This window comes from Devosia sp. SL43, from assembly GCF_021729885.1.
In the GTDB taxonomy this organism is placed as follows: Bacteria; Pseudomonadota; Alphaproteobacteria; order Rhizobiales; family Devosiaceae; genus Devosia.
On the sequence record NZ_CP063401.1, the window covers coordinates 57,672 to 173,014 of the forward strand.

Here is a 115,343-nt window from a genome sequence, read left to right on the forward strand (position 1 = left end):
TCTCCTTCACCCCCGCAAAGAAGTGCGCGACCGCATTGGGGTCGGTTACGTCGCAGGCGCCGGCATAGCCGTTGATCTCACGTCGTACCGGCTCAAGCGCTTCGATCCGTCGACCGCAGATGGCCACGTCATAGCCAGCCTGGGCAAAACCCAGCGCGGCTGCCTTGCCGATTCCTGAACCGCCGCCTGTGACGACCGCGACTTTTCCACTCTTGCTCATGCTTCCTCCAATTGTGGCACTGCGGCCGCTTGCAACCGTACCGGTTCCGATTCTGTGCACATTGATGCCACAGACTGCTGCGCTTGTGTTCAGCGCCTCATCGGCCAAAATACCGGCCTCAGCTGGTGGTCGAACGTGCTAAACCCTTCAAAACCCGCGGAATTTAACGCTTCGTTTAGCCGGGTTAACAGGTGGTTTCCATCTGTGTGCTGAATCTGCAACATCCGGTTCGCAACCATATTGCCGCCCTGCCAAAACGGCTTTTGCGAGATTGCGTCATTTCCCGGCATGCGTAGAGTGGGTCTTGCGAATCCATGCATGGGATCGTTTGTCGGTCGCAGCGCGACGGCAACACACTGCACCACGAATAGTGTGGTCGCGTTACGACAAACCTGCTGGGCAACCGGCACCAAGAATGACTGACTTTGGAGGTCAACTAATGAAACTCAAGAGCCTTATCCTCGGTTCTGTTGCTGCTGCCGGTCTCTCGACCGCTGGCTTCGCTGCCGATCTCGGCGTCCTCACCTCGCTGGACGTTTGCGACGAGCTGGGCCTGTCGGGCCTGACCATCTCGTCCGACACCAACTGCCTGCAGATCTCGGGCGGCGTTTCGTATGAATTCAACTGGGGCGATTTCCGCACCGAAGACGACATCGCTCACACCTATGACGGCGACCGCGTGATCTCCGTTGGCGATGACCCGACCGACTGGAACAGCAAGGTTGAAGCCTGGCTGAAGTTCGTTGGCACCGCTTCGTCCGACTTCGGTCCGGCCAAAGCTGTTATCGTGATCAAGGAAACCGATCTCACCCGCGTTAATCGTTCGGGTGCCGTGACCACCGTCGACAGCGACGGTAACTTCGACGGCCTGCAGCTTGACGAAGCCTACGTCCAGATCGGTGACACCACTGTCATCATGGCTGGTAAGAAGGGTTCGATCGCGAACCTGGGCGACGACGAGCCCTTCAACTTCCTCGGTCTGTTTAACTCCGATGCCATCGACGGCAAGGGCGTTGGCATTGACGGCGACTACACCGGTATCGGTGGTCACGTGATCCAGGTCGTTTCCGATCTCGGCAACGGCGTTAGCGCCGGTATCGCTCTCGAAGACCTGAACTCCGACAGCGCGGTTGCTGGTGTTGTTCCGGCCTTCATGGGCTCGCTGGTTGGTGTTCTGAGCTACGCTGGTGAAAACCTGACCGCTCACGTCACCGGTATCGCCTTCGGTATCCTCGACGGCAACGTTGAGTCCTGGGCCATCCACGCTGGTGCCACCGGCACCTTCGACGCGTTCAAGGTTCGTGGCGCTGTCTCGTACTGGGATAACTTCAAGTTCGGCGGCACCGACGTTGTGCACGCACTGGTCTCCGCTGAAGGCACTTTTGACATGTTCAAGATTGCTCTCTCGGGCGAAGTTGCCAACGAGAACCCTGGCGTGACCGACTACGGTGTTGGCGGCTCCATCGGTGCAACCGTCACCGAAGGCGTCTCGATCAACCTCGGCGCACGTTACTTCACCTCGAACGCTGGCGTTGGCGACACCTACCAGGTTGCTGCTCAGCTCGTTGCTGCTGTGACCGAAACCATCAAGATCACGGCTGAAGTCGGTGGTTATTTCGGCGACGAAATCACCTTCCACCATGGCGAAAGCGTGTACTACGGCGCTGCCGAACTGGCATGGGCTCCGGGTGGCGGTTTCACCTCGTCCATCAAGGGCGAAGTCAACAGCGAAGAGGCCTACAAGGTCACTTTCAAGGCTGCCAAGACCTTCGAATAATATTCGATCGTTCTGTAATACGGAAAGGCCCGGCCCACGCCGGGCCTTTCTGCTTTCAAGAGCCGCAATGCCGACGCCATGATTCTCCGTAATCTGGCCGGTGCACGCGGGTACGGTTTGGTCACCGCCAAAAGCGCCTTTGCCGACAACCGCTTAGCGCCCCTATTTTCGTTCCCTCTCGCCCTAAAATGCTCTAGCGTTGCTGCAATTGCGGGCTTCTCACTGGAATCGGAATGATCAGGGATCTCCTTAAGTGGATCGTGCCAGGACTGGCCACAGTCCTGGGCGGAACGACGCTGTGTCTGGCGATGACCTCGACTGACATCACCGACAATCTGGCGGCACGAAGCACCGAGGCGGCGCAGCGCGGCGGGTACCATTGGGCCGAACTCTCGTTCGACATGCGTGATATCACCCTGTCCGGTACCACCACCGATCAGGCCCTGGTCGACACGCTGGCACATCGTCTCGGCGACCTCCCGGGAATTCGCAGCGTCACGACCAAAGTCACCCTGGCGCCGGTTGCATCGCCCTATCGTCTGGAAGCCAGCCTCGAAAATGGCATCGTTTCGCTCGACGGTGGGGTGCCCGATGAAACCACCCGCCAGCATCTGCTTGACGTCGCTGGTCTCAAGCAAGGCAATCTCGAACTGCGCTCCGGCATGCCCGACCGGCAGGCCTGGACATCGGGTGCCGAATTCGCCCTCGCGCAGCTGAAATATCTTGATCAGGGCCAGGTCGCGATCGACGATCTGACCGTCAATCTCACTGGCCGAGCCAAATCCGAGCGCGATTTCCGCGACCTGCTCATCGTCATGCGGGCAGGGGCCCCGGCTGGAGTGACACTCGGGGAGGTCGCAATCACGCCGGCGCTCGTTTCACCCTATCAGTGGAGCGCCACCTCAGACGGCAAACGCATCGATGTCACCGGTTTCGTCCCGGATGAAACGCTCGTCGAGCGCTTCCGCACCGCCGAAGTCGCCGGTCTGCCGGTCGCGACCGGTCTGGCGCTGGGCTCCGGCGAACCTGCTGGATTTGCCGAGCTTTCTCAAAAGCTTATCGAACAGCTTGCACGTCTTGAATACGGTTCGGCCACCATCACCGATGGCGAAAGCACGCTGACCGGCGCGCCGCCTACTGCCGAAGTCGCCCAGGCCATCGTGACCGAACTCGGCGCAGCCGGCTCGATCATCGTCCTGGATCCGCCGCGCATTGAGGATTACTGGGTCAGCGCCACGCTGCAGCCTGGTGGTCTCATGGTGTTCGACGGATACGCCCCCGACGAAGCAACGCGTGCGGCCCTCGGCGAACGTCCTGGCGCCGATATCACTTGGCTGAAGCTCGGTCGCGGTGCCCCTGAGCGCTACCAGTCGGCCGTCGATTTCGGCCTGGCGGCCCTCGGCCAGATGAGCGAGGGCCGCTTCGCCCTCCGCGACAATATCGTGACGCTGACTGGTGTCGCCAGTTCTGCTGCGGAGTACAAGGCCTTGCTGTCCACCGTCGCCGGCTCCGCTCCCCAGGGTCTGGTCTTGGCCCGCGCCGAAATCCTGGCGCCACGCGCCAGCACCTATGAGTGGACCGCGTCCAAGGACGCATCCGGCAAGGTCGTCCTTTCCGGCTTCGCCCCCAATCCGGATGCTGCTGCGACGCTGCTTGCCGCAGCAGGGACAGGCGCCTCCGAAACCCTGACCTATGCCTCAGGCGAACCGATCAATTTCGTCGCTTCCGCACAAACAGGCCTCGCCTTGCTGCAATGGCTTGGCGATGGCCGGATCAGCTTCGACGGCAGCGGCTGGCTGGTAACCGGCACTGCCAGGACGCCCATCGACAAAGGCGCTCTTGAAGCCGATTTCGTGACGCGCCAGCTGGCCTCCGCTGGCTGGTCGATGGCTGTCGCCGAGCCGGCTCCGGTTATTCCCGAAGCCTCGCCCTATAACTGGTCCGCAACCCGCAGCGATGGCGCCGTGACCCTGGCCGGCCATGTGCCAACCGCGGCCCTGCAGCGGTTCCTTGCCGTGCATAGCGGCGACGGTGTCAACGACACGACTGCACTGGCCACTGGTGCCCCAGCCGATTTTGTCGCCGCCGCAACCGCTGCCCTCGATGCTGTGCTGGCGCTCTACCAGGCCACTGCATCGTATGACGGAACCACCTGGTCCCTGACCGGTGTTGCGACCACCGCCGAAGCCCGCGATGCCACACTGGCCACCTTGGCTGCCGCCACCGACACTGCCACATGGTCCATCGACGTCAGCGCGCCTGACCCAGTGCCCGTTGCGACCGTGCCCTATGTTTGGTCTGCAACCAAGGCCGCCGATGGCGTAGTCACGCTGACCGGTCTCATTCCCGCCGATGCGCTGCAGCGCTTCGTCGCCGTGCGGGCAGGGGATGGCGTCATCGACCAGACAACTGTCGATCCAACAGCGCCTGCCGGCTTTGCCGAGGACGTCCTCGCGGCCATCGACGCACTGGCAGCACTCAGTGAAGGCTCCGCGCGCTTTGATGGCACGCAATGGAGCATCGACGGCGCGTTGAGCAGCGTGGCCGACTCCGCCACGATTGATGCCGCTCTTGCTACCGCAACAACGCCGGCTGACGCCTGGCAGCTGACCCTGATGAGCCCTCCGCCCGAACCCACGGTGGCCGAAGAGCCACCAGTTGCGGAGGAGCCGGTCACGGCAGAAGAGCCTGTCGCTTCCGCTGAGCCGCTGGCCACGGAGGAGCCTGCGGTTGAGCCTGCTGAACCCGAAGCGCCCGCCGAACCAGTCATTGACCCGGCTTACGCCTTCTCGGCAACACGCTCCGCCGATGGCGCAATGATCCTCAGCGGCCAGGTGCCCGCCGATCCGGCTCTGCGCTACTTCGCCGCCATCACCAAGGGTGACATCGTTGCCGTCACCCTGGCGCAAGGGGCGCCGGCAGGCTTCCTGCCCAGCGCCGAAATCGGCCTCCGAGCCTTGCTGCAACTCAGCCAGGGCCAGCTCGATTTCGCCGCCGGCGCCTGGACCCTCAGTGGTACCGCCGCCGATGCCGCTACCCGGGATGCCATAGTTGCCGCGATCGGCGCCGATAGTGCCGCAATCTGGAGCACCAGCATCGACGTGCCGCCACCCGTGCCCGAGCCCACGGCCTCGCCGACGCCTGAGCCAAGTTCGGCACCACCAGCCAAGGCGGACATTTCCGCCTGCCTGGCGCCGCTTGCCGAATTTTCGGCCCGCAACGCCATCCTGTTCCAGTCCGGAGCGGCCATCATCGCCGCTGAATCCGAACCGGCGCTCGATGAACTGGCCGTCGACCTGGGCGCGTGCCCTGACGCCGTGGTTCATGTCGAGGGCCACACCGATGCCGATGGCGACGAACAGCTCAACATGGCCCTGTCGGTCGCCCGCGCCGAGGCGGTCGTCAACGCTTTGATCGAACGTGGCGTGACCGCCGCGCGGCTCTATGCCGTCGGCTATGGCGAATCCACCCCGATTGCCGATAACGACACCAGCGCCGGCAAGCGTCTCAACCGTCGCATCGTCGTGACGGTGACCGATGACCATTATTGATAGGAGGCCTGCCGGCGGGATAGCGCGATGAGTTGGCACTCCCTAACGTTTCTGATGGGCTACTATTGGCCATACTTGGCTGCGGCTGCGGTGATCGGCCTTGCCGTCGGCTGGCGCAGCTTTAACCCGCCACCCAAGGCGTGAGCGTGCCAGCGTGACCAGCGTTGTTCATATCGCCGAGACCGCCTTGCTGCTGCTGGTTGCCTATCTGGCCGGCTGCATCCTGGGCTATGGGGTGCATCGTATCCTTCACGCTGGGCGCGGGACGCGGCAGCCCACCGTTGTCGCCGCTCCGATTGTCACCGCGCCTCCTGCGGCTTTTTCGCCCACGCCCAAACCGCCTCGCACGCCCGCCGCCCGCCTGGCCGCAGCACACGAGCCTGTCGAGACGAGGCCGACCCTCCCCAAGCCAGAACCAAAGCCCAAGCCGGCCCCCAAGCCAAAGCGCCAACCCGCCGATCCAAGGCCGCCGGCACTCGACGCGCCACGTGGCGGCCAGGCCGATAATCTTAAGCAGATCAAGGGCATCGGCCCCAAGATCGAGGCGTCGCTCAATGGTCTCGGCATCTATCACCTCGACCAGATTGCGGCCTGGACCAAATCCAATATCGATTGGGTCGATAGCCAACTGGCCTTCAAAGGCCGCATCCGCCGCGAGCAATGGGTGGAGCAGGCAACTGAGCTCACTAAGGCGAAGGTCGGCGCCTAGGCAGCGCGCCCCAGCAACTTGGTGCTCGTGCTGATGACGAACTCCGCCACCGCCTCGATCTCCTCACGCTGATCGAACAGCGCGGGCGAGCCCTGACCAGCGATCGTGAGCGCCACCGCATCGGGCCGCCGACGCGTCATTTCATCGAACGTCTCGCGCCGCAGTTGGTCCGTCAGTTGCGTCCGCATCAGCATCAGCGGCGCGCAGGTCAATGCGTCAAACAGCGGCCATTGCGCCATCAGCACGTCGTCGAAATTGATGTCGGCCAAGGCGGCAACGAGACGCGGATCATAGAGCGGCTGCGGCCGTCCGCGTTTGTCGATGGCGTGGCTGCGGCCCATCAGCTCGTCGAGCCTGTCATCCGGAAGCCCCGGATAATCGCCCCCGAGAATGCGCCGGAAACCCGCTGTTACCGCCTTGGTGCCGCGCAGCGCCTCCACATGGGCCAGATTGTTGCGCAACCGCACGATGCCCCGCGAATCCGTCACCGGCCCGGAATCGAGCAGGACTGTGCCGGCAAAGAGCAGGGGATGCATCGCAGCCAGGGCCATCGCCACCTGTCCACCTTGCCCTTGTCCGAGCATGATGGCCCGGTCGATCCCCAGCGCCATGATGATCGACGCTACATCGCGCGCGTCGGCGAGCGAACCATAGTCCTCGGCCCGTGCCCGATTGTCGGCGCGACCACGGCCCGGCAGGTCGATCAACACCACCGGCCACTCGCCCCCGCCCATGCGGCGGAAGTAACCGGCGAACTCCGTGAAATCGCTCATATTGCGCTGATAGCCGGGGATGCAGATCACTGGCAGCCTGCGGCTCGAAAGCCGGCCGGCAACATGCACTGCAGCGCGCAACCCACCCGCCAAGGTCACCTGGCTGACCGGCAGGTTGGCAAAGGCCGGATGATCGGCCGGAACGGTTCTCTGGCGAGGCATGGGCACCTTGGTGACGAACAACGCAAAGTCTTCTAGCACCGGGGCAGTTACGCGACAGTGCTTATCTCCGTTGTCCGTTAACAGCGATGACTATTGGATCGTCCGCAGCGCCTGTTGCAGGGTGATCCGGCTGTCGCCCAATCGCTCGCGATAGACCAGGTAATTGCCCAGCACGCGCTTCACATAGAGCCGCGTCTCCTGGAACGGGATCAGCTCGACCCAGATCACAGGATCCACATTGCTGGCCCGTGGGTCACCATAAGCCGCGATCCATTTGTTGGCGTTGCCCGGCCCGGCATTGTATGCGGCGGCCGCCAGCACCAGCGATCCGTCGTAGCGCTTCAACTGAGTGGCGAGATAAGTCGATCCCAGCAGCGCATTATAGGCCGCGTCGCTCACCAGGCGGCTAGGCGAATAGTCGATGCCCACGTCCCGCGCCACGTCTCTGGCCGTGCCCGGCATCAACTGCATCAGGCCGCGCGCCCCCGCCGACGACACTGCATCCACCTGGAACATCGATTCCTGCCGCGCGATGGCGTAGACCGCAGCGCGGTCCGTCGCCAGTTGCGCATCAGCAGGCACGCCATCCTTGGGAAAGCTGAACAAATCCAGCGGCGTGCCGCGCTGATCGGCGGTGTTGGCAATGCCGATTGCCAGATAATGTGCGCCAATCTCCTGCGCCAGCCGTGCCGCCAGCAGCAACTCGGGCCCGCTCTGCAGGCCATTGCCATAGTGCCGAAGCAGGGGCACGGCCATGTCGCGCTGACCATTGGCCGCCAGCAGCCGCACGGCACGCACAATCTCGTTGCTGTCAAACAGCGTCTGGCTCGCCTGCCAGTCGGGCAGAGGACGGATATCGACGCCCGCCTGGCCCAGTTCGGCCCGGGCCAATTGTCCATAATAGACGGTGCCCAGCTTTGCCGCCGCTTCGAACGCCGCCTGCGCTCCGGCCTGGTCGCCAAGCGCCAGATTGGCCCGCGCCAGCCAGTAGTTGGCCTGCGTTACACTGTCGGCCAGCGTCGAATGCGGCAGCATGGCCTCGAAATGCGTCTTGGCCGCCGCCGCATCCTTCAGGAAGGAGAGTGCGATCCACCCGGCATGGAAATGCGCCTCCACCAGTCGACCTTCGGGGCCATGCGTGTAGCCGGCCGCCGCCTGATAGGCCAGGCCGGGCTGGCCGACATCGAGCAGCCTCCGCACCAGCGTTCGCCGCTCATACCACCACTCCGCCATGTCCGGCGCTTCGTCCGGCGCCTTGGCCAGCCAGTCGACCGCGCTCTGCCACAACTCGAACTGCCGTGCCCGCTGAGCCCGCGAGAAGATAAAGACCGGATTGTCCTGCATACTGGGATCGACCGCATCGAGCAGCGCCTTGGCATTGTCGGCATCGCGCGACACCGCCGCACGGGCCACCACCAGCGACACCTGTTCAGGACTGAGGAACTCGACCAGCCGCTCACTGCCGCGCGCCCGATCATGCATCATCAGGTGCATGGCGCGCTGCCAATGCGTCTCGCGATCCAGCAGCGAGCCCAGTTTGGCCAGTACCGTCTGTTCCAGTGTTTCAGTCAGGAAGTTGTCTATCCATAGGCTGCGGGCAAGTTGGGTCGCCTTGTCCGTCTCGCCGGTGCTGAGATAGGCCGCCGCCAGCGCGATTTGTCCATCGATCGTCTCCGGAGGTGCGCTTCCCAGGGTGCCTATCACGGTCGCGTCGTCAGGCTCACCAGCGGTCAGGGCTTGCTCGATACGGGTGCGATAGGTGCCATCGGGCGCAAAGCCCGGTGCATCCGCCGCAAACCGTTCGACCGACTGATAGTCGATCTTGCCGCCGTTGAAATAGATCGCCGCCCACTGCACCGCCCGCCGTTCCACCGCATTGGGCAGGCCGCTGGCCAGGTCATAGGCCGCAACAGGATCGCCGCCGATAAGGGTCTGCAACGCGGTCCGAAACGCGGCCGACCCCTTGGCATCGGCCACAGGCATGCTGACGCTGGGCTGCACCGCGCCTGTCGTCACCGTATCGATCCCGTCATTGGCCGTCGCAAGGAAGAGGGGGGCAAAGCTCGCCAGTCCCAAAACCGCTGCGATGACGCTTGCCCGAAAGCTCTGCTTCATCTGCCGTCCTGCTGGTACGCAGCGTCTGTCGCGGGTTCGTCCCGCCGGCAGGCGCCTTCTACAAATCCAGCAAGGTGCCCCATCCTTGCGGTTAACCCGACGTTACCTGGTTTAGGTAAACATCGCGTTGCCGCCGGATGTCCCGGCTGGTCGCGGGCACAACAAACCGTTGTGATGCAGCCCGATAAAAACTATGGTGCGCCGCGTAAAAACGGCGCTACAGCCGCTCTATGACACAATGCCACGTCCGAACTGTGGCAATCCAAACCAAGGACTTTCGACAAATGCTGCGAGGATCGATTACGGCGCTCATCACTCCCATGCTCAATGGGAATGTTGATGAGAAAGCCTTCGCCAGCTTCGTCGATTGGCAGATATCAGAGGGCACGCATGGCCTGGTGCCGGTTGGCACCACCGGCGAAAGCCCCACCGTCAGCCATGAAGAACATCGTCGCGTCGTCGAGATTTGCGTCGAGGTCGCCAACAGGCGCGTGCCCGTCATCGCCGGCGCCGGCTCAAACTCGACCGCCGAAGCCGTCTCCCTGGCAAAGTTCGCCGAACAGACCGGCGCCGATGCCGTGCTGTCGGTCGTGCCCTACTACAACAAGCCCAATCAGGAAGGCCTGTTCCAGCATTTCTCCGCTGTCGCCAAGGCCATCGGCATTCCCGTCATCCTCTACAGCGTTCCAGGCCGCACCATTGTCGATCTTGCCGTCGACACCATCGCCCGCCTGCACGACGCCCATGCCAACATCATCGGCGTCAAAGATGCGACGGGTAACCTCGAGCGCGCCACCATGCAGCGCAACAAGCTGGGCAAGGATTTCATCCTGCTCTCGGGCGATGACAGCACCGCTCTGGGCTTCAACGCACATGGCGGCCACGGCTGCATCTCGGTCACCTCAAACGTCGCGCCCCGCCTCTGCTCGCAGATGCAGGAGCTGTCCCTGGCCGGCGATTTTGTCGGCGCCCGCGCAATCAACGACAAGCTGGCCTACCTGCACAAGGACCTGTTCATGGAGCCCAACCCGTCTCCGGCCAAGTATGTCGCCAATCGGCTCAACCTGTGCGCCAACGAGATGCGTCTGCCACTGGTCCCGATCAGCAAGCCGACTCAGGACGCCATGGACTTTGCAATCGCCCATGCAGGTCTTATCTAACCTCCATGGCCCCAAAGAACGACAAAGCAAAGAACGGTGTGATCAGCCACGGTCTCGTGGCTGAAAACCGTCGCTCGCGCTACGATTACGAGATCGGCGAAACTATGGAGGCTGGCCTCGTCTTGACCGGCACCGAGGTCAAGTCACTGCGCCTGGGCAAGGCGCAGATCACCGAATCCTACGCCTCTCCCGAAAAGGGCGAGCTCTGGCTGATCAACGCTCACATCCCAGAATACCTGCAGGCCAACCGCTTCAACCATGAGGAGCGTCGTCCTCGGAAGCTCTTGGTTTCGCGCAAGCAACTGGCCCATCTTGGGGAAGAAGTCTCCCGCGCCGGCAATACCATCGTGCCGCTCAAGCTGTTCTTCAACGACCAGGGGCGCGCCAAGGTGCTGATCGGCATCGGCAAGGGCAAGAAGAACTACGACAAGCGCGAAACCGAGCGCAATCGCGACTGGAACCGCGACAAATCCCGCATCATGAAAGAGGGCGGCCGGGGCTGATTACCGCGTGATCAAGATCGGTGCGTCGCCGGGGCCGACCGTCGTTATCGTCCCCGGCTTCGACGGCGGTGCCTCGGTAACGGCCAGTTCATAGTTTCCGGCGCCGCCCTTCTCGCCTCTTACGACGATGAGATAGGTGCCATCCACCGGCAACGTGACGCCAGTGATGAGCCCCTGGCCGTTCCCGCCGGAAAAGCCATCCTCCGTCAGTTCCCGGCCGCTGTCCGGCATAGTCACCGACACGCTGTTGTCCCATGCACTATAAAGGCCGACGGCGATCCGCTGCCCCTTGGTTGCCGCCAGGGTCCAGCCTTGGCGTTGATCGACCCCGAGCGTGCCTTGGACTACCGACCCGATAGATACGGAGCCGACATCGACGATCGGTTGGAGCGGAGCTGACTGGTAGGTTGTGGAGGGCGGTCGCGGATTCATCGCGCGGCTACATCGTCCGACCGCCACTACGACGAGCCCGGCCACCATCACTATAAAGATGACGACATGCAGTGGCCGCGATGCGTCCAAGCCTCTTGGTACCTGCATGATAATCTGCCCTCAGTCTGGGCGAGATACTAGCAGTCCGAGGACGTGGCAGCCAACACTCAGCTCTCTTCGGAAACGGGCGCCGCAACCGGCCGCGTGCTCGGTGGGCGGCCAACCGTCTTGGCCAAGTCCGCCACATCGATGAAGAAATCGGCCTGCCGCCGCAGGTCGTCCGAGATCATGGGCGTGGATGTGGTCAGCGTCGACACAACCGTCACCCGCTTGCCCTTGCGCTGCAAGGTCGCCACCAGCGCGGTGAAGTCGCCATCACCCGAAAACAGCACCATATGGTCGTAAAACGGGGCCAGTTCCAGCGCATCGACGCAAAGCTCGATGTCCATGTTGCCCTTCACCTTGCGCCGTCCCGCCGCATCGGTGAATTCCTTGGCCGGCTTGGTCACGACTGTGAAGCCATTATAGTCCAGCCAGTCGATCAGCGGCCGGATCGAGGAGTATTCCTGATCCTCCACCAGCGCCGTGTAGTAGTTGGCGCGCAGCAGGTACGCGCGCGCATTGAAATCGGCGAGCAGCTTCCGATAGTCGATATCGATGCCGATGGCCTTGGACGTGGCATAAAGATTGGCGCCGTCGATAAAGAGTACGATCTTCTCGCGCGGGTCGATGGGCATCTCAAATCTCCCGATATGCGGCACGCCGCTCAAATTGTCGCGTCGCCGAGGCGACTAAAATAAGTTCCGCAGAGAACGTTAAATTAATTTCGGTATTCGCACGTTTCATCTTCAGTGGCAAGATGTCCCTCCTGGGCGGTGGGAACGTGCGGGGCAGGGCAGGCGATGCTTGTGCCTGCCGCACCTCTCGTGTATGGGGTGCGTTCATTCCATAAATTTTGGAGACGTCTGTGGCACGCGTCACCGTTGAAGACTGCATCGAAAAGATCGAAAACCGCTTCGATCTCGTTCTCATGGCCGCGCACCGCGCACGCATGATTTCGTCGGGCTCCCAGATCACCGTCTCGCGCGACAACGACAAGAATCCCGTTGTTGCCCTTCGCGAAATCGGCGACGGCGCCATCTCTCCCGATGACCTGCGCGAGGACCTGATCCACTCGCTGCAGAAGTATGTCGAGGTCGACGAGCCTGAGAGCCACGCCGCTCCGCTGATTGAAAGCGCCGGCGACGACGATTCGATCAATTTCGACACCATCAGCGAAGAAGAACTGCTGCGCGGCATCGAAAGCCTGGCCCCGCCAGAACGCCGCGACGACTGATTTTTTGGTCTGTCGGCCTGCATTCAGCACCCTCGGCGCGAGCCGGGGGTGTTTTATTTTGGCGATAGGCCGTTCACCACGATGTCATTCCGGCGAAGGCCGGAATCCATGTCCGTGGCCATCCGCGACATCCAGCTTGCGGCCAAATGCGTGACATGGATCCCGGCCTGCGCCGGGATGACACCGCGATTACAAGGGCGACACGCCTTCCCATCGCCACCCAACTCAGATACTCCCTCCGCCACCCTTCCCAAATCCAATCAAAGCGCTAAGCTCATTTCTTCGAGCGAGCGGCGACCACCCCAATGATGCGTCAGTACGAGCTTGTCGAACGCGTTCAGGCCTATAACCCGAACGCCGACGAGAATTTGTTGAACAAGGCCTATGTCTACGCCATGCAGAAGCATGGCTCGCAGAAGCGTGCCTCCGGCGACCCCTATTTCAATCATCCGCTCGAAGTCGCCGCCATTCTCACCGAGCTCAAGCTCGATGACGCCTCGATCGCCGTGGGCCTGCTGCACGACACCATCGAGGATACCGATGCCACCCGTGCCGAGATCGACCAGCTCTTCGGCTCAGAAATCGGCGCCATCGTCGATGGCCTGACCAAGATCGAGCGTCTCAACCTGGTTTCCCGCGAGGAAGCTCAGGCCGAGAACCTGCGCAAGCTGCTACTGGCCATCAGCCAGGACGTCCGCGTGCTGTTGGTCAAGCTCGCCGACCGTCTCCACAACATGCGCACCCTGCAATACATGCCACCCGAAAAGCGGACGCGTATCGCCCAGGAAACCATGGATATCTATGCCCCGCTCGCCGGACGCATGGGTATGCAGGACATGCGCAACGAGCTGGAAGACATCTCGTTCAAGATCCTCCAGCCCGAGCATTACGACGCCATCGTCGCCCGCCTCGACGAGATGCAGGCCGAGTATCGCGAGACCATCTCCACCATCTCGACCGAGCTCAGCGAGCGCCTCGCTGCCGAGGGTATCACCGCGCGCGTCAAGGCAAGGGTGAAGTCGCCCTTCTCGATCTTCAACAAGATCGAACGCAAGTCGATTGCGCTGGAGCAGCTCTCCGACATGATCGGCTTCCGCGTCATCGTCGGCTCGCCCGAGGAGTGCTACCGCACTGTCGGCGTCGTCCATACCCGCTGGAAGGTCGTGCCCGGCCGCTTCAAGGACTATATCTCGGTCCCCAAGCACAACGATTACCAGTCCATCCACACCACAATCGTCGGCCCCGGCCGCCAGCGCGTCGAGCTGCAGATCCGCACCGAGGAGATGGACCGCGTCGCTGAATTCGGCATCGCCGCGCATGCCCTTTATAAGGATGGCGCCTCCGCCGATCTCAGCCGCATCGAGAACGAATCCCAGGCTTATGGCTCACTGCGCCAGACCATCGGCCACCTGACGACCGGCAACTCGTCTACCGAGGATTTCCTCGAATACACCAAGCTCGAGCTGTTTCAGGACCAGGTGTTCTGCTTCACCCCGCGCGGTCGCCTCATCGCGCTGCCACGCGGCGCGACGCCCATCGACTTCGCCTACGCGCTGCATACCGATATCGGCGACACCACGGTCGGCGCCAAGATCAACGGCGCCATCCTGCCGCTGGTGACCCAGCTCCGGTCCGGCGACGAAGTCGAAATCATTCGCGACCAGAACCACGTGCCGCCGATGAACTGGCTGGGCATCGCCGCCACCGGGAAGGCACGCGCCGCTATCCGCCGTTCGGTCCGTCATGCCGCCACCCAACGCGCCTTTGCCCTGGGCGAGCACGTGCTCAACATGATGCTCGAACGCGAAGGCGTCATGCTCGACGACAGCGAGGCCAAGGCGCTCGCTGAAGCCCTCAACACCGCCAGCCGCCGCGACCTGCTGATTGCGGTCGGCGAAGGCAAGATCGGCTCCGAGCCGCTGGGCGCCGAACTGGCTCGCATCAAGGGCCTGCGCAAGCGCCGCCGCAAGCTCGATCTGCCAGTGGCCGATACGGCCGATGGCTGGTTCGCCCTGCGTGCCACCGATCTCTTCCGCTTCCGCGTCCCGGGCGGCCAGCGCTCAGGCTCCCGCGCCAAGGCCGCTCTAGCCCAGCTCGATTTCCATATGCCGGTCACGGTATCGGGGGAGGGCGTTGTGCCCGGCGATCGCCTCGTCGGCATCCTCCAGCCCGACACTCCCATGCTGGTCTATCCCATCCATTCCGAAGCGCTGATCGACAAGCACGACAGCGATGTGGCCTGGGTCGACGTGCGCTGGAACCTCAAGAGCGGCGACGACAAGCTCTATCCGACCGTCATCACCATGGAGTCGGTCAACAGGCCTGGTTCCCTTGCGCAAATCTCGGCCGCCATCGCTGCCTGCGAGGCCAACATCAACAATCTGGTGATGCGGATGATTTCGCCCGACTTTCACCAGATGATCTTCGAAATCGAGGTGCGCGACCTTGCGCAACTGACCGATGTTCTGGCAACGCTCAAGCGTAGTCCCGGACTGAGCGCCGTGCAGCGCGCCGGTATCCGCGAAGCCTCGATGATTTCGACGCTCGAATGGGACGGCAAGGTCGACAAGAGGTTTATCGATGACGAAAGATGATGTGCTGGACATTTTCCGCGAATGCGGCGCCATGCTCGAAGGTCATTTCATCCTCTCGTCCGGCCTGCGCTCGCCGGTCTTCCTGCAAAAGGCCAAGGTGTTCCAATACGCCGCCCAGACCGAAAAGCTGTGCAAGGCCCTGGCCAGCCGCATCCGCGCCGAATTCCCCGACGTCACCAAGGTCGTTTCGCCTGCTATCGGCGGCATCATCCCCGGCTACGAAACCTCGCGCCACCTCGGCGTGCCTGCCCTCTATACCGAGCGCGTTGAGGGCAAGTTCGAACTGCGCCGCGGCTTCGAGATTGCCCCTGACGACAAGGTCATCGTCGTCGAAGACATCGTCTCCACCGGCCTTTCCATCCGCGAATGCGTCGAGGCCCTGCGCGGCATCGGTGCCAACGTGGTTGCCGCCGCCTGCCTGATCGACCGCTCCGGCGGTGAAGCCGATGTCGGCGTGCCGCTGGTCTCCCTCATCGAATACAAGGTTCCGGCCTATCCCGCCGACCAACTCCCGCCCGAATTGGCTGCCATCCCCGCCATCAAGCCGGGCAGTCGCGGCATTCAGGGGGTAAAGTGATCATCGGTCTCGGCTCCGACCTCATCCAGATCCATCGCGTCGAGCAGACCCTCGCCAAATACGGCGATCGTTTCACCAATCGCTGCTTCACCGAGATCGAGCGCCGCAAGTCCGATCGCCGGGCCCAGCGCGCCGCCTCCTACGCCAAGCGCTTCGCCGCCAAGGAGGCTTGCTCCAAGGCCTTGGGCACCGGCATCAGCTGGGGCGTCTACTGGCGCGACATGGGCGTGGTGAACCTGCCATCCGGCAAGCCGACCATGCAGCTGACCAACGGCGCCGCAAAGGCCCTGGCCCGCCTTGTGCCGCCGGGCCACACGCCCCACATCCACCTGACCATCACCGACGACGCCGGGCTTGCCCAGGCCTTCGTCATCATCGAAGCGTTGCCAACCGTTGCAATTGACCCGGCCGGGACAAAGGCATAACCCTGCCGCGCTACCTTTCCGGGGAATTTCATGAGCCAGAACGCCGACAAGCCGATCAAGAAATCGGCGACCAATGAATGGGTCGAAACCATCGTCGTGGTCGTCGAGGCGCTGCTGATCGCCATCGTGCTGCGCTCGTTCCTTTATCAGCCCTTCTCCATCCCGACTGCGTCGATGCAGCAGACGCTGATGATCGGTGACTACTTCGTCGCCAACAAGTTCGTCTGGGGCTATGGCAAGCACTCCTTCTCGCTCGGCCGCTACGGCGATTTCAGCGCGCTCGATTTCGAGCTGCCGATCGCCAACCGCATCTTCGGCCGCGAGCCCAATCGCGGCGATATCGCCGTGTTCCGCCCGGTGCCGCAGAACATCGAATACATCAAGCGCGTCGTCGGCCTCCCCGGCGACACCATCCAGGTCACCGCTGGGCGTCTCTACATCAACGGCACCATGGTCGAGCGTGAAGCCGTCGGCACCGCGCAGGATACCGACAGTGAAGGCCAGACCCGCGAAGTCACCGTCTATCGCGAGACCTTCCCAGAGGGCACGACCCACATCATCCAGGAAATCTCCGACGACGCGCCGCTCGACAATACCCAGGCTTATGTCGTGCCCGCCGGCCATTTTTTCATGATGGGCGACAATCGCGACCGCTCCGCCGATAGCCGCGTTCTCAGCCAGGTCGGCTATGTCCCGGCCGTCAATCTCATCGCCAAGGCGGAAGCCCGCTTCTTCTCGATCAAGGACAACATTCCGCCTTGGCAGCTGTGGCAGTGGCCGGCCAATGTCCGCTGGGACCGTATGTTCCAAGGCGTGGACAGCAGCACCCCATACGACACCCTGGCAGCCCCGTGAGCCGAGGCGCGCGCAATCACGAAAAACTCCAGTTCCGGCTAGGCTACAAGTTTGCCGATCCGGACCTGCTTGACCGCGCGCTCACCCATTCCAGTGCCATCTCGCCTGCCAAGCGCATCGAACGCTCCTACCAGCGTCTCGAATTCCTCGGTGATCGCGTGCTCGGCCTCGTCGTCGCCGACATGCTCTATCGCCGCTACCCCAAGGCCAATGAGGGCGAGCTGAGCCGCACGCTCAATACCCTCGTGCGCAAGGAAACCTGCGCCATCATCGCCCGCACGCTCGATCTTGGGAGCGAAATGAACCTTGGAGACAGCGAAGCCCGCACTGGCGGCGCCGAAAAGGAAGCCATCCTCGGCGACGTCACCGAATCCATCATCGGCGCCATCTATTGCGATGGCGGCCTCGGCAAGGCCTACGAATTCGTCGAGCGCATGTTCGAGGAATTCCTCGCCGACGGCCAGGCCAACAAGGCCGACGCCAAGACAACCCTGCAGGAATGGGCCCAAGCCCGTGGCCTCGAGCCCCCCACCTACACCCAGGTCGACCGTTCCGGACCCGACCACGCCCCCGAATTCACCATCGCTGTCACCCTCGGCGATTTCGACCAGTTGAGCGCCACCGGCCCGTCCAAGAAGATCGCCGAACACAAGGCCGCCGAACTGTTCCTGATCGCCCAGAAGGTGTGGAAGGAAACCAAATGACCGACATTACCCCCATTGATACCGCCTGCGGCTTCATCGCCCTGGTAGGCGCACCAAACGCCGGCAAGTCGACGCTGCTCAATGCCCTGGTCGGCACCAAGGTCTCCATCGTCACCCACAAGGCGCAGACCACCCGCAGCCAGGTGCGCGGCGTCGTCACGACCGACAAGGCCCAGCTCGTCTTCATCGATACGCCCGGCATCTTCGCTCCCAAACGCCGGCTCGACCGCGCCATGGTCGATAGCGCGTGGGGCGGGGCAGGGGACGCCGATATCGTCGCGCTGATCGTCGACGTCGATCGCGGCCTGACCCCCGAGCTCGAAAAGCTGATCGAGGGCCTCGAAAACATCAATCACCCGCGCATCCTGATCCTCAACAAGATCGACACGATCAAGAACGAGGAACTGCTCAAGCTCTCTGAAGCCATCAACGCCAAGCTGCGCTTTGAGGCGACCTTCATGATTTCGGCGCTCAAGGGCTATGGCGTCAGCGATTTCATGGATTGGTGCATCAAGCACATCCCGCCCGGCCCCTGGCACTTCCCCGAGGATCACCTCACCGATCTCACCATGGCCATCACCGCCGCCGAGATCACGCGCGAAAAGCTGTTCCTGCGCGTCCACGACGAAATCCCCTACAACGCCACCGTAGAAACCGAGTCCTTCAAGATCCAGAAGGACGGCTCCTACAAGATCGACCAGGTCGTCTACGTCACCCGCGACAGCCACAAGAAGATCGTCCTCGGCGCCGGCGGCCAGACCATCAAGTCCATCGGCCAGGAAAGCCGCAAGGAACTGATGGAAATGTACGAGGTACCCATCCACCTGTTCCTCTTCGTCAAAGTCCGCGAAAAGTGGGGCGATGACCCGGAACGGTATCGGGAAATGGGCTTGGAATACCCGCATGGGAAGGACTGACGGCAGGCCTTGGCGATCGATTGCCGTTCTGCTTGCGGCTGGATCGTTCTTAGCCGGCTGCTCCCGTCCCATTGAGCCATCCCTGAAGAAATACGTCGACATTCTCTCACAAACGGATATGGCGGGCGTGCAGCTCATTCCCGTCACATCGACAGTTTGTGCAATTTTCAACCGTGATGACTTCTCTGCAAAGGCCGAAGGCGACGGATCGTTCAGGTACATCGATGAGGGAGGATTTGAGACTTGGGTAGTCTCGCAGCCTTACGACATCCTCCGGCAGAAGCTTCTCTCGATAAACATCAGCCACGCTACCGGCAGGTGTTCCGCCTATGTTAAGAGCGTGACGTTGTGAATTTTCGCCGTCCCACAGCCAGTCGTCGATAGGAAAGAAGCGCGTAGAACACGGCAAAGGACAGAAACATCTGCCAGAAAATCACGGGTAATGTGTTCTGGTTCGTCGCCAGAACGTCGCCATTCGCGTCAAAATGGTCGATCCGGCTGAGCAGCTCCTTCCGCAAGAGGTAGAAGTTCAACGCAATGGCCACCCCAAGGGTACCGACCCGAAGTGCGATACTGTTGCTGAGTGCGATTAGGGCGCTGAAAACGACAATGTTCGGTACGGCGAAGACAAGGGCAACCGGCAGCGCGTAGAAGAAATATGCCTCAAACAGCCAGGCCAGAATGGGGATCAGCAGAAGGAAGCCCAGGAGAAAGGCAAGGATGCTGGTCTTGCATTCGGCTACATATCTTTTCCGGAATTCACTAAAGCGGTGCATGTCACGGACGGTCCCTGCAATAGCGCTATCACTCAGGTAGATTATCATGGAATGGACCGGTGAAGCTCTCCTGATCGGCGTCCGTCGCCACGGCGAGACATCCGTTATCGCCGAGGCCATGGTCGCTGGCCGCGGCCGCCATCTCGGCCTGGTCCGCGGTGGCCGCACGCGCCGCCTTGCCGCCGTTCTGCAGCCCGGTAACACCATCCAGCTCACCTGGCGTGCCCGCCTTGAAGACCAGCTCGGCATGTTCACCGTCGAACTGCTGACCGCCCGCGCCGCCGCCCTGATCGACGATCGCACACGACTCTACCTGAGCCAGCTAATCTGCGACCACCTGCGCCTGCTCCCCGAACGCGACCCGCATGACCGCCTCCTCGGCATGGCCCTCCGCCTCATCGACAGCCCCCCTGACGGGGCTGACCTCGCCCGCTTCGAACTCGCCGTCCTCGAAGACCTTGGCTTCGGCCTCGACCTCACGTCCTGCGCCGCCACCGGCAGCACCCAGGATCTCACCCATGTCTCCCCCAAAACCGGCCGCGCCGTCTCCCGCGCCGCCGCCCAGCCTTATCTCGACCGCCTCCTGCCGCTCCCCAGCTTCCTGACAAACCGCGGCAATGCCGGTCCCCACGACATCGCCGACGCCCTGCGCCTGACGGGCCATTTCCTGGAGCACCAGGTCTGGGGGCTACGGCAGTTGGAACCATCGCCGACGCGGGAGCTGCTGATCGAGGTTTTGTCACGGGAGGACTAGGTGGCACTCTCCCTCCCGCCCACCAGGCGTCACCCTCTGGCTTGACCCGAGGGCTCTGCACTTACCGAACGGGCAACAAGTGTGACGTCCTCGGGTCAAGCCCGAGGATGACGATCGAGGGTGGGGGAGCTTCGCGGCCCAGTTATCCCCCTTATCCCCGCCCCCAATTTCCTGGCGTATCCTCTCCCCGTTGCCCACGAAAGAGCCCGGTCATGACGAGTGATCTGCGTGGGGAGTGCCGGGGAGTTTGGGTCGCCAGGCTCCCGCATGGATGCTGACCACCAGCCGGACGGCCATGTGGGGTTTGCTGGGCGTATGCCTTGCCCACATTGTCGATCCCAACGCCCGAACGAGGGTTGGCTGCTCGATGCGTGTGCGAAAAGTCCCGGCGTGGTGGCGAGGCGCTTGTCTCACTTCTACAAACCAATCTTCGAGGCCAGCGCCTCGCCACCGCTGCTCTATTCGAAAACCGCACGCAGGCGGCGCTTTGGCTCGTCATAAGCTCTGTAAAACCCCCGCCGCACCTGCATAAATCGTCGAGGCTGACCCGCGCTCAGCTATATTGCTTTCCTGATTCGTTCCCGTGGAATGCCTGCCAATGTCCGACGTCGACTCCCTCCCGCCTGCCGACGACCAGCGCGTCGTCGATCTCAAGCAGGCGCTTGAGGAGCGGTACCTCTCCTACGCCCTCTCGACCATCACCCAGCGCGCGTTGCCCGATGCCCGTGACGGCCTCAAGCCCGTCCACCGCCGCATCATCCATGCCATGCGGCTGCTCAAGCTCGCGCCGAATGAGGGCTACAAGAAGTCCGCCCGTATCGTCGGCGACGTGATCGGTAAGTTCCATCCGCATGGCGACCAGTCGATCTACGACGCGCTGGTCCGCCTCGCCCAGGATTTCGCCCTGCGTTACCCGCTCGTCGATGGCCAGGGCAATTTCGGCAATATTGACGGCGATAACGCCGCGGCCATGCGCTACACCGAATCCCGCATGACCGACATTGCCATGCGTCTGCTCGAAGGCATCACCGAGAACGCCATCGACTTCAAACCGACCTATGACGGCGAAGACGAAGAGCCGGTCGTCCTGCCGTCGAACTTCCCGAACCTTCTCGCCAACGGCTCCACCGGCATCGCCGTGGGCATGGCGACCTCGATCCCGCCACACAACGTGGCAGAGCTCTGCGACGCGGCGCTCCATCTTATCAACGTCAATCCAAATGCTTCCGCCCACGACCTGACTCAGTTCGTGAAGGGGCCAGACTTCCCCACCGGCGGCATCCTGGTCGAATCCGCATCCTCCATCGCCCACTCCTATGAGACCGGCCGCGGCTCCTTCCGCCTGCGTGCCAAGTGGGAGATCGAGGAAACCGGCCGCGGCGTCTACCTCATCGTCGTCACCGAAATCCCCTACGGCATCCAGAAGTCGCGCCTCGTCGAAAAGATCGCCGAGCTGCTGCTGGCCAAGAAGCTGCCGCTGCTCAAGGACGTTCGCGACGAGTCGTCCGACGATATCCGCCTCGTCCTCGAACCGCGTGCCCGCACCGTCGACGCCGTGATCCTGATGGAACAGCTGTTCAAGACCACCGATCTTGAGACCCGCTTCCCGCTGAACCTCAACGTGCTCGATCGCGGCACCGCGCCCAAGGTCATGAGCCTGGCCCAAGCCCTCAAGGCCTGGCTCGATCACCGCAAGGAAGTCCTCGTCCGCCGCAGCCAGCACCGGCTCGAGCAGATTGCCCACCGCCTCGAAGTGCTCGGCGGCTACATCATCGCCTATCTCAACCTCGACGAGGTGATCCGCATCATCCGCGAGGAGGACGATGCCAAGGCCAGCCTGATGAGCGCCTTCGAGCTCTCAGACGTCCAGGCCGAAGCCATCCTCAACATGCGCCTGCGCTCCCTGCGCAAGCTCGAGGAAATAGAGCTGCGCAAGGAGCACAAGGACCTGACCGACGAGCAGGGCCGCATCGAGGGTCTCCTGGCCTCCGACAAGCGCCAATGGGGCACCATCAGCAAGGAAATCGAAGCGCTCAAGAAGCTCTACCCGCTGCTGAACCCTGATGGCACGAGCCATTTCCTCGGCAGTCGCCGCACCCTGCTGGCCGACGCACCCACCGCCAATGCCGACGCCGTCAGCGACGCCTTCATCGAGCGCGAGCCGATCACCGTCATCCTCTCCGAAAAAGGCTGGATACGTGCGCCACGCGGCCATGCCGTCGAGGTCAACGACGAGAAGGGTTACAAAGCCGGCGATCGCCTGAAGCTGTCGCTCAAGTGCGAGACCACCGACAAGCTGCTGATGCTCACCACCGGCGGCAAGGTCTATACCCTCTTCGGCGACAAGCTCCCCGGTGGTCGTGGCCAGGGCGAGCCGGTCCGCATCATGGTCGATATCGAGGAAGGCCAGGATATCGTCGACATCTTCGTCTATCGCCCCGGCCAGAAGCGTATCATCGCGTCATCAACAGGTTACGGTTTTATCGTCAGCGAAGACGAGATGATCGCCAATACCCGCAAGGGCAAGCAGATCCTCAATGTCGGAGCCCCAGACGAAGCCGCCTTGCTGGTTCCTTTGGCCGGCGATCGCGTCGCCGTCATCGGCCAGAACCGCAAGCTGCTCGTCTTCCCGCTCAACCAGCTCGCCGAAATGGGCCGCGGCAAGGGCGTCCGCCTGCAGCGCTACAAGGACGGCGGCATTTCCGACCTCAAGACCTTCTACGCCGCCGACGGCCTCACCTGGACCGACTCGTCTGGCCGCACCTACACCAAGCCCATGGAAGAACTCACCGACTGGCTCGGCGACCGCGCCACCGCCGGCCGCCAGCCACCAAATGGCTTCCCCCGCAACAACAGGTTCGTCGGATGATCCGCCACTGCGTCTTCGTCAAATTCCGCTTAGGCGTTTCGGCCGACGAGCGCACCGACATCTATGCCGGCCTCAACGCCCTGGTCGGCCAGATCGACGGCCTCCTCAACGCCACCTTCGGCGCCAACATCTCGCCCGAAGGCCTGTCGCAGGGCTTCAACGACGGCTTCATCATGGACCTTGTGGACGAGGCCGCCCGCGACCGCTACCTGGTCAATCCAGCGCACCAGACCGCTGGCGCGAGATTGGTCGCGGCGCTGGAAGGCGGCGTCAACGGACTGCTCGTGTTCGACATGAAAGTCGAGTAGGGCGCCAACGGCCCCGCCACCCACCGGCCGTCACCCTCGGGCTTGACCCGAGGGCACTGCACTTACCGATCGCATAGCAAGTGAAGAGCCCTCGGGTCAGGCCCGAGGGTGACGCGCGGTGGGGGTTGGGTATCGCCCCTCACTCCACCGCAAACTCAAACACCACCGGCAGATGATCGCTCGCTGTCCGCCGCCCCGCATGCAGCTCGTGCACGGTCATCCCGCCCCGCGTCATCACATGGTCCAGCGGCAGGAACGGCAGTGTGTCCCGCCAAGCCCCGAAGTAGAACCAGCGCAGCGGATAGGTCACCAGGTTCACCGTCTGCCGCACCAGCCCATTCTCGGCCACGAATGCCCGCAGCGAGTATGACCAAGGCGTCGAGTTGAAATCCCCCGCCAGGATCATCGGCCCCTCGATTTTGTCCAACACCTCGGAAAGCGCGGTAAGCTGATCCCGCTGCCGCTGCACCGGGATAGGCCAATCCATATGCGTCGTGATAACAGAGAATGGCTTTCCGTCAGGCGTCTCGAACTTTGCCAGGATATGTGCCGTCCGCGTGGTGACATAGGCATTGTCCGGGCAGGCGCCATCCTCCACCTGCTCGAACGGAATGCGCGAATACATCCCCAGATTGGCCCGCTTGCCGCCGCGACAGCGCACAAAATACGGGTACCGCTCCAGCAGCAACGGATGCAGCTCCGTCGCCTGCTCGCCGAAATACTCCTGGAACACGATGATATCGGGGTCCTCGGCAAAGATCGCCGCGCTGACCTTCTCCATCTCGTAGTTCATCCCGAACAGATTGTGCGTCATCATCCGGACAACAGGAGCAGCGCCCGGTGTCGGATAGCCACGCATGCCGGCGATGAATTCCGGCACCATCACATTGGCCGACGCAGCCACGCCCACGAACACATAGATGACAGCCAGGCTGCGCCACTGTCCGCGCAGCACAATGGCGACCAGAACCAGTGCGATCACTGTCCCTGGCAGCAGGAAGATCTGTGCATGGTTGAGCAGGTCGAGTTCCGGCACGGCAAAACCGAACAGCGCCAGGATCGACAGCGTGGCCACGCCAAGCGCGCCGAGCACCAGACCCCACCGGATCAGCTTGAAGACGATAGACATGAGGGAGTTCCGGCAGCAGCGATCACCGCGATCTCGCCGAGCCTTATGGCTCAAAGATGGCGCGGGCCAACGAAAAAGGGCGGCCATCAGGCCGCCCTTCGCAACATATTGAACCAGGCGTTACGCGCCGAACAGGTTCGACGACAGCAGGCCAAACATCGTCGCCAGCGACCGCACCACTTCTACCGGCACAGCCGTGCCCACGAACTGGCCCTTGGCATCGACCTGCGACGGCGTTTCCGTCGCCACACCGTCGATGTCGATGGTCACGAGCTTGGAGTTGACCATGATGATCTGCGCCGTGACGCCGTCCGCCGAGGCAAACAGGTCGCTGTTGGCATCACTGGTGGCGAACAGCGCATCGTCGCTGGTGGCCTCTGCCGACGGCAGGGTCAGCGTCAGGTCATACTGGGTCTGCCCGTCGACGCCGGGCGTTTCGGTCAGCGGCATGTTGCCCTTGAGGGCGTATTCAACATTGTTGCAGCTGGCCTTGAGGTCCATGAACCACGACTGCGTCTGGTAGGCGAACACCATATTGCCCGACCAACTGCAGCCAACGTCGGATGGCAGGCCGGCCGAGGGAATGAACAGCCGGTTGAGGTCGACCGTATCGACGCGCTCATCGATCACGCCGCCCGTGCCGCCCTGGCCGAGATTTTCCAGCACGGTCGCGGTCAATGCGGCGGCACCCGACGAGGTGACTTCCGGCTTAAGGTTCATCGAACCGGAGAACGTGCCGGTCGAAGGCGCCACCTTGCCGAGAGCAAGGTAGTTGACCGACATGCCGTCGCCATCGGTGTAGCCATCGGCGGCAACGGTGTAGCCGCCCGAATACTGTGTGCGCGGCAGCAGCGCCTGGTTGGCAGGGTTCACGATCGAACCGGAGCCGGCAACGGCGCAGGCCTTGTCAGAGCGGACCACCAGGAACTGGGTGTAGCCAGCCGAACAGGTCAGTTCGAGCGTCGTCTTGACCTGGGCGTCGCCGATCGAGACGGCGAACACGTCCTTGCGCGACGGATCTTTCAGCGACGGCATGGTTGCCGAGGCGGTGAAATCGACGTTGGCCGGAATGGCGGCCTGGGCGAATGCCGTTGCGGGCAGGGCGGCCAGAATAGCGGAGGCGAGGATGATGCTCTTGAGCTGCAACGAGGTTCTCCATGGACAAAGGATGGAATAAGGGCGTCCCGGTTCCCATCGGTCCACAGCCGCCCACGCTGATTACTCGCAGTACACAGATGAATATTAGCTGACAGAATGTGTCGGAAACAATTCAGCTTTTGCGCTGATCAGTCCAGCGAACACCAGCCCAACGTGCCCTTTTGGACTTCCAACGGCCGGAACTGCGCCTTGTAGGCCATCTTGGGCGAGTCCTTCACCCAATAGCCCAGATAGACATAGTTGAGGTTGGCCGAGCGCACCTGCGCAATATGGTCGAGAATGAGGAATGTCCCGAGACTCCGATGCGCCAGGTCGGGGTCATAGAACGAATAGACCATCGACAGCCCATCAGGCATCACATCGGTCAGCGCCACGGCGATCAGTCGCCCATCCGGGTCATCGCGCAGCCGATATTCCACCAGCACCGATTGCACCGGCGTATCCTCGACCATGTATTCATAGTCGACAAAGCTCATCTGATTCATGCCGCCACCGGCATGCCGCGACTCCAGATAGCGCTTGAACAGATCGTACTGCTCGCTGGTCGCAGTGGTCGGGCGGACTTCGATCGCGATATCATCATTGTTCCGGAGCACCCGGCGATAACGCCCCGACGCCTCGAACTCTCCAGCCACGATTCGCACCGATTGGCAGGCATTGCAGCCCTCACAGGCCGGCCGGTAGATCAGGTTCTGGCTGCGCCGAAACCCATTCTCGCTCAGCAGTGCATGCAGGCTCGATGCCCGCCGCCCAGTCAGGTGCGTGAACAGCTTCCGCTCCTGCCGTCCCGGCAGGTAGGGACACGGCATCGCCGCGGTCAGGAACAGCTGAGTGGTTTCAGGCGTCTGGTCGGTCATACAAGACCCTTGGGTGACATCGGGAGAATGTACTCCCCTCGGTCACCCCCGGCAACGCCTCAATAAGCTTGGCTGGTCCGCGCCGATTGGGCGCGCCAATGCCGTACCATCGGCGAACGACGAACCATCAGCGTACCGGTGATCAGGTCGTGGATCATCTGCCGGCGCGGGGTAAACAGCGCGAACAGCAGCGACAGCGGCCAGGAAATCCAGGTGGTGATCCAGAACACGCCGGCATGGATGAAGGCCATCCAGCCATCCAGTGGCTGCCCACGCGTCGGCGTCAGCACGATATCCATCGCCTGCATGCCCAGCGTGGCCCGCTTGGGAGAACCTAGCGTCGCGCCATAATAGAGAATGATCGTCGCCGGTACGACGAGGAACAGCCCCAGCCAGGCGAGCCCAAACGTCAGAAACCCGGCAATCAAGCCGACCAACGAGAACGCCAGGATCATCATTCCCATGACGAACAGATCGATGACAAACGCTGCAACACGGCGCGTCAGCAACCCCTCGAACAGCTCAGGGGCAGTGGCAGGATCGGGCAGGGTAGGGCGAGCATTCTGATAGGTCTGGTCCATGCCCAAACAGATTGTCACGCCTTGCCGCTCGCGCAAGAGGTGGAGGCACAGAAATGTGACCTCTTATCGGGGAGGCGCTGGCCACTCATGCTCGGGCAACAGCTCCGCCAGTGTCAGCACCCTGTCTGGGCCAAGGACAACCGTAGTCGTCAGGTTACCGCTATCGACCTGGCGCATGAACTCGCGGCAATGGCCGCACGGTGGCAGCACATGCAGTTCCCCAGTCTCGGGATTGCGCCACACCGCGACGATCCTGGAGATCGTATATTCCCCGGCGGTAATCATGGCCGCAATGGCACTGCGCTCCGCGCAGAGACCCCAACTGGCCGTGTCGACAGACACCGTCAAACGCCTTGCCAGATCCGGAAATCAGCGTCGCGCCAACGTCGCCAAAGAGCCGCCCATCTCTCGTCCGGTACGGTTTGACCAGCGCAGCAGCGCGGTCGATCAGCGCCTGGTTTGAGGCAGACACTTTACCGCCCCAGTTCCCGCGCCACTTCCAGCGCGAAGTAAGTCAGCACCCCACTCGCCCCGGCCCTCTTGAAGGCCCACAAGCTCTCCAGGATCGCGCCCTTGCGATCGATTGCCCCGGCCGCCGCCGCCATCTCGATCATCGCGAACTCGCCGCTCACCTGATAGGCGTAGATGGGGATGTTGAAGTTGTCCTTTGCCCGCCGCACGATATCCAGATACGGCAGCCCGGGCTTCACCATCACGCTATCGGCCCCTTCCTCGATGTCCTGCGCAATCTCGCGCATCGCTTCGTCGGAATTGGCATAGTCCATCTGGTAAGTGCGCTTGTCGCCTTTGAGCCGGCTGCCCGATCCCACGGCCTCACGGAACGGTCCGTAATAGTAGGACGCATACTTGGCCGCATAAGCCATGATCTGCACATGGTCGAAGCCCGCTTCGTCCAGCGCCGCGCGGATCGCCGCCACCCGCCCATCCATCATGTCCGACGGCGCAATGATATCCGCCCCCGCCTTGGCCTGCACCAACGCCGAGCGGATCATCACCGCGACGGTCTCATCGTTGAGAATTTCCCCATCCCGCACCAGCCCGTCCTGGCCGTCGCTGGAATACTCGTCCAGCGCCACATCGGCGATCAGCCCGATCTCCGGCACGGCCGACTTGATCGCGCTCAGCGCCCGGCACATCAGATTGTCCGGATTGTAAGCCTCGGCGCCATTCTCGCTCCGCAGATGGTCAGGGGTGTTGGGAAACAGTGCCAGCGCCGGTATCCCCGCATCCCGCGCCGCCTTCGCCGCCTCGACGCACAGGTCCACGCTCAGTCGCTCCACCCCCGGCATGGTGCGGATTTGTGTCTTCTCGTTATGCCCATCGATCGCGAACAGCGGCCAGATCAGGTCCGACGGCTGCAATGTGGTCTCGCGCACCATGGCCCGGCTCCACGCCGTCCCGCGCGTCCGGCGCAGCCGCCGTCCGCCGAGAAAATCCATGTCGTGCTTCTGCCAGTCGTTGGACATCGCGGTCTCCAGTGCTGGCGCTTCATTTATCAGCGCTGGCAGTCCCCTCCAAGCTCCCGCTTGTCGCATCCGTTCAGGCCCGCTAGAAAACCGCATGGATTTCAACGCTCCGCCTATCGGCATCTATATCCGCGTCGTCGCCATCATCAGCCTGCTACTGGGGCTCAACGATGCGGCGCGCCTGCTCGGCGTCAATTTGGGTGCCGTCAGCCCCATCTCCACCATGGGCATGACTGGCTTTGTTTATCTCGGCATCTTCTGCCTCGCCCGGCTCTTCGCGGCCGTTGGCTTGTGGATCAAGGCCAGTTGGGGCGCTGCACTGCTGGTCGGCTCCACCAGCGTCGAATTGCTGCTCTACCTGTTGCGCAACAACGACGTCCAGATGTCCGCCGTCGGCTTCGCCATCCGGCTCGTCCTGCTGGCGTCCATCCTCATCATCTTCATCCTGTCGATCCGCCTCAGCCGGGCCCGCGCGGCAGACTAATGCTCGACCGGGTGAAATTGCTCGATCGTGATCTCCTCGGCCAGCGCATCCTGCGGCGCGCCGAAACTGGTGACGGTCGTGAACCACTGTGTCGTTACCCCACCCGTAACGAAGGTCAATGGCAGCAGCACCGAACCGCGCCACTGCCCGCGCACCGTCGATAGCGCGCTGGCACCAGGCTGTAGCATCGCCCGCCGCATCACCGCACCCATCGCCGACTGTGGCCCGTGCCGCCGCACCCCCTCGCGCATGCGATGCAACAGGTACTCCGCCACTTCACTCCAGTTGACGATCGAGTCCCGCACCGGCCCGGGGTTGAAGACATAGTCGACAAGGTTGGCCCGACCGAGCACATCGCGGTCTGCCCTGATCATGCCAAGCGCCGCCGGATTGGCGTCGAGAATGTTGAACGCCACGTCGAGTACCACGGCCGGGTAGGGCTCATGCGCCTTCAACAACAGCGCGGCTGCCCGGCGAACCTCGGCCATCTGCTCGCTCTGCCAGTCGCTGTCGCCAAACATCGGCGCAAAGCCGGCCGCGGTTAGCATCGCATTGCGCTCCCGCAGCGGCAGGTCCAACGCCTCGGCCAGCCGCAGCACCATGTCTGCGCTCGGCTTGGCCCGCTCTGACTCCATGAACGATACGTGCCGCGTCGAAACCGATGCGCCCAATGCCAGGTCCAGCTGGCTCATACCGCGCAATCCTCGCCACTCCCTGAGCATAGTGCTGAACATGATGGTCTCCTTGTCAGTCAGCTATGCCGCACTTGTTGCCGTTATTCCATTACCTCTGACGTAATTGAGGGCATGACCTCCGGGGTGCAGTCTCCCGTCATCACCACAAGGAGACACGAAATGACCACCCTGGTTCAAACCCTACCGCGCCTCGATCCGCACCTGGTCTACGGCGTCGATGCCGCCGTCTCGTTCGCCATGGGCATCGCGCTCATATTTGCGGCCACGCCCGTGACCGAGTTGGCCGGTTGGGCGATGCCTTCGACCTTCCTCTGGATCATCGGTCTGCTGTTACTCCCCTGGGCTGCCTACAACCTCTGGATCGCCCGAACGATCCGGCCGGCCCGCGGAGCGGTTGTCGCCAACATCATTGGCGACATAGCCTGGGTCGCCGGCACCGTTCTTCTGGTTGCGATCCACGCCAGCACCCTCAGCACCCTCGGTCTTGCGCTACTGGTAGGGCAGGGCATTGCCGTCAGCGGCGTCCTGCTGCTCAAGCTGACAGGCGCCCGCGCGCTGACCTGACATATCGGCGAAGGGCGGCCCCACCGCCCTTCACACCCTCGTAAGGTTACAAATTTATGCACCGGTGTAACGAAGAATAAAGCCAAATTCTCATTGCATTCCAGTAAGATGCTTTTAATCACGCTGCTTAGGGCGATCTTAGAAAGGGCGCCGTAGTTTGGCCTCATGAGATGCGAAAAATCGCACAGACTGCAAAACAGTGAGGCATGAAATGGCATTCAAATCCAACGCAGCCGAGGCACTCTCCCCGGAACGTCCCCAGAGCCTGAAGCCGCTTTATCTGGAAGCTGTTTCACGCGTCGAACGTCTGCATCGGCGTCTGCTCGATCTCATCAAGGATGAGTTCGATCGCATGGGCTGGGACGACATCAACCCGGTTCAGGCCCTGCTGATGTTCAACATCGGCGACGCAGAACTCACCGCCGGCGAACTCCGCTCCCGCGGCTACTATCTGGGCTCCAACGTCTCCTACAATCTCAAGAAGCTGGTCGAAACCGGCTACATCTTCCAGGAACGCTCCCGTTCCGATCGCCGCTCGGTGCGCATCAAGCTCACCCCCAAGGGCGAGGAAGTGGCCGAAGTGATCGACGAGCTCTATGATCGCCACCTCAAGTCCATCGACAAGGTCGGCGGCCTGGGCGACGACGAGTTCGACGGCCTCAACAAGGCGCTCGCCCGCCTTGAGCGCTTCTGGGTCGATCAGATACTCTACAAGCTCTAGGCTTGGCACCCTGCGGCTGTTGCCGCCGCGCCACACCGTTTTTGCAAACGCCGGTCCTTTGGGCCGGCGTTCTCATTTCTGCCGCAAACGCGCCTGATGAGCCATTATTACGTGGTTCGAAACCATTTCCCGCGTATTCATGGTTTGCAAATCCTCTACAGGTTCACATGCGGTTGACCGCGTTGTGACCTCGGCTCGGCGATGGTAAAAATTGCCACTGCTTCGGCAGCTTCTCATTCGGGTGACTTGATGCGGCTCAATCGACGTAATCTCCTCCGCTATTCGGCGATCGCGGGCGCTTCCCTGGCGCTCCCCAGCGCGCTGCGGGCGCAGGACGGCAACCCCCTAACCGAAATCTTCGGAAATGGACGCGTTCTGCGCGATACCGATCAGACCCTCAATACCGATGCCGCCCAGTCGCTGATCGCCACCAACGAGCCGATCCTGTCGTTCGACACGGTTTACAACCTGCAACTCGCCATCTCGCAATACGAGCCCTTCGTCGCCAATGGTGGCTGGGAAGAAATTCCGCAGGAAGCGTACAAGCTCGTCGTCGGCAATTCGAGCCCTGCGGTCATCGCGCTCAAGCGCCGTCTGATCGGCGGCGGCGACATGCCCTGGGCCGAGAATATCAATGACACCTTTGACGCGCAGACCGATGCCGGCGTTCGCATTTTCCAGGCGCGTCACGGCCTGATCATCAACGGCCAGATTGACGAGCCGACCTGGTACGCAATGAATGTGCCGGCCCAGCAGCGCCTGCAGCAGCTCTACCTGAACTACACGCGCGTTCAGGGCATGGCCGCCAACCTCAACCCGCGCTATGTCGTGGTCAATATTCCGGCCGCAACCATCGAGGCCGTCAATGACGGCATGGTCGAGCAGCGCCATACGGCCGTCGTCGGCCGCGTCGAACGCGCGACCCCGATCATGGCCAGCAAGATCAGCCAGATCAACTTCAACCCCTATTGGCATGTACCCAAGTCGCTGGTTCGTCAGGACCTGACCAAGTACATGCAGGAAAACCCGAACTATCTGACCGAGCAGAATATCTTCATCTACGACGGCGCGGGGAACAAGGTTGATCCGCAGACGATTAACTGGGCTGGCATCACCGATGAACAGGTGAACTACATGTACCGGCAGGAGCCGGGCGCCGCCAATTCGATGGGCCATTGCAAGATCAACTTCTACAATCCCTACGATTGCTATCTGCACGACACCCCGTCCAAGGCGCTGTTCGGCGAAAACGCCCGCTTCCACTCCTCGGGCTGTGTCCGCGTGGAAGGCGTCAATCAGCTCGTCAACTGGCTGCTGCGCGACAATGGCGATTGGGACCAGAGCAAGGTCGACATGACCTTCGAGTCGCTCCAGCGCCTCGATGTCGAATGCCAGGCCCGCGTGCCAATCCACACGACCTACATCACGGCCTGGGCCAACCGCCAGGGCACCGTCAGCTTCCGCGACGACGTCTACAAGTTCGACGAACAGGGCAAAGTCACGTTCAACGAGACCGCCAACGGCTGATGTGATCCCGCCAAGGCCTGAACGCCCTCCTCAACGGAGGGCGTTTTCGTTTCGGGGGCCGCAGAATCTTGCTATTCTGCGTCGATGGGGCAGGGCGAGATCTACTTCGAGTTTGTGCAGGTGGGCCGGCTGATGCGGGTTGCCGCCATCGACGCCGATACCGGCATTGAGGTCATCGTCGTCACGCCGGTTTCCGCAACCAAGCTGCAGATGCAACAGGTGGCTCTGGCCAAGCTTCGCAAGAGGCTGGGAGAGCTGCCGCCACCGCCAGCCAGCGCCGGAAAATTTGCCTGAACAAGGAAAAGGCGGCCCCTTTCGGAGCCGCCCGTTAATTTATGCTTGGTCTGCTTACAGATTGCAGCGATGGCGGCGGCCATCGTAGCCCATGAACGAGTCAGTTTCTTCGTCATACGACCGGTAACGATCGTAGCAAGCCTCGACATGGGCCTCGTAGCTATTGCCCCGGCGAACCACGACATTTCCGCCGCCATTGTTGCCGTTGGCCAGCGCACTGCCCAAGATGGCGCCGAACGTGAAGCCGAAGAAGCCGGACGCGATATTGTCTAGGCCGCCGCGATTGCGACGATAGAAATTGTCATAGTCGCCATTGTTCCAGTTGCCGTTCTGGAACCGCCGGCAATCGGGATCCCGACGGTGGCTTTCACAATAGGACGTGATAACCCGATCACGCTGGTTAGCGCCAAAGGTCACCGACTGCGCCTGTGCCGGCACGATACTGGTGATTGCAAGCAAGCCGGTAAGGGCGGCCGCGACCATTCCTGTCGAAATGAGTTTCATTTGTACTTCTCCACGCCGCCCGCGGCCGGAATACCCGGTCTCTGGGAGGGCCAATGGTTGAGCGGCGCAGAGGTTGCCTTCTCGTCTGCGATGCCGGACAGCGAAAGTGACGTGACCCGGCCGTTCCCTCTTTTCATCCGGCGCTGGCTGCGCCATAACTTTGCTGTTCGCGCGACTGGCGAGAAGAGATGGGCAACCATCGGGGAACGCGAACCTTGAAGAGCCGCTCGCCTGGGCACCCATTGCAAACAGGGGAGCCCCCATGTCTTCAGAAACCCATTCCCACTCTTGGAATCGCGCTTCGCGGCGTGATAAGGCCAGCGTCACGCCGGTCTGTTCCGTTTCATGCGAGGTAGTCGTCCGATGAGCGCCGCCCTGTCTTCCGCGCCCTTCCAGGGTTTTTTCTCTAGCTCGGTTGCCGAGACCGATCCGGAGCTGGCCGCAGCCATCAACGATGAGCTTGGCCGCCAGCGCGACGAGATCGAACTGATCGCGTCCGAAAACATCGTCTCGCAGGCCGTGCTTGAGGCCCAAGGGTCGGTCCTCACCAACAAATATGCCGAGGGCTATCCCGGTCGCCGCTACTATGGCGGCTGCCAGTATGTCGACGTCGCCGAAACGCTGGCCATCGAGCGCGCCAAGCAGCTCTTCGGCGTGGCCTATGCCAACGTGCAGCCCAATTCCGGCTCTCAGGCTAACCAGGGTGTCTATCAGGCCCTGATCCAGCCGGGTGATACCATCCTCGGCATGTCGCTCGACGCCGGTGGTCACCTCACCCATGGCGCCAAGCCCAACCAGTCCGGCAAGTGGTTCAACGCCATCCAGTACGGCCTGCGCAAGCAGGACGGCCTGGTGGATATGGAGCAGGTCCGCCAGCTCGCCCATGAACACAAGCCCAAGATGATCGTGGCCGGCTTCTCGGCCTATTCCCGGGTCATGGACTGGGCCGAGTTCCGCGCCATCGCCGATGAAGTCGGTGCTTTCCTCTTTGTCGACATGGCCCATGTGGCCGGCCTCGTCGCCGGTGGCGTCTATCCCAGCCCGTTCCCGCATGCCCACGTGGCTTCGACCACCACGCACAAGACCCTGCGCGGTCCGCGCGGCGGCCTGATCCTCACCAATGACGAAGACATTGCCAAGAAGATCAATTCGGCGATTTTCCCTGGCATCCAGGGCGGCCCGCTGATGCACGTCATCGCCGCCAAGGCCGTTGCCTTCAAGGAGGCCCTGCAACCTGAATTCAAAGCCTACGCGGCACAGGTCGTTGCCAACGCCAAGGTCCTGGCCGAGACGCTGGTCAAGGGCGGTGTCGATATCGTCAGCAAGGGCACCGACAACCACCTGATGCTGGTCGATCTGCGCCCCAAGGGCCTCACCGGCAAGGCGACGGAAAAGGCGCTCGAACGCGCCCACATCACCTGCAACAAGAACGCCGTGCCCTTCGATCCCGAAAAACCGGCCATCACCTCGGGCATCCGCCTGGGCACCCCGGCTGGCACCTCACGCGGTTTCGGCGAGGCCGAATTCAAGCTCATCGGTGAACTGATCATCGAAGTGCTCGACGGTCTCAAGGAAAACGGCGACGAAAACAACGGTGCCGTCGAAGCGCAGGTCCGCGCCAAGGTAAAGACCCTGACCGACCGCTTCCCGATCTACGGCAAGCAGTAAGGTAAAAACGCATGCGCTGTCCCTATTGCGGAAATGACGACACGCAGGTCAAGGACAGCCGCCCAACGGAAGATTCCGGGGCGATAAGGCGCCGCCGCGTCTGCAATGGCTGCGGCGGCCGTTTCACTACCTTCGAGCGGGTACAGCTGCGCGATCTGACCGTGGTCAAGAAGAGCGGCCGCAAGGTGCCCTTTGATCGCGAAAAGCTCGCCCGCTCGGTCTATACCGCCTTGCGCAAGCGGTCGGTCGAGACTGATCGCATCGAGCGCATGATCTCGGGCATCGTCCGTCAGCTCGAGAGCCTTGGTGATGTCGAAGTCACCTCTGACCAGATCGGCGAATACGTCATGGATGGCCTCAAGGGCCTCGACGATGTCGCTTTCGTCCGCTTTGCCTCGGTCTACAAGAACTTCTCAGCAGCCGATGACTTCCGCAACTTCCTGGCCGAACTGGCTGAAGGGCAGGGCACCCTGCGCGACGACGAGTGAGCGCCGCCACGCCGGAGGATCTGCGCTGGCTTGATGCGGCGGTCCGCCTGGCGACGCCGCACCTGGGCACCACCGCCGACAATCCCACTTCGGCTGCCCTGGTCGTCGATCCACGCGACCAGACGCTTGTCGCCCGCGCGGTCACCGCCCGTGGTGGCCGTCCGCATGCCGAGGCGATTGCGCTTGAAGCGGCCGGTTTCGAAGCCGCCGGCTGCACGCTCTACACCACCATCGAGCCCTGCCACCATTGGGGCCGCACGCCGCCCTGCGTCGACACCATCATCCGCTCCGGTATCATGCGCGTCGTCATCGGCACCAGTGATATCAGGCATGCAGGTGAAGGCTTGCTACGCCTCGAATCCGCCGGTGTCGAGGCCATCGTCGCCAATCATGCGCCCTCCGCCAAACTTCACTCCGGTTACCTGCAACGCCTGAGCAAGAGCCGGCCACTGGTTACTCTGGCGTTGACCGTCTCGGCAGACGACCGCATCGTCGATGTCGCGACCGGTGCTGCCGCCAGCTGGCTCGACCAGTTGCGCGCCCGCAGCGACGCTATCCTGATCGGCGCCGCCACGGCACGCCGGACCAACACCGACCTGACCATCCGGACCCCAGGCCTCGAAACCCGCACGCCATTGCGTGTGGTCCTGGCCGGCGCCTCCGGGGTCGATCGCCGCCTGAATCTGATTGGTGGCTTTTCCGGCTATCGCACTGCCATCATTGCAGAATCCGACGCCGCTCTGGACGCGCCCGCCTCTGTGGAAGTCCTCCGCGTCGCCGGCAAGTCAGGTCGTCCCGACCTTACCGCTGCGCTCACCGCTCTTGCCGAAAAAGGCATCCAGAACCTACTGGTCGAACCCGGGCCGCGCCTTGCCGCTGCCTTACTCGAAGCCGACCTCGTCGACCATGTCGCACTGCTCACGGCAGGGGAGGCCACCGGCGGTGCTGCCGCCAGCCCCGATGGCAAGTTTACTGCCGTTCTCGACGCGGCGGGTCTCTACGCCATATCGGCCGAGACCATCCAGCGCGACACGCTCACCCTCTATCGGCGGCCCGCATAGCCGTCACCAACCCTATTGTATTGAAGTTCCCGTCGCGGGCGACTAAGGGGTTGCACCTGCCGCCCGGTGTTACCAGCCCGGAACCAACAGAGTGTCTATCCATGGCTGATGCCCCCAAACGCGACCCCGAGGCTCAACGCTCCGCCAACCAGCGCGGCGCCGCCCGTCTTGCCGCCGTCCAGGCGCTTTACCAGATGGATGTCGGTCGTGCGACGCTCGAGGATACGCTGGCCCAGTTCGGCGCATTCCATCTCGGCCGCGAGATCGAGGGTGAGCAATATCTCCCTGCCGATGCCGACTTCTTCCGCCAGATCGTCACCGGCGTCGCCAAGCATCAGCTGGCTATCGATCCGGCCGTTGATCGTGCTCTTGCCGATGGCTGGCCGGTCGAACGCGTCGACGCGACGCTCCGCGCCATCCTGCGCGCCGCCGCCTTTGAACTGCTCCGCCGCAAGGACATCCCGCCGCGCGTCGTCATCACCGAATATGTCGACGTCGCCAAGGCCTTCTACGAGGACGATGCCAGCGGCCTCGTCAACGCCGCACTGGACGCCATAGCGCGCGAAGCAGGCTCGGACCTGGCCGGCACCGTTTAGAGCCCCGCCGCCTGCGCGATTGCCTGCGTGTCGATATGCGTCGGCACCATGCCACCGAGCGCGTCATCCATCGGTTCGGCTTCCCGCACCCCCTGGAACAGCTCATCGATCTGTCCCGATGTCAGGAACGCCTCCAGCGCACCGGCCGAACCCTCGCCCCAAACGCCGTCGACCGCACCAGAATACAGCCCCAGGCCCTCTAGACCTGCCTGCATGGCACCCGCGGTCACCGGGTCGACAAACATCTGGCCGCTCCAATAGTTGTCATAGTCGGTTTGACGCATCACGCTCTGCGTGCCCCAGTACGACAGAAGCATCCAGTAACCAGCCCGCTCGGTGTCCATCTCCGCCGTATACTGGCCCTTGAGCGGGTCAGGGATCGTCGTCGAATCCGTACCGTCGGCATAGAACAGGCCCAGCACCGCCATGCTCAGCGCATCGCCATGCACCGCCGCATAGCGCACGTATGAGTCGAGCGGCCGCGTCAGCTCGTACTGCCCGACTTGCCCGCGCCAGAACATGTTGGCCACGATGCCGGCGCAGACATAGTTTTCCTTTGCGGCGTCCTCGGCCGCGGCCATGTCAAAATCGGTATCGCCGTCGATGTCGGAGAAAGCCAGGCTGCGCAGCGCGTCGCATTGCACGGCGGCATCAAGCTCTCCCGCCGCGGCATGCTGCAGGGTGGCCAACGCCTCGCTTTCGCTGACGCCCACATCCTCGTCGAACATCGTGGCCAGCGCATATTCGGCCAGCTCGTGTCCATCCGCGGCGAGCTTGCGATAGATCTTGGTGGCAAAGAGATTGTCGTCCTGCGTGCCGCCTCGCTCGGCGAATTGGTCCCGCGCCACCGCATTGTAGAACTGTATGTCAGGATTGTCAGGCGACTGCTCGACCGCACGTTGACAGGTGGAGACGGCATTCTGGATGCCCATCCTAGGTGTCCAGGAGAAGTGCTCCTGTCCCCCAAATGCATTGATGCAGGCCCGGTCGAGCGCCGCGCCCTCGATCACGACCGGCGCTTTGTCCTTGGCGAGTGCAGGGGTACTGAGCGCCGCCGCCGCCAGTATGCTGCAGATCAAGACCGATTTCGGGCTATGGAACATGCGCATGTCTCCCTGCCAGCAATGTTGGCGGAAGACTACTGCGCGGTTTCTGTACTGTCGATGAACGCCTGCGCGTCAGAAGCTCTGCAGGATCTGGTCGATAAACGTGCGGTCCTCGCCGAACGAGGCGGTGCGACGGCTCTCAATCGCGATTGTCTTGCCGTCCTGCAGACCATAAACGGCCTTGTCGACGACCTTCTTGTTCTTGTCGAAATAAACCGCGAGCACGGTGCGCGAATCCACCATCGTCATGCCGAACGACGTCTGCCGCACCTTGGTTTCGACGTAATACCAGGCCGTCTGGTCGCCAAACGTGTTGGTCGATTGTGGCGATCCGAGCACCAGGGTCACCAGTTGCTGGCTCTGGCCGGTGCGAATCTGCGCCTGCGCGCTATCGGATATCTCGTAGCCTTGCGTCCGTGACGTGATCAGCGCAGTGCTGCTGTTGCAGGCTGCCAGCACAAGGGCAAGCGTGGCAGCGGCGGCAAGCGGCGCGATTGAACCGGAAACGGTACGCAGAGGCATGAATTTGACTTTCCCGATGGCTCTCGACTATAGGCACGGCAACAAGGCGGCCACCCGTCGGCCGCCGGAATGTGTAGCTGCCAACTTGTCTATCTGGCAAGCTGGCTTTAGTCCGGCGGGCCGTTATGCCCCGGTGTTAGGCTGATCACAACCCCATGATACTGAACCTGTTCCGCAAGAATACTGCCACCGAACCGGTTTACGCCGTCTATAACGCCATTGTGGCGCAATCCCGGCAACCCCGTTTCTATGCCGATTGGCAGGTTCCCGACACGGTCACCGGCCGTTTCGACATGATTTGCCTGCATATGGCACTACTCTTCCGGCGTCTTCGCTCAGAAGCCGGCGAACGCAAGGACTTCAGCCAGGCCGTCTTCGATCTGTTCTTCAAGGACATGGACCGCTCGCTTCGAGAGATGGGCGTCGGCGATTTGGGCGTCCCCAAACGCATCCAGAAGATGGGCAACATCTTCTTCGGCCTGCTCGCCGCCATGAACGAGGCGATGGATCGAAACGATGCCGTAGCGCTCGAGGCCGTGCTGGCCCGCAATATCTTCGACGGCAATCCCGGCCCCCATATCCGCGCCCTGGCTGACTATCTCTTGGCCGAGGACCACGCGCTGTCGGCACAGCCCGCTGCCGCCATCACCGGCGGTGTCATTTCCTTCCAGGCCGCAGCATGAGCACAGTGGCCCCCCTCTTTGAAGCCATCATCCGCGTCGACCGCCTCCCCAGTGCCGGGCGCGACCTCAAGGTTTCTCTCGACGAAGCCACGCGAGCAGCTTTGGCCGAAGAGCTCAAACTGACCGCCATCGAGTCGTTCGACGCCACCCTGACGATTGCACCACTGCGCGGCGGCATCCGCGCCCTGGGCCGCCTCGTCGCTCGCGTCGTGCAGCCCTCGGTGGTCACCTTCGAGCCGGTAACCCAGGATATCGACGAGACAATCGATCGCGTCTTCTTGCCAGAAGCCCAGACTCACAAGCCGACCCCGGGCTCGGAGGTCTTCGTCGATCTCGACGACGAGGATTTCCCCGACCATATCGACGGCCCCGAGGTCGATCTCAGCGCGCTGTTGATCGAAACCCTGGCCCTCGCCATCGATCCCTATCCCCGCATGCCGGGCGAAAGCCTCGATTCACTGGGGATAAAGCTCGATGCGGAGGATACCGGGCCCTTTGCGGCGCTGGCCCGCTTGAAAAAGAACGACGATTCCGGCTCTTGAACACCGGCTCGCCACAGTCGAGGCGTTTTTCCGCGCTGGAAACGGCTCCGTTGCGCCACGGTAAACTGCGGATAGCCGGGGCTTGCACCGACTCCGTGATGGGATATGTTTGGACGTGCTCTTTTCCAGGGCGCAGAACGGGCTGAAATGACCGACTCAATAACAATATCGGTGGACGCCATGGGGGGCGACAATGCCCCCCGCGCCGTGATCCACGGTGCGCATCTCGCCCTCAAGGAACGCAAGAACGTCAGGTTCATCTTTCACGGCCGGCAGGAGCAGATTGCTCCGCTGCTCGATGAATTCCCTGACCTCAAGTCCGCTTCGACCGTCCGTCACTGCGAAGGCATCATCGCCATGGATGAGAAGCCCAGCCAGGCCTTGCGCAAGGGCAGGGGCACCTCGTCGATGTGGATGGCCATCCAGGCGGTCAAGGACCGTGAGGCCGACGTTGCGGTCTCCGGCGGCAATACCGGCGCCCTCATGGCCATGGCGACCTTCTGCCTGCGACCCATGGAGGGCATTGCCCGTCCTGGCATCGCGGCCATCTGGCCCACCCTGCGCAGCGACATCATCGTCCTCGACATGGGCGCCACCATCGGCGCCGACGCCCAGCAACTGGTCGACTACGCCATTCTTGGCTCCGCCCTGGCGCGCTGCCTCTTCGACGACGAAGCGCCCACGGTGGGTCTCCTCAATGTCGGCACCGAAGAGGTCAAAGGCCTCGACTACATCAAGGAAGCGGGTCGCATCCTCACCGAGGCCAGCGGCTCCGGCTTCACCTATCATGGCTTCGTCGAAGGCGACGATATCGGCAAGGGCACCGTCGACGTCGTCGTCACCGAAGGCTTTGTCGGCAACATCGCCCTCAAGACCGCCGAGGGCACCGCCCGCCAGGTTGGCTCCTACCTGCGCAGCGCCCTTAAATCCAACCTGATGAGCCGGATCGGCGCCTTGTTCGCGACATCGGCCCTCAATGCCCTGCGCCGCAAGATGGACCCGCGCACCGTCAATGGCGGTGTGTTCATGGGTCTCAACGGCATCGTCATAAAATCGCATGGCGGCACCGACGAAGTCGGCTACAAGAGCGCTCTAAGTCTTGGCTACGAAATGGCGCGAAGCGACCTGATCGCCAAGATCGGCGAGACCATGAAGCGCTTTCCCATCAAGGCAGTAGCGACGACTGCCGAATCAGAACCCGAGGCTAAACAGGCGTGACCAAGACGCGTTCCATCATCCGTGGTGTCGGTGGCTATTTGCCTGAAAAGGTGCTGACCAACGCCGAACTGGCCACCATGGTCGATACCTCCGACGAGTGGATTCAGCAGCGTGTCGGCATCAAGGAGCGGCACATCGCCGCCGAGGGCCAGTTCACATCTGACCTGGCCGTCGAGGCCGCGAAACGGGCGATGGATGCTGCCGGCGTAACGCCCGACGACATCGATCTGATCATCGTCGCGACCACCACGCCCGATTATACTTTTCCGGCTGCCGCGACGCTGGTCCAGATGAAGCTGGGCATGCATCACGGCATGGCCTTCGACATCCAGGCCGTCTGCTCCGGCTTCGTCTATGGCGTCGTCACTGCGGACAGCTACCTCAAGAACGGCCTCGCCAATCGCGCGCTGGTCATCGGCGCCGAAACCTTCTCGCGCCTGCTCGACTGGACCGACCGCACCACCTGCGTGCTGTTCGGCGATGGCGCCGGCGCCGTGGTGATGGAAAAGATCGAACTGCCCGACGATGCGCCGGAACAGGGCGTCCTCGCCTCGGCCCTTCGCTCGGACGGCCACCACTGGGAAAAGCTCTATGTCGATGGCGGCCCGTCCACGACGGGCACCACCGGCCACGTCCATATGCAGGGCCCGGAAGTTTTCCGTCACGCAGTCGGCAAGATCACCGACGTCGTCTATGCCACGCTCGAAAAGTCCGGCTACACCATCGCTGACCTCGACTGGTTCGTGCCCCACCAGGCCAATAAGCGCATCATCGAAGGGGCAGGGGCCAAGCTCGGCCTGCCGCCCGAAAAGGTGGTGATGACCGTCGATATCCACGCCAACACCTCGGCCGCCTCGGTACCGCTGGCGCTGAGCGCGGCCGTTGCCGATGGCCGCATCAAAAAGGGTGACCTCGTCATGCTCGAAGCCATGGGCGGCGGGTTTACCTGGGGCGCGTCTCTCATTCGTTGGTGACACGGTATCACCGTGTTGACCTTAGTGCTTTCAAGGCGTTAGTGTCGTTTCTGGGTGGAGGACGCAGCGTAGAAATCAACCGCACGAGGGGTTTGTGACGGTTTTCGCGCTGATCGAGCGGAAGGATTCCCGTGGTATGGCTCGGCCCTGCATAGGGTCGTGCCGGCAGCACATTCGATAAGGGACGCGCACGCGTCTCGTCATGGGAATTTCGACCTTTCGGACAACACGGGGGTGCGAATGACGCAGAAGACGGTAACGCGGGCGGATCTCGCCGAAGCAGTCTATGGAACGGTTGGGCTGTCGCGGACAGAGTCGGCCGAACTGGTCGAGCGGGTTCTCGAATTGATCGGGGATGCGCTGATTACCGGCGCCAACGTCAAGCTATCCTCTTTCGGATCCTTCCAGGTCCGCTCCAAGAACGAGCGTATAGGGCGCAATCCCAAGACCGGCGAAGAGGTGCCGATCCTGCCGCGGCAGGTTCTTGTGTTCAAACCGTCCAATGTGTTGAAGTCTAAGATCAACAAATCTATGGTTCGTGCTGGAAAATAAGCACTCCAGCGAGTCTCAGCCTTCGTGGACAAGTCGCCAGACGCCTTCCGGACGATATCTGAAGCTGCCGAAGAATTGGACCTGCCTCAGCATGTCCTGCGCTTCTGGGAGACTCGTTTCTCGACGATCAAGCCACTGAAGCGCGGCGGGGGACGTCGCTACTATCGCCCCGAGGATGTGCTGCTGCTGCGCGGCATCCGTCACCTGCTCTACGATCAGGGCTTCACCATCAAGGGCGTCCAGCGCATTCTCAAGGATCAGGGCAGCCGCTATGTCATCGCCGTGGGCGAGGGCAAGCCGCTCGAAGAAATCCTGCCGATGATCGAACAGGCCGAAGCCATGAGCGACGAGGCCGAACTCGAAGAAGCCGTCATGATCTCGAGCCCTGGCCTCGACCGCGAGTCGCGCGACAAGCTCTCCGACGTCCTGCGGGAACTCCTTGAATGCAAACGCATCCTGGAACGCGCACGCGAGGCGTGAGTCAGGCGACAGCCCTTATGCCGCCAACAGCCCCTTGAGCTTCACTCCGGCATCGCCCAGCGCATCAGCACTCGGCCTTGCGCCGCGTCCAATCAGCATCTCCGCCAGCCGGATATCCTTCGCCACCGCATTGCCCACGCCGATCCCGCTCGCCGCCACCAACCGGCCATCCTCTGCCATGTGAAACAGGATGGTCGCGCCATCTCCGAGATCGCGGCGCACCACCGTGACGCCTTCATCGGAAAGCCCGGCAATCTGCAGCGTCAGCTCATACTGATCCGACCAGAACCATGGCACGCTGGCGATCGCCTCTTTGGCTCCGAGCATGTTGCGCGCAGCCAGGTTCCCCTGGTCCTGCGCGTTCCGCCAACTCTCGAGTCGCACCCGTCGCCCGCCATAAATCTCCAGCGGAAACGAGCAACAATCGCCCGCCGCCAGGATATCCGCGTCGCCGGTCGCGAGATGCCGATCAACGGCGATGCCGTTGTCGACCGCGAGGCCCGCCTGTGCCGCCAGCGCCACATTCGGCAAGGCGCCGATTCCCACGAGCACCAGGTCCGCGACCACGCGTCGTCCGCTGTTCAGCTGCACCGTTGCCGCGCTCACGTCACTGCGGATCGCAGCAATGTCGTCGCCAAACACCAGCTCGACGCCCTCCAGTTCGTGCCGCGCCTGTATCCGGGTGGCAATCGGCTCCGGCACCGCACGCGACAGCAGCCTGGGCAGGGCCTCGATCACCGTCACCTCGGCGCCGCGCGTCCGTGCGCTCGTGGCCAGTTCCAACCCGATAAAACCCCCGCCGACAATGGCCAGCCGCCGCCCCGGCAACAATTCCTCACGCAGCCGTCGCGCATCGTCCAGCGTCCGCAGATAGACTATCCGATCGCCCTCAACACCCAGTAGCCGCCGCGGCGACGCGCCGGTTGCCAAGAGCAGCTTGTCATAGGGCAGGGCGCGGCCATCGCCCCCAACCAGTCGCTTCGTCTCCCGATCGACCCGCTCAACCTGCAGGCCGCCACGAAACGCTATGTTCGCTTCAGCCATCCGCTCCGCCGTGGCAATGGTCTTGGCCACAAGCACCTCGGCCAGCATACCCTCCTTGCTCAGCGGCGGCCGCTCATAGGGCAGGTGGCTCTCCCCACCGATCAGCGTGACATCGCCATCGAACCCCTGCTCGCGCAAAGCCATGGCGACCCGTGCCCCACATTCGCCGGCGCCCACAATCACAAAATGCTGCGTCACAGCCGCCTCCCAGTTTCCGCCCGCCGTCGTGGTTCTCAAACCTCGATGAACACCGCGCCGCCTTCGACCTTCACCGCATAGGTCCGCAGGTTCACGCAGACCGGCGCGCCCTTGGCCTCGCCTGTCTTGTAGTTGAATCGCCCGTTATGCTTGGGGCACTCGATGATGTCGTCCATCACCAGCCCATCCGCCAGGCTGATCTGCTCGTGCGTACAGAGTCCGTCCGTGGCGAAATACCGGTCATCAGGGCTACGATAGATGGCAAAGACCTTCCCCCCATGGTCGAAGCGGATCACATCCTCCTCGTCCACATCGTCAGCGCCACAGGCTTCAATCCACTCGGCCATCTTGTCTGTCCTTACGTTTTAGTCGTGCCTCGACGCACCATCAGTCGGCGTCACCCTCCCCTTGCGGGGAGGGAAGCGAGGTAGGACTTAGCCCTTGCTAGGTCCGTCAACCGAGCAGGAAGGGGAATGCCTCCGCATACGGGGCAGGGGCCAAGGCTTACTCCGCCGCCACCGCCCCATCGCCGTTGTGGAACACTTCCTTGTACGGCTTTGCCGTCGCCGGCAGTTCGCGCTTGAGGAAGTAGTCCTCGTTCCGCAACTGCCGCAGAAAGGCCGGGACCATCTCCCGATAGCCGTCGACGATCGACCGGTTCGGCGCCGGAAGGTCATGCTTGATCATCTCATGCAACTGCGGCAGTGCGTGGTAGGGCACCATGGGAAACATGTGGTGCTCCACGTGGTAGTTCATGTTCCAGTAAATGAAGCGGCTCACCGGGTTCATCAGCACCGAGCGTGAATTGAGCCGGTGGTCGATCACATTATCCGCCAGCCCGCCATGTTGCAGCAGTCCGGTCAGCACATGGTGCCAGGCGCCATAGAGCCTCGGCAGTCCAACAAGCATCAGCGGCAGGATCGACCCCATCCAGATCGACAACGCAACCGTCGCCGCATAGATGGCCACCCAGATACGAGCCACTCGGATCATTTTGTGCCGCTCCATCTCGGGGATGAAGCTGGCCTCTTCCCGGGTGATGACACCGGCCGCGTTGCGCACCATGTCGATCGCGGCATGGCCGGCATCGAGTATGCCGAAGAAGTTGAGGATCACCCGCACCAGATCGGGCGGCCGCATCACGGCAATCTCAGGGTCGCGCCCAACGATGACCGTGTCGGTATGGTGCCGCGCGTGGCTCCAGCGCCAGGTCACCGGGTTGCGCATGATCATGAAGCAGGCGATCTGGTAGACCACATCGTTCATCCACCGCGTCTTGAACGCCGTGCCATGCCCGCATTCGTGCCACCGTGAGTCCGAGGCCGAGCCATAGAGCACGCCATAGGCCAGGAAGACCGGCACAGCCCACCACGTGCCCCACAGCAAAATGCCTGCAACTGCGAAGACCAGCATTGAGCCAAGCCAGATTGCCGTGTCGCGAATGGCCGGGCCATCGGAGCGCTGCATCAGCGCCTTCATCGTCTTGCGGTCGATATCGCTGTGGTACCACTCAGCCGCCGCCAGCCCATTGGCGAGGGCGGCTTCCGAGCTCTTGCCCAGCAAATTGTAATCGCGTTTCGCTGATGCGGCCATGTGTGCCTCCCGCGTGTATCTCGGTGTCAGCCAATTGGGCCGATAGGGTGCGATACATCGAATGCCATGTTGCTACGAAACTTGCGCTTTTGAGGCAATGCGATCATGATGGTTTCTATCATTCGCGTCATTCTGGCTCTTCACTGGTGATGGATTATATCAAGGTTCGCTCATGGCCCGTCGTCCCACCGTCGCCGATATCGCACGAGTTTCCGGCCTCAGCGTCGCAACAATCGACCGGGTGCTCAATGCCCGGCTGCCGGTGAAGTCCGAAACGGCGGAGCGTGTCTTCGCGGCGGCCGAGCAGATTGGCTATCACGGCACTGGCCTCATCCGGCGCCGGCTGGAGCAGAACCTGCCGCATTATCGCTTTGGCTTCCTGCTGCAGCGACCGGACCAGTTATTCTACCAAGACTTCGCCCGCGCGCTGGAATATGCGGCCACCACGCAAGTCCAGTTTCGAGTGCAGCCCAGCATCGCCTTCCTGCCATCGCAGATCCCCAGCGAAGTTGCCGATAGATTGCGTGAGATGGCACGGCGAACTGACGCCATTGCCATGGTCGCCGTCGATCATCCCGCCGTCACCGCTGCGGTCGCCGAGGTGCAGGCTATGGGCAAGCCCGTCTTCTCGCTGCTGTCCGATTTTGCCGCCGGCGTCCGGCACGGTTATATCGGCACCAACAATCGCAAGGTTGGGCGCACCGCCGGTTGGCTGATTGCCAAGGCGGCGCCGGGGCCCGGAAAAGTGGCGGTCTTTGTCGGCAGCCACCGCTTCCACGGCCACGAGATGCGGGAGATCGGCTTCCGCTCCTATCTCCGTGAGTCGGCGCCCGAACTCAGTATCATCGATACCCAGGTCAGCCTTGAAGACGGGGCCCTGGCACATGAGGCTACGCTCGACCTGCTCCGGCGCCATCCCGACCTCGTCGCCATCTACGTTGCCGGTGGCGGAACAGAAGGCGTGATCCGGGCTCTGCGCGATGAGTCGATAGCCGGTCGTGTCGCCCTCGTATGCAACGAACTCAATCCCGTCACCCACGCTGCTCTGGCCGACAATATTGCTACCGCTGTGATCGGCACGCCTCTCGATACGCTGTCGCCCCAGCTCATGTCGTTGATGGCATCGGGGATTTCCGCGCCATCGGCCGATTCAAGCGGCCAGACCTTTCTGCCGTTCGATATCTACGTGTCCGAGAATATTTGATCGACCACGAGAGTATAGAAGGCGGTCTGTTTCATCCATTTTTGGAATGAACATTCCGCATTGACAATGCAACAGAACCTGTGTTTCATTTGAACCAACAAATGATCGGGCCATCCATAAAGCGCTCGGCATTGCAGGGAGTTGCCAATCTTGTCGCTCGATTTCGCGATCAACCACATGACCGCACCGCAGCTCTCGCTCGCAGATTTCTTTGCGCTCGCGTCGGCTCTGAATGCGCCACGCGTTGAAATTCGCAACGACATATCCGGCAATGCCATCCTCAATGGCACCTCCGCCGCCGAGGTCAAGCGCCTCGCCACAGATAATGATGTATCCATCATTTCCATCAATGCGCTCCAGCATTTCAATCATTGGTCTGTTGATCGGTCCGCCGAAGCCGAATCCCTGGCCGCCTACTGCGCCGAAAGCGGCGCAAAGGCCCTGGTTTTGGTAGCCGACAACGGTGGCCAAGTGCTTGATAGCGCAAAGCGAATTTCCGATGCGACGGATTCGCTGGTCGGACTTGTCCCCATCCTCCGCCGGTTTGGTATCATCGGTCTGGTGGAGTGTCTTGGTTTCGAGACCTGCTCGCTTCGCTCCAAAAAGGAAGCGGTGGCCGCAATCGATGCTGCCAATGGTCGGGATGTGCTGCGACTAACGCATGACACGTTCCATCATTATCTGGCGGGCGAGCCGGACATCTATCCAGAGCTCACCGGTCTTGTTCACATCTCCGGCGTCGACGATCCCTCCGTGCCTGCCGCTGCCATGCGCGATAGTCACCGCGTTCTTGTGGGTCCGCAGGATCGTCTAGAAAATATCATTCAAATCAAAGCTTTACGTGGCGCTGGTTATACCGGACCACTGTCCTTCGAACCCTTTGCCGAGGAACTCCGCCATCTCCGCGATCCCGCCGCGGCAGTTCGGCAATCCATGACTTTCATTACCGACGGTCTCAAGGCCAAGGCGGCCTGAGGCAACAAGCATTCCCGAAAAGGGATAATCCGGAAAAAGAGGGTGCGACCGGACACCTGCTCTGTGGAGGAGAAACCAAATGAAGAAGCTCGTACTGGCTGCGCTGACGACCACCATGCTGACCGGCTTTGCCGGCGCCGCCTATGCTGAAACCGTTGGCGTCAGCATGGCCGCCTTTGACGACAATTTCCTGACCGTGCTGCGCAATGGCATGCAGGATTATGCCGGTACGCTCGAAGGCGTCGAACTGCAGGTCGAAGACGCGCAGAACGACGTGTCCAAGCAGATGAGCCAGATCCAGAACTTTATCGCTTCCGGCGTCGACGCCATCATCGTCAACCCGGTCGATACCGACGCGACCGCGCCGATGTCCCAGCTCGCCGCCGAAGCCGGCATTGCGCTGGTTTATGTGAACCGTCAGCCGGTGAACCTCGATACCCTGCCGGAAAAGCAGGCTTTCGTGGCTTCCAACGAAGTCGATTCCGGCACGCTCGAGACCAAGGAAGTCTGCCGCCTGCTGACCGAAGCCGGCAAGACCGAGGCCAACATTGTGGTGCTGATGGGCGAACTGTCCAACCAGGCCGCTCGCCAGCGCACCCAGGACATTCATGACGTGATCGCCACGCCGGAATGCTCGTTCATCAAGATTGCCGAGGAGCAGACCGGCAACTGGTCGCGTCAGCAGGGTGCCGACCTCGTGACCAACTGGCTCTCCGCCGGTATCGCCTTCGACGCCGTCGTCGCCAATAATGACGAAATGGCCATCGGCGCCATCCAGGCACTCAAGGCTGCCGGTATTGCCATGGACGCTGTCATCGTCGGCGGTGTCGACGCGACGGCTGACGCTCTGGCTGCCATGGCAGCTGGCGATCTCGACGTGACCGTGTTCCAGAACGCGGCTGGTCAGGGCGCAGGCGCCCTCGATGCAGCTCTTGCTCTGGCTCGTGGCGAAGCCGTTGAACGCGAAGTCTGGATCCCGTTCGAACTGGTGACCCCGGCGAACCTCGCCGACTACCAGAACAAGAACTAAACCTCTTCCTCCTGCGACGTCATCGCCCGGCCAATTCGCTGGGCGGTGACGTCGGGTGGGAAACACCTCTTGGATGCGCCCGCCAATCGGCGCATCCTTTATCAAAAACGCCCGAACGGGCAGGGAGGCGAGAGCGATGGTCAGTCCGCAGACGATGCGTGCGGTCCGCGAGAGCGGCGCAGTGCCAAACGCCCCCTTCCTTCTGGAAATTGCCAACGCCCGCAAGGAATTCCCCGGCGTTGTAGCGCTCGACGATGTGTCGCTGCAACTCAAGCGCGGCACAGTCCATGCGCTGATGGGCGAGAATGGCGCCGGCAAGTCGACGCTGATGAAGATCATCGCCGGCATCTATACGCCCGATAGCGGTACGGTGACCCTGCGCGGCGTGCCCATTGTTCTGAAGTCGCCGCTCGACGCACTCGAGAACGGTATCGCCATGATCCATCAGGAACTCAACCTGATGCCGTACATGACGGTGGCCGAAAACATCTGGATTCGCCGCGAACCACTGACCCGCTTCGGCTTTGTCGATCACGGCAAGCTCAATCGCCAGACCGAAGACCTCTTCGCCCGCCTCAATATCGATATCGATCCCGAAGTGCAGGTTTCGACCCTCTCGGTGGCCAGCCGTCAGATGGTCGAGATTGCCAAGGCGGTGTCCTATGAGAGCGATGTGCTCATCATGGACGAGCCGACCTCGGCACTGACCGAGACCGAAGTGGCGCATCTGTTCCGGATCATTCGCGACCTGCGCGACCAGGGCAAAGGTATCGTCTACATCACCCACAAGATGAGTGAGCTATTCGAGATCGCCGACGAGGTGTCGGTGTTCCGCGATGGCCGCTATATCGGCACCCACGCCTCATCCGACGTCACCCGCGACGACATCATCCGCATGATGGTCGGTCGCGAAATCACCCAGATGTTCCCCAAGGAAGAGGTGCCGATCGGTGACGTCGTGCTGTCGGTCAGGAACCTGACGCTCGATGGCGTCTTCTCCGACATTTCCTTCGACGTTCGCGCCGGCGAAATCCTCGGCGTCGCCGGCCTGGTCGGCTCGGGCCGCTCCAATGTCGCCGAAACCCTGTTCGGCGTTACACCAGCATCGTCGGGCACCATTTCGCTGTTCGGCAGCCAGGTCCAGATCACCGCGCCAGACGTGGCCATCGGCCACGGCATGGCCTTCCTGACTGAAGATCGCAAGGATACCGGCTGCTTCCTGATGCTGGATATCCAGGAAAACATGCAGATGGCCGTCCTCAAGGGCGACAATCTCAGCTCGGGCTTCGTGCGGCAGGGTGCACTGGACAAGGTCTGCGAAGACATGAGCGCCAAGCTGCGCGTCAAAACGCCGAACCTGGCCGAGCGCGTGGAAAATCTCTCCGGCGGCAACCAGCAGAAGGTGCTCATCGGTCGCTGGCTTCTCACCAATCCCAAGGTGCTGATCCTCGACGAGCCAACACGCGGCATTGACGTTGGCGCCAAGGCGGAAATCCACAAGCTGGTCACGCAGCTCGCCCGTCAAGGCGTGGCCGTGATCATGATTTCATCCGAGCTGCCGGAAGTCCTGGGCATGAGCGACCGCATCATGGTCATGCATCATGGCCGAGCGACGGGCTTCCTCGATCGCGCCGAGGCCGACCAGGTCAAGATCATGGACCTAGCGGCACGATGACCAACCAAATCAGATACGTCGCCGGGAGGACCCAGCCATGACCACGACTTCCGAGACCGTCGCGCCGCCGCGCACCCGCCGCCGCAAGCTGCCGACCGAGCTTTCCATTCTGCTCGTGCTGGCCGGCATTGCGCTGACCTTCGAGGCCCTGGGCTGGATCTTCATCGGCCAGTCCTTCCTGATGAACCAGCAGCGTCTGACCATCATGATCCTCCAGGTGTCGGTGGTCGGTATCATCGCCGTCGGCGTTACCCAGGTCATCATCACCGGCGGCATCGACCTCAGTTCCGGCTCGGTGGTCGGTATGACAGCCATGATCGCCGCCAGCTTCGCCCAAAGCGCCGATTGGGCCCGACCGGTCTATCCGGGCCTGGTGAGCCTGCCGGTCTTCGTTCCCCTGCTGATCGGCCTCGCCATTGGCACGTTGGCCGGCATCCTCAACGGTTCGCTGATTTCCTACACCAAGATACCGCCCTTCATCGCCACGCTGGGCATGATGGTGTCGGCCCGTGGCGTGGCCAAGTGGTACACCAAGGGTCAGCCCGTCTCCGGCCTGACGCCAGAATTCAACTTCATCGGCTTCGGCATCTGGCCGGTGGTGATCTTCCTCGGTGTCGCGCTGATTTTCCACATCGCCCTGCGTTACACCCGCTACGGCAAGTTCACCTACGCCATTGGCGCCAACCCGCAGGCCGCCCGCGTCTCGGGCATCAATATCGAAAAGCACCTGATCAAGGTTTATGCCATTGCCGGCATGCTGGCTGGCCTGGCTGGCCTCGTCACCGCCGCCCGTGCCCAGACAGCGCAAGCCGGCATGGGTGTGATGTATGAACTCGACGCCATCGCCGCAGCGGTTATCGGCGGCACCTCGCTGGCCGGCGGGCAGGGGCGTATCACCGGTACGGTCATCGGCACGATTATCCTGGGCACCATGACCTCGGGCTTCACATTCCTGCGTGTCGACGCCTACTATCAGGAGATCATCAAGGGCATGATCATCGTCGCTGCCGTGGTGGCCGACCAATACCGCCAGCGCAAGCGCAAAAAGGCCTGATCCTCGTTCCGCGCCACCTCCCGGCGCCACTATCGGAGACTACAAATGACCGTTCGTTTCGGCCTGCTCGGCGCTGGCCGCATCGGCAAGGTGCATGCCAAGGCCATCACCTCCAATCCCAAGGCCAAGCTCGTCGCCGTCGCCGACGCCTTCGAGAAGGCCGCCAGTGACCTCTCCGGCCAATATGGCTGCGAGATTCGCACCATCGAGCAGATCCTGGCCTCGGCCGATATCGACGCCGTGGTCATCTGCACGCCGACCGATACCCATGCCGACCTGATCGAGCAATTCTCCAAGGCCGGCAAGGCCATCTTCTGCGAAAAACCGATCGACCTCAGCGTCGAGCGCGTCAAGGCCTGCCTCAAGGTTGTCGATGCCGAAGGCGCGACCCTGATGGTCGGCTTCAACCGGCGGTTCGACCCACATTTCACTGCGGTGCATGACGTGATCGCCAAGGGTGAAATCGGCGCCGTGGAAATGGTCACCATCGTCTCGCGCGACCCAGGCGCCCCTCCGGTGGACTATATCAAGCGTTCCGGTGGCATCTTCCGCGATATGACCATCCACGATTTCGACATGGCCCGCTGGCTGCTGGGCGAAGAGATCGAAACCGTGACCGCCCAGGCCTCGGTGCTGGTCGATCCCGCCATCGGCGAAGCCGGTGATTTCGACAGCGTCTCGGTCATGCTCTCCACCGCCTCGGGCAAGCATGCCACCATCTCCAACTCCCGCCGCGCCACCTATGGCTATGATCAGCGTATCGAAGTGCACGGCTCCAAGGGCGCAGTCTCGGCCGAAAACCAGCGCCCCGTCTCGATCGAAGTCGCCAACGCCACCGGTTATACCCGCCCACCGCTGCACGACTTCTTCATGACCCGCTACACCGAAGCTTATGCCCACGAAATCAGCAGCTTCATCGACGCCGTTGAATCAAAATCTCCGGCGTCGCCGAGTGGACTGGACGGGCTGATCGCCCTGGCGCTGGCCGATGCGGCGTTGAAGTCGGCCACGGAAGGCCGCTCGGTGAAGGTAAGCGAGATCACCGGCACATTGGCGGATAAGAGCGTGTTCCAGGGGCGGTAAGCCCCCAACAACCGCGGTGTCACCCCGGCGCAGGCCGGGGTCCATCCTGAGATGACTGGACCTGCTGTAAACGCGGAATGTCTTCAGGATGGATTCCGGCCTTCGCCGGAATGACATCGGAGTTGGGTAGGACGGCCCGTGCCGCCCCTACTTCAACAGCCACTCATGCTCGGGCGCATTGTGGAATTTCCATACCCGCTTCGGCCCGGCCATGACGTTGAGATAATACAGGTCATACCCCGCCGTCGTCGCCACCGGGTGATAGCCCCTGGGCACCATCGTCACGTCGCCATCTTCCACCGCCATTGCCTCATCCAGCGAACGGTCGTCGGTGTAGACCCGCTGGAAGGCAAAGCCCTGCGGTGGGTTCAGCCGGTGGTAGTAGGTCTCTTCGAGGAAGCTCTCGTGGGGCAGGTTGTCCTGGTCGTGCTTGTGCGGCGGATAGGACGAAGTGTTGCCCTGCGGGGTGATCACCTCCACCACGAGCAGCGAATGGGCCGAGGCGTCGTCCTCGGGCATGATGTTGTAGACATGGCGCACATTGGCGCCCTTGCCACGGCTGACGCGCGGATGGGTGCCCGGCGCAATGACCTTGGCAGCATAGTCGCCACCGCCTGGCGCTGCACAGACCGCCAGTTCCAACGCCGTCGTGGCATCAGCCACCCAATCGCTGCCCTGGGGGACATAGACCGCCCACGGCGCGCCTTCGAAGGGCGACATGCGCTCGCCGATCTCGCCAAAGTCGACGCCATTCACCGAAATCCGCGCCTTGCCGCTGACCAGCACCAGGCACAGCTCCTGCGCACCCGATTCGCCGCCGGTTACCTCGCCAGATGCCAGCTTGTGCAGGCCAAAGCCGACATAGGTCCAGCCAGCCGAGGCCGGCGTGATGTCATGAACCTGTCCCGTCGTTCCCTTCGGGTGGACTAGGAGGGGGGATTTGCTCATCGGCGGGCGCTTCCTTGGGAAAGGCATAGAAGAAATTGTAGAGCGAGTAGGCGAGGGCGGCGCCGACCAGGACGCCCCAGAACGGCTCCTTGTTCCACAGCCATTCCCAGGCGCACCACAAAGCAAGAAATCCGGTGACGGCAACGCGCCGCCACAGGGGTCGAAACCAGTTTATGTCGTTGGGCTTGAGCATCCGTCTACCTTCAGGAACCGTTGCCGGTTCTTATCATCCGGGGAAGCCCTGTGTCTCCACCGTGTATCCGGCTGCGGTCATCACCCGCATCAGCTCCTGATAACCCACCTGAGCCATACGCAGCGGCGGATTTGGTTTGGGATCCTGCTCGGCCTCGACGACGAACCAGCCCTCATAGCCGTAGTCGGCAAACTTCTGCACGATCGCGCCGAAATCGAGCGACCCATCGCCCGGCACGGTGAAGGCGCCCAGAGCCACCGCATCGAGGAAGCTCTGCTTGCTCCGATCGAGGCCATCAACCACCGAGCGTCGGATGTCCTTCACATGCACATGGTTGATGCGGGCGTGGTGGTTGTCGATGGCGCGCAACACGTCGCCTCCGGCAAAGGCGAGATGGCCGGCATCGAGCAGCAGGGGAATGCCTTCGCCCGAATGGCGCATGAACGCGTCAAGCTCCGGCTCGGTCTCGACCACGGCGGCCATGTGATGGTGGTAGGAGAGGGGCATGCCCTGTTCCGCGCACCATTCGCCAAACGCGGTTACCTTGCGCGCGTAGGTCTTCATCTCATCATCCGAGAGCTTCGGCTTTTGCGCCAGCGGAATACCCCTCTTGCCTTGGATCGACCGGCCAACCTCGCCATAGACGACGCAGGGCGCATTGACCGCCTTAAACAGGTCGATCATCGGCTGGATGCGATCCTTGTTGGCGCTGAGGTCTTCGTCGACCAGCGTCCCCGAAAACCAGCCACCGCACAGGGTCACATCGGCAGCCTTGAGAATCGGCAGCATCACATCGGGATCGTCAGGGAAGCGGCGGCCCTTTTCCATGCCGGTAAACCCGGCCGAGCGCGATTGGCGCAGGCATTCTTCGAGGGACACGTCATCGCTGAGTTCGACGAGATCGTCGTTCCACCACGCGATGGGGGACATGCCGAGTTTGGCTTTCAATTTGTGCTCCATTCACTGCCACGCCTCGTGGTTCGAGGGTCGCTGCGCTCCCACCTCACCATGAGGCTACTGGGAGTTCGATTTCAAAGTAGCCCTCATGGTGAGGTGCGAGTTCTTCACGAGCCTCGAACCACGAGGGCGTGGCACTATCCCGCCCGCTGCGCCTGCAGCGCCTTAACATACGCTTCCCGCGCCGCATTCACCTGCGGACGATCGCTCACCTCCGGCACCGCCACATCCCACCAATGCCCACCGGCGTTGGTGGTGATCAATGGATCAGTGTCGATCACGATGACAGTGGTCCGGTCCACGCCTTCGGTTTCCTGCAGGGCCGTTTCCAGTTCGGCAATCGAGCCTACCTTGCGCGACACGGCTCCCATCGACGCCGCATGCGCGGCAAAATCGATTCCCGGCAGAGTGACATGGTGGGTGTCCTTCAACAAATTGTTGAAGTTGGCGCCGCCTGTGGCCATCTGCAGCCGGTTGATGCAGCCATAACCGGCATTGTCGAGCAGCACGATGGTGAGCTTGGCGCCCAGCATGATGGAACTGACGATTTCGGAATTCATCATCATGTAGCTGCCATCGCCGACCATGACGATGACGTCGTCGTTAGGGCGCGCCAGCTTGACGCCGAGGCCGCCGGCAATCTCGTAGCCCATGGTCGAGAAGCCATATTCCATATGGTAGCTGCCCGGGCCACCGGCCTTCCACAGCTTGTGCAATTCGCCCGGCAATCCGCCCGAGGCGCAGACCAGCGTGGCGTTCTGGCGCGCCCGCTGCACCGCGCCGATCACCTGGGCGTCCGACGGGAGCTCGGCATTGGTCGAGGCGGTCGCCTTGTCGGAGTCGATGAGCCATTCGTCCTTGCCGGACTTGGCCTTGGCGGTCCAGTCGCTATCGGCCTGCCAGCCGGTCAGCGCCTGGTTGAGCGCGTCGAGACCCACGTTGGCATCGGCCACCAGGGGCAGGGCGCTGTGCTTGTGCGCATCGAAGGGCTGAACGTTGAGCCCAATGATCTTGAGATCATCATTCTTGAACAGGGCCCATGAGCCGGTGGTGAAGTCTTGGAGGCGCGAGCCCACAGCCAGCACCACGTCGGCCTCTTCGGCTAACCGGTTCGATGCCGAACTTCCCGTAACCCCTACCGAACCCATATTCAGTGGATGATCGTGCGGCAGGCTGGACTTGCCGGCCTGCGTCTCCATGACCGGCACGCCATAGCGTTCGGCAAAATTGCGCAGAGCTCTAGTCGCCTCTGAATAGAGCACGCCACCGCCGGCAATGATGACCGGCTTTTTGGCCTGCAACAAAGCTGCGGCCGCCGTGGCGAATTCATCGGCATCGGGCATGGTACGGCGTGTGGTCCATACCTTTTCGGCAAAAAAGCTCTCGGGGTAATCATAGGCTTCCGCCTGCACATCCTGGCACAGGCTCAGCGTCACCGGCCCGCATTCGGCCGGGTCGGTCAACACCTGCATGGCGCGGCGCAAAGCCGGGATAATCTGTTCAGGACGCGTGATGCGGTCGAAATAGCGGCTGACCGGCTTGAAACAGTCATTGACCGTCACAGTGCCGTCGCCAAAATCCTCAGCCTGTTGCAAGACCGGGTCAGGCAGGCGATTGGCGAAAACGTCGCCCGGCAGCAGCAGCACGGGAATGCGGTTCACATGTGCCAGTGCGGCAGCCGTGACCATGTTCAGAGCACCCGGTCCTATGGACGTCGTGCAGGCCATGAAGCGGCGGCGGAAGCTCGCCTTGGCGTAGGCAATAGCCGAATGCGCCATGCCCTGCTCGTTCTGGCCGCGATAGGTCGGCAGCGTGTCTTTGATGCCATGCAGGGCCTCGCCGATGCCGGCCACATTGCCATGGCCGAAAATGGCGAAGACGCCGCCAAAGATCGGCACGGTCTCGCCATCGATGACAGTTTTCTGCATCGTCAGGAACCGGGCCACGGCTTGGGCCATCGTTAGTCGGATCGTGTTCTGGCTCATGGCCTTGTTCCTCAAAAGTACTGAACCATCGGCTCTTTCGTCTCCCTCCCCCTTGTGGGGAGGGAAGCGAGATAGGACTTAGCTTAGCTAAGTCCGTTGAAATCGAGCAGGGTGGGGGTATGGTTCCGCACACTCGGTTCGTGTGGCCACCCCCACCCTTGATCCCTCCCCACAAGGGGGAGGGAGACGACTGCGAGGCGCTGGCGACTAAGCCGCCTGACTTTCCCCCAGCCGGTCCCAGACGTCCACCAGCGCCCCGAACTTGCGTGCCATTTCGGCTACCGCATCCTCGTCGCTGATCGTACCCGCCAGCCAGCCCTTCGCCGACTCGGCAAAGATCGTCCGGCCCACGGCAAAGCCCTTGACTGTCCGCGAGCTGCGGGCTGCGGCGAAGCCTGCTTCCAGCACGTCATGCGGCGCTTCCAGCCCCAGCAGTACGACACCGCGGCAATAGGGATCACGCTCTTCGATAACCTGGTCGATGGCGGCCCAGGCCGCCCGATTGGCCTGCGGCTCGAGCTTCCACCAGTCGGGCTTGATACCGGCGTCATAGACCTCGCGCAAAGCCTGCGCGATGGTGTCGTCACCCAGTGCGCCATGCTTGCTGGCGATGATTTCGATCAGCAGATCGCGGCCCACCTTGCGCGCCGCCTCGTAGGCAGATCGAAGCTTTTCGATCTGCACCTGCTTGAGGTCGGCGGCATCGTCGGGGTGGTAGAAGCACAGTACCTTGATGCAGTGATCCACCGGCCAATCGATCAGGCGTGAGCCGAGGTCCTGGCTGAATTCGAACTGCAATGGGCGCGAGCCTGGCAATTCGATCGGCTTGCCGATCCAGAAATCGTTCTCTGCGCCTGCTTCAAACAGCGCATCGCGGCCATACTTGTCGTCGAGCAGCATGCCGAAGCCGGGGCGGCCATTGGCGACACGGACAGCGGCTTTGACGGCCAGCGTCTTGAAGGCCGGAATACGTGCGAGCAGCTTGGCATCGCCGTTGGCGAGGTCTTCGAGCTGGCTGCGGTGGTCGATGGCCAGCGCCTTGAGACTTGGGATATCGCGACGACGATTGGTGGCCCAATGGATGTGGTTGAGCTCCGCATCCTTGCGCAGCGCCCGTTCGGAGCTGCCATTGGCGAGGAAGTAGTTGAGCTCCTCCCAGCTCGGATATTCGGGGGCACAGAGCAGCCGGGACACCGCGAAGGCACCGCAGGCATTGGCCCAGGTGGCGCTGGTCGCATGGGGTTCGCCCTTGAGCCAGCCCCGCAGCCAGCCGCTCATAAAGGCGTCACCCGCGCCCAGCACGTTGTAGACCTCGATCGGGAAACCCTTGCCGACGATGCCGTGTTCGAGATCATCGGGGATCGCGCCGTCGTAAACGATGCAGCCCATGGGGCCGCGCTTCAGGACGATCGTGCCGGAGGATAGGGAGCGGATCGTCCTGAGCGCGGAGAGCAGGTCGGACTCGCCGGAAGCGATGAGCACTTCCTCCTCGGTGCCGACGATGAGATCGCAATCGGGCAGGATGGACTTGTATTTCTGCGAGACGACATCGGACGCAACATAGCGGGAGAAGCCGGCCTCGTGGCCTGCCAATCCCCAGAGATTTGGGCGGTAGTCGATGTCGAACGCCACCTTGGCGCCATTGGCTTTGGCCAGGCGGATGGCCTTCTTCTGTGCCGCTTCGCTATTTGGCCGCGAGAAATGCGTGCCGGTGACGACGATGGAGCGGGACGAGGCGATCAGTGCCTCGTCGATATTGCTCTCGTCGAGCGCCATATCCGCGCAATCGGTGCGGTAGAAGATCATCGGCGACACGCCCTCGGCTTCCACCGAGAGCAAAACGAGGGCGGTTAGGCGATCCGGATCGGTGGCGATGCCACGCGTTTCCACGCCTTCGCGATCGAGTTGCTCGCGGATGAACCGACCCATCTGCTCATTGCCGACGCGGGTGATCAGTGCCGATTTGAGGCCAAGCCGCGACGTGCCGACCGAGATATTGGTGGGGCAGCCGCCGACCGATTTGGCGAAACTGCCGATGTCTTCGAGCTTTGTACCGATCTGCTGGCCATAGAGGTCGACCGAGGCGCGACCGATGGTGATAACGTCGAGAACCTTCGTCCCGTCATCGGGGTGCGCATTGCTCACGGCGATCCTCCCATGCGGCCCTCGGCCGATATCAAGTCATCCAGCATGCTGGTTGGCGATATGAAACATGGGTTCCGGCAATTCGTCAATATGGAATGTTCGTTCCAATTGTGAAATCTCAGCGGCGGCGGCGCTTTTCCGCGATGCTGACCGTCAGTGCCATGGCAAAGGCCATACTGGCCGAAAGTGATCGGAAGCCGGCGTGATCGGCCTCCACCACCTCGAACCATTCTTTGGAACACTCAGCCAATGGCGAAAATGCCGAATCGGTCAGCGACACGACCGGAATGCCGCGCGTCGCCATCGAGCGGGCCTGGGCGGCACTCTCGGAGGCATAAGGCGAGAAGCTGATGGCAAAGGCAGCGTCCTTGGGGGTCGCCATTGCCAACATATCATCGTCGATGCCGGCCGAGGTGCCCACCAATTGGCACTTCACTCGCAATTTGCCGAACGCATAGGCCATGTAGCTGCTGATCGGGTAGGAGCGGCGCTTGGCGATGAGGTAGATGGTCTCGGCATTGGCCAGCAGCGTCACCGCCCGCTCGAAGCCGTCAGGGTCCACTGCCGCCGCAATGGCATCGATGGAACGATGCGCCGCCGCGATGAAGCCGTTGAAGATCGTCGTGCTTTCGGCCAAAGCCGCGCCATTGGCTTCGAGGGTCCGCAGGCGATCTTCATATGACGATGTCCGTTCGCGCAGGCGAGCGCGGAACAGCAATTGCAGCCCGGAAAACCCGTCAAAGCCGAAATGCTGGGCAAAACGGACAAGGGTCGATGGCTGCACATTGGCCGATATGGCGATACTGGCCGCAGTGCCGAAGGCGATCTCGTCGGGATTGTCGAGCGCATAGGCTGCCACCTGCGTCAGCCGCTTGGGCAATTCGCCTTTCCGCTCCAGGATAGCGGCGCGCAGGGCATCGAAGTCCTGCGGCGGCGGCACTTTTTCGGACGTCTCGGACATGGGCTCGATCTCGCTTTGGCGACCATAATCCTCAATCTGCGACAGCAATCAAGTCCCGTTAGAAAGCCTATTCCGGAAATGGAACAAATGGATTATCCATTTCACCAAGTGTGGAGGACGGAATGAAATCATCAATCGGCATCGGCCTTATTGGTACCGGCTACATGGGCAAATGCCACGCGCTGGCCTGGAACGGCGTGAAGGCGGTGTTCGGCGATGGTCCGAAGCCCAGGCTTGTGCACCTCGCCGAGGTGAACGGCGATATCGCGCGCAAGAAGGCCGACGAGTTCGGCTTTGCGAAGGCGACAGGGAATTGGCAGGAGTTGATCGCCGATCCGGAGGTGGAAGTGGTGTCAGTAACGACGCCCAATGCCTTCCATGCCGAGATGGCGATTGCGGCGCTGGAGGCGGGCAAGCATGTCTGGTGCGAAAAGCCGATGGCTGTCGCCTTGGCCGATGCCGAGCGTATGGCCGCCGCCGCCAAGGCGTCGGGCAGGGTGGCGGTGCTGGGCTACAACTACATCCAGAACCCGCTGATCCGGCAGATCGGCGCGATCCTGGCCGATGGTACCATCGGTACGGTGAACCATGTCCGCCTCGAAATGGACGAGGACTTCATGGCCGATCCGGATGCGCTGTTCTACTGGAAGAGCGAAGCCAGCTCGGGCTATGGCGCACTCGACGATTTCGGCGTGCATCCTCTGAGCCTGCTGCAGGTGTTGTTCGGGCCCGTAACCAAGGTTTTCGCCCATCTCAGCAAGCCCTACGCCGACCGTCCGACCAAAGAAGGGACGCGACGCGCAGTCGAAACCTTCGATATCGCCAGTGTACTCCTTGAGTTGGGCGAGGGGATAAGTGGCGTCATGGCGCTCGATCGGTCGGCATGGGGCCGGAAGGGGCGCATCGCGCTGCAGATATTCGGCAGCAAGGGCACCATTGTCTTCGATCAGGAGCGGTTCAACGAACTGCAGCTCTATGTGACGTCAGACAAGCCGACCGAGCTGGGCTTCCGCACCATCCTGGCAGCGCCGCAGCATGCGCCCTACGACCGCTTCATTCCGGCGCCGGGGCACGGGCTGGGCTTCAACGATCTCAAGATCATCGAATGTCACGAATTGCTCAAGGCGATCGGCGGCGAGACGGCCCGTGTGATCGACTTCGATACCGGCCTCGGGATCGAGAAGGCGGTGCACGCGATGGCGCAGAGCCATCGCGAACAGCGTTGGGTGGCGGTTTAGTCCGCCACCCAGTATGGGCGGTTAAGCCGCGCTCAACGTCTGCTGCTTCTGCTGGGATTCCACCCAGTAGATGACGATCGAGGCGGCCAGGATGAGGGCGGCACCGGGCCAGAACAGGTTTCCCGGAACCTGGCTGAGGATGACCCAGCCGAGCAATCCGCTCAGCGGCACTTTGAGATCGCCGAAGGGCTGCAGATAGGTCGCATCGGCCGCCTTGTAGGCGATGGCGAGCAGGTACTGTGCGGCAGCCGTCAGGGCGCCGAGCAGGACCAGCAGCCCGAGAGCGGTGCCGCCCGGCAGGGCGAAGACGTTGTCGGTCAGGCCCGCCGGCAGCAGGCCGGGAGTCAGCCCACCGAGCGCCCAGACGGCCAGCAGGATCAGCAGGTGGTTCGGAGTCACCAGGACAAGCAAGGAGATGGTCAGCGTTTCAGGGCTCTCGCCCTGCTTGCTGAGATACTTGGTCAACACGTCGGTCGTGGCCCACAGCGCTGCGGCCAGGATCGGGATGAGGGCCGCCGCGTTCAGGGTTTCCGCCCCGCCCACGCCCGACACGATGATGGCGCCGACAAAGCCGACCAGCGCGGCGCCGATACGAACCGCAGAGGCACGTTCGCCCAGGAACAGGGTGGAGCCCAGGATGATGAAGAGCGGGCCGGTGGCCAGCAGGGTCACCATCTGCCAGATCGGCACGCCCGTGGCGAAGCCATAGACGAAGACATGCACGCCCAGCGCCGAGACGAAGGCACGGATTTCGTGCGCCAGCGGATGGGTGGTCCGCAGGTTGCCGAGGCCGATACGCATGATCAGCGGCAGGGCCAGGATCGAGGCGATGACATATTGCCAGAAGGCCATGCCGGTCGAACTCATGCCGTAGCCACCATATTCCACCGGCGTCGGCAGCGCCGATTGCAGCAGATTACTTCCGGCAAAGGCGAGGCTTGCCGCGATCATGAAGATGGCGCCCGTTGCGGCACCGTTGCGTGGGGTAGAGGAAACCTGGTTCATAGTAAGTCCTTTCCGTAACCAGTTTCCTCAGGGTTACGGAAGTCACGTGTCCCGCGAGCGCCCGCAAACGTGTGCAGGCGCCGGCAAAGCCAGCGCTGGTCCCGTTCTCTTTCATCCGGACTATACCGTCGGCCCCGGAATCACACCGGATCTGCTGACCCCAAGGACCGAAGTCCGAAGGCGCTCGCGGGCTTGAGCATCGCTGCCTTTACCGCCGGTGGGGAATCGCACCCCGCCCTGAGAACTATGCAGAACTATCGTCCCGCGACGATGAACATAAGGGAGGGCGTGTGAGCGGGCAAGTAAGCACAATGGTGTAACTGTGCGTCGTTTGCGAACGGTGGAGAAACGCTGTTCGATTTCTGGCTGCGGGCGAGCAGAATTGCCGCCTCGCCCTGAGGCTTGCGGATACACGGATGATAGGCGGCCTTTGGACCAAGAACTGTCGACATAGAACGGACCAAGGGCCGCCTATCACGATCCGCTTTTCTGCAGGGTATGGTTCAGGCGGTACCAGTATTGCAGGCCCGGCTGCCGTATTTCCCCCCACTGGACGAGCGCCCCCATCCCACGGCCTCCCCGCCCGACCCTGCGTCGGGGCCGCGTGTTGGCGGGGATGGATGGAGTATGGGGCAGGGTGCACGTGGCGGGGATAAAATGGACAAGTTGGCAGGTTCGCGTGTGCTGCCCCACCCCCTCCTACCTCCCCCAACAAGGGGGAGGTTTCTCTCCACTCGTTTGGCAACATCTCGTCACAATCACGAGGCGGAACCTCCCCGAGGTTGGGAGGGGTGGGCCGCTTGCGCCAGCTACAACTAGCCGTTGTCGAGCCAGGCAACCTGCTCCGGCGTGAGCTTGAAGCCGAAGGTCTTGAGGCTGTCGTCGAGCTCGCCGAGCGTGCGTGGCCCGATCAGCGGGATGGACGGGAACTTCTGTTCCAGCACGAAAGCCAGCGCGATGTGGATCGGGTTTTGGCCGAGCTTCTGCGCCAGTTCGATCGCGCGGTCGCGCCGGGCGAAGTTCTTGTCGTTGTACCAGCAGCGGATCAGCTCTTCGTTGTCGAGCTTGTCGCGGCCGGCACGGTCGGTGAAGAAGCCACGGCCCTGGCTCGACCAGGAGAAGTTGGTGACCTGCTTGTCGATGAGCCACTTCTTCCACTCGTCGGTGGAGGAGGTGACGCAGCCATCCCAGATCGGCACCAGCATTTCCGACAGAGCGAAGTTGTTGGACAAAGCCTGCGGCTTGGTCTTGCCTGATCGTTCGGCATAGGCCACGGCCTCATCGAAGCGCTCCTTGGTCCAGTTCGAACCGCCGAACGGCCCGCGAATGCGGCCCTTCTTCACCTCGGCATCCATGGCATCGACGAACTCGCCAACCGGCACCTCGGTATTGTCGCGGTGCATGAAGTAGACGTCGACATAGTCGGTTTGCAGGCGATCCAGCGACTGGGTCAGCTGCTTGCCGATGACATCGGGATAGACCAGCGGGCTATGCGCGCCCTTGCCGATCAGCACAGCGCCTTCGCGGGTGCCCCGGCTCTTGTGCCATTCACCGAACAGCTTTTCTGTGTAACCACCCGAATAAATGAAGGCGGTGTCAAAGATATTGCCGCCACGCTCCCAGAAGGCGTCCAGCAGGATCGCGCCCGAGGAGAATGTGCGGAAATCTTCAAAGCCGAGGGCAACGGCCGAGGCCTGCTTGCCGAGGCCCGGGATCGAGCGCTTGGGAATGACGCCGGTATTGGGGCCGAGCTTGCGGTTGTCGAGCGTGTTGACGCGGGCGTTGGACTTCTCGACCGAGAATTCGATGCCGGCATCCTTGCGCCAGGCGTCGAGCACGCGCAGGTTGCCCAGCGTATCAGCCCAGCTCATGCCGGGTGCCGAGAACTCCTCGCGCTTCTCGATGATGGCCAGCGACGCGGCTTCCGCCTCGAACGAATAGACATGAGCCGATTCGTTGACGCTGATCGTCTCGGTCGTGCCGCCCTTGATGACGTCGATCTTGCCCAGGCCTTGGTCGCGATTGCCGCCGGCAAACCAGAAGTCCGGCACTTCGATGCGGCCTTCGGAGCCGTGGATGCGCAGCACGTTGTCGAGGTTAGCCATCACCGCGCAGGACACCTGCGCGACGATGCCGTTACCAAAGGTCAGCGTGGCCGCGGCCCAGTCGTCGGTGCCTTCGGCGTTGAGCTGGGCGGTGCCCGAAACCTTGATGGGGTCGGCGAAGCCCTTGCCCGCTACGGCGCCGGCGATCAGGCGGGCCATCGAGACCGGGTAGCAACCCACGTCCATGATGCCGCCGCCCGCCAACTGCGAGGCGAACAGGCGATGCTGTGCCTGGAACTTGCCCATGTTGAAGCCGAAGCTGGACTGGATCATCCGCACTTCGCCAATGGTGCCGGACTTGACCAGCTCGATGATCTTTGCCGTCTGCGGATGCAGGCGGTACATGAAGGCCTCGCCGGCAAACGTGCCGGCCTTGCGGTGCGCGTGGAACACGGCATCCGCTTCAAAGGCCGACAGCGCCAGCGGCTTTTCGACCAGCACATGCTTGCCGGCCTCGGCCGCCTTGATGGCCCATTCGGCGTGGCCGGTATGCGGCACGGCGATATAGACCGCATCGACATTCGGGTCGGCCAGCAGGGCCTCATAGCCCTTGACGACACGGATGCCCGGGAAATCGGTGGCCAGGTTCGGCTTGCTCGGATCGCGTGTCGCGATGGCTTCAAGCACGCCATGCTGGGAACCGGCAACGCCGTCCCGGAAGGCCTTGGCGATGCTGCCTGGCCCGATAATGCCCCAGCGGATTTTGGAAGTCATGAAAGTGGTCCTTCTTGAAAAAATCGTGTTTCCACCCGGGTCATTCCCGCGAAGCGGGAACCTCTTTTGCCGGGTAACGGAGGTTCCCGCATTCACGGGAATGACTCCGTAGGTTGTTGAGGCAGCTCAACGTAGGCGCTGGCCCTTGCTGTCGAAGAGATAGGCTTGCTTGGGGCTGATCGAAACGGTGATGTTTTCCTTGCCGATCTCGTGACGCAACTCTTCGCGCTCGACAACCAGCGACTCGCCACCGCCATTGGCATAAAGGTAGCTGGTGGACCCCAGATGTTCGGCCACGTCGATGCTGAGCGCGATGTCGGTGCCGCCGGTACCCGCCTCGCCAAAGTGCTCGGCGCGGACGCCCAGTGTCACGCGATCGCCAACTGCGCCACCGGCAACGGGCAGGGTTATCCGGGCCTTGCCATGGTTGGTCAGTTCGATTGTGACCCCGCCAGCCGTCGTCTCCACGACGGTCGCCTGGAGGAAGTTCATTTGCGGCGAGCCGATGAAGCCGGCGACAAACTGGTTCGCCGGATCATCGTAGAGATCGAGCGGACGGCCTACCTGTTCGATGATGCCATCGCGCATGACCACGATGGTGTCGGCCAGGGTCATGGCTTCGACCTGGTCATGCGTCACGTAGATGATGGTGGTCTGCAGCTCCTTGTGCAGGCGCGCAATTTCGATGCGCATATGCACGCGCAGTTCGGCGTCAAGGTTCGACAGCGGTTCGTCGAACAGGAACACCTGCGGGTTGCGCACGATGGCCCGACCGATGGCAACGCGCTGGCGTTGGCCGCCCGACAACTGCTTGGGATAACGATCGAGCAGGGGCCCGAGCGCCAGGATACCGGCGGCCACATCGACCTGCTTGGCGATCTGGTCCTTGGCAACGCCGGCAAAGCGCAGGGCAAAGCCCATATTCTCGCGCACCGTCATATGCGGATAGAGCGCATAGGTCTGGAACACCATGGCGATGCCGCGCTTGGACGGATCGACATCGTTCATGCGCTGACCGCCGATCTCGAGGTCGCCGCCGGTAATCTGCTCGAGGCCCGCGATCATGCGCAGCAGGGTCGACTTGCCGCAGCCCGAGGGGCCGACGAAAACCACGAACTCCTTCGCCTTGATGGCGAGGTCTACGCCCTTGATCACTTCGACATTGCCGTAGGACTTGCGCACGGCTGTAAGCTTGAGGTCGCTCATGCTGAATGCACCTTATTTGACCGCGCCCAGCATGCCTTCAACGAAGCGGCGCTGGAGCAAGAAGAAAATGACGAGTGTGGGGAAGGTGGCGCAGATCGCCCCGAACATGATGACACCCCAGTCCGGCGTGTAGCCAGAGGTGAGCGTTGCCACCACGAGAGTGAGGGTTTTCATCTCGTTGGTCTGCAGCACGATCAACGGCCAGAGGTAATTGTTCCACTGTGCCATGAACACGATGATGGTCGCGGCCGCATAGGTGGACCGCATCACCGGAATGTAGACGAAGAGGAAAATCTGCCATTCCTTGAGCCCGTCGATGCGGGCGGCATCGCGCAGCTCGCTGGGAAACGCCTTGGTGGCCTGGCGGAAGTAGAAGATGATGAAGATCGAGGCGATGCTGGGCAACAGCACGGCCTGGTAGGTGTTGATGATCTTGAATTGTGCCATCAGCACGAAGAGCGGGATCATCAGCGCCGCGAACGGGATGGACAGCATCAGCAGCAGGCCGCCGAAGACCTTTTCGCGGAAGCGGGAGCGGAACATCTCGAAGCCGTAGCCGGCCATCGATGTCACCAGCAGCGTCAGCGCCGTGCCGAGCCCGGCCAACAGGAACGAGTTGAACAGCACGCGCACCATGTCGAACGAGTTGAAGAACTTGACGATATTGTCCCACAGGGCAACGCCCGGCGACCCCTTGCCGCGGATGATATCGGCGGAGGTATTGGAGGCGCCGACGATCATCCAGAAGAAGGGAAAGATCGAGACGAAGGCTGCCAGGGAAAGCAGCAGGTAGGTGGCCGCGCGGCCGAGAAGGGCGATTGGATTGGTCATGCGCGACGATCCCTGGCCACCATGAACTGAATGAGGCTGAGCAGTCCCACGAGGACCACGATGACGTAGCTGACGGTGGCCGCATAGCCGAAGCTTGGCATGAACCTGAAGCTCAGATTGTAGATGTAGAGCGACAGGGTCATCGTAGAATCCGATGGGCCACCCATAGTGAGGAGGTTGACCTCATCGAAGAGCTGCAGCGTGCCGATTGTCGAGGTGACTGAGGTGAACAGGATGACCGGCTTCAGCAGCGGCACCGTGATGTACCAGAAGCGCGCCCAACCCGGGACGCCGTCGATCCTGGCCGCTTCATACATGGAGCGGTCAATGTTCTGCATCGCCGCCAGGTAGAAGATCATGTTGTAGCCGGTCCAGCGCCAGGTGATGGCCGCGATGACCACGAAGCGGGCCCAGAACGGATCGGAGAGCCAGTTGATGGGATTCTCGATCACATGCAGGAACAGCAGCGACTGGTTGGCGATGCCCTCCAGCCCGAAGATCGATTTGAAGATGACTGAATAGGCGACCAGCGAGGTCACGCAAGGCAGGAAAATCGCTGTCCGGAAGAAGCCGCGACCCCACAGTTTGCTGTCATTGAGCGCATTGGCGAAAAACAGCGCCAGCACCAGCATGATCGGGACCTGGATCGCCAGGAACAGGAAGTTGTTGGTGAGTGCGCGGATGAACACCGGATCCTGCGTCAGACGCATGATGTTGGTGAGTCCGCCGAAGCTGAAATTCATGCCGCGACCGACCTGGAAGCTCATCCAGAGCGACCACAGGATCGGGTAGACCATAAAAATGCCCAGCAGAACCAATGCCGGCATGACAAAGAGCCAGCCGTTGATCCGTTCGCCGCGCGCCAGTGCTGATTGCGCCACTTGCCGCCCCGCTTCTCAGTTCATCAATGCCATTGCCAACGACCCCGCGCACGAGGCGCGGGATCGCGGGAGGCCAAGGCAGCCGGGGCTGCCTTGGGGATGGTCCAAACTCACTGAGTCTGCTGACGAACCTGCGCGTCGATGGCGGCGATGATCTCGTCGACATTGCCGCCGCTGGTGATGGCCGGAATCTGCGCCACGGTCGCCGTATCGGCTTCCTCGGTGAAGATGCCGTAGTTGACGGCCGGAATCGCGGCCAGCCAGGTGGAGAAGTTCTGCCAGACGGGCTGGCCGCCAAAGAACTCGTCACTGGCCTTGAACGCTTCGCCATCGCGGGCTGCGAGGAGCGTGCCGAGAGCGCCCTGGTTGACCAGGATCTTCTGGTAGAAGTCGATGTCCTTGGCCCAGATTTCGCTCAGGAAGTCGATGGCCAGGTCCTTCTGCGGAGCAGAGGACAGCACATACCAGCTCGAACCACCGAGGTTGGAGGCCTGGCTGGCGCCTTCGACGCCATCAAGACGCGGCGACGGAGCGACGCCCCACTTGCCGGACTGGTCGGGATTTGCCTTGATCGTGGCCGTCATCCAAACGCCCGAGAACGTGGCGAGGGTTTTGCCGGAGGTGAAGCTACCGGTATATTCGGTCCAGCCCGAAACTGGGGTAGTGATACCGGCGGCCATCAGGCGCTGGTAGGTTTCGACGGCGGCCTTGAAGACCGGATTGTCCTTGATGGTAACGTTGCCGTCAGCATCGAAGTACCAGCTGCCAGCGGACTGCAGCATGATGCGGATCCAGTCCGACGAGGTCGGATCGATCGGGAGCAGGGTTTCGCCGGTCTTTTCCTTGACCGCCTTGCCGATTTCGATGAGCTGATCCCAGGTGATGTTTTCAAGGTCAGCGGCGCCAAAGCCGGCGGCCTCAAGCAGGTCGGCACGATAGAACAGGCCGGTAACACCCGAGTCGAACGGGATGGAATAGGTCTGGCCATTGAGCGTTGCCAGTTCGACCTTGTAGGGCGCGAATGTCGAGTAATCGACATGGCTGTTCAGCGGCTCGAAGGAGCTCGGGAACGACTGCAGATACTTCTGCGCACGATAGTCCTCGATCAGCACGATATCAGGAAGGCCATCGGTCGCGCCTGAAGCGAGCTGCGCCTGCAGCTTCTGTTCCATGGCGGCCTTGTCGAAGATTTCAATCTTGATGGTGTCATCAGGATGGCTGGCCTGGTAGCGCGAGAAAGCCTCTTGCATCGTTGCGCCGTTGAAATTCTGGTCCCAGCACCAAACGGTGATGTTGGCTGCCGAGGCGGCAGTGACGCTGAACAGGCTGATGCCAGTGAGCGCTACGGCAAGCGTGTTGCGCCACCGCGAGGTAATGCGGATCATGTAAGTCCTCCCTTTTCATTTGCTCTTATGTCGAGCGCTTCCTAAGCTATGCCTCTGGTGCAATGCGTCCATGCCAAATGGCATGTGGAGTTGGCGGATAGTAAGATGACTGAACGGGTATATTACGAGCCCGATGCCAACGGGGTAGAGCGGCTTCCGACGGTGCTGTCGATGTTTCATGCATCGCCACCCGTCATGCGCACGCCCCATTGGCACGCGCAGGTGGAGATCAATTATATCGTGCGCGGCTGGGTCCACTATAAGATGAGCGGCCATGAGATGCGCCTGAATGCGGGCGATCTCGCGCTGTTCTGGGGCGGCCTGCCGCATCAGTTGGACGACACGGCCGACGACGTGATCTACGCTGGCGGGCATCTGCCGCTGGTGCATTTTTTCCGACTGCGTCTGCCCCAGGACGTGCAGTCCAAACTGATGCAGGGCACCACGCTGATCACCCGCGCGACGGACGCCTCCGATACGCTCAATTTTGCGCGATGGAACGATTATGCCCGTTCCGGCGACCCGATGAAGGCCGGCATGGCCGTGGACGAGCTGTTGCTCCGCATCGAGCGCGTCCGTTTTGACGCCTATTCGCTGCTGCCCGGCCGGGCGGACATAGCGAATTCAGTCGAAGGTCTGGATCATCACTCTTCGCCGATCGTGGTCCGCATCTGCGATTTCATCGCCGATAATTTCCGTGAGGACATTGATTCGTCCGATATCGCCCATGCGGCCAACATCCATCCCAAATACGCGATGAACGTATTCAAGAAGACCACGGGGATGACGTTGAACGACTATGTGAACCTGATGCGGCTGAGCTATGCCCAGGCCCTGCTGATGCAGGAAGACGTGAATGTGCTGCAAGTTGCGATGGATAGCGGCTTTGGTTCGCTCAGTGCATTCAACAAGTCGTTCCGCAAGATCGCCGGCATGTCACCAACCGATTTCCGCCGCGACGTCCGCTGCCGCCCCAGCGCGCCCATAACCGTCCGAACCGGACCAGCCGAACGCATCAACTAGCAGATGTGGAAGCGGCATCTCTCGGCTCTGCTGTTCGGCGCGGCGGTGGTCATTGCGCTCGTGCTGCTGCGCGCCGCCGACCCCTATGCCATCCGGGTGGCGCGGGAAGTCGCTTTCGACACCTTTCAGCAGATCAAGCCGCGCGAGGCGCCGCCGAACCTGCCCGTCCGCATTATCGATATCGACGAGGCCTCGCTGTCCGAGATCGGCCAGTGGCCCTGGTCGCGCCAGACCATGGCGGAGATCGCCACAAGACTGACCGAACTCGGCGCCGCCGCTATCGCCTTCGACGTGCTGTTTCCCGAGCCTGACCGTTTGTCGCCGTCGGGCATTGTTGCCGGCGGGGACGACTATGACGTTCAGTTTGCCCGGGCGTTGGCCGCAGGTCCGAGCATCCTCGTGATGAGCAGGGCCGTGGGTGGGCAAGCTGCTCCGGCATCCAAGTCGGGCTTTGCCATGACGGGCGAGGATACCTTGGCCAGCATGCCGCTTCTTGGTGGCGTCGCGGCACCTCTGCCCTTGCTGGCTGCCGCGGCTTCAGGTCTGGGCGTTGCCAGCCTCGACCAGGGCGGCGCCGGGGTGGCGCGGCGGCTACCGTTGTTGTGGTCCAGTGGCACGGCGCCCCTGCCGACACTGTCCGTCGAGGCCCTGCGTATTGCGCTGGGCGTGGGCACACTGGTCGTCCTGGGCGACAGCGCCGGGGCAGGGACCGTCGAAGGCATCCGCATCGGCGATCTGACCGTGCCCACCGGTGCCAGCGGCGACCTGTGGCTGTACTACCGCAACCTGCCGCCATCGACCTACATCCCGGCGCGTGCCCTGCTGGCCGACGGCTATGCCGAGCTGGCGCCGCTTTTATCCGGCCATATCGTGCTGATCGGCGCCTCTGCCATTGGCTTGATGGATATCCGCGCCAGCGCGCTGGGCGAACCCGTGCCGGGTGTGTCTATCCACCTGCAGGCCATCGAACAGATGCTGACCGGCAGGTTCCTCTATCGCGCTGACTGGGTGGGCGGGCTGGAGCTGTTGATCATCACGCTCAGCGGACTTGCTGTCGTCCTGGTGCTGCTGCTCACGGGGCCGCTGGTGGGTCTGGTGTTTTCGGCGGCCATCGCGGCCGTGGCCGTGGCGACGAGCTGGTTCGCCTTTGCCCGGTTTGGCGTCCTGCTCGACCCAAGCTACGTGCTCTTTGCCGTGCTGGTGGCCTATGCCGCCATGGCATTCTTCCAGTTTGCGGTGACCGATGCCGACAAACGCCGCATAAGAAAGGCCTTCGCCCACTATGTCGAACCATCGCTGCTGACCCAGCTCGAAGCCGATGGCAACCTGCTGAGGCTGGGCGGCGATGTGCGCGAGATGACTGTGATGTTCTCCGACGTGCGCAATTTCACGGCCCTGAGCGAGCGCACGTCGCCTGCGGAACTGGTTGCCATCCTCAATCGCATGTTTGCCGGTCTCGGCGCCGCGATCATTGCCCATCACGGCACCATCGATAAATTCATGGGTGATGCCATCATGGCGTTCTGGAACGCACCGGTGGACGTGCCGGGTCACCCGCGTCACGCCTGCGAGGCGGCGCTCGACATGCGCGACGCCCTGCGCCAGATCAACGAGCGCCAGTCCAGCGCCGAACCCATCGCCATCGGCATCGGCATTTCCACTGGGCCGGCGCTGGTCGGCAATATGGGGTTCGAGGCCCGGTTTGATTACTCGTGCATCGGCGACACGGTGAATGTCGCCAGCCGTATCGAAGGCGCGTGCAAACTCGTCGGCTACGACATTCTGGTCACCGCCGAAACCCACGCCGCCGTGCCGGAACTTGCCTTTCTGCCGGCCGGATCGATCGTGCTCAAGGGTATCAGCGAGCCCGAGCCGGTCTATCTGCTGGTGGGGTCCGCGGCGCTGGCGGGGTCCGAACAGTTCCGGGCGATCGCCGCCAATCATGCCGCGCTCGTGGAGGTCTGGACATCGGGCGGTGAGGACCCGGCCCTGTTCGATCGCTGCCGCGCCGCAGCCGCCAGCCTCGATCCGCGTCTGGGCGAGTTCTACGATACCTGTCTTGGTCGTCGCGAAAACTTCGTCGCTTGACCTGCCGCCGCCGAAGCGGCACACCCCGCCAATAGCTACAGGAGAGGTCATGCGCCGATTGTCGAAACTTGCCGTGTTGGCGCTGACCCTAGTGATTGCCGCTCCCGCATCGGCAGAACAACTGACGCTGGGCGTTCAGGAATCGGGCACGGTTCAATGGGAAATCGAGACCATCAAGGCGCTGGGGCTCGACGAGAAGCATGGCGTGGAGCTGGACATCAGGCCGCTGGCCGATAGCCGGGCAGGGCAGATTGCCCTGCAGGCGGGCGAGGTGGATGTCATCCTGTCCGACTTCGTCTGGGTGACCATCCAGCGGCAGCAGGGCGGGACCACCACCATGGTGCCCCACTCGCTGGCGGTCGGTGGGCTGATGGTGGGTGCCGATAGCGGCATCGCCACGGTTGAAGACCTCAAGGGCCGGACCATCGCTGTGGCCGGCGGGCCGGTCGACAAGAGCTGGGTGATCCTGCAGGCCTATTACAACAGCATCACCGGGGCCAAACTGGCCGATGACGTGACCGCAAATTATGGCGCGCCGCCGCTGGTCAACGAATTGCTGGCCAATGGCGGGGCCGACGCCGCGCTCAACTTCTGGCAGTGGAATGCCCGGTCCAAGGTGGCGGGCGCCAGCGAGCTGCTGTCGGTGGCCAGCATGCTGGAGGGCTTGGGCGTGTCCGAGCAACCGCCTTTACTGGGCTGGACCTTTACCGACGAAACGGCGACCGCCAAGCATGATGCCGTCGTGGCTTTCCTCGATGCCTCGTTCGAGGCCAAGGACGTGTTGCTGCATGACGACGCCCTATGGGACGACCTCAGGACGCTGATGGGTGCGGCAGATGACGAGGCACTGTTCATCCAGCTGCGCGACGACTACCGGGCCGGCATCGTGTCCGGCTATGATCCCACCAATATACAGGCCGCCGAGCAGGCCTTCGCGCTGATGGTCGAGTATGGCGGTTCGGACCTGGTCGGCGATGGACAGACGCTCGATAAGGGCACTTTCTGGCAGGGCTACAGCAAATAGGCGTTTCCCAAAAAGCGGGTGAGGATGTGAAAGCGTGGCGGCCGCCGGCTGTGGCGCTGGAACTGCTGTCCCTGCCGCTGTTGCTACTGCTCTGGCAGGGCCTATCGATGGTTATCGTCCACCGGCTGTTTCCCTCGCCTGTTGTCGTCGGCGTCCAGCTGTGGGAGTTCGCCACGACTGGCCGACTGTTCGAGGATCTCGGCAAGACCATGTTCCGTGCCGGGACAGCCTTTGTCGCGGCCATGCTGATCGGTACAGCTTTGGGTATTGCCTTTGGCCGCATCCGCTGGGTCGATCGGCTGTTCTCGGGCTGGCTGTTGGTCGGGCTCAACCTGCCAGCCATTGTGGTGGCCATCGTGCTCTATATCTGGCTGGGGCTGACGGAGTTCGCATTGATCCTGGCGGTGACTGTGAACAAGGTGCCGCTGGTCGTCGCGACGATCCGGGAGGGTGTGCGCAGCTTCTCCGCCGATTACGACGAGCTCGGCGCAGTGTTCCGCATGGCGCCGCTGCGGCGATTGCGTCTGATCGTCCTGCCGCAGTTGGCGCCGTTCATCCTCACGGCGGCCCGCACTGGGCTGTCGCTGATCTGGAAGATCGTGCTGGTCTTCGAGGTGCTGGGGAGCGATGGCGGCATCGGCTATCGCGTCAGCATCATGTTCCAGTTTTTCAACATTGCCGGCATCCTGGCCTATACGGCGAGCTTCATCCTCGTTGTCCTGGCTTTCGAATACGGCATCTTGCGGCCGCTCGAGCGGCGGGTATTGCGATGGCGACCGGTCCAGCCCTGAGCATCGATATCGCTGAGAAGCGCTTCGACGCGGCCGGTCCGGCGCTGTTCGAGGGGTGGCGGCTCGACATCGCACCGTCAAGCGTGGTGGCGCTGGTCGGGCCGTCGGGCATCGGTAAATCGACGCTGTTGCGGATGGTGGCCGGTATCGATCCTAACTTTTCGGGCTCGATCCAGGTTGATGGTGTGTCTGCCGCTGCCGCTCCGACGCCGGGCTTCGTCTTCCAGGATCCGCGGCTGCTGCCCTGGCTGACGGCTGTTGAAAACATTCGCGCGGTCAATCCGGCTTGCAGCGACGCGGCTGCCTCGGCGGCGCTGGCCCGGGTGGGTCTTGATGGGGTCGGGGGCTACTATCCCCACCAACTGTCAGGTGGCATGCAGCGGCGCGTGGCGCTGGCGCGGGCGCTGGCGGTCAATGCGCGGTTATTGCTGCTCGACGAGCCGTTCGTGTCGCTGGACCGCACGCTGGTTGCGGAGATGCACCAGCTCTTCACCCAGCTGGTGACGGAGGCACGGCCCACCGTGCTGTTCGTTTCGCATCTAATCGACGATGCCGCCCGGCTCGCCGACCGGGCAATTCTGCTCGATAATCGTCCGGCCCGTATCGTCGCCGATATTGCCCTGCCAGTGCCACGAGCCAAGCGAGATGATGCGGTCCTTTCCGAATACCGCCAACTGCTCACTCTTGCCTAAACGGCTGGCCCGCCCCACCTTTGCCGGCCAAAGGAGTCGCTCGTGACCAATCCATTCTTCGCCGCCTGGACCACGCCCTATGAGGCGCCGCCATTCGACCTTATCCAGACAGCGGACTTCAAACCCGCCTATATCGAGGCGCTCGAACAGCACAAGCGGGAGATCGCGGCCATTGGCGACAATCCGGCCGCGCCGAGCTTTGACAATACCATTGCGGCGCTGGAACGATCCGGCAAACCGTTGCGGCGCGTTGACGCCGTTTTCGGACAGCTCTCATCAGCCGTGACTGATGAACAATTGCAGGCCGTCGAGCGCGACGTGGTGCTGCTGGTGGCGCGCCACTGGAACAGCATCTTCCTCGATCCAAAACTCTTCGCCCGCATCGATGCGCTCTATCAGCAGCGTCAGTCGCTTGGTCTCGATCCAGAAGCCCTGCGGGTGCTGGAGCGTTACCACCTCGATTTCGTCCGCTCGGGTGCCCGCCTGACCGACGCCGAGCGCGAGCGCTTCGGCGCCATAGTCGAGCGCCTGGCGGCGCTGGGCACGCAGTTCGGGCAGAACGTGTTGGCCGACGAACAGGAGACCGTCTTTGCGCTGTCCGAGGCCGAAATGGCCGGCCTGCCGGACTTTGCGCGCTCTGCGGCTGCGGAAACCGCGCGCGATCGCAAGCTCAATTCGCCCTTCGCCGTGACCCCGTCACGCTCCAGCGTCGAGCCCGTCCTGCATTTTGCCAGGGATCGTGCCGTGCGCGAAAAGGTCTGGCGCGCCTTCGTGCAGCGCGGGGCCAACGGCAACAAGAACGACAATTCCAAGGTCATCGAAGAGATCGTCTCGCTCCGCGCCGAACAGGCCCGGCTGCTCGGCTATGAGAGCTATGCCGCCTACAAGCTCGCCGACTCCATGGCCGGAACGCCAGCCGCCGCGCGTGGCCTGCTCGAACAGGTATGGGACGGCGGGCGCAAGAAGGCTGAGGCCGATCGTACGGCGCTGCAGGAACTGGCGCTTTCGGAGGGGCAGTCGGCGCCGCTGGAAGCGTGGGACTGGCGTTACTATGCCGAGAAGCTGCGCGGCGGGCGCTACGATTTCGACGAGAATGAACTCAAGCCCTACCTGCAGCTCGAAAGGGTGGTGGAAGCCACGTTCTTCGTCGCCGGTCAGCTGTTCGGCCTGACCTTCAACCCGCGCGCCGACATTGTCGGTTATCACCCCGACGTACGGGTCTGGGAGGCAGTGCGTGAGGGCAGGGTGGTCGGGCTGTTCTACGGCGACTATTTTGCGCGTCCCGGCAAACGCTCGGGCGCCTGGATGACCTCGTTCCGCGAGCAGTCCCGGATCGACGGTGAGCAGATCCCGTTCATCGTCAACACCTGCAACTTCAACAAGCCGCCCGAGGGCCAGCCGGCGCTGCTCTCGCTCGACGAGGCGCGCACCGTGTTCCACGAAATGGGGCACGGACTGCATGGCCTGCTCTCGAACGTGACCTATCCGCGCATTTCAGGCACCAGCGTCGTGCGCGACTTCGTCGAGCTGCCCAGCCAGCTCTATGAGCATTGGCTAGAAGCGGCGCCGGTACTGGCGCGGTTCACTCATGTGGAGACCGGCGAGCCCGTCCCCGAGGCATTGCTCGACCGGATGCGCGCTGCCCGAACGGCCAATAGCGGCTTCGCCACGGTCGAATTCGTCTCTTCGGCCATCCTCGACATGGACTACCACTCTCAGCCGATGCAGGGGACGGTGGCCGATTTCGAGCGCGAGGTACTGGCCAGCATCGACATGCCGCGCGAGATCGCGTTGCGCCATGCCAGCACGCATTTCCTGCACCTGTTCTCTGGCGACGGCTATGCCGCCGGTTACTACAGCTACCTGTGGAGCGAAGTCCTCGACGCCGATGGCTTCGGTGCCTTCAAGGAGGCCCGAGACCCCTTCGATCCGGCTACCGCCAAACGCCTCTACGATTACATCTACTCCTCAGGTGGCAGCCGCGATTTCGCCGAGGCCTTCCGCCTGTTCCGTGGCCGCGATCCTGATGTGACGGCGTTGCTGGAGGGCAGGGGGCTGGTCGAGGCGCAGTCATAGCCGGCCATCAAAGCTTTCGTGCCGACATAGACCTCACGACGCTCAAGGTCAGCCAGGTCCTCATGGCGTTGACGTGATGTTCGCCGACTTGCTTCAATGTAGTGGCAAGCCTAAAGCGGGCGTTACCAAGCAAGGGTCGAAGCCTTATTGCACTTTTGTTTTGGAATGGCGTTAGCCGGGATTAAGTGGGATTTGCCGGGATTAGGTGAAACTGCGCGGGCCTTCGCCGTCACCTGCGAAGACGGTTGAAATCAGCCGCAATCCGCATATTGTTGATGTTACGCCATCGACGATGGCTGCCAAGTCCGGGCGTTCGATCCTCTAGATCGGCCGCCACCGCAGCTGTAACTGCGGCAGCGACCTGGCCACATCCACTCCTGGAGCCCAGGACACGATATGGTTGCCTCAACCCATAATGCGCTTTCGCGCGCCGTTAAAGCCGCCTTCCAGCGCGATTCAAATTCCCCTTTGCTAGCCGGCATAGCCGGTCGTCTCTCACGTTAACGGGAGGCACAGATGCAACAACGTACGCAGATGGCCAACCGCCATCGGCGCCCAGCCGGCTGGCTGCTGGGCGACAAACCTGATCTTAAAGACTGGCGCAAGGCGCTGGACCGACTGGACGGCAGCTACTCACCATACACAATGCTGAGCTATCGCGCCGATTTCGCGAGTTTTGAGGCTTGGTGCTTGGGACGGGGTCTAGTTTCACTGCCGGCTCAGCCGGATACGGTGGCCTTGTTCATTGCCCATGAAATGGAAAGACTGAAGCCCACCACACTGAAACGCAAGCTGGCTGGTCTCCGAAAGATACACCACCTGCTTCGCCTGAAAGATCCAACGCGAGATATTGAGGTCGATCTAGCCATTCGCCGCGCTCAAAGGCAAAAGCCGCAACGCCCATCGCAAGCGTTGGGTGTTACGGGTGATCTTAGGGACCGTCTGCTGGCTGTCTGCACCGATGATCTGGTAGGGCGGCGCAACCGCGCGCTTGTGGCTGTTGGATTTGACACTCTATGCCGCCGGAGCGAGCTGGTATCGCTGCGTGTGGAAGACATCCAGCCAAATCACTTTGGCACAGCAAGTCTGCTGATCCGACGCGCCAAGAACGATCCGAACGGGAGCGGTCGTATAGCGCATCTCACGGACGGCGCCCTCCAAGCTTTGAAGTCGTGGTTGGAGGCTGCGTCGATAGAGAGCGGACCGCTGTTCCGCCCGGTATACCAGAACCATGTCGTTGACAGGCACATGAACCCGATCATCGTCGGTCGTGTGCTGAAGAGCCTGGCGGCTATGGCAGGGTTGTCAGCAGGGGAGGTGGACGAAATTTCGGGCCACTCCCTGCGCGTAGGTGCGGCACAACAATTGACGATCAATGGGGTTCAGCTTCTTCCGATCATGAGAGCGGGGGGGTGGCGATCTGTAAACGTCGTGGCTCGATACGTCGAAAACGTAGACATGAATGTTTGGGCCTGAGTACAGTTGGTGTGTCTGCTATTGCAGTCCATGGTTCTATTTTAGGGCAACATCGTCCACTACTAAATTATCAATCTCACGTTTGGATCCACCCGGATCCACAACGGCGAATTCCGTAACAAGGAAAAGCTCATCAACGTCTGTCGGCGCAGTCATTCCCTCAAAGGTATCGTATGGCCACATCCGGCGGACGGTACCAAATTCTCGCATACTGAGGCCCACCAAATCGAGCTTCCGCCACGCCAGACGCTGCACTCCACGGAGTCGCTTTCCACATTGGAAGTTTGTACGCACTTGATGGCGTTGTAGAGCGAATGCATGGCCAATTTAAAAGTCATCGTGGGAGGACCTGCACTTGGAGAACATTGCTGAAAATTTGGTGTCGGAATGCCGTGCCAGAAAATTCTTTGCCGAGCAAAATTGCACACAAGCCGTTTGCGTCTAAGGGGCAGTCTGGGCTGCATTTCGGGTTGTTGGCAAGAACTTGGGATAGTGCGAGACAAATCGCTCCGCCATCACGTGGATAACTAGGTCAGGTCGTTCGATCTCTATTACGTCATCAAAGATCTGGCCCCCTTGCCAGATAAAGACGCTCCTAGAGAAGTGCTGCGCCAGGTAGTCGGTAAAAAAATCGGCCGTTGAATCACGAAAGATCACGGCCCTCAGGCCGCGTCCGTCTGGCCTCTCATATGCTAAGGTCTGGCGACCGGTGAACCATGTGTCAAATTGTTGTGGCACTGGGACGGCAACTGCACAGCGTCGGCCGTCTCGCAGTTCGTACTTGATTGTGGTTTCCATTGCCTCTTGTGCCAACCTAAACTGCCACCGCCTCTTCCATTCCGACAAAATCTGTGCCGGCAGTTGACTGAACAGATCGCCGTCGTAGGAAGCGAGTTCGGGGCGGAGATCCGCGAGGTCAATCGGCCTATCCTGCAGAAGTCCGTCGTGCCCAAGACCCTCTGCTATCTGGCGGTATACCGCCCACGCACCCAGCCAGTTTGTATGGCTGTCACCTTTGAAGTACGTTTGACCTAAAGATTTGGCGTCATCAGCCTCCTTATAGAGGTACCTGACAACGCCACTTTCATGACCTGCGAGAATGAACGCAGGTCTTAAGTCGGATATTTGAAGGGCCTCGACAGAGCGCGGCAAATACTCACGATAGACAACTGCCTTCTCCGGCACGATATATTTCTGATATATTATGCCTGCTTGTTTAAGTTGCGTGATCCTTTTAGAAATTATATCTAAAGATTTGATAGATTCTTCCGAAGACCAATTCCTAGTTCCGAATAAATACTCCAAGAAGTTGTTGCTATCGTTTGCCAGAAAGCACCAGCCATGCTCTGATAGAAGCGCTTTGCTCCCAAACGTCATGCTCCGCAATATTGAAAGCGCTTCATGACCCCGGCCGCCATATACCTTGTAGCGTTTTGACCAAATTCTATTGTCAATATCTGAAGTAACGTTGTCGTTGCTTATCGGCACAAGGGTCGAAATTTCCAGAAAATCTGAAATTAGCTTTTCGTTTATTTCGTTGCCATCATCGATGACAACCTTGATAAAATTTCGGTTATCCGAAAACAACTTCTCAATATCTGCGTTCACTGTCTCGTATCCAACTGACAATCTATCAAGGTCAGCGGGAATGTTGAACTTCCCTAGGAACTTTTCCATGCTCGTTCGCCAGACTTCCGTTGAGGATCTGACGGTCAAAATGAAGTATGCGTCCGGGAAAATATCATGGAGCTCCTTATAGTATGCTCTCGTGGGATAGTCCGTGAACGCACGCACATCAGTGCTTTCTAGAAAACTGAAGAAATTCGCACGGTTTTGTTCGTATCCGATGTGGATCGGATCTGTTTGGTTGCTCTCAGCCATAAAATAATGGACTGAGGAGATTCCATTGTTTTGAAAAAAGTTGTGCAGAGATAACGTGCCAGTCCTAGAGTCACCAAGTACAAATATTTTTCTATCTACTTCTTGCACTTCAGTGCTCCTAGAGAGTGTTTGGATGTTTTCTAGCCTGCCCCCAGCGCTATGCACTGAGTGTTGCTACCCGCTGTACGTCATTCATCGGCATTGTGTTGCGACAGGGGTGGGTGATCAGTCAGGACGTGTCTTCCCCATCCGCCGAGGCTTTGCACGATGAGACAATGTCGGCTGCTCAACGGGTAGGTGATCCGGAACGCTGAGCCGCATAGCGTTCGCAACAACCTGCCGAGTACGGCACCGGTGAAGGTGTGCGAGAGCGGCCGAAAATGGCTCCAGCCACCAGCTTGGCCTGGCCTACGGTCTGCATGCCTCATCTATCTTGCTGTTGAAGAGACTCCAATCCTGGCCTCGTTCGGCCCCCACACCGGCCGCGCAAATTATGGTAATAGTGCCAAGGGAGTGCTGGACGCAAACGGATTGGCAAGATGTCTCTGCTGATCTCGAAGCACGCGATGGATATTGCGATCGGCGGCAGTTATCGGCGTCCCGTTCAAATACTTTCCGTAATGCCACCAGCCGCTGGGAACAGAGGTGCCGTTTAGTCTGAGACGATCCTTGTACCACTTTAGTATTTCGAAAACAGCTAGTCGATCACCGGAGTACCTCTCGATCATCAACTCGCCGACGTGAGTAATTTTTGTAAAGTGAAAGAAGCGAAGCGGACTTCCTGCGGCAGTAATAACTCCATCTAGAGCAATTTCGATTGGCCGCTGAGAGAGGTTCCAACTCGCCACGTTGTAGCCAGGGTGTCGCAGAGTCGCGATGCCAGGAAAAAAAACTGGAGCGTGATTACACCACTTCTGGTCGGTAAAGAGGCCCGACGGGACGTCATCAAAGCAAAAATGCATTAATCTATCGCGCCACCAACGTGCAAAACGCTTTCCCTCCTCAGTACCGGCGACAGCAAGAAAGCCCAAGTTGTAGATGCCGTATTTTAGCGAGCCAATCTCATTATCTACGATTGCACTTATGTCACTGTCTGGAACAATCTGGTGTGGGGTGAGCACCCCATCATGACTGTCAAGGAGCGACTCGACCTCGGTAAGCGCACTAAATACAGCAATGTCCGGATCAAGATAAATGACCTTGTCTACGCCAAGACTTAACATATGGCACAACATCGGACCCTTTACAGCGGTGCAAAGCTCAACGACGTCATGCTGAAATGCCCAGGACAGAACGTTATCTATCCCTAGGTCTTGCAACCTGACAACGAAGTCGAGGCGCTCTATGGAGGGATCAAAGCTGAAGCCTTCGGGCTCTTCGTCCACCAGGCATAACCACAGCTCCCAGTCTGGGTGAAACTTACGAAGAGTTTGAAATAAAACGCGCGCTCGGTCCAGGTATGCAAACGACGCGCTCGTAAAGAATGCCTTTCTCACTTACCAAACCCTCCATCCGCATTCAGCTCTGCCAATATTAGTGGCAATGTCCCGCGGTTCGAAACTAGGAGACTTCTATGTCTCACAGATTTTTGGTAAATTTCTATTATGCGCCCAGAGGAAAATAATTCAAACAGGCCTCGCTCATCGGAAACTACAAGGCTGCCTTCAGGCGACAACTCAGCAGCGGCCTTCCAGACGTTGCCTTCATCTCGGCGAGCAACAACAAACGTCCCAGCTGCCATGGCTTCATGCACAGTAAAATTGAACGTCTCTGGCCACAACGACCATGAGATGCAGACGTCAATTTCGTGTTGCACGAGTGCATCGACCATAGCGGAGCGGTCCTCGGAGGTGACCCGTACCGGAATTTGTTCAATTGAACTAGGCATAGCTGGGCCGGACGCTATACCCACCTGAAAAAATTCATACCTCTCATCAAGGTGATGCTGTACCGCGAGTTGCTCGAAGACCGACCATCCCTTGTGAAATGCTCGATAGCCCACAAAGGCAATTCGCAACCTCCTTGCAGGCAAGTCTCGTTCCACTTTCTCGTCTGAGCGCCCAACGAGCCGAGCAGGCGGCAAAATGGCGCCTGCAGTATCGCCGGTGTTCATGGACCGATGCCATATCCTCAAAGCGGAGGCTGAGGGGGCAACAAGACGCGGCCGAATGGCTGTTTGAAACTCCCGCATTCGATGGAGGTGAGATTGTCTCTGCTCGCCATAAACACAAATGCCGCACGCGCTAGAGCTTGGGGCTGGGGCCGCGCAGTAAGCAATGTCGTTGCGCAGCAACACGTAGCTCGGGCAGGCAGAGAAGAAATCGTGTGCCCAATAAAAAACGCACGTACTTTTGCTTCTTCTAATTAAACTAGATATGTCCTCCGGTCTAAATCCCATGAGATGGTGTATGATCCAGATAACAGTAGTGCCGGACTTAGAGACCGCATCGCAGATCTCCATCAAATGCGACACCAAAGCGTCTGTGCGATTGACGTTGTTAATTCTCACGCTGTAAACGTCGTCGTCTATTTCGCAGTCGGCCAAGCCCTGGGTTGAGAATTTAGGAGAAATGTGGACATAGTTCGCAAACGCTACGATCGAGGCGCATTCATCGCCAACAACATTCTGGATCCCGCCAAAGTTGACCTGGTAGTCATCGTGGCTGACGCTGAATATAACTGGCCTATCCGGTTTAATCCATCCGCTAATAATACCAGTATTCGAAGAAACTTGGGACTTGAATGGCCTTTCTGTTCGGGTAGAAATATTTGCCCTCTCTAGACTGGATCGTGCCGCGTCATTCTTTCTAACGCACTCCCGACCTTCTTTACTGCCCGCAATCAAATAGTGCCAAAAGGGGTTGATACCTGCGGCCTTAACGTCCGGGTTTCGCAGTAAATAATACTCAGTATCGAAATTTCGTGACGGCCTGCGACCTTCCCGCCATCCTGCTTGACAATAATGAACTATCGGATCAATCCCGGCGCGTGCAACATCCGGATAGGTTTCCAAATAATACCGGGTGTCAAATGCTAGGGATAATGTTTCAAGCTCGTGTTCGATGACACTTCCTCCCGTTTACTTGATCAGTCGCTTGAGGATGGATGAAAGTATTGGAAGGCTTTTGGCTAGCCGGGCCATCTTGTTTCCAAAGCGCCAGCTACGACTGCTTCTAATGTTCAAAATTGTTTCCTCCAACGCTTCAATTTTGTCGCTCAATGACTGGTCGATAGAACTGGTTGTCGCCCCTCTTTGTAGCGTAGCAATCCGATCCTCTCGCAGCGTTGAGCTGTCCTGCAACTGTACAAGACGGTCCTCCAGTTCGACGTTCCGGCGGCCTCTTTCTGCCGAAGACCTTAAACATGCAGCATATTTCGTATTGAGTTGGGAAAGCTCCTGCTCGAGCGTTTGACGCTCGAATTGAGCCAGTGCCACTATGTTTTTCATCTTGGTATAGTCGTCGGAACCTTGCTCCGACAGAAACGAGGACTCGCTAGTTTGTGCTAACGAATGACTTGCTATCCCAGCAAGTTCTGGCAGGCTGAGTTCTCGCCATCTCTGTTCGCCCCATCTTGGAGTTTGCCAAAGGGCGGCCTGCAGGTTAGTGGCGCTCCTTATGGGTCGAAGTATGCACTCCGGCGGGATGATTGCAGTTTCCTGGAGGCCAGCCTCTGTCACAACTAATAGGCCGGCCTCGTAGGCAAACGGAAATATTTGATGGTCAGAACCTTTGAAATTCTGTTTGTTATAGGAGGGCCAAGCGTAATAGTAGACGTCCCTATTTAGGCTCAGTAGGAAATCAACGAGATGCAAAGAACGAATATTTTCGTTGCATTCGACCCACAGAATTGAATTCTGGCACTTTGACATGGTGAGCGTCTTCAAGATGGACATTTCCATGCCCTCGACGTCCAGTTTTATGAGATCAAACGGACCAAAATTGCTGACAATTTCGTCGATTGCAATTGTCTCAGTCGGAAATGCCACTATATCGGCGCCAGTGGCCGATCGATCAAATGAAGTAGATCCGGCATTGTCGGGATCGGCTCTACCTTCTTGTGCCAAAGCATTTTCGGATCCAACTACACCATAAATCACATCATTAGAAAATTCAGCGTTTTGTTGTATATTTTGTTGCAAAATAGGGAGTGAATATTCATTGGCCTCTATGAGGCAACTATAAGAAATTGGTTTATCTACCGCAATGCCAAGACTGAACGTGCCAATGAAAGCGCCTACATCTAAGATTCGCGAGTCCCTTGGGAGCAATGTTGATAGAAATTTTGTCTCTAGTCCGGCCCACTCGCCATACTCTCTAAGAAACCTGCCTATCAGATCTCTTTCATTGGCAGGAGTAATCATTGGTCCATAACGCGTAGCGATCGCTTGGGCAGGCATCATAGGTTTGGGCATTTTGCGTCCATTGGATTTGCAGGTCTTTTTGCGCGTGGCTCAATGAGCGCATGTCAAAGGTGCGGCAACTGGCCGTACCGTTGGCGGCTGCCATGCGCAAGACTCATGCAGGAGAATGTATGGGCTTCTGCGCTTCGTGCAAGCTGCTTGCTTCCAGGCGTAATCCACTTGTCGAAGCGTTCGGCGGCGGTGGCATTGAGCTCACGCACCACCCGTTGCCTGGACAGCAATGTTCGGCGATGTGAGCTAGGAACTCACTCCCGCGTCTGGTCGCCCCACCACGGCCAGCACCCGGAAGGCAGCTGCCAACGGTGAAGGCATCATTGACGAAGTCAAGGCTCCAGCGCTGATTTGGCCGGTCGGACGCGGGTATCGGGTGTGTATTGCCCTTGGGCACGCTTGCCACCGCCGCGGTTACGAACCTGAAGCCTCTCCTCACTGTAGAGCCGCGTGAGCTTCTTGAGATTCATGCCGAATCCCTGGCGATGCAGCAGGAAGTAAATGCGTCCGTAGCCAATCCGCAGCTGCTCCGCCCCACGGCCTTTCATCATTTCTTGTAACCTCTGGTCTGCAGGCCTCGTGCTACGAGACCGCACATTTGATCGATTAGCCCACCACCCGGCGGGGGTAGAGATCGACGACCGCCGCCACATAGAGCCAGCCCTGGGCCGTCCAGGTGTAGGTGAAGTCGGCGCTCCACTTCTGGTTGGGCGCCGACGCCAGGAACGCCCGGTCCAAGATGTTGGGCGAGACCGCATGGCACTGCCCGCCATCCTTGGGCAGGCCCCGCCGTCGAGGCCGCGCCCGCAGGCGTCCCTGGCGCATCATCCGCTCGATGCGGTGCAGACCGGCTTCGAGCCCTTCGGCCAGCACGTCGTGCCAGACGCGCCGGGCGCCATAGGTGCGATCACTTCCGGCAAAGCTGGACCGGATCTCGGCGACGAGCACCTCGTCATATTGAGTCCGCTTACTCGGAGAGCGGTTGAGCCAGGCATGGAAGCCCGAGCGAGGCACACCGAGCGCCCCGCATCCACGAGACCGGCCAGATCCCTCGGTGCTTCGCCACAAAAAAGAACCTCATATCGAGTCCCTGGCGAAGTAGGATATCGCGCTCCGCCTTGCAGATGCTTATTTGAGTAGTCCCAGTAGATAGCGGGAATATTCGCCTTTTCCCAACTTTGCCGCGATCGCCCGTAATTCGTGAACAGCGATCCAACCCTGATTGTAAGCTATTTCCTCGGGGCAAGCGATCTTGAACCCTTGGCGCTTTTCCAGCGTTGCAACGAACTCGCCAGCTTCCAGCAGACTATTCGGGCTGCCGGTATCCAACCAAGCAAATCCGCGGCCCAAGAGCTCCACGTTAAGCTTGCCGCGCTCGAGATAGACCTTGTTGACGTCAGTTATCTCAAGCTCGCCGCGATCGGACGGTTTGATGTTGGCCGCGATCTCCACCACATCCTGATCGTAGAAGTAGAGGCCCGTAACAGCCCAGGATGATTTGGGTTGTCTCGGTTTTTCTTCGATCGATAACACGCGCATCTGGTCGTCGAACTCAGCCACACCGTACTGAGAGGGATCTGCGACGTGGTAGGCAAAAACGGTCGCCCCCTCGCTGCGGTTTTGGGCGGATTTGAGCGTATCGGTGAAACCGTGGCCGAAAAACAGGTTGTCGCCAAGAATTAGGCACGAGGAGTCGCCGGCGACAAAGTCGGCGCCGATGACGTAGGCCTGCGCGAGACCTGCCGGATGGGGTTGGACAGCGTAGGTAATTTGGATTCCCCACTGCGTCCCGTCACCCAGCAGTCGCTTGAAGCTTTCGGCATCATGTGGGGTCGTGATGATCAGGATGTCCCTGATGCCGGCCAACATCAGCGTGGTCAGCGGATAATAGATCATCGGCTTATCATATACGGGGAGCAGCTGCTTTGATGCGGCAAGCGTCACGGGATAGAGTCGCGTGCCACTCCCGCCGGCCAGGATAATACCCTTCACAATTTTACTCCCTAGACGTTCTGTGAAACTGACGGCACGAGCTGCTGCATAACCACTTCGAGAGACGTTTCCCAATTGGGAAGTGTGAGACCGTGGGTGTCACGAAGCTTCTGGCAGTTCAGCCGCGAATTTGCAGGTCGCGGTGCCGGGGTCGGATACTCAGTAGATGGAATTTCGACTACGCGGGATGTGGGCCCTCCCATCGCCGCGGATACTTCAAAGATTTTAGAGGCAAAGGACGCCCAGCTCGTGCTGCCAGTTCCTGTCATATGGAAGATGCCGCGCAGACTGGCGTCCTTCTCTCGCTCCTTCAGATTTTTCGCCACGGCAATGACTGCATCGGCAATATCAAGAGCGCTTGTGGGATTACCAACCTGGTCTGCCACTACACGGATTTCATCCCGCGTTTGGGCCAAGCGAAGCATCGTTTTTACAAAGTTTGCGCCGTACGGGCTATAGACCCACGCCGTCCGCAATATTGCGTGATTTTCGGTAGCAGCGGCCACGGACGCTTCGCCTTGAAGTTTGGACGATCCATAGACACCCAGCGGATCCGTCTGGTCCGTTTCGACATATGCCAATGTGCTGCGGCCATTGAAGACGTAGTCGGTGGACAGGTGGATGATCGGAATGCCCATGTCCGCCGCAACAGCCGCTATCGTCCGAGGTCCGCCAGCATTGACACTAAATGCGAGCGATGGCTCGGTCTCGGCCTTGTCTACAGCAGTGTATGCTGCGGAAGAAACGATGACGTCGGGTCGTGAGTCAACCAGCGCTGGCCTGATGGTCTCGGGATGTTCAAGGTCGAGTTCAGGACGACCGAGCGCAATGATCTCGTGGCCCTGCGGCCGAGCCACAAGTGCGCTTACCACTTGACCTTGCCGACCGGTGACAACAATTCTCATTGCGCGGAGGCTCGCTCGGCCTGAACAATGCCGAGGCGCTGGCCATCGTAGGCTTGACGCAGCGGGCGCCACCACCACTCATTCTCTAGGTACCAGCGCACGGTTTTTTCGATGCCAGTATCAAACGTCTCTGTCGCTTTCCAGCCGAGTTCCGTCTCCAGTTTGCTAGCATCAATGGCGTACCGGGCGTCATGACCCGGCCGATCGGTGACATAGTCGATCAGCGATTCACGCGGCTGTGCATCGGGTCGGAGATCGTCAAGAACGCTGCAGATGCGGCGTACGACATCGATGTTGCGACGTTCGTTTCGGCCGCCAACATTATAGGTCTCACCGATCCGGCCGCTGGAAATGATTGTGTCGAGCGCCCGTGCGTGATCATCGACGTACAACCAGTCACGAACGTTTTCCCCTTTGCCGTAAACCGGCAGCCGCCTGCCGTCCAAAGCATTCAGGATGATCAGCGGTATGAGCTTTTCGGGAAAGTGATACGGCCCGTAATTGTTGGAGCAGTTCGACACAACGATCGGCATGCCGTAGGTGCGTGCCCAGGCCTTCGCCAAGTGATCCGAGGCTGCCTTAGAAGCAGAATATGGGGAGCTTGGATCGTAGGGTGTGGTTTCGGCGAAAAGCCCGCTATCGCCCAACGACCCATATACCTCATCGGTTGAAACGTGCAGGAACCGGAACGCGCTTCGCTCCTCGGCGGCAAGGTCGGACCAGTATGACCTCGCCACTTCCAACAGTGTCATTGTGCCCATGACGTTGGTTTCAACGAACGTACGAGCGCCAGTTATGGAGCGATCAACATGACTTTCGGCGGCTAGATGCATAACCCGATTGGGACGAAAGGTGTCGAACGCAGTTCGCATCGCGCCTTCGTCACAGATGTCGGCCTTCAAGAACCGGTAATTCGGCTGGCTGTCGACAAGTGATAGTGATGCTGGATTGCCGGCGTAGGTCAGCTTGTCGACGTTGAGGACCTCATAGCCCCTTTCGCGAACGAGATACCTAACAAGGGCCGAACCAATGAAACCAGCGCCGCCAGTGATGAGAACACGCATTTATAAATCCCGAACCCTAAAACCGAAAGTACTGGCCAAGACTGGAAAGTGTTGGTTGTTTCCTGTCTTTGCCCGATAGCGTATTTGCATCTGCAACCGAAGGCCAAGATACCGCGATCTGTGGATCATCCCATGCGAGGCCGAGATCGTTATCTGTACTGTATCCGGCAGTCACTTTGTAGCAGAGGACTGAGTCTGCGCTCAACGTGCAGAAGCCGTGAGCAAAGCCTGCGGGTATCCAAAGCTGGTTACCCTTTTCCGGGGACAGTTCTACAGAAATCCACTGGCCATACGTTGGCGATCCGACTCTGATATCCACTGCGACATCGTAGATAAGACCGGCGAGGCACCGAACCAGCTTTCCCTGGGCATATGGTTCGGACTGAAAGTGCAATCCTCTAACCGTGCCAGTTGTTCTGCTCAGGGATTGGTTTTCTTGCACGAAGTCGACATCTGCGACGTTTGTGCGAAACCAGTCATCCTTGAATATCTCGGAGAAATAGCCACGGGCATCTTCATGCCTCTTTGGGATAATCTCTGCCACGTCTTGTAGGGCGTGCCTGATAATTTCCATTGTGCAACTCTCCGCATACCAGCGTCAACGCCCCGCAATTGCGCCCCTCTAGACCGGATTGAAAAGCACACGTCAAGCCGAGCGAGGCTTAATCTCTGGGCCTAGACTCGACAGGAGAGCAACGGCGGCGAAATGACACCACACGCCAATGGTCACTAGCCACATCATTGGGCGAGGGTATGTGTGTTCGTAGAATTTCTTGTAGAAGCGCAGCATGCCGCGATGCTTGTGCAACTCGACAAAGACTTTGGTCGCCCCTCCGCTGGCGCCCTTTACGTGGGACACTATCGCATTTGGCACAAATATGACCTTCCACCCTGCCAAGGCGAAGCGCTTGCACAGGTCCAAATCCTCGCAGTGAAGAAAGTATCCTTCGTCCCAGGGGCCTACATCCTCCATTGCCTCTGTCTTGATGAGCATACAGGCGCCAGAAATTGCATCGACCGAGACTGGCCCGGTTGGCAAAGGCTCGGTACTGGCTCGATCCTGGTGGTGGTGGAGCCCTAACCGTTCCAACCAGTAGCGAATGCCAAAGAGCTGCTTGAACGCATCGACTGGCGTCGGAAATCTCCGGCGGCCGCCGCGCTGTTCACTGCCATCGGTGTTCTGAAGGTAACCGCCGACCATGCCTACTTTAGCATCTGACCGCAGCGCAGCAAGCAACCGCTCCAAAGCGGCACCATCAACCTTGCAGTCGGGGTTCAGAAAAAGGAGGTTTGGGGCCACGCTGGATTTGACGCCCACGTTGCATCCAGCAGCAAAACCCAAATTCTTGCCGTTGCGAATGATCGTCAGGTACGGGTTGGTATTGGCGTTCGCAAGATCTTCGATGCTACCGTCAGTAGAACCGTTGTCGGAGACGATAACGCGCCCGGCGCCAGCGGCGAACGCCGACTGCACCGACGCACCCAGCAAGGGTCCTGCATTAAAATTGACGATGATGACGTCTATGTCAGCGGTCTTCATATTTTCCCATCTTGCCGACAAAACCGTCCCGGAGACCTTGAGCAATCATGCGCCATTGTGAAAATGGCGGCTTGCCAAACACGGCCACAAAACCCAGCCGAAGGAGCAGTTTTGGACCACGCGCCACTTTCCACCTTATCGGTAGCCAGGGTTGGCGCCACAGCCAGACTGAATTTCGAAAGAGGTAGTAGTGGCGCAGTGGCGGATGGATTGCGTATCGCTGTCCAAAGGCCTCAATGGGGCGGTCGCCGAGCTCGTGATCGAGCGTTGTGGTGAAAGTCCCATAACTCAAAAGCCCATGTTGATGTTCCGCCCGGAGACTCCATTCCGTGTCGACATAGTCGATAAACAGCTCGGCTCTCATCCCGCCAACGCGGTCCAGGGCTTGCATGGGAATCAGGCAGCCAGATGCAATGAGATGGTCGACAACGACTGTCTCACCGACCTCACGTGTTTGCAGTGACGATGACCATCCATGGGTGCGGAGAAAACGAGACGGCTTCCCCAGGCGCTGGTCAATATATGCCGGCCCAATGGCGGCCACCAGCTCACCGGCTAGTCGCTTCTGCTCCGCTATGGCCACTAGGGTAGAAATCATGCCCGGGGGTGGCAGACTATCTTGGTCAAACAGGATGACATAGTCGCATCCTTGTTTGCGGGCCTCGTGGATTGCTAGGTTCTGCGCCTGCGCAATTCCGACATTCTCGCGCAATGAAATGCAAAGCGTGCCGCGCCCCAAGGCAGCTGCGGGGTCGTGCTCCGAACCATTGTCGACGACTATTCCACCATCAACCTGGCCCGCCAGAGCTGCGAGCAAATCTCGCAGCTTCGGCAGGTTGGGGTTGAATGTCACTATTAGAGCGACAACGGTTGGTCTCACCCTTGGCCTACTTGGAAGAAGCCAGCGCCCTCACGTCCCAGCAGCAGGGTCAAAAACTGGCACCGCAGGTGGCCAGGCGAGCGTGTAGTTTGCATGGGCTTTATCAAGATTGGGATTGTACGCAAAGTCATGAGATAGGGCGGTCGCCCATCGTTCCTGCATGTACTTGATTTCGGCCTGGAAGCGCACCTGTTTTTCAGGGGTATTTTCGGCGCCTCGAGTCAAAGATTCATGGTGGTATAGCTCAGCCTGAGGCGTCCAGACATTTCGATACCCAGCCTCCATAAGCCTGAGGCAAAAATCAACATCATTGAATGCGACTGTCAGATTGACTTCATCCAATCCACCAACCTGTTGGTAAGCTGACTTTCTCACTACCAGGCATGCTGCGGTCACTGCACTGAAGGACTGAATGAGCATAGCCTTCGAGAAGTAGCCCGGAAAGTGGCGAGGTATGCGCAAGTGGACGTGGTCAGCAATACCGTTCACACCGACCACAATTCCCGCATGCTGTACGGTGTCGTTGCCATAATATAGCTTTGCGCCGACGGCGCCGACACCCTCCTGCAGGGCTATCGAGACCATTTCGGAAAGCCAATCCGGGCTGATGACTTGCACGTCATCGTTGACCAGAGCCACCAGCTCACCACGTGCCTGCGCAACTGCTTGGTTGTTTATCCGTGAATAGTTGAACGGAGCCGAGTCTCGAATGAGTCTGACGTAGGGGTGGACAGAAATTTCGTCCAGGTAGGCGAGGCTAGCTGCCTCATCCGACCCATTGTCCACGATTAAGATTTCGAAGTTGGTGTAGGTGGTCAGCTCGAGAATGCTCTCGACGCATCGGGCAAGGTGCTTGTGGCCATTCCGCGTGGGAATGATGATGCTGACCTTGGGCAGCGTTGCGGGCAGATCGTACACCGCTATGAACGACCCCAGTTGAGGAATGAATTTAGCACTTGCTGCGATCTTTGCTCGGCCGAAATGGTCATTGAGTGCCCTTTCGGCCGCCACATAGGCATAGGGCTTTGCAGTTTGGCCATTTGCCGAGGTGCTTTGGGGATGAATGCGCCAGTGGTACAGAATACGAGGAACGTGGACGATCTGGCTCGAGCTTATCCGTTCACAGGCCCGCAAGGCCAGATCCCAGTCCTGCGAACCATGCAGACCCTCACGAAAGCCCCCAATGTCGACAAGCAGCCTCCGATTGTACACCCCAAGGTGTGATACCATGTTGTGTGACAAGAACAGGTCATAGTTCCAGTCGGACTTGAAGTAAGGTTGGCACCGGATGCCGCTGTCGGTGATCTTGTCCTCGTCCGTATAGAAGATCATCCCGTCGGGGTGCCGGTTTATCGCTTCTACGATATAGAAGAGGGCATGATCAGGCAGCGTGTCGTCGTGGTCCAAAAGTGCAACGTAGTCGCCCTCCGCGATCTCGAGTCCAGAGTTGCTAGCGGCGCAAATGTGTCCGTTTGTCGTGCGGAGCACGATCTTAATGCGAGAATCCTGTGCGGCCCACCTGGCCAGCGCCTCTCTGACGCCAGGAGCCGTTGACAGGTCGTCAGCAATGCACAGTTCCCAATTGGGATAAATCTGGTCTTGAACCGATCTTATGGCCTCTTCCAGATGCCGCAGGTCAGGATTAAACGTGGGCATCACAACCGAAACGAGCGGTCTGCGGGCGAAGTTCTCCGCCGCCTTGAGAAGCGCCTCTCGCCTCGCCACACTTGGCCTATCGTAAAGCTCAATCCACCTGGCGTAGTCCTCGTCGTTTACCCCTACTGTCAAGCCGTGTTCCACGGCGCCTAGTCTGAACCACAGTCCGGCCAGGCCTTCAGATTTGGCGATCCGCAGTGCCGCCAAGAGAGATCCTAGCACGCCCTTTCGGCGCACCGCGGCCAGCGCCCTCGATATGCTGGCCCCAATCGACTTCACTCTCGTGAGCGACATTCTTAGCGGCCGGGTCCAGCGCCAAATGGTAGACAAGCGAATGGCATCGTAATCTTGGATCGCTTGGTCTCGCATATCCTCGAGAGCCACGGCCCTTGCCTTTAGGCGCGCATGTTCCGTGTGAAGTTTCGCGTATCTTGCGGCCAAAGTTTCGGATTCCGCATTGACGTCGCGATTTACTGGATTATCCGCCATGTTGGAAGTCGAATTTGAGTATGCCATGTGCACCAAGTGAAATTGTGTTGGTACTATTAGCCATTGAATCTGACGTCTTCTATGATCTTGCCGTGGGACATGCTGATACGTCTATTGCATAAACTCTCGATGATAGACTCTGAGTGACTAGCGAGCATAACGATTGACGTTCTATTGATCAGGTCGTCAATCCTCTGTTGGGCGCGCTTCACAAATGTGGCGTCTCCGGCCCCAATGCCTTCGTCAATCAGCAAAATATCGTTATGCGCAGCAGTCGAGATGGCAAAAGCGAGACGTGCCGCCATGCCGGCGGAGTAGGTCTTGACCGGAAGTTGCAGAAAGTCACCAAGCTGCGAGAACTCTGAAATGTCTTCTATCTGGTCTTCGATCTGCTTCTTGGTGAGACCCAAGACATAGCCGCGGAGGTAGATATTTTCAGTCCCTGTGGATTCAGGATCCATACCCGCGTTGGGATTGAGCAGGGTGCCGACTGATCCGTTTATCTCAATTCGTCCACCCGACGGCTTGTAAATGCCTGACAGAATGCGGAGCAGCGTAGTCTTGCCGGAGCCATTGTGTCCAACGAGCCCTATACGATCTCCCGCCTTTACCTCCAGCGAGAGGTCGTCGATAGCGCGAACAGTTACGGCTTCGTCTTCCCTCGAAACGAGCCTGCCACCTGTGGCCTGAGAAAGTACCCTCATCTTCAGCGAACGGGACCTGGCACCATAGATCCGGAAGTCGGCTGTTAGGTTCGAAATAGAAATATGCGACATTCTAGATCCAATAAGGAATGCGAGATTTAGAGCGACCGTAAAGCCAGATGGCGACAGCCCAGCCAATCACGGCCATGGTGGTGGCTATCGCCCATGATGAGAGGCCAACTTCATGCCCCAAAAGCGGTGCGCGGACGACCTCAAGCAGATGGTAAAGTGGATTAAGCGAGACAAAGGCAGGCCGGGTCGGCATTGACGCGGTGGACCAGACGACGGGGGTTGCGAAGAACAGTACCTGGATGGCGTTCGTTATGACCTGAGGAATGTCCCGAAAACGGGTGGATAATATGCCAATGACCAACCCTATCCAGGCGATGTTAGCCAGAAAAATGACGAAGCCTGGGATAAACCACAAAAAACTGGCGGAAGCCGTATGTATGTAGAAAATGTATACCACCACGTATATGGCCATGTTGTGGGCAAAGATGATCAGGTTACGAGTGATCATCTGGTAAAAATGGGAGCTCGTCGGCAAAGGAACGTCGCGGATATAACTTGCGGCGGAAATAAAAACGTTGGTACCGTCATTGATCACTGAGGTAAAAAGACCCCAGAATATCAGACCGGTAGCGAGATATGGAATCAGGACTTCACTGCCCTGGTTCAGCACTCCTCCAAACACCATGCCAAGGGTGATGACCAGTATGCCCATGCTCAGGGTGATCCAGAACGGACCCAGAATCGACCGCTTGAAGCGTTGTCGAATCTCGTGCCAGGCAAAGTGCACCCATTGTTCGTAGCCTACCAAACCAGCTTTTAGGTCATCCAGGCCGTCGGAGAGCTTGCTCTCGGACGTGATAACAACGTGACTACTCAACGTGGACTCCTGATCGCGTTTGGCACTGTTGCCTGTAAGACGCGGCGTATGCCTGAACAGGCGGGGTGCTAGCACAAGTCGCAACGGTTGTCGCTATCCCAGCGGGGCAGTCTATTGTGGTCAGCTGTCGCAAGGACCACAAGCCATCGACGGGTGGCAGGCCGTTTCGCTTCCAATTTGTCATTTGAGGCGCTATGGATTTCGACCTGCAATCTGGGCCTTCTCGCAGAGGGGACGGCAGGTAAACAGGCAATGGATACTGATGTTTGAGCCGATAAGAAGCTGGCTGGGTGGTCTTCCTCGTCCTGCCAAGCGCATTGTGCTGGTGGTATTCGATGCATTAGTGTTGGCCGCTGCTGTCTGGGCCAGTTATACGCTACGTTACGGCACTTTTTTTGTTCCGCGGCAGCAGCAATGGATTGTCATTGCTATCGCGCCCATTGTTGCGATCCCGATTTTCATTCGGATGGGGCTCTATCGTGCAGTAATCCGCTATCTTCCGGAGCGCGCGATCTGGACGATGCTGCAGGCGATGACCTTTGCCGCCCTGGGCTGGGTGCTGGTCGTGTTTCTCACCGAGATGGCCGGGAATGGCATTGTTCCGCGCTCAGTGCCGTTGTTCTACTGGATGGTCGGAGGAACTCTGATCATCGGTAGCCGCTTTGCCGCCAAGCGCTTCATCTGGGCTCCACCTGAAGAGCAGTTGAAAAGCGGGCAAATCGTGATCTATGGCGCTGGCGAAGCCGGGTCACAACTGGCCGTTGCTTTGCGTTCGCAGGGGCGACGCCTGATCGCTGGGTTCATTGATGACGACAAGTCGTTGCATGGTCGTGACATTGCCGGTCAGCGCGTTCATTCGCCGGCTTATTTGCCGGAGCTGATTGCCAATTATGGCGTTCAGGAGGTGATCCTTTCCATGCCGTCCATAACCTCGGAAAAGCGGCGGCAGATCGTCACCAACCTGACCCGCTATCCAATAAAGATCCGGACGCTTCCCCACATCGCGGATTTGCTGACCGGGAAGTATCTGGTCAATCAGATTCGAGAGATCGACATTGACGAATTGCTGGGCCGCTCTTCTGTGCCGGCACAAGCTGAGTTGCTTGGAGAAATGATCCGCGACCGCGCAATTCTGGTCACCGGGGCAGGTGGGTCGATCGGTTCGGAACTCTGTCGCCTCATCGCGCGCTGGTCGCCGACCGTCTTGGTGTTGTTCGAACAGAACGAGTTCGCTTTGTACAATGTGCACCGCGAGCTGTCCGATACCTTGGGTGCCAAAGCCGTGCCTGTACTCGGCTCGATCGGCGATGCGGGGGCTCTGTCCCGCGCGATAGCAGAGCACGGGATCGAAGTCGTGTTCCATGCGGCTGCGCATAAGCACGTGCCAATGGTTGAGGCCAATGCGCTGGAAGGCATGCGGAACAACGTGTTTGGTTCGCTGGCAGTGACCCGGATAGCGTTCGAGACAGGCGTGCGCGATTTCGTGCTGATCTCGTCGGATAAGGCCGTGCGGCCTACCAACGTAATGGGAGCGACCAAGCGCTGGGCCGAACTGATCATGCGCCACTATGCGCAGCGCGCCGTGGAGGCGGGCACGGGCCAAAAATTCAGCGCGGTGCGGTTTGGCAATGTGCTGGGGTCCAACGGTTCAGTGGTGCCGCTGTTTGAGGAGCAGATCGCCCGTGGCGGGCCCGTGACCCTCACTCATCCAGAAATGACCCGCTATTTCATGTCGATCCATGAGGCGGCGGAGCTCATCGTGCAGGCCGGTGCACTAGCCGAGGGTGGGGACATTTTCCTGCTTGAGATGGGCGCCCCGGTCAAGATTTCTGACCTCGCGCGCAACATGATTCAACTCGCAGGGCAGACGGTGCGCGACGCGGCCAACCCTGGTGGCAGTATCGAGATCGTCACGGTGGGCAGCCGACCGGGCGAGAAGATGTTCGAGGAGCTCTTTTACGATGCGGCCAGTGCGCGGCCGACGCGGCATCCCAAGATCATGACTGCTATTGGTCGTGGCGAAGTTCGGGAACTGCCCGCAGCGCTCAACCTGCTTGAGCAGTCCATAGCGGCGCAGGACGAAGCGGCGGCGCGGGAACAGCTTTTCGCCCTGATCGCGGACTCCGCACCCAGGCCTGTTGAGCCCGCACCTGTCGGCTAGGCTCCCACCTCGTTGGCGCCACCTGCATTGGCGCGGAGGGAATGGGCAACCAGCGGGACATAGGTCAACAGCACCAGCCACCAGCTCCAGATCGGCAGTTGCTGGGCCGCCCATGCGAGGGGGAAGGTCCAGAACAATGTAAGCCCGCTATAGACCAGGGTTACGCGGCGGTGCCCCCAGACCCTCGACAGCTGCTGATAGGCATGCCGGCGATGGGCGTGCCAGGGACGTTCACCACGCAGCAGGCGCCGCAGAAGCGTTACCGTGGCATCAGTTACGAACACTGCCGGCAGGATCAGCCAGGGTTGGTAGGCCGTTTGGCCTTCGACAATCGTGCTGATGGCAACCCCAAAAATGAGTAGGGCGAGTGCATTGGAGCCTGCGTCACCCATGAAAATTTTGGCGGGTGGCCAGTTGCGCAGCAGGAAGCCACCGGTGGCAGCAGCGCCTGCCAGCGCGAGCCAGAAGGCCGAAAAGTCTGCGGCGGCGGGGTTGCCGAGCCACCAGATGGCGCTGCCACCTAACAGCAGCAAGATCGCCTGGCTGCCGGCGATGCCATCAATGCCATCCATGAAGTTAAAGAGGTTGAGCCACCAAAGGCCCACCAGCAACACGATGATGAAGAGCAGTGGGCCCGCGAGTGCCAAACCAAGTGGTAGCGCGATGCCGGGCAGCGGCCCGCTTGTCCAAAGCAAGGTCGAGAAAACCACAGCCTGAATCGGAAAGCGAAGGGCGGGCGACAGATCGAACAAATCGTCAGCAAATCCGAGCGATGCAATGCACATTGCCAAGATGGTGATGGTCCATAGTTCGCCATGACCAGTCAGAGCCAAGGCGGTCGCCGCAAGCACCGAGGCAAGCGCAATGGCGAGGCCGCCGCCGCGTGGCGTTGGCCGAGTATGCGAGGAGCGCGCGTTGGGTGCTTGAACCAGCCCAAGGCGATCAGCGTGGCGCTCGATGAGGAGGGTGCCAAGCCAGCTGATGAGCAAGGCAGCAATGATCACTGTAGGGTGCACGACGGCTCGGGGGGTTTTGTCTCTGCTTCTGCGTAGCGTCAAATTGCGCTCGCAGGAAGTGTCAGGTCACTGGAGGCCAGATAGAGGCGCAACCGTTCTCGCTGTCATGTGAACGGAGATGCCCGCAAGTCGCCACAGTTGTTGCCGCTTTAATGGCATATGAAAGGTGCGGAAATGAACCTTGATTGGCATCGCCTTACGCGACCGCAACGTGTCGCACTTCTCGCCTTGCGGCGATGTGGCCCCCGCGATCTCACCACCAAACTCGGCGAGCAACTGCGAGTGTTGGGCTTGGCCGATCTGCTTACCATTGGAGGATATTGCGTCAGTCCCCTTGGTCAGGCAGTCGCCCCAGATTTCGTACAGCCAAAATAGCCCACGTTCATCAATGGCCCGGCCGGCCATTGTCGGCGGTCTGACAAGGCGAGACGGACCGGCTCACGTGCAATAGTGCCCGGACCTCCCAGACTGCTCCCATAGGTTACTCTCTCGCACCCCGCGTGGACGCAACAAAGCCTCCTCCTTAGAGTTCAACCCCAATCTGGGACATAGGTGCTGAGGGTCAAAAGCCGCTTGCAGCTTTGCGCAAACTCTTTCTTTCAACCAAGTGCCAACCAATCAGCATGGTCGCAAACAGTATTGCTCCGCAAAGGCTGAGTAGCAGCATCCTTAAAAAGCCCGCGGGAGCGTAGTAGAACCTGACATCACTGGGACCACTGACCGCCACTGCGGGGAAGAACTCGAGAAAGCGGTCTATTTTGGCTGGCTGCCCGTTGACAGTGACTAGCCAGTCCTTATTTACGCGAATTGGCAGAGCGATCCAACCACTCTCCGCTCCGTCATATCTCACTGCAACATCGTCTGGTGCGAACGAAACAAGTTCAACTGGCTGGTAGTTTGCGATCGGATGGCCTTCCAAGCGTGAAAGATAATAGGCCGAGCCGGTAACTGCAGGGTTCTCAATCACTGCTATGCCTGGTTCCAGTGACATGATGGGCTGTGTCGGCAGTGTCCGCGGTGGCGAAACAAGGCGCAACTTCGGCGCCCCGGCAACCTCCTGGTTCCCTACGCGGTACGTCTTGCCGTTGGCACTGGTAAAGGTCCAGACGCTGAGTTGCTTTGAACTATCTGGGCGGTCCATAGAGAGTACGTATCTAAAAGTTCCCGCGCTAAGCAAGATCGGCCCGTCGAAATCAAATGTTGCATAGGCGTTGTCGCTCACCGCTTCGGGGGCAAGACGTGCCAAGCCTACCAGCTCATCTTCACGGTAGAGGCTAAGTGTCAGCGCCGATGGCGACATCGGCTCTCGATATGTAGCGAGAAGTATCTGCACTTGCTTCACCGTTGCAGCTGTATCTAGCGTCAGCTCTCCCCGCAGTTCGCCAAGATTCAGTGGAATTGATGCGGCGTGGCCGGCACCTTTTGTTTCGAAGAAATGCATACTCAAGCACTCCTCCCCGATTAGGAAAAAGCGAACCGCTGCGTAGGTGGGGATGCTGCTTGAAAAATTTACACCGCCACAAGCGATATTCGTTGAAGTCGGCGAAGCTCTATATTCTGCGGCGATATCGGCGAGCAATGGGAGTTGTTGAACGGTCCGGAAGCCATGAGCGAACAATTCGGGCAATCCGTAGTTTGTCAGGACCCCCGATATCAAAAAGCTCCCATCCGCAACAACACTTTGCCCAGGCAGTAAGTTGTCCTGGGCGTATTTGATAGACGGCGTAGTCGGAAAATACGCCTCAATTGGTGGTTTCGCGTTGAGCATTCCAAATTGCAAAGCCAATTGCGTGGCTTGGATGGCCACGACCGTTACATAAGATCCTGCCCACCATAGATTGATGCCTGAACTCTTCGCTTTTTGCTGACTAAGCGCGATCAAATAAGAAGAAAGCACAGCCAGCACCAAACCCACCAAAAGAGCCGCTCGACTCCAGGGGTTGTTGCTAAAACCAGGAATTGCCCGAACTACCCCGGCTGGAGCAAATCCGTAAGCAGTGCACAGGACGAAAAGACCTATCAGAATGCCGAAGAGCGCGAACCTATTGTGGAAGCGCACGGAAAAAAAGCATGCGCCTGCAGCAAGCACGGCCGCAATCGTTCCAGCCGAGAAGGTGCGCTCCACACCTAGCCGATTGACAAAATCGAGACCAAACAGATTGACGAGATGAGATGCGTCCAAGCCGGTCCCACCGGCCCTGTACGACAGGTCAGTATCCTCGAGTATGGCCGATATTTGCATAATGGCGGGCAACGCAACTAGAAGCCCCACTATTCCGGCTGCGCTGGTTGAGATGGTAAGGGCAAATAGGCGACGGCTTGGTCCTGTTCGGGCCAGGTCAGAAACAAACAAGACCGCACCTAGAATGGACGCGCAGATCGCCCCGAGTAGTGCAACGAATGGAAACCCAGCCAGCCCCATTAGCGCAACGGAGGCCGCGAACAGGAGTACCCAGCGCAATTTTCCCGACTGCCAGTAACGCAGCTGCGAGGCTAGGACCCATGGAATTAGGGCGCTGGTAGTTAGATGGGGCCAATGGGTCCAAGCCAAATTGAAGCCACAAAACGCGAAAACCAGTGCTCCGAAAACGGCTGCCGCCTTGCTCTCGAACATAAAAAGCAGCAGCAGGTAGGCACCAACTGCAGCCAATAGAAAATTTGCAATAGTTGCAAGAGTATATCCGACGGCTTCATTGGGTGTGATCGCGAAGATCAAGAAGGGAATGGAAAGCCCCTCATATATAGGAGCCTGAATGCCAGGCGCGCCCAATTGATGGAGTGGATTCCAAAGGGGCATATGACCTCTGCGCAGTTCCTCCCTGAAGTACCGCCAGTTGGGCAAGCGGTGATCCAATGCATCTGAGCGCTCGGGGTTTACCAGCGGCGTACTGATCCCGGCATTTGCCCATCCAGGGTAGGCTAGCAGCAGGTCCATTGGTGCCAGCGTTTGCCTAAACGGATTGACCCCAATGATCAAAAGAACCAATAAAATCAGCGCGGCAGTTGGTACAATAGTTTTCCGCGTCCACCCAACGATTGAAATAGCGGGAACTGCTTCAGCACTATCGACTTCTCCCGGCACGCCCATCGCCCAACCCGCTTCTCTGCAATACTATAAAATTACTTCGAGCCTGAGCGGTGATCGGAACGTCCGCCCACATTGGCGCCTCTATAGAGACTGGATGAATCGCCACGCCCCACCGCATAGTATAGTAGGCCGTGCTCCCGAAGGGCGGTGGGTTCATACAGATTGCGACCGTCCACTATAATTGGGTGCTTCAGAGTTGATTTCAGCCAGTCAAAGTCGACTATTCGGAACTGTTTCCATTCGGTGCAGATAGCGAGCGCATCTGCACCCTGCACGGCGTCCTCTTGACTATCGAGGATGGTGACGCCAGCTTTGTTTGCAAAGATTTCGCGGGCTATTTCTGTCGACTTCGGATCATACGCCCTCACCTGGGCCCCAAGTGCCGTCAGGCCTTCGATAAGCACCCGGCTGGGCGCTTCACGCATGTCGTCGGTATTTGGCTTAAAGGCCAAACCCCATACGGCCACAGTGCGATTTTTCAGGTCACCGTCAAATATCTGTTCCAGCTTACGGAGCAGGAGCGTCTTTTGTATTTCGTTTGTACGCTCGACTGCACTGATCAGCGGTACCTCAAGGCCGACATTTTCTGCCGTGTGGATAAGGGCGCGCACATCCTTGGGGAAGCACGACCCACCATAGCCGGCGCCTGGATAAATGAAATGAAAGCCGATCCTGGGATCAGAGCCGATGCCGAGGCGGACCTGCTCTACGTCAGTGCCCAACCGCTCAGCGATATTGGCAATCTCATTGATCAGGCTGATCCTAGTCGCGAGCATTGTATTGGCTGCATATTTTGTGAGTTCAGCTGCGCGAACATCCATGAACATCAGCTTGTCGTGGTTCCGGTTGTAGGGTGCGTAGCACTCCTGCATTGCTTGGCGCACGCGCTCGGAATCTGTGCCGACAATGATGCGGGCGGCCCTAGTGAAGTCGTCGATGGCGCTTCCTTCTTTGAGAAACTCAGGGTTTGAGCACACATCGAAGTCTATGCTTTCGCCCCTCAGGCGTAGCGCTTCACCGATTTGCCACGCAACTCTGTCCCCGGTCCCAACTGGCACCGTGGATTTGTTGACCACAACCTTGTAGCGGTCCATGTGTTCGCCGATCGTGTCAGCAACGGTGAGCACGTACTTCAAATCTGCTGATCCGTCTTCGCCAGGCGGAGTGCCAACGGCGATGAAGATAATGTCACCGAACCGGCATCCAGCTTCGGCGTCAGTGCTGAACACAAGCCGTCCGGCCTCCCTGTTCCGTTCTACTAGCTGCTCGATACCGGGCTCATAGATCGGCATGTCACCCCGATTGAGTTCCGCAATCTTATGCTCGTCGGCGTCGACGCATTGGACGATGTGACCGACATCAGCCAAACAAGCGCCTGTTACGAGGCCGACGTAGCCGGAGCCAAAAACCGAAATTCGCATAAAGGCAACTCACTGGAGTATTTGTCGACTTCGAGAAGCGTCGGTATCGACATGCTTCACTTGAAAGTTATATGATGCTTTGGACACACATGAAGACGGCGTTTAGATTGAGCAGCAGCACGAAACGCCCGAGGTATTTACTGTACAAGAACAATATAAGTCCGTCATCAATGTAGCGACACCTTCAGCTAGCGACCTGACATTCAGTCTACCCGGCCACATAGGTCATAACAACCACTGGTGGCTCTTTCACCCCGACTTAAAAAGTTGGACGTCACCAAGTGGCACTTCGGATCGTGGCAGAACTGCCCACTCCAAGAGAGCTAAATCTATTGAAAAAGCTTGTGATTCAAATTCCCTGCTACAATGAAGCAGAAACCTTGGGCGTCGCCCTAACAGACCTTCCTCGAGAAGTCGAAGGGTTCGATATCGTAGAATGGCTTATTATCGACGACGGTAGTACAGACGATACGATACGCGTCGCACAAGAATACGGGGTGGACCACATTGTGCGCCACACTGGTAACCGTGGCCTAGCACATGCGTTCATGACCGGGCTAGACGCCTGTCTCCGCTGCGGTGCCGACGTTATCGTCAATACTGACGCGGACAACCAATACAATGCCGCAGACATTCCCGCACTAACTGCGCCAGTTGTCAGAGGCGAAGCGGAAATGGTGATTGGTACGCGTCCAATTTCAACTGTCGAGCATTTTTCTATCACGAAGAAGCTGTTGCAAAAGTTGGGTAGCTTTGTCGTCCGCGTTACGAGTGGCACGGACGTCGCGGATGCCCCAAGCGGCTTTCGCGCCATTAGTCGCAATGCCGCGCAGCATTTTGTCGTGTTCAACAACTATACCTATACGCTGGAGACGATTATCCAGGCAGGTCGAAAAAACCTGAAGATTGTCAACGTTCCCATTAGAGTGAATGCTGATCTGCGGCCATCGCGTCTGGTCAAAAGTATCGGCTCGTACATCACGCGCTCTATTTTCACGATTGTACGCATATTCGTAGTTTATCAGCCGGCTCGTTTTTTTGGCACGATTGCTGCCTTCCTGCTGCTTATTGGCGGATTGGCCGTGATGCGCTTCTTGTATTACTATTTTATAGGCGAAGGCCAGGGGAATATCCAATCGTTAATCCTGGCTGGTGCCTTGTTGGTGATGGGGTTTCAATCCCTGCTGGTCGCATTTCTTGCCGATGTCATCGCCGCAAATCGTCGGTTGTTGGAGGACATTCGTTATGCACAGCGAGCGAACTTAGTACCCAAGCCAGCGACGAATAAGCTGCCATTGGAAGGGCTCCAAAATGACGGTTAAGGTGGCTGGTGGAAAGGCCGAGGACGGGGTCGTCATTGGAAACACCTACGACAAGTATGGTACGTCCAACCCAATCGCTCGGCGTCTTGTTGAAGGGTTCGATGATGCGCTTAGCGGGCTAGTGCGTAAAATCGATCCTTCGTCAATTCATGAGGTTGGCTGCGGCGAGGGATATTGGACATTGCGGTGGATGAGCGCAAACATTGACGCGCGCGGAACCGATTTTTCGTCCGAGGTCATAGAAATGGCAAAGGCTAACGCACTAGCGGAGGGCGCCGACGCGGCAAGCTTCGAAGTCCGCAGCATTTACGAGATGCTTCCTGGTCGAGACAGTGCCCCGTTGATCGTGTGCTGCGAGGTCATGGAGCATCTGGAAGAGCCTGAACAGGCGCTTGAGGCGTTGCGCGGCATTGTTGACGCCGATCTCATAATCAGCGTGCCGCGCGAGCCAATTTGGCGTGTGTTGAACCTTGTTCGTGGAAAGTATATTTCTGACCTAGGTAACACGCCTGGCCATCTCAACCATTGGTCCAAGGCGGGCATAGTTGCTCTAGTTGAGCGCCATTTTGAAATTCTGGAAGTCTTGTCACCCTTTCCTTGGACTATGCTGCATTGCAGGCAAAAAGTTTAACGATGGCATCATTGCTGAGTCCCGGCGTCAAGAAGGGACTGAATTTAATTGGATCCCTTCTTGCGGTCTCGGGAATTGTTTTTGTTGGGCTGCTTCTATGGGATTATTCGGCACGAATAGATTTAGGCAGCATTTCCTTACACTCATACGCCGCCTTTATCGTATTGGCAGCTGTTTATGGCGCATCCAATGTGCTTCTCGCGCGGGGTTGGTGGTCTCTACTCGGGTTTCTCAACGTAACCGCATCGTGGACGTGGGCCCTACAGGCCTATGCAACCTCGCAACTCGCCAAATATGTACCCGGGAATATCTTCCAGTTTGCAGGGCGGCAAGTCATTGGGGTTGCTGCCGGAATTGATGGCAGGAGCCTAGTAAAATCCACCGGTCTAGAGCTTGCCATGCTTGTTTTAGGTGGCGTTATGTTTGCGCCCCTAGTTCTATCCCTTTTGATCGACTCGGAGGGTAGCTCATTCGCGAGTGTTGCGGCCTTTGCCGTGATACTAGTGCTCGTTATTTCAGTTATATTGCGTTTCTTCGGTTGGGGTTTAATCCGAGCGTCGATGTATTACTTGGGGTTCATTGGCATTTCTGGTGCAGTTTTCTTGTGGATCATACAAGCGGTCGGAGGTGTTGTTCCGCTTTGGGCTTACCCATCTATAGCCGGGGCTTATGTGATTGCCTGGTTGGCAGGACTTGTCACTCCCGGCGCGCCCGCCGGCCTTGGTGTTAGAGAAGCCGTTCTATTGTTCTTGTTGAGAGAAATCATTCAACCGGACCAAGTACTTCTAGCAGTCGTTGTCGGGCGGGTAGTCACGATATTTGGCGATGTTGGGTTCTATATTGTTGTCGCCTTGCGGACGGCAGCGCAGAAAATATAGATGAACTTCTTGGTTGCCTTGCCGGCAATCCCGTCAATGCCATCAATGAAATTGAAGAGGTTGAGCCACCAAAGGCCCACAAGCAACGATAATGAAGGGAGTCGGGCCTGCGAGTGCGAGACCGAGTGGTAGCGGGATGCTGGGCGGCGGGCCACTTGCCCAAAGCAGGGCCGACAAAACCACGTGCTGGATAGGAATGCGAAGGGCGGGCAACTCGCCACACTCATTCCGCTCTTAATCGCCTATGGAAAGGTGCGGAAATGAACCTTGATTGGCATCACCTTACGCGACCGCAGCGGGTCGCACTTCTCGCCTTGCGCCGATGTGGCCCCCGCGTTTGCGCCACCTGCATTGGCGCGGAGGGAAAGGGCAACCAGCGGGACATAGGTCAGCAGCACCAGCCACCAGCTCCAAACCGTCAGGTGCTGGGCCGCCCATGCAAGGGGGAGGGTCCAGAACAGTGTGAGTCCGCTATAGACCGGGGTTATGCGGCGGTGCCCCCATACCCTCGATAACTGCTGATAGGCATGCCGCCGATGGGCGTGCCAGGGACGTTCACCACGAAGCAAGCGACGCAGAAGCGTTACCGTCGCGTCGGTTACGAACACCGCCGGCAGGATCAGTCAGGTTTGGTAGGCCACTTGCCCTTCGGCTACTGTGCTGATCGCAACCCCAAAAATGAGCAGGGCGAGCACATTAGAACCTGCATCGCCCATGAAGATTTTGGCGGGTGGCCAGTTGCGCAGCAGGAAGCCACCGGTGGCAGCAGCGCCGGCCAGTGCGAGCCAGAAGGCCGAAAAGTCTGCGGCGGCGGGGTTGCCCAGCCACCAGATGGCGCTGCCACCCAACAGCAGCAGGATCGCCTGGCTGCCAGCGATGCCGTCAATGCCATCCATGAAATTGAAGAGGTTGAGCCCATGCTGGAGAATCAATATCGCCAGGCAACGCCTATGTTAAAACGCGGCTTGTACGGCAGCTGACCTTGCGTTTGAGGGCCCAAGTTCTCGCCGGTTTTAGGATTGTCCTTTAGTTGATCTTTGGCCCTGTAGGGTCTGTTTTCCGGAGCCGGTAGCGTCGCAACTCATTCGCGCGAAATTTCCAAGCGAGGAGTATGGTCGATGCGTGTTGTAATCCCTAGTGCGACGATCCGAGCCAGTGCCTCGATTGGCCACGGAAATCATCGTTGAAGATCTTCGGGTTGCGGGGAGAAAATAGTGCCAGTCAACCTGCCGATCTTGCCCTATTAAAGGAGAAAGTCACAAGTCCGGACAGTCAACTAGTGCGGCCTTCTCAAGCGCTAATGGTGCGCAGCCTAGCCGAGATTTTGAGGAGTTGAAGACAACCTAGCTGACACAAATGTCTCGTCTACGATTGCCTCCTCACGCTCCGGATCAAATGTGATTGTTCGATCTTCCTCTCTTCCCGACGCTGCCCTCCTAGAGTTTTGATTGATCGCCATAACGCCTGCTAACCTTTGCTTTGCGCGTTCATCGAGCTTGCTCCCAGTCAAGAAGGTGCTAAGCCGCTCAAGTACATGAATCGATCCCAAATCATGGAAACTTACTGAAAGGCAATCAATATTTCTCAATGCCGAAGTTTCTCGGTAGCGATTTTGCATACTCTCGATTTCGCGAGCATACCAGTAGCAGAGTTGATAGTCCGACCAATGCCCGTAGTTTTGAATGCCCTTATCTGCTGGCCCTAATAGTACGAGGCGGCCATTTTCGGTGCGTTCCGGAATTACGTTCATTTGGAACAAGCTCAACGCTACTTCTCGAGCTGGCCGGGATAGCAGAATTAGCTTGGGTTTGATACCAAGGTCGATAATGGGCTCAATTAGTCCTTTGCAGAAGAGGTGGGAAGTTTCCGCATAGAAGCTGTTTCGGGCAGCGGCCAGCATAGCTGGCAACTTCTCCGCGATCAGCCAAAGTGGAGCTGCAGTAGGCGCACTTAGCAAGGAGCGCATTACGTAATTTGCCCTTGGGGCAGGTTCGTGCTGTGCTGCCAATCCGAGACATTCGCAAAGGAGAACAGTAAGCAGCTTTGTTCCACTGCGTCCCGAAGTCACGGTTAGTGCTAAGGTTATCTGTTTTACCTCGTCAGCAATTGCAGCTGCCATACCTCGCCCCGGCTTGGCAATACGGGCGGTCCTGCATGGCCTAAAGGCCTGTTTCGACCGTTGTATTGACCTTGGTCATCCTTCTGAACGCTAACCCCACGTGTCCGACCGCGACCTAGCTCGCATCAATAGACGCACAAAGCGTGCCTGCAAGCAATTCCCAAGACATACCCATCACAGGAGAATTGATGCGGGGCACCGAGATCGGCATACGTCAATGCGCCACCATATGAGTGGAGGAGAGCCGGCGCCTGTGCGAAGCAGTGGCTGAACGGTCATCATTTCTGGCTGGGGCAAGCCTGGATCTTATACTCTGACCTAGGCGAAGTGTAGCTTGGCCGGAGATGAGAGCCCACTGTGCCCTAGCGCAATGCGTTGTGCGGACGCTGTGATGCTTTGGCCTAAGGGGGTAATGCAGTATCCGCCCTGCACAAGAGGCTCAACGAGGCCAAGACTAGTCAGCTGTTCACCCAATTGGAGCGGCAAGTCGCATGGCCCGAATTTCTGCAGAGCCAAAATAGCGGCTCGCTGTTGCCGCCGTAAGCAAGGCCAATGCACGTTCATCTTCGTCCTCCTCGACTGCATCAAGAAGGCCAGTAAATGCGGCAAGTTACGGGCAGAGCAGGTCACGGTGTCGAGAGACGGACCCCCACCAACGTTTGACACTGTTAGCACAGCTAACAATAATTCGCAGGTGCCGCTGATTGAGCCACCATCGAAATCGCTAAGACGTCCAATAGCGCCCGGAACGGCCACAAAGTTGAACTTTTGCCGAACCGCCGAGCCTCAGTTTGCCAGCCTGCTGCGATGGCGTGCGCATCACCACCAATTCCGGTTTGGGCGTACGATTCGGCCAAGCGGGTCTCTGACGGGCAGGCGGCCGCTTAACCGCGCGCCCACTGCACCGGCAGCAGCCCATTTTGGACAATCTAGGTATACGTAGCTGTGCAGACTCACAAAACCGGTCTTGCGGATGGCGCCGGAGAGGTCGGATTTCTCACAGGAAATGATTGGGCCCACAGACTTGCATAGGGCTGACAGATGAGCCAAACCCACGCCACGCGATCGTGAGCGGCCCGTTCAGGCCGCACCTTCAATAGATAAGTTCATGAACTTCGGCGAAAAATATGACTGAGAAGACCCATTTCTTCGCCGAAAGCGGGATTCTTCGTGTCTTGCAAGCCGGTCGAGCAATAGCCGCCTGTGCTGTAGTAATACATCACGCTGCAGCTACCGCACAGTTATGGACGACATCGGTCCCTGGCTGGATATCCGAGCTTAGCCAGCGGAGTGTTGGGTTCAATTTCTTCTTCGTGCTGAGTGGGTTCATAATATTATACTCACATGGAGCAGATAAAATTGGTGCAAAGCAAGCAGGTAGCTACTTCTTAAAAAGATTTACTAGAATATTTGCGCCGTACCTGCCTGTCGCAGTGACGATGATGCTAATTTATACGATATTCCCACAGATTTCCATGTCAAATAAGGATTGGGGTGTGGTTTCAACGCTCACATTAATTCCGACCGGACAAGTATCAGCTGTTGCGGTTGCCTGGACTTTGCAGCACGAGATAATATTCTACGTACTGTTCGGTCTGTTTTATTTCGTGCGACCATTCGCGCTGGTGGTGCTGGCATGGGGTGCCGCAATATTAGGCTTTTGGATCACCGGCATATGGTCAGCAATTGGCATTCCGCTTCTTACGGTCGCTTTGCATCCACTGAATTTGATGTTCATCGCAGGGATGCTTTCGGCCGTCATTGTCAAAAGAGTGAGCAGCCAATGGTGGCCTGTGCCGCTTTTAGTCGGGGTTGCAGGCTTGACGACGTTTGTCCTGGCTGGAAATTCTCTTGAGGCACAGGTGGGATTTGGTGTGGCCATGGCCCCTTTTACCACGGCTCTTATTATGCTGGAGCGCGGACGTAAAATCATAGTCCCGAATATTCTGGTTTCGTTAGGCGGAGCCTCATACTCAATATATCTAGTGCATCTTTCTATTGTCTCCGTTGTCGCTCGATTGCTTGGGGGTACCAACTCATGGTTGGCGATATTCATTTGCTCAATCGCCTTTAGTATTGTATTTGGCGTAATTTATCATCATCTGGTTGAAAAGCGTTTTGTAAGATTCTTTAATGACAGAAGACGTGCCGCAGCTGTTACTTCAGACTAATTGCGCGACGTGGCTATTGGCAGTTATCGGGGTTGCCTACCTGTCGGAGAAGAAGCCCACGGCGACAAAGTTGAACATTTGTAGGGCCGCGCAGGCCTCGGCTTGCTAGTCTGCGACGGCGTGCGCTTCACCAATTCTGGTTCGGGGATTGGGATCCGGGCCGGCGGCCGCTCGCTCAATGTCAGCAACCGCATTGAAGCCTGCCGAGGAAATTGGTCTGGCACACTCTAGGGGGCGCGGACGCGGCGCCGAGGTGCCTGACTCCGCTATACGCTCTCATGTCCAATAACGCCCGCACGGCCACAAATGCACGTTTGCCGAACCCGCCTCGAGGCTTCGGTTTGCTAACCTACGATGGCGCCAGCGTCTCATGGTTAGGCGTCGGGATTGGGCCAAAACGGCCTCTGAACCGGGCCGGCGGTCGCTCGATGGATTGTCACGGACGCAATCGAAGCGTGCCACCGATTTGTCCTGGCACACTCAGGAAATGCTTGCGCGCGGGGGAGGGGAGGTGATCTGACACCGTTGCTCATGCCCCATCGCAGGATTCTTGCAGCTTTGCCAAGAATCGCGGCCAGGTAAGGGGCTAGGCGCAGCTGTTGCGCGTCGCTCCGACCAGTGATCTTGGCGCCGAGCGCGCGCGGCGTCGACAGCTCATTTCTGAAATCGGACGGGGCGGTTATTCCGCCTGCCAGATCACGGAAGGCTTCTTCTGATGCCCCATGAAGCGGGCGACGATCGGGCCACTAGTTCGACTGGCTAAGCGCATCTGCGAAGCAAGGTCCTCAACGCGCTCCGATCTGTTGGCCCATCGAGGCGCGTCTGCGAAGACGGCCCCTCTAGAAGTTTGCCCGCGCCCGCCCGGTTGCCGAGATGGATCGCAAGGTGCCGTTGTCGATCCCAGCCTCGACGCCAAAGCCCAGGGTCCACTCGCCAAGACCCGTAACGTCGAATCCCGTCGACAGGGTACCGAAACGGCTGCTTGTGCCATTGGTCACGCCCAGCCCCAGTTCGACGCCCAGGAAGGGCGTGATGACCAGATTGCCGTCGACATCGATGCTGTAGCGCAACGTCGCGCCGACCGAGGCCCGCAACTGGTCCAGCGCAAAGCTGGCAATGTTGGCGGTATTGCCCAGGCCATCCGACACCGCATAGTTGCCTGCCTCCTCGTGCAGGTAGAACAGGTTGGCCGCCGGCTGCAGCATCAGGTTGTCGCTCAGCTGCCACTGGCCCGACAGGCTGGCCTTGGCCAGCAGCCTGTGGGTTTCGAACGTCCCGCTGAACAGGCCACTGGTGATGGTATTCCAGCTCTGGCCGTAATAGGCGCTGGCGTCGAGGAACACCCCCTCCACCAGCTCGGCCGAGACATACGGCCCCACCAGAACACCCGTGCCCGCCGTGCGGCTTGCCCCGGTGACGTCGTCCATCCAGTCGGCATGCAGGGCCACGCCGACCAGCAGGTCGTCAGTCAGCAGCATGTCGGCACCGACCGATGCCAGGGCCAGGCTGCCCCAATGGTCGCCGACACTGTCATTGCGGAAATGCAGCGTTGCCGTTCCATCGATCCAGAAGTTGAGACCGCCCTCGTCCACCGGCGCGCTCACCAGGCTCTCGGCCGCAGTCGATGCCGCAGTGGCCGCCAGCGTACTCGCGGCAAAGTTCATCGTCATCGAATTGCCCGACGGCGTCACCGATATCGTCCCGGGCAGCTGCGCGCTGCCCGCGGAGCGACGGTCCTGCAGTCCGGGCGTATCGACCGCCCCGGCAATCAGGCCGGACCGCGTGCTGATGAAGCCGTCGGAGATCGGCTGGATCGCCTGGGCGACGGCCCCGAGGTCGGCCGTCAGCGTATAGGCGACAGTGCCCTGGGCCGACGCGCCCTGCGTGCTCGTCAGCGCGTAGGTGATCTGTGCCGTTCCGGTATATTGCGGATTGGGCGTGAACCTGAGGTAGATGGCGTCGTAATCGCTATCGATCGCCGCCACGTCGGCGCCGGTTATCGACGCCGTGCCGGCCTGGGGTGGTGACACTCCCACGACCTCCCCGCCACTGAACGGACCGCCCGTCGCCCCCGCCGTCAGGTTGACCGGTACTGGCGTGCTGCCGGCCGGGACGGTGACGGCCTTGTTCTCCACCGTGACTTCGCGGACCAGGACCTTGAGCGTGTAGCTCACCGAGGCCGTATTGGCGTCGGCATCGGTCGCTGTGACTGTGAAGCTATAGTCGCCTTCCGCACCCACATCGACCGATCCGGTGATTTCACCGCTGGTCGCGCCAACCGCCAGCCCTGCGGGCAGCGTGCCCGTGGCGGCATAGGTCACCGCGCCGACCTGGCCGCTGGCGACGACAGTCTCGGTATAGTTCTCGCCCGCCATGGCATCAGGCAAGGCGCCAGCTGCCGGTGTCAGGGTGATGACGGCCGATGGCACGACCACCAGCGTATAGGCGGCACTGGCCGAGACGCCATTGGCGTCGGTTGCCGTGACAGTGAAGCCGAATGTGCCAGCTGCCGTCGGCGTGCCCGACAGGGTATCGCCCGTCAGTGTCAGGCCGGCTGGAAGCGTGCCAGCCGAAACGCCGAAAACATAAGGGGCCGTGCCGTCGGCAGCCGAGAAGACTTGCGTATGCGCGTCGCCGACCTTGCCATCCGGCAAGGCGCCGGTCGTTGGGGTGAGCGTCACCGAGCCGGGCGCCACGGCCAGGCTCAGCGACACCGTGGGCGCAGCGAGATAGGTGCTGTCACCCGCCTGGTTGACCTCGACGATACAGGCGCCTGCTGTCAGCAGGCTTAGCGCCCCGCTTGTCGTCACCGAGCAAACGGCAGGGGTCGTAGTGTTGTAGCTCACTGGCAAGCCGGAACTTGCCGTGGCGGTCAGCGTCGCATTGCCCCCAGCCAGAAGCAGGCCTGGATCGGGAAAGGTGATGGTTTGCGCTGTGTTGGCGGTCACGGTGTTGGAGGCGCCCGAGGCGCTGCCAGTGCCCACAGAATTTCTGGCGGTCACGGTGAAGCTATAGCTTTGGCCGATCGTCAGGCCGCCAAAGGCAATGGGGCTTGTTATCCCGGTCGCGGTTCCGCCGCCTGGTACTGCCGTAGCCGTATACTCGATAATGGGTGAGCCTCCGGTCGAAGCGGGCGTAAACGAGATCTCCGCCGTGGTTCCGCTGATGGTCGCGCCAACCATGACAGGCGCGTCCGGAACGACGGCGTTGACGGTGAAGCTCTGCGACACCGTCGCAGCAGCATTCCAAGCGGTGCCACCTGGCTCATCTGCGTCGATGGCGCATGTCCCCGCAGCGACAAAGGTCAACAACCCGGACGGGGTGATCGTGCAGACACCTGTACTGGTCGAGGTAAAGGTCGGCGTCGCGCCCGAGGTCGACATGGCGCTCAAGGTCGGGTTCGTGCCGAAATTCTGGTTGCCCGGATTGGCGAAGGTGATCGTTTGGTTGCCCTTGGGCATGACGCTGTTGGATGCCGCCGACGCAATGCTGTCACCTTCGTCGTTCGTTGCCGTCACGGTAAAGGTATACGCTTGCCCGTTGGTCAGGCCGGCGACCGTTATTGTTCCCGCGCCGGGGCCGGCAAGGGTGCCGGTTGCGCCATTGGGCGAAGCGGTGGCGGTATAGAGCGTGATAGGGCTGTTGCCGTCATGTGCGGGAGCCGTAAAGGTCACGGTGGCTTGTCCATCGCCCGCGACGGCGGTTGCAGCCATGGGCGCATCCGCGATGCTGAGATAGACAAAGTCATCCGCAGCGGTATCGGGGCTGGTGCCACCGATACTGGTCGCCTGCACGTTGACATGACCCACGCCCGCCGGCGCGATGGCTGTGATCTGCGTGTCGGTGTCTATCGCGAAGGCAGCCGGAGTGGCGCCAAAGCTCACCCCTGTCACGGCAGTCAGTTCCGTGCCGGTAATGACTACGGTTGAGCCACCAGCATTGGGCGCCGAAGCGAGGCTGAGGCCGGTAATCGTCGGCGCCGCCACGACGGTAAGCAGAGCCGGAATGACAACCGGGCTCGTGCCCCCAACGGTCGTCACGAGCATCGCATAGGCATTGCCGGCCAATGGTGGAGACGTTGCGGTGATGCTGGTATCGCCGTTGACCGTAAAGCTGCTGGCAGCCACCCCGAACCCGAATGTCACCGCACTGGCTCCACTCAGGTTGGTGCCGGTGATGGTGACCGTTGTACTGACGCCGGCCGGCACAACATTCGGACTTACGGAGGTGACAGCGGGCGCCGCCACTGCGGTGAATTGATCCGCCGCGCCGGTGGCGCTGGTGCCCCCGACTGTGGTGACCCTGACATCTACGGTTCCCGCGCTCAGCGCTGGCGCCGCTGCGGTGATCTGGCTGTCGCTATCGACTGTAAACCCGGTGGCTGGCGTGGCGCCAAATGTCACCGCCGTCGTCCCCGACAGGTCGTTGCCGGTGATGATGACGCTCGTGCCGCCCATCGTCGGACCGGCAGTCGGCGTGATCGACGTGACCGTCGGCGCCGCCACATAGGTGAACTGGGCAGCCGCATCGATAGCACTGGTGCCGCCCAAGGTTGTCACGCGGACATCCACTGTTCCGGCGCTTCCGGCAGGAGCCGTTGCGAACATGGCCGTGTCGGTGACGACCGAAAAATCGGTAGCCGCGATGCCACCGAACGTCACGGCCGTCGCGCCCAAGAGGTTGGTGCCATATATGCCAACGGACCTGCCCTCCGTCGGACCGGCGTCCGGGCCGACCAGAACAATGGTTGGTGCCGGCACGTAGGTAAACTGGCTAGCAGCGCTGGTCGCGCTCGTCCCACCCACTGTCGTTACGGTCACATCCACGGTGCCGACATCCGCTGGCGAGGTGGCCGTGATCTGGGTGTCGCTATCCACCGTGTAGGAGACGGCCGTCCCACCGAAGTAGACGGCCCAGGTCGCCGGCGCCCGCAGGAATCCAGTGCCGATAATCGTGACCGTTGTCCCTCCGCCCGTCGGCCCGCCAGATGGAGAAACCCCCGTCACTGTTGGCGCTGGTACATAGGTATATTGGTCGGCAGCGCTATACGCACTCGTGCCACCCACAGTCGTCACGGTCACGTCCACCGTGCCGGAACCCGCCGGCGATGTCGCCGCGATCTGGGTATTACTGG

The 115,343-nt window shown here is 60.2% G+C and carries 103 protein-coding genes, 1 pseudogene and 2 riboswitches (2 of these 106 cut by a window edge); of the genes and pseudogenes, 50 read left to right on the top strand and 54 right to left on the bottom strand.

The genetic code is table 11. The features are described from left to right. Nucleotides 1–220, bottom strand: partial view of an SDR family oxidoreductase gene (locus tag IM737_RS00310; protein WP_236897424.1) — the 5' end (the start) only. 524 nt of this gene lie to the left of the window's left edge; 220 of the gene's 744 nt are visible here — the first part of the coding sequence; it begins with the start codon at nucleotides 218–220; its stop codon lies off the left edge, out of view. 439 nt (nucleotides 221–659) lie between these two features. Here IM737_RS00310 and IM737_RS00315 point away from each other — a divergent pair, with 439 nt between their 5' ends. The 3 genes from IM737_RS00315 (at nucleotide 660) to IM737_RS00325 (ending at nucleotide 6,257) form a co-directional block, all read left to right on the top strand. Then, entirely contained in the window at nucleotides 660–1,997 is a 1,338-nt protein-coding gene (locus IM737_RS00315) for a porin (RefSeq protein ID WP_236897426.1), read from the top strand. A gap of 233 nt (nucleotides 1,998–2,230) precedes the next feature. Continuing rightward, nucleotides 2,231–5,548 carry an OmpA family protein gene (locus IM737_RS00320; protein WP_236897428.1) on the top strand — a complete coding sequence of 1,106 codons (3,318 nt, stop codon included), beginning with the start codon at nucleotides 2,231–2,233 and terminating at the stop codon, nucleotides 5,546–5,548. A gap of 154 nt (nucleotides 5,549–5,702) precedes the next feature. Continuing rightward, nucleotides 5,703–6,257 carry a hypothetical protein gene (locus tag IM737_RS00325; protein ID WP_236897430.1) on the top strand — a complete coding sequence of 185 codons (555 nt, stop codon included), beginning with the start codon at nucleotides 5,703–5,705 and terminating at the stop codon, nucleotides 6,255–6,257. Here IM737_RS00325 and IM737_RS00330 read toward each other — a convergent pair. Then, nucleotides 6,254–7,192, bottom strand: a complete 939-nt coding sequence (locus IM737_RS00330) for an alpha/beta fold hydrolase (RefSeq protein WP_236897432.1) — start codon at nucleotides 7,190–7,192, stop codon at nucleotides 6,254–6,256. The two genes, IM737_RS00325 and IM737_RS00330, sit on opposite strands and share 4 nt — an antisense overlap. 90 nt (nucleotides 7,193–7,282) lie before the next feature. Next, nucleotides 7,283–9,307 carry a lytic transglycosylase domain-containing protein gene (locus IM737_RS00335; protein WP_236897434.1) on the bottom strand — a complete coding sequence of 675 codons (2,025 nt, stop codon included), beginning with the start codon at nucleotides 9,305–9,307 and terminating at the stop codon, nucleotides 7,283–7,285. A 284-nt stretch (nucleotides 9,308–9,591) separates the two neighbouring features. Between IM737_RS00335 and dapA the strand changes: the two genes are divergently transcribed. Both dapA and smpB read left to right on the top strand, forming a co-directional pair. Further along, nucleotides 9,592–10,467: a 4-hydroxy-tetrahydrodipicolinate synthase gene (gene dapA, locus IM737_RS00340; RefSeq protein ID WP_236897436.1), complete on the top strand. Its 876-nt coding sequence runs from the start codon at nucleotides 9,592–9,594 to the stop codon at nucleotides 10,465–10,467. Nucleotides 10,468–10,472: 5 nt separating this feature from the next. Further along, on the top strand, nucleotides 10,473–10,970 hold the full coding sequence (gene smpB / locus IM737_RS00345) for an SsrA-binding protein SmpB (protein ID WP_236897438.1): 498 nt from the start codon (nucleotides 10,473–10,475) through the stop codon (nucleotides 10,968–10,970). On the opposite strand, the gene IM737_RS00350 is transcribed toward smpB, so the two are convergent. Both IM737_RS00350 and IM737_RS00355 read right to left on the bottom strand, forming a co-directional pair. Next, nucleotides 10,971–11,510: a hypothetical protein gene (locus tag IM737_RS00350; protein WP_236897441.1), complete on the bottom strand. Its 540-nt coding sequence runs from the start codon at nucleotides 11,508–11,510 to the stop codon at nucleotides 10,971–10,973. Between the two features lie 59 nt (nucleotides 11,511–11,569). After that, nucleotides 11,570–12,139, bottom strand: a complete 570-nt coding sequence (locus IM737_RS00355; RefSeq protein WP_236897443.1) for a LabA-like NYN domain-containing protein — start codon at nucleotides 12,137–12,139, stop codon at nucleotides 11,570–11,572. Nucleotides 12,140–12,369: 230 nt separating this feature from the next. Here IM737_RS00355 and rpoZ point away from each other — a divergent pair, with 230 nt between their 5' ends. From rpoZ to IM737_RS00395, 8 genes are all read left to right on the top strand, one after another. After that, nucleotides 12,370–12,738: a DNA-directed RNA polymerase subunit omega gene (rpoZ, locus tag IM737_RS00360; RefSeq protein ID WP_236897445.1), complete on the top strand. Its 369-nt coding sequence runs from the start codon at nucleotides 12,370–12,372 to the stop codon at nucleotides 12,736–12,738. Between the two features lie 305 nt (nucleotides 12,739–13,043). After that, entirely contained in the window at nucleotides 13,044–15,332 is a 2,289-nt protein-coding gene (locus tag IM737_RS00365; protein WP_236897447.1) for a RelA/SpoT family protein, read from the top strand. Continuing rightward, a complete protein-coding gene (gene pyrE / locus IM737_RS00370; protein WP_236897449.1) occupies nucleotides 15,319–15,909 on the top strand; it encodes an orotate phosphoribosyltransferase in 591 nt (196 codons plus the stop codon). Before IM737_RS00365 ends, pyrE begins: the two co-directional genes overlap by 14 nt. Next, nucleotides 15,906–16,334, top strand: a complete 429-nt coding sequence (gene acpS, locus IM737_RS00375) for a holo-ACP synthase (protein ID WP_236897451.1) — start codon at nucleotides 15,906–15,908, stop codon at nucleotides 16,332–16,334. The genes pyrE and acpS overlap by 4 nt, the downstream gene beginning before the upstream one ends. A gap of 30 nt (nucleotides 16,335–16,364) precedes the next feature. Further along, the gene (gene lepB / locus IM737_RS00380; RefSeq protein WP_236897454.1) at nucleotides 16,365–17,189 is read left to right on the top strand and encodes a signal peptidase I; all 825 of its coding nucleotides are present in this window, start codon (nucleotides 16,365–16,367) and stop codon (nucleotides 17,187–17,189) included. Further along, nucleotides 17,186–17,893, top strand: a complete 708-nt coding sequence (gene rnc, locus IM737_RS00385) for a ribonuclease III (protein ID WP_236897456.1) — start codon at nucleotides 17,186–17,188, stop codon at nucleotides 17,891–17,893. Before lepB ends, rnc begins: the two co-directional genes overlap by 4 nt. Further along, nucleotides 17,890–18,810: a GTPase Era gene (gene era / locus IM737_RS00390; protein ID WP_236897458.1), complete on the top strand. Its 921-nt coding sequence runs from the start codon at nucleotides 17,890–17,892 to the stop codon at nucleotides 18,808–18,810. Before rnc ends, era begins: the two co-directional genes overlap by 4 nt. Next, complete coding sequence (locus IM737_RS00395) at nucleotides 18,797–19,162, top strand: hypothetical protein (protein WP_236897461.1); 366 nt, start codon at nucleotides 18,797–18,799, stop codon at nucleotides 19,160–19,162. Before era ends, IM737_RS00395 begins: the two co-directional genes overlap by 14 nt. Here the strand turns inward: IM737_RS00395 and IM737_RS00400 are convergent. Beyond that, entirely contained in the window at nucleotides 19,143–19,634 is a 492-nt protein-coding gene (locus IM737_RS00400) for a hypothetical protein (RefSeq protein WP_236897463.1), read from the bottom strand. The genes IM737_RS00395 and IM737_RS00400 overlap by 20 nt on opposite strands. Here IM737_RS00400 and recO point away from each other — a divergent pair. From recO to IM737_RS00415, 3 genes are all read left to right on the top strand, one after another. Then, nucleotides 19,633–20,340 carry a DNA repair protein RecO gene (gene recO, locus IM737_RS00405; protein ID WP_236897465.1) on the top strand — a complete coding sequence of 236 codons (708 nt, stop codon included), beginning with the start codon at nucleotides 19,633–19,635 and terminating at the stop codon, nucleotides 20,338–20,340. The two genes, IM737_RS00400 and recO, sit on opposite strands and share 2 nt — an antisense overlap. Nucleotides 20,341–20,938: 598 nt before the next feature. Next, nucleotides 20,939–23,209 (top strand): DNA topoisomerase IV subunit A, encoded by a 2,271-nt coding sequence (gene parC / locus IM737_RS00410; RefSeq protein WP_236897467.1) that lies wholly within the window; start codon nucleotides 20,939–20,941, stop codon nucleotides 23,207–23,209. Beyond that, the gene (locus IM737_RS00415) at nucleotides 23,206–23,517 is read left to right on the top strand and encodes a Dabb family protein (protein WP_236897468.1); all 312 of its coding nucleotides are present in this window, start codon (nucleotides 23,206–23,208) and stop codon (nucleotides 23,515–23,517) included. Before parC ends, IM737_RS00415 begins: the two co-directional genes overlap by 4 nt. Before the next feature lie 139 nt (nucleotides 23,518–23,656). Here IM737_RS00415 and IM737_RS00420 read toward each other — a convergent pair whose 3' ends face one another. The 6 genes from IM737_RS00420 to hemB all read right to left on the bottom strand — a co-directional run bounded on the left by IM737_RS00420 (nucleotide 23,657) and on the right by hemB (nucleotide 28,729). Next, complete coding sequence (locus tag IM737_RS00420; protein ID WP_236897469.1) at nucleotides 23,657–24,646, bottom strand: endonuclease/exonuclease/phosphatase family protein; 990 nt, start codon at nucleotides 24,644–24,646, stop codon at nucleotides 23,657–23,659. Between the two features lie 120 nt (nucleotides 24,647–24,766). Beyond that, a complete protein-coding gene (locus IM737_RS00425; RefSeq protein WP_236897471.1) occupies nucleotides 24,767–25,792 on the bottom strand; it encodes a hypothetical protein in 1,026 nt (341 codons plus the stop codon). Nucleotides 25,793–25,932: 140 nt separating this feature from the next. Continuing rightward, entirely contained in the window at nucleotides 25,933–26,661 is a 729-nt protein-coding gene (locus IM737_RS00430; protein WP_236897473.1) for an arginyltransferase, read from the bottom strand. Between the two features lie 59 nt (nucleotides 26,662–26,720). After that, a complete protein-coding gene (locus tag IM737_RS00435) occupies nucleotides 26,721–27,242 on the bottom strand; it encodes an RDD family protein (RefSeq protein WP_236897475.1) in 522 nt (173 codons plus the stop codon). Between the two features lie 63 nt (nucleotides 27,243–27,305). Beyond that, the gene (locus tag IM737_RS00440) at nucleotides 27,306–27,584 is read right to left on the bottom strand and encodes a cytidine deaminase family protein (protein ID WP_236897477.1); all 279 of its coding nucleotides are present in this window, start codon (nucleotides 27,582–27,584) and stop codon (nucleotides 27,306–27,308) included. Between the two features lie 131 nt (nucleotides 27,585–27,715). Further along, nucleotides 27,716–28,729, bottom strand: coding sequence for a porphobilinogen synthase (gene hemB, locus IM737_RS00445; RefSeq protein ID WP_236897479.1), 1,014 nt, complete (start codon nucleotides 28,727–28,729; stop codon nucleotides 27,716–27,718). Between the two features lie 94 nt (nucleotides 28,730–28,823). Between hemB and IM737_RS00450 the strand changes: the two genes are divergently transcribed. Then, a complete protein-coding gene (locus IM737_RS00450) occupies nucleotides 28,824–29,213 on the top strand; it encodes a hypothetical protein (RefSeq protein ID WP_236897481.1) in 390 nt (129 codons plus the stop codon). On the opposite strand, the gene IM737_RS00455 is transcribed toward IM737_RS00450, so the two are convergent. Next, nucleotides 29,210–29,905 carry an MmyB family transcriptional regulator gene (locus tag IM737_RS00455; RefSeq protein WP_236897483.1) on the bottom strand — a complete coding sequence of 232 codons (696 nt, stop codon included), beginning with the start codon at nucleotides 29,903–29,905 and terminating at the stop codon, nucleotides 29,210–29,212. The two genes, IM737_RS00450 and IM737_RS00455, sit on opposite strands and share 4 nt — an antisense overlap. Nucleotides 29,906–30,067: 162 nt before the next feature. On the opposite strand from IM737_RS00455, the gene IM737_RS00460 reads away from it, so the two are divergent. The 4 genes from IM737_RS00460 (at nucleotide 30,068) to IM737_RS00475 (ending at nucleotide 33,014) form a co-directional block, all read left to right on the top strand. Beyond that, nucleotides 30,068–30,472: a hypothetical protein gene (locus tag IM737_RS00460; protein ID WP_236897486.1), complete on the top strand. Its 405-nt coding sequence runs from the start codon at nucleotides 30,068–30,070 to the stop codon at nucleotides 30,470–30,472. Nucleotides 30,473–30,683: 211 nt separating this feature from the next. Next, nucleotides 30,684–31,193, top strand: coding sequence for a transcriptional regulator LdtR (gene ldtR, locus IM737_RS00465; protein WP_236897488.1), 510 nt, complete (start codon nucleotides 30,684–30,686; stop codon nucleotides 31,191–31,193). A 249-nt stretch (nucleotides 31,194–31,442) separates the two neighbouring features. Further along, nucleotides 31,443–32,720, top strand: coding sequence for a L,D-transpeptidase family protein (locus tag IM737_RS00470; RefSeq protein WP_236897491.1), 1,278 nt, complete (start codon nucleotides 31,443–31,445; stop codon nucleotides 32,718–32,720). A gap of 132 nt (nucleotides 32,721–32,852) precedes the next feature. Next, the gene (locus tag IM737_RS00475) at nucleotides 32,853–33,014 is read left to right on the top strand and encodes a DUF6898 family protein (RefSeq protein WP_236897494.1); all 162 of its coding nucleotides are present in this window, start codon (nucleotides 32,853–32,855) and stop codon (nucleotides 33,012–33,014) included. A gap of 54 nt (nucleotides 33,015–33,068) precedes the next feature. Here the strand turns inward: IM737_RS00475 and IM737_RS00480 are convergent, their stop codons facing one another. After that, nucleotides 33,069–33,518: a BA14K family protein gene (locus tag IM737_RS00480; RefSeq protein WP_236897496.1), complete on the bottom strand. Its 450-nt coding sequence runs from the start codon at nucleotides 33,516–33,518 to the stop codon at nucleotides 33,069–33,071. A 161-nt stretch (nucleotides 33,519–33,679) separates the two neighbouring features. Next, nucleotides 33,680–33,762, top strand: a riboswitch (ZMP/ZTP riboswitch). A 119-nt stretch (nucleotides 33,763–33,881) separates the two neighbouring features. Here IM737_RS00480 and glyA point away from each other — a divergent pair. The 4 genes from glyA to nusB all read left to right on the top strand — a co-directional run bounded on the left by glyA (nucleotide 33,882) and on the right by nusB (nucleotide 37,331). After that, nucleotides 33,882–35,186: a serine hydroxymethyltransferase gene (gene glyA, locus IM737_RS00485; RefSeq protein WP_236897498.1), complete on the top strand. Its 1,305-nt coding sequence runs from the start codon at nucleotides 33,882–33,884 to the stop codon at nucleotides 35,184–35,186. Between the two features lie 11 nt (nucleotides 35,187–35,197). Then, complete coding sequence (gene nrdR, locus IM737_RS00490; protein ID WP_236897500.1) at nucleotides 35,198–35,674, top strand: transcriptional regulator NrdR; 477 nt, start codon at nucleotides 35,198–35,200, stop codon at nucleotides 35,672–35,674. Continuing rightward, a complete protein-coding gene (gene ribD / locus IM737_RS00495) occupies nucleotides 35,671–36,735 on the top strand; it encodes a bifunctional diaminohydroxyphosphoribosylaminopyrimidine deaminase/5-amino-6-(5-phosphoribosylamino)uracil reductase RibD (protein ID WP_236897502.1) in 1,065 nt (354 codons plus the stop codon). Before nrdR ends, ribD begins: the two co-directional genes overlap by 4 nt. Before the next feature lie 101 nt (nucleotides 36,736–36,836). Then, on the top strand, nucleotides 36,837–37,331 hold the full coding sequence (nusB, locus tag IM737_RS00500; protein WP_236897504.1) for a transcription antitermination factor NusB: 495 nt from the start codon (nucleotides 36,837–36,839) through the stop codon (nucleotides 37,329–37,331). On the opposite strand, the gene IM737_RS00505 is transcribed toward nusB, so the two are convergent. Next, the gene (locus tag IM737_RS00505; protein ID WP_236897506.1) at nucleotides 37,328–38,434 is read right to left on the bottom strand and encodes a hypothetical protein; all 1,107 of its coding nucleotides are present in this window, start codon (nucleotides 38,432–38,434) and stop codon (nucleotides 37,328–37,330) included. The genes nusB and IM737_RS00505 overlap by 4 nt on opposite strands. A 75-nt stretch (nucleotides 38,435–38,509) precedes the next feature. Next, the gene (locus IM737_RS00510; RefSeq protein WP_236897508.1) at nucleotides 38,510–38,959 is read right to left on the bottom strand and encodes an outer membrane protein assembly factor BamE; all 450 of its coding nucleotides are present in this window, start codon (nucleotides 38,957–38,959) and stop codon (nucleotides 38,510–38,512) included. Between the two features lie 155 nt (nucleotides 38,960–39,114). On the opposite strand from IM737_RS00510, the gene IM737_RS00515 reads away from it, so the two are divergent. The 6 genes from IM737_RS00515 to IM737_RS00540 all read left to right on the top strand — a co-directional run bounded on the left by IM737_RS00515 (nucleotide 39,115) and on the right by IM737_RS00540 (nucleotide 43,408). Next, nucleotides 39,115–39,642, top strand: coding sequence for a ubiquinol-cytochrome C chaperone family protein (locus IM737_RS00515; protein WP_236897510.1), 528 nt, complete (start codon nucleotides 39,115–39,117; stop codon nucleotides 39,640–39,642). After that, nucleotides 39,639–40,184, top strand: coding sequence for a YceD family protein (locus tag IM737_RS00520; RefSeq protein ID WP_236897512.1), 546 nt, complete (start codon nucleotides 39,639–39,641; stop codon nucleotides 40,182–40,184). The genes IM737_RS00515 and IM737_RS00520 overlap by 4 nt, the downstream gene beginning before the upstream one ends. 147 nt (nucleotides 40,185–40,331) lie before the next feature. Further along, on the top strand, nucleotides 40,332–41,402 hold the full coding sequence (plsX, locus tag IM737_RS00525; protein WP_236897514.1) for a phosphate acyltransferase PlsX: 1,071 nt from the start codon (nucleotides 40,332–40,334) through the stop codon (nucleotides 41,400–41,402). Beyond that, the gene (locus tag IM737_RS00530; protein ID WP_236897516.1) at nucleotides 41,399–42,376 is read left to right on the top strand and encodes a beta-ketoacyl-ACP synthase III; all 978 of its coding nucleotides are present in this window, start codon (nucleotides 41,399–41,401) and stop codon (nucleotides 42,374–42,376) included. Before plsX ends, IM737_RS00530 begins: the two co-directional genes overlap by 4 nt. Before the next feature lie 240 nt (nucleotides 42,377–42,616). After that, nucleotides 42,617–42,928 (top strand): integration host factor subunit alpha, encoded by a 312-nt coding sequence (locus IM737_RS00535; protein WP_236897518.1) that lies wholly within the window; start codon nucleotides 42,617–42,619, stop codon nucleotides 42,926–42,928. 24 nt (nucleotides 42,929–42,952) lie between these two features. After that, nucleotides 42,953–43,408, top strand: a complete 456-nt coding sequence (locus tag IM737_RS00540; protein ID WP_236897520.1) for a MerR family transcriptional regulator — start codon at nucleotides 42,953–42,955, stop codon at nucleotides 43,406–43,408. Between the two features lie 15 nt (nucleotides 43,409–43,423). Here IM737_RS00540 and IM737_RS00545 read toward each other — a convergent pair whose 3' ends face one another. The 3 genes from IM737_RS00545 to IM737_RS00555 form a co-directional block, all read right to left on the bottom strand. Further along, nucleotides 43,424–44,596: an NAD(P)/FAD-dependent oxidoreductase gene (locus IM737_RS00545; protein ID WP_236899985.1), complete on the bottom strand. Its 1,173-nt coding sequence runs from the start codon at nucleotides 44,594–44,596 to the stop codon at nucleotides 43,424–43,426. Between the two features lie 89 nt (nucleotides 44,597–44,685). Beyond that, entirely contained in the window at nucleotides 44,686–44,997 is a 312-nt protein-coding gene (locus tag IM737_RS00550; protein ID WP_236897522.1) for a MocE family 2Fe-2S type ferredoxin, read from the bottom strand. Nucleotides 44,998–45,154: 157 nt separating this feature from the next. Beyond that, a complete protein-coding gene (locus IM737_RS00555; RefSeq protein WP_236897525.1) occupies nucleotides 45,155–46,243 on the bottom strand; it encodes a fatty acid desaturase family protein in 1,089 nt (362 codons plus the stop codon). 172 nt (nucleotides 46,244–46,415) lie between these two features. Here IM737_RS00555 and IM737_RS00560 point away from each other — a divergent pair, with 172 nt between their 5' ends. From IM737_RS00560 to iolG, 6 genes are all read left to right on the top strand, one after another. Continuing rightward, entirely contained in the window at nucleotides 46,416–47,447 is a 1,032-nt protein-coding gene (locus IM737_RS00560) for a LacI family DNA-binding transcriptional regulator (RefSeq protein WP_236897527.1), read from the top strand. A 147-nt stretch (nucleotides 47,448–47,594) separates the two neighbouring features. Next, complete coding sequence (locus IM737_RS00565; protein ID WP_236899986.1) at nucleotides 47,595–48,422, top strand: TIM barrel protein; 828 nt, start codon at nucleotides 47,595–47,597, stop codon at nucleotides 48,420–48,422. 79 nt (nucleotides 48,423–48,501) lie between these two features. Next, nucleotides 48,502–49,452: a substrate-binding domain-containing protein gene (locus tag IM737_RS00570; protein WP_236897529.1), complete on the top strand. Its 951-nt coding sequence runs from the start codon at nucleotides 48,502–48,504 to the stop codon at nucleotides 49,450–49,452. A 136-nt stretch (nucleotides 49,453–49,588) separates the two neighbouring features. Then, nucleotides 49,589–51,127, top strand: a complete 1,539-nt coding sequence (locus IM737_RS00575) for a sugar ABC transporter ATP-binding protein (protein WP_236897531.1) — start codon at nucleotides 49,589–49,591, stop codon at nucleotides 51,125–51,127. A gap of 37 nt (nucleotides 51,128–51,164) precedes the next feature. Beyond that, entirely contained in the window at nucleotides 51,165–52,181 is a 1,017-nt protein-coding gene (locus IM737_RS00580) for an ABC transporter permease (RefSeq protein ID WP_236897533.1), read from the top strand. Between the two features lie 45 nt (nucleotides 52,182–52,226). Further along, entirely contained in the window at nucleotides 52,227–53,264 is a 1,038-nt protein-coding gene (gene iolG, locus IM737_RS00585) for an inositol 2-dehydrogenase (RefSeq protein ID WP_236897535.1), read from the top strand. A 147-nt stretch (nucleotides 53,265–53,411) separates the two neighbouring features. On the opposite strand, the gene iolB is transcribed toward iolG, so the two are convergent. The 6 genes from iolB to IM737_RS00615 form a co-directional block, all read right to left on the bottom strand. Further along, nucleotides 53,412–54,212 (bottom strand): 5-deoxy-glucuronate isomerase, encoded by an 801-nt coding sequence (gene iolB / locus IM737_RS00590; protein ID WP_236897537.1) that lies wholly within the window; start codon nucleotides 54,210–54,212, stop codon nucleotides 53,412–53,414. Continuing rightward, nucleotides 54,157–54,405 carry a DUF3329 domain-containing protein gene (locus IM737_RS00595; RefSeq protein ID WP_236897538.1) on the bottom strand — a complete coding sequence of 83 codons (249 nt, stop codon included), beginning with the start codon at nucleotides 54,403–54,405 and terminating at the stop codon, nucleotides 54,157–54,159. The genes iolB and IM737_RS00595 overlap by 56 nt, the downstream gene beginning before the upstream one ends. A gap of 33 nt (nucleotides 54,406–54,438) precedes the next feature. After that, on the bottom strand, nucleotides 54,439–55,353 hold the full coding sequence (gene iolE, locus IM737_RS00600) for a myo-inosose-2 dehydratase (protein WP_236897539.1): 915 nt from the start codon (nucleotides 55,351–55,353) through the stop codon (nucleotides 54,439–54,441). Nucleotides 55,354–55,499: 146 nt separating this feature from the next. Then, complete coding sequence (gene iolD / locus IM737_RS00605; RefSeq protein WP_236897540.1) at nucleotides 55,500–57,347, bottom strand: 3D-(3,5/4)-trihydroxycyclohexane-1,2-dione acylhydrolase (decyclizing); 1,848 nt, start codon at nucleotides 57,345–57,347, stop codon at nucleotides 55,500–55,502. Nucleotides 57,348–57,554: 207 nt separating this feature from the next. Next, on the bottom strand, nucleotides 57,555–59,492 hold the full coding sequence (locus IM737_RS00610; protein ID WP_236897542.1) for a bifunctional 5-dehydro-2-deoxygluconokinase/5-dehydro-2-deoxyphosphogluconate aldolase: 1,938 nt from the start codon (nucleotides 59,490–59,492) through the stop codon (nucleotides 57,555–57,557). Between the two features lie 118 nt (nucleotides 59,493–59,610). Continuing rightward, complete coding sequence (locus IM737_RS00615; RefSeq protein ID WP_236897543.1) at nucleotides 59,611–60,453, bottom strand: MurR/RpiR family transcriptional regulator; 843 nt, start codon at nucleotides 60,451–60,453, stop codon at nucleotides 59,611–59,613. Between the two features lie 122 nt (nucleotides 60,454–60,575). Between IM737_RS00615 and IM737_RS00620 the strand changes: the two genes are divergently transcribed. Then, nucleotides 60,576–61,691 (top strand): Gfo/Idh/MocA family protein, encoded by a 1,116-nt coding sequence (locus IM737_RS00620; protein WP_236897544.1) that lies wholly within the window; start codon nucleotides 60,576–60,578, stop codon nucleotides 61,689–61,691. 21 nt (nucleotides 61,692–61,712) lie between these two features. On the opposite strand, the gene IM737_RS00625 is transcribed toward IM737_RS00620, so the two are convergent. The 6 genes from IM737_RS00625 to IM737_RS00650 form a co-directional block, all read right to left on the bottom strand. After that, complete coding sequence (locus tag IM737_RS00625) at nucleotides 61,713–62,696, bottom strand: DMT family transporter (RefSeq protein ID WP_236897545.1); 984 nt, start codon at nucleotides 62,694–62,696, stop codon at nucleotides 61,713–61,715. A gap of 99 nt (nucleotides 62,697–62,795) precedes the next feature. Then, nucleotides 62,796–62,945: riboswitch (FMN riboswitch) on the bottom strand. A 566-nt stretch (nucleotides 62,946–63,511) separates the two neighbouring features. Then, nucleotides 63,512–65,515: an aldo/keto reductase gene (locus IM737_RS00630; RefSeq protein WP_236897546.1), complete on the bottom strand. Its 2,004-nt coding sequence runs from the start codon at nucleotides 65,513–65,515 to the stop codon at nucleotides 63,512–63,514. Nucleotides 65,516–65,641: 126 nt separating this feature from the next. After that, on the bottom strand, nucleotides 65,642–66,721 hold the full coding sequence (locus tag IM737_RS00635; RefSeq protein WP_236897547.1) for an ABC transporter ATP-binding protein: 1,080 nt from the start codon (nucleotides 66,719–66,721) through the stop codon (nucleotides 65,642–65,644). Between the two features lie 12 nt (nucleotides 66,722–66,733). Beyond that, a complete protein-coding gene (locus IM737_RS00640) occupies nucleotides 66,734–67,552 on the bottom strand; it encodes a carbohydrate ABC transporter permease (RefSeq protein WP_236897548.1) in 819 nt (272 codons plus the stop codon). Then, nucleotides 67,549–68,379: a carbohydrate ABC transporter permease gene (locus IM737_RS00645; protein ID WP_236899824.1), complete on the bottom strand. Its 831-nt coding sequence runs from the start codon at nucleotides 68,377–68,379 to the stop codon at nucleotides 67,549–67,551. Before IM737_RS00645 ends, IM737_RS00640 begins: the two co-directional genes overlap by 4 nt. A 164-nt stretch (nucleotides 68,380–68,543) precedes the next feature. Continuing rightward, nucleotides 68,544–69,818: an ABC transporter substrate-binding protein gene (locus IM737_RS00650; protein ID WP_236897549.1), complete on the bottom strand. Its 1,275-nt coding sequence runs from the start codon at nucleotides 69,816–69,818 to the stop codon at nucleotides 68,544–68,546. Between the two features lie 84 nt (nucleotides 69,819–69,902). Between IM737_RS00650 and IM737_RS00655 the strand changes: the two genes are divergently transcribed. From IM737_RS00655 to IM737_RS00685, 7 genes are all read left to right on the top strand, one after another. Further along, complete coding sequence (locus IM737_RS00655; protein ID WP_236899825.1) at nucleotides 69,903–70,841, top strand: helix-turn-helix domain-containing protein; 939 nt, start codon at nucleotides 69,903–69,905, stop codon at nucleotides 70,839–70,841. A gap of 3 nt (nucleotides 70,842–70,844) precedes the next feature. Next, entirely contained in the window at nucleotides 70,845–72,929 is a 2,085-nt protein-coding gene (locus IM737_RS00660; protein WP_236897550.1) for a CHASE2 domain-containing protein, read from the top strand. A 49-nt stretch (nucleotides 72,930–72,978) separates the two neighbouring features. After that, nucleotides 72,979–73,953 (top strand): ABC transporter substrate-binding protein, encoded by a 975-nt coding sequence (locus IM737_RS00665; RefSeq protein WP_236897551.1) that lies wholly within the window; start codon nucleotides 72,979–72,981, stop codon nucleotides 73,951–73,953. Nucleotides 73,954–73,979: 26 nt separating this feature from the next. Further along, nucleotides 73,980–74,744, top strand: a complete 765-nt coding sequence (locus IM737_RS00670; RefSeq protein ID WP_236897552.1) for an ABC transporter permease — start codon at nucleotides 73,980–73,982, stop codon at nucleotides 74,742–74,744. Next, nucleotides 74,723–75,436 carry an ABC transporter ATP-binding protein gene (locus IM737_RS00675; protein WP_236897553.1) on the top strand — a complete coding sequence of 238 codons (714 nt, stop codon included), beginning with the start codon at nucleotides 74,723–74,725 and terminating at the stop codon, nucleotides 75,434–75,436. Before IM737_RS00670 ends, IM737_RS00675 begins: the two co-directional genes overlap by 22 nt. Before the next feature lie 42 nt (nucleotides 75,437–75,478). Beyond that, complete coding sequence (locus tag IM737_RS00680) at nucleotides 75,479–77,512, top strand: M3 family metallopeptidase (protein WP_236897554.1); 2,034 nt, start codon at nucleotides 75,479–75,481, stop codon at nucleotides 77,510–77,512. 516 nt (nucleotides 77,513–78,028) lie between these two features. Continuing rightward, nucleotides 78,029–78,988, top strand: coding sequence for a site-specific integrase (locus tag IM737_RS00685; protein WP_236897555.1), 960 nt, complete (start codon nucleotides 78,029–78,031; stop codon nucleotides 78,986–78,988). Between the two features lie 152 nt (nucleotides 78,989–79,140). On the opposite strand, the gene IM737_RS21040 is transcribed toward IM737_RS00685, so the two are convergent. From IM737_RS21040 to IM737_RS00760, 16 genes and pseudogenes are all read right to left on the bottom strand, one after another. After that, nucleotides 79,141–79,452, bottom strand: coding sequence for a TylF/MycF/NovP-related O-methyltransferase (locus tag IM737_RS21040; RefSeq protein ID WP_442874156.1), 312 nt, complete (start codon nucleotides 79,450–79,452; stop codon nucleotides 79,141–79,143). After that, entirely contained in the window at nucleotides 79,430–80,977 is a 1,548-nt protein-coding gene (locus IM737_RS00690; protein WP_236897556.1) for a sulfotransferase, read from the bottom strand. Before IM737_RS00690 ends, IM737_RS21040 begins: the two co-directional genes overlap by 23 nt. 383 nt (nucleotides 80,978–81,360) lie before the next feature. After that, nucleotides 81,361–82,365 carry a hypothetical protein gene (locus IM737_RS00695; protein ID WP_236897557.1) on the bottom strand — a complete coding sequence of 335 codons (1,005 nt, stop codon included), beginning with the start codon at nucleotides 82,363–82,365 and terminating at the stop codon, nucleotides 81,361–81,363. Beyond that, entirely contained in the window at nucleotides 82,362–82,982 is a 621-nt protein-coding gene (locus IM737_RS00700; protein ID WP_236897558.1) for a hypothetical protein, read from the bottom strand. The genes IM737_RS00695 and IM737_RS00700 overlap by 4 nt, the downstream gene beginning before the upstream one ends. Nucleotides 82,983–83,948: 966 nt before the next feature. Further along, on the bottom strand, nucleotides 83,949–85,283 hold the full coding sequence (locus IM737_RS00705; RefSeq protein ID WP_236897560.1) for an FkbM family methyltransferase: 1,335 nt from the start codon (nucleotides 85,281–85,283) through the stop codon (nucleotides 83,949–83,951). A 332-nt stretch (nucleotides 85,284–85,615) separates the two neighbouring features. Beyond that, a complete protein-coding gene (locus IM737_RS00710) occupies nucleotides 85,616–85,834 on the bottom strand; it encodes a hypothetical protein (RefSeq protein ID WP_442874157.1) in 219 nt (72 codons plus the stop codon). Nucleotides 85,835–85,892: 58 nt separating this feature from the next. Further along, a pseudogene (locus IM737_RS00715) lies at nucleotides 85,893–86,418 on the bottom strand (IS3 family transposase); the annotation flags it as partial. Continuing rightward, nucleotides 86,412–87,275 carry a glucose-1-phosphate thymidylyltransferase RfbA gene (gene rfbA, locus IM737_RS00720; protein WP_236897562.1) on the bottom strand — a complete coding sequence of 288 codons (864 nt, stop codon included), beginning with the start codon at nucleotides 87,273–87,275 and terminating at the stop codon, nucleotides 86,412–86,414. The gene rfbA and the pseudogene IM737_RS00715, both read right to left, overlap by 7 nt. An 11-nt stretch (nucleotides 87,276–87,286) precedes the next feature. Continuing rightward, nucleotides 87,287–88,180 (bottom strand): dTDP-4-dehydrorhamnose reductase, encoded by an 894-nt coding sequence (gene rfbD, locus IM737_RS00725; protein WP_236897564.1) that lies wholly within the window; start codon nucleotides 88,178–88,180, stop codon nucleotides 87,287–87,289. After that, nucleotides 88,177–89,244 (bottom strand): dTDP-glucose 4,6-dehydratase, encoded by a 1,068-nt coding sequence (gene rfbB / locus IM737_RS00730; protein WP_236897566.1) that lies wholly within the window; start codon nucleotides 89,242–89,244, stop codon nucleotides 88,177–88,179. Before rfbB ends, rfbD begins: the two co-directional genes overlap by 4 nt. Nucleotides 89,245–89,260: 16 nt before the next feature. Beyond that, the gene (gene rfbC / locus IM737_RS00735) at nucleotides 89,261–89,818 is read right to left on the bottom strand and encodes a dTDP-4-dehydrorhamnose 3,5-epimerase (protein ID WP_236897567.1); all 558 of its coding nucleotides are present in this window, start codon (nucleotides 89,816–89,818) and stop codon (nucleotides 89,261–89,263) included. 72 nt (nucleotides 89,819–89,890) lie between these two features. After that, the gene (locus IM737_RS00740; protein ID WP_236897568.1) at nucleotides 89,891–90,784 is read right to left on the bottom strand and encodes a glycosyltransferase family 2 protein; all 894 of its coding nucleotides are present in this window, start codon (nucleotides 90,782–90,784) and stop codon (nucleotides 89,891–89,893) included. Further along, nucleotides 90,771–91,637, bottom strand: a complete 867-nt coding sequence (locus tag IM737_RS00745; protein ID WP_236897569.1) for a glycosyltransferase family 2 protein — start codon at nucleotides 91,635–91,637, stop codon at nucleotides 90,771–90,773. The genes IM737_RS00740 and IM737_RS00745 overlap by 14 nt, the downstream gene beginning before the upstream one ends. 57 nt (nucleotides 91,638–91,694) lie before the next feature. After that, the gene (locus tag IM737_RS00750) at nucleotides 91,695–93,809 is read right to left on the bottom strand and encodes a glycosyltransferase family 2 protein (protein ID WP_236897570.1); all 2,115 of its coding nucleotides are present in this window, start codon (nucleotides 93,807–93,809) and stop codon (nucleotides 91,695–91,697) included. A 56-nt stretch (nucleotides 93,810–93,865) separates the two neighbouring features. Next, nucleotides 93,866–94,441, bottom strand: coding sequence for an ABC transporter ATP-binding protein (locus IM737_RS00755; protein WP_442874184.1), 576 nt, complete (start codon nucleotides 94,439–94,441; stop codon nucleotides 93,866–93,868). A gap of 145 nt (nucleotides 94,442–94,586) precedes the next feature. Next, the gene (locus IM737_RS00760) at nucleotides 94,587–95,402 is read right to left on the bottom strand and encodes an ABC transporter permease (RefSeq protein WP_236897572.1); all 816 of its coding nucleotides are present in this window, start codon (nucleotides 95,400–95,402) and stop codon (nucleotides 94,587–94,589) included. A gap of 262 nt (nucleotides 95,403–95,664) precedes the next feature. Here IM737_RS00760 and IM737_RS00765 point away from each other — a divergent pair, with 262 nt between their 5' ends. Beyond that, a complete protein-coding gene (locus IM737_RS00765) occupies nucleotides 95,665–97,563 on the top strand; it encodes a polysaccharide biosynthesis protein (RefSeq protein WP_236897574.1) in 1,899 nt (632 codons plus the stop codon). Here the strand turns inward: IM737_RS00765 and IM737_RS00770 are convergent. The 4 genes from IM737_RS00770 to IM737_RS00785 all read right to left on the bottom strand — a co-directional run bounded on the left by IM737_RS00770 (nucleotide 97,560) and on the right by IM737_RS00785 (nucleotide 103,088). Beyond that, the gene (locus IM737_RS00770; protein WP_236897575.1) at nucleotides 97,560–98,414 is read right to left on the bottom strand and encodes a hypothetical protein; all 855 of its coding nucleotides are present in this window, start codon (nucleotides 98,412–98,414) and stop codon (nucleotides 97,560–97,562) included. The two genes, IM737_RS00765 and IM737_RS00770, sit on opposite strands and share 4 nt — an antisense overlap. A gap of 231 nt (nucleotides 98,415–98,645) precedes the next feature. Beyond that, nucleotides 98,646–98,984 carry a hypothetical protein gene (locus tag IM737_RS00775; RefSeq protein ID WP_236897577.1) on the bottom strand — a complete coding sequence of 113 codons (339 nt, stop codon included), beginning with the start codon at nucleotides 98,982–98,984 and terminating at the stop codon, nucleotides 98,646–98,648. A gap of 157 nt (nucleotides 98,985–99,141) precedes the next feature. Continuing rightward, complete coding sequence (locus IM737_RS00780; RefSeq protein ID WP_236897579.1) at nucleotides 99,142–101,667, bottom strand: YfhO family protein; 2,526 nt, start codon at nucleotides 101,665–101,667, stop codon at nucleotides 99,142–99,144. Nucleotides 101,668–101,699: 32 nt separating this feature from the next. Next, nucleotides 101,700–103,088: a UDP-glucose dehydrogenase family protein gene (locus IM737_RS00785; RefSeq protein ID WP_236897580.1), complete on the bottom strand. Its 1,389-nt coding sequence runs from the start codon at nucleotides 103,086–103,088 to the stop codon at nucleotides 101,700–101,702. 281 nt (nucleotides 103,089–103,369) lie between these two features. On the opposite strand from IM737_RS00785, the gene IM737_RS00790 reads away from it, so the two are divergent. Genes IM737_RS00790 through IM737_RS00800 form a run of 3 tightly spaced genes read left to right on the top strand, consistent with a single transcriptional unit; the run spans nucleotide 103,370 to nucleotide 105,919 of the window. Then, nucleotides 103,370–104,410: a glycosyltransferase family 2 protein gene (locus IM737_RS00790; RefSeq protein WP_236897581.1), complete on the top strand. Its 1,041-nt coding sequence runs from the start codon at nucleotides 103,370–103,372 to the stop codon at nucleotides 104,408–104,410. Beyond that, complete coding sequence (locus IM737_RS00795) at nucleotides 104,400–105,041, top strand: class I SAM-dependent methyltransferase (RefSeq protein ID WP_236897582.1); 642 nt, start codon at nucleotides 104,400–104,402, stop codon at nucleotides 105,039–105,041. Before IM737_RS00790 ends, IM737_RS00795 begins: the two co-directional genes overlap by 11 nt. A 2-nt stretch (nucleotides 105,042–105,043) precedes the next feature. Beyond that, nucleotides 105,044–105,919 (top strand): hypothetical protein, encoded by an 876-nt coding sequence (locus IM737_RS00800; RefSeq protein ID WP_236897583.1) that lies wholly within the window; start codon nucleotides 105,044–105,046, stop codon nucleotides 105,917–105,919. A gap of 623 nt (nucleotides 105,920–106,542) precedes the next feature. Here the strand turns inward: IM737_RS00800 and IM737_RS00805 are convergent. Both IM737_RS00805 and IM737_RS00810 read right to left on the bottom strand, forming a co-directional pair. Further along, entirely contained in the window at nucleotides 106,543–106,851 is a 309-nt protein-coding gene (locus IM737_RS00805; RefSeq protein ID WP_236897584.1) for a hypothetical protein, read from the bottom strand. A gap of 380 nt (nucleotides 106,852–107,231) precedes the next feature. Next, on the bottom strand, nucleotides 107,232–108,038 hold the full coding sequence (locus tag IM737_RS00810; RefSeq protein ID WP_236897585.1) for a hypothetical protein: 807 nt from the start codon (nucleotides 108,036–108,038) through the stop codon (nucleotides 107,232–107,234). Between the two features lie 1,127 nt (nucleotides 108,039–109,165). On the opposite strand from IM737_RS00810, the gene IM737_RS00815 reads away from it, so the two are divergent. Then, nucleotides 109,166–110,209, top strand: a complete 1,044-nt coding sequence (locus IM737_RS00815; protein ID WP_236897586.1) for an acyltransferase family protein — start codon at nucleotides 109,166–109,168, stop codon at nucleotides 110,207–110,209. A gap of 839 nt (nucleotides 110,210–111,048) precedes the next feature. On the opposite strand, the gene IM737_RS00820 is transcribed toward IM737_RS00815, so the two are convergent. Beyond that, nucleotides 111,049–115,343, bottom strand: the 3' portion of a protein-coding gene (locus IM737_RS00820) for an IPT/TIG domain-containing protein (protein WP_236897588.1). It continues 1,123 nt past the right edge of the window; 4,295 of the gene's 5,418 nt are visible here — the last part of the coding sequence; its start codon lies beyond the right edge, outside the window — the gene reads right to left on this strand; it ends in the stop codon at nucleotides 111,049–111,051.

Bases quoted from the DNA above. Each gene is read 5' to 3' on its own strand.
- IM737_RS00315 (WP_236897426.1), top strand. From the start codon at position 660: ATGAAACTCAAGAGCCTTATCCTCGGTTCTGTTGCTGCTGCCGGTCTC.
- IM737_RS00320 (WP_236897428.1), top strand. From the start codon at position 2,231: ATGATCAGGGATCTCCTTAAGTGGATCGTGCCAGGACTGGCCACAGTC.
- IM737_RS00330 (WP_236897432.1), bottom strand. From the start codon at position 7,192: ATGCCTCGCCAGAGAACCGTTCCGGCCGATCATCCGGCCTTTGCCAAC.
- IM737_RS00335 (WP_236897434.1), bottom strand. From the start codon at position 9,307: ATGAAGCAGAGCTTTCGGGCAAGCGTCATCGCAGCGGTTTTGGGACTG.
- dapA (WP_236897436.1), top strand. From the start codon at position 9,592: ATGCTGCGAGGATCGATTACGGCGCTCATCACTCCCATGCTCAATGGG.
- smpB (WP_236897438.1), top strand. From the start codon at position 10,473: ATGGCCCCAAAGAACGACAAAGCAAAGAACGGTGTGATCAGCCACGGT.
- IM737_RS00350 (WP_236897441.1), bottom strand. From the start codon at position 11,510: ATGCAGGTACCAAGAGGCTTGGACGCATCGCGGCCACTGCATGTCGTC.
- IM737_RS00355 (WP_236897443.1), bottom strand. From the start codon at position 12,139: ATGCCCATCGACCCGCGCGAGAAGATCGTACTCTTTATCGACGGCGCC.
- IM737_RS00365 (WP_236897447.1), top strand. From the start codon at position 13,044: ATGATGCGTCAGTACGAGCTTGTCGAACGCGTTCAGGCCTATAACCCG.
- pyrE (WP_236897449.1), top strand. From the start codon at position 15,319: ATGACGAAAGATGATGTGCTGGACATTTTCCGCGAATGCGGCGCCATG.
- lepB (WP_236897454.1), top strand. From the start codon at position 16,365: ATGAGCCAGAACGCCGACAAGCCGATCAAGAAATCGGCGACCAATGAA.
- era (WP_236897458.1), top strand. From the start codon at position 17,890: ATGACCGACATTACCCCCATTGATACCGCCTGCGGCTTCATCGCCCTG.
- IM737_RS00395 (WP_236897461.1), top strand. From the start codon at position 18,797: ATGGGAAGGACTGACGGCAGGCCTTGGCGATCGATTGCCGTTCTGCTT.
- recO (WP_236897465.1), top strand. From the start codon at position 19,633: ATGGAATGGACCGGTGAAGCTCTCCTGATCGGCGTCCGTCGCCACGGC.
- IM737_RS00400 (WP_236897463.1), bottom strand. From the start codon at position 19,634: ATGATAATCTACCTGAGTGATAGCGCTATTGCAGGGACCGTCCGTGAC.
- parC (WP_236897467.1), top strand. From the start codon at position 20,939: ATGTCCGACGTCGACTCCCTCCCGCCTGCCGACGACCAGCGCGTCGTC.
- IM737_RS00415 (WP_236897468.1), top strand. From the start codon at position 23,206: ATGATCCGCCACTGCGTCTTCGTCAAATTCCGCTTAGGCGTTTCGGCC.
- IM737_RS00420 (WP_236897469.1), bottom strand. From the start codon at position 24,646: ATGTCTATCGTCTTCAAGCTGATCCGGTGGGGTCTGGTGCTCGGCGCG.
- IM737_RS00430 (WP_236897473.1), bottom strand. From the start codon at position 26,661: ATGACCGACCAGACGCCTGAAACCACTCAGCTGTTCCTGACCGCGGCG.
- IM737_RS00435 (WP_236897475.1), bottom strand. From the start codon at position 27,242: ATGGACCAGACCTATCAGAATGCTCGCCCTACCCTGCCCGATCCTGCC.
- hemB (WP_236897479.1), bottom strand. From the start codon at position 28,729: ATGTCCAACGACTGGCAGAAGCACGACATGGATTTTCTCGGCGGACGG.
- IM737_RS00450 (WP_236897481.1), top strand. From the start codon at position 28,824: ATGGATTTCAACGCTCCGCCTATCGGCATCTATATCCGCGTCGTCGCC.
- IM737_RS00455 (WP_236897483.1), bottom strand. From the start codon at position 29,905: ATGAGCCAGCTGGACCTGGCATTGGGCGCATCGGTTTCGACGCGGCAC.
- IM737_RS00460 (WP_236897486.1), top strand. From the start codon at position 30,068: ATGACCACCCTGGTTCAAACCCTACCGCGCCTCGATCCGCACCTGGTC.
- ldtR (WP_236897488.1), top strand. From the start codon at position 30,684: ATGGCATTCAAATCCAACGCAGCCGAGGCACTCTCCCCGGAACGTCCC.
- IM737_RS00470 (WP_236897491.1), top strand. From the start codon at position 31,443: ATGCGGCTCAATCGACGTAATCTCCTCCGCTATTCGGCGATCGCGGGC.
- IM737_RS00475 (WP_236897494.1), top strand. From the start codon at position 32,853: ATGCGGGTTGCCGCCATCGACGCCGATACCGGCATTGAGGTCATCGTC.
- IM737_RS00480 (WP_236897496.1), bottom strand. From the start codon at position 33,518: ATGAAACTCATTTCGACAGGAATGGTCGCGGCCGCCCTTACCGGCTTG.
- glyA (WP_236897498.1), top strand. From the start codon at position 33,882: ATGAGCGCCGCCCTGTCTTCCGCGCCCTTCCAGGGTTTTTTCTCTAGC.
- nrdR (WP_236897500.1), top strand. From the start codon at position 35,198: ATGCGCTGTCCCTATTGCGGAAATGACGACACGCAGGTCAAGGACAGC.
- nusB (WP_236897504.1), top strand. From the start codon at position 36,837: ATGGCTGATGCCCCCAAACGCGACCCCGAGGCTCAACGCTCCGCCAAC.
- IM737_RS00505 (WP_236897506.1), bottom strand. From the start codon at position 38,434: ATGTTCCATAGCCCGAAATCGGTCTTGATCTGCAGCATACTGGCGGCG.
- IM737_RS00510 (WP_236897508.1), bottom strand. From the start codon at position 38,959: ATGCCTCTGCGTACCGTTTCCGGTTCAATCGCGCCGCTTGCCGCCGCT.
- IM737_RS00515 (WP_236897510.1), top strand. From the start codon at position 39,115: ATGATACTGAACCTGTTCCGCAAGAATACTGCCACCGAACCGGTTTAC.
- IM737_RS00520 (WP_236897512.1), top strand. From the start codon at position 39,639: ATGAGCACAGTGGCCCCCCTCTTTGAAGCCATCATCCGCGTCGACCGC.
- plsX (WP_236897514.1), top strand. From the start codon at position 40,332: ATGACCGACTCAATAACAATATCGGTGGACGCCATGGGGGGCGACAAT.
- IM737_RS00535 (WP_236897518.1), top strand. From the start codon at position 42,617: ATGACGCAGAAGACGGTAACGCGGGCGGATCTCGCCGAAGCAGTCTAT.
- IM737_RS00545 (WP_236899985.1), bottom strand. From the start codon at position 44,596: ATGGCTTTGCGCGAGCAGGGGTTCGATGGCGATGTCACGCTGATCGGT.
- IM737_RS00550 (WP_236897522.1), bottom strand. From the start codon at position 44,997: ATGGCCGAGTGGATTGAAGCCTGTGGCGCTGACGATGTGGACGAGGAG.
- IM737_RS00555 (WP_236897525.1), bottom strand. From the start codon at position 46,243: ATGGCCGCATCAGCGAAACGCGATTACAATTTGCTGGGCAAGAGCTCG.
- IM737_RS00560 (WP_236897527.1), top strand. From the start codon at position 46,416: ATGGCCCGTCGTCCCACCGTCGCCGATATCGCACGAGTTTCCGGCCTC.
- IM737_RS00570 (WP_236897529.1), top strand. From the start codon at position 48,502: ATGAAGAAGCTCGTACTGGCTGCGCTGACGACCACCATGCTGACCGGC.
- IM737_RS00575 (WP_236897531.1), top strand. From the start codon at position 49,589: ATGGTCAGTCCGCAGACGATGCGTGCGGTCCGCGAGAGCGGCGCAGTG.
- IM737_RS00580 (WP_236897533.1), top strand. From the start codon at position 51,165: ATGACCACGACTTCCGAGACCGTCGCGCCGCCGCGCACCCGCCGCCGC.
- iolG (WP_236897535.1), top strand. From the start codon at position 52,227: ATGACCGTTCGTTTCGGCCTGCTCGGCGCTGGCCGCATCGGCAAGGTG.
- iolB (WP_236897537.1), bottom strand. From the start codon at position 54,212: ATGAGCAAATCCCCCCTCCTAGTCCACCCGAAGGGAACGACGGGACAG.
- IM737_RS00595 (WP_236897538.1), bottom strand. From the start codon at position 54,405: ATGCTCAAGCCCAACGACATAAACTGGTTTCGACCCCTGTGGCGGCGC.
- iolD (WP_236897540.1), bottom strand. From the start codon at position 57,347: ATGAGCCAGAACACGATCCGACTAACGATGGCCCAAGCCGTGGCCCGG.
- IM737_RS00615 (WP_236897543.1), bottom strand. From the start codon at position 60,453: ATGTCCGAGACGTCCGAAAAAGTGCCGCCGCCGCAGGACTTCGATGCC.
- IM737_RS00620 (WP_236897544.1), top strand. From the start codon at position 60,576: ATGAAATCATCAATCGGCATCGGCCTTATTGGTACCGGCTACATGGGC.
- IM737_RS00625 (WP_236897545.1), bottom strand. From the start codon at position 62,696: ATGAACCAGGTTTCCTCTACCCCACGCAACGGTGCCGCAACGGGCGCC.
- IM737_RS00630 (WP_236897546.1), bottom strand. From the start codon at position 65,515: ATGACTTCCAAAATCCGCTGGGGCATTATCGGGCCAGGCAGCATCGCC.
- IM737_RS00635 (WP_236897547.1), bottom strand. From the start codon at position 66,721: ATGAGCGACCTCAAGCTTACAGCCGTGCGCAAGTCCTACGGCAATGTC.
- IM737_RS00640 (WP_236897548.1), bottom strand. From the start codon at position 67,552: ATGACCAATCCAATCGCCCTTCTCGGCCGCGCGGCCACCTACCTGCTG.
- IM737_RS00645 (WP_236899824.1), bottom strand. From the start codon at position 68,379: ATGCCGGCATTGGTTCTGCTGGGCATTTTTATGGTCTACCCGATCCTG.
- IM737_RS00650 (WP_236897549.1), bottom strand. From the start codon at position 69,818: ATGATCCGCATTACCTCGCGGTGGCGCAACACGCTTGCCGTAGCGCTC.
- IM737_RS00660 (WP_236897550.1), top strand. From the start codon at position 70,845: ATGTGGAAGCGGCATCTCTCGGCTCTGCTGTTCGGCGCGGCGGTGGTC.
- IM737_RS00665 (WP_236897551.1), top strand. From the start codon at position 72,979: ATGCGCCGATTGTCGAAACTTGCCGTGTTGGCGCTGACCCTAGTGATT.
- IM737_RS00675 (WP_236897553.1), top strand. From the start codon at position 74,723: ATGGCGACCGGTCCAGCCCTGAGCATCGATATCGCTGAGAAGCGCTTC.
- IM737_RS00685 (WP_236897555.1), top strand. From the start codon at position 78,029: ATGCAACAACGTACGCAGATGGCCAACCGCCATCGGCGCCCAGCCGGC.
- IM737_RS21040 (WP_442874156.1), bottom strand. From the start codon at position 79,452: ATGCAGCCCAGACTGCCCCTTAGACGCAAACGGCTTGTGTGCAATTTT.
- IM737_RS00700 (WP_236897558.1), bottom strand. From the start codon at position 82,982: ATGAACACCGGCGATACTGCAGGCGCCATTTTGCCGCCTGCTCGGCTC.
- IM737_RS00705 (WP_236897560.1), bottom strand. From the start codon at position 85,283: ATGCCCAAACCTATGATGCCTGCCCAAGCGATCGCTACGCGTTATGGA.
- IM737_RS00710 (WP_442874157.1), bottom strand. From the start codon at position 85,834: ATGATGAAAGGCCGTGGGGCGGAGCAGCTGCGGATTGGCTACGGACGC.
- rfbD (WP_236897564.1), bottom strand. From the start codon at position 88,180: ATGAGAATTGTTGTCACCGGTCGGCAAGGTCAAGTGGTAAGCGCACTT.
- rfbB (WP_236897566.1), bottom strand. From the start codon at position 89,244: ATGCGTGTTCTCATCACTGGCGGCGCTGGTTTCATTGGTTCGGCCCTT.
- rfbC (WP_236897567.1), bottom strand. From the start codon at position 89,818: ATGGAAATTATCAGGCACGCCCTACAAGACGTGGCAGAGATTATCCCA.
- IM737_RS00740 (WP_236897568.1), bottom strand. From the start codon at position 90,784: ATGAAGACCGCTGACATAGACGTCATCATCGTCAATTTTAATGCAGGA.
- IM737_RS00750 (WP_236897570.1), bottom strand. From the start codon at position 93,809: ATGGCGGATAATCCAGTAAATCGCGACGTCAATGCGGAATCCGAAACT.
- IM737_RS00765 (WP_236897574.1), top strand. From the start codon at position 95,665: ATGTTTGAGCCGATAAGAAGCTGGCTGGGTGGTCTTCCTCGTCCTGCC.
- IM737_RS00775 (WP_236897577.1), bottom strand. From the start codon at position 98,984: ATGGCCGGCCGGGCCATTGATGAACGTGGGCTATTTTGGCTGTACGAA.
- IM737_RS00780 (WP_236897579.1), bottom strand. From the start codon at position 101,667: ATGGGCGTGCCGGGAGAAGTCGATAGTGCTGAAGCAGTTCCCGCTATT.
- IM737_RS00785 (WP_236897580.1), bottom strand. From the start codon at position 103,088: ATGCGAATTTCGGTTTTTGGCTCCGGCTACGTCGGCCTCGTAACAGGC.
- IM737_RS00795 (WP_236897582.1), top strand. From the start codon at position 104,400: ATGACGGTTAAGGTGGCTGGTGGAAAGGCCGAGGACGGGGTCGTCATT.
- IM737_RS00800 (WP_236897583.1), top strand. From the start codon at position 105,044: ATGGCATCATTGCTGAGTCCCGGCGTCAAGAAGGGACTGAATTTAATT.
- IM737_RS00810 (WP_236897585.1), bottom strand. From the start codon at position 108,038: ATGGCAGCTGCAATTGCTGACGAGGTAAAACAGATAACCTTAGCACTA.
- IM737_RS00815 (WP_236897586.1), top strand. From the start codon at position 109,166: ATGACTGAGAAGACCCATTTCTTCGCCGAAAGCGGGATTCTTCGTGTC.